This window comes from Acinetobacter sp. CY17 (genome assembly GCF_059515825.1).
In genome coordinates this window covers 57,672-138,942 of record NZ_JCAKMX010000008.1, presented here as the reverse complement: position 1 = coordinate 138,942, position 81,271 = coordinate 57,672, and the positions used below count along the sequence as shown (strand labels likewise).

General features: G+C 40.6%; 68 protein-coding genes and 4 pseudogenes (1 of these 72 running past the window's edge). 52 read left to right on the top strand and 20 right to left on the bottom strand.

Annotated features, from left to right (window positions below):
• Positions 1-133, top strand: a pseudogene (locus AC5YCI_RS07925) (IS5-like element ISAba27 family transposase); the annotation flags it as partial.
• A gap of 249 nt (positions 134-382) precedes the next feature.
• Here the strand turns inward: AC5YCI_RS07925 and AC5YCI_RS07920 are convergent.
• Complete coding sequence (locus tag AC5YCI_RS07920) at positions 383-1,663, bottom strand: MFS transporter (protein ID WP_496175427.1); 1,281 nt, start codon at positions 1,661-1,663, stop codon at positions 383-385.
• 268 nt (positions 1,664-1,931) lie between these two features.
• Between AC5YCI_RS07920 and AC5YCI_RS07915 the strand changes: the two genes are divergently transcribed.
• Positions 1,932-3,617, top strand: a complete 1,686-nt coding sequence (locus tag AC5YCI_RS07915; RefSeq protein ID WP_496175426.1) for an AMP-binding protein — start codon at positions 1,932-1,934, stop codon at positions 3,615-3,617.
• Positions 3,618-3,647: 30 nt separating this feature from the next.
• On the opposite strand, the gene AC5YCI_RS07910 is transcribed toward AC5YCI_RS07915, so the two are convergent.
• Positions 3,648-4,070 (bottom strand): acyl-CoA thioesterase, encoded by a 423-nt coding sequence (locus AC5YCI_RS07910; RefSeq protein WP_496129592.1) that lies wholly within the window; start codon positions 4,068-4,070, stop codon positions 3,648-3,650.
• A 592-nt stretch (positions 4,071-4,662) separates the two neighbouring features.
• Here AC5YCI_RS07910 and AC5YCI_RS07905 point away from each other — a divergent pair.
• Positions 4,663-4,863 (top strand): hypothetical protein, encoded by a 201-nt coding sequence (locus tag AC5YCI_RS07905; RefSeq protein ID WP_496129591.1) that lies wholly within the window; start codon positions 4,663-4,665, stop codon positions 4,861-4,863.
• On the opposite strand, the gene AC5YCI_RS07900 is transcribed toward AC5YCI_RS07905, so the two are convergent.
• Positions 4,860-5,327: a CinA family protein gene (locus tag AC5YCI_RS07900; RefSeq protein WP_496129590.1), complete on the bottom strand. Its 468-nt coding sequence runs from the start codon at positions 5,325-5,327 to the stop codon at positions 4,860-4,862. The two genes, AC5YCI_RS07905 and AC5YCI_RS07900, sit on opposite strands and share 4 nt — an antisense overlap.
• A gap of 179 nt (positions 5,328-5,506) precedes the next feature.
• Between AC5YCI_RS07900 and AC5YCI_RS07895 the strand changes: the two genes are divergently transcribed.
• The 4 genes from AC5YCI_RS07895 to AC5YCI_RS07880 all read left to right on the top strand — a co-directional run bounded on the left by AC5YCI_RS07895 (position 5,507) and on the right by AC5YCI_RS07880 (position 9,853).
• On the top strand, positions 5,507-6,058 hold the full coding sequence (locus tag AC5YCI_RS07895) for a type 1 glutamine amidotransferase domain-containing protein (protein ID WP_496175425.1): 552 nt from the start codon (positions 5,507-5,509) through the stop codon (positions 6,056-6,058).
• Positions 6,059-6,151: 93 nt separating this feature from the next.
• Positions 6,152-6,565 (top strand): PaaI family thioesterase, encoded by a 414-nt coding sequence (locus AC5YCI_RS07890; RefSeq protein ID WP_496129588.1) that lies wholly within the window; start codon positions 6,152-6,154, stop codon positions 6,563-6,565.
• Positions 6,566-6,923: 358 nt separating this feature from the next.
• Positions 6,924-8,426: an AAA family ATPase gene (locus AC5YCI_RS07885; RefSeq protein ID WP_496175424.1), complete on the top strand. Its 1,503-nt coding sequence runs from the start codon at positions 6,924-6,926 to the stop codon at positions 8,424-8,426.
• A complete protein-coding gene (locus tag AC5YCI_RS07880) occupies positions 8,414-9,853 on the top strand; it encodes a VWA domain-containing protein (protein WP_496175423.1) in 1,440 nt (479 codons plus the stop codon). Before AC5YCI_RS07885 ends, AC5YCI_RS07880 begins: the two co-directional genes overlap by 13 nt.
• A gap of 54 nt (positions 9,854-9,907) precedes the next feature.
• Here AC5YCI_RS07880 and paaZ read toward each other — a convergent pair whose 3' ends face one another.
• Complete coding sequence (gene paaZ / locus AC5YCI_RS07875; protein WP_496175422.1) at positions 9,908-12,004, bottom strand: phenylacetic acid degradation bifunctional protein PaaZ; 2,097 nt, start codon at positions 12,002-12,004, stop codon at positions 9,908-9,910.
• A 259-nt stretch (positions 12,005-12,263) separates the two neighbouring features.
• Between paaZ and paaA the strand changes: the two genes are divergently transcribed.
• The 15 genes from paaA (at position 12,264) to AC5YCI_RS07800 (ending at position 25,934) form a co-directional block, all read left to right on the top strand.
• Positions 12,264-13,205 (top strand): 1,2-phenylacetyl-CoA epoxidase subunit PaaA, encoded by a 942-nt coding sequence (gene paaA / locus AC5YCI_RS07870; protein ID WP_496175421.1) that lies wholly within the window; start codon positions 12,264-12,266, stop codon positions 13,203-13,205.
• A gap of 27 nt (positions 13,206-13,232) precedes the next feature.
• A complete protein-coding gene (paaB, locus tag AC5YCI_RS07865; protein WP_496129583.1) occupies positions 13,233-13,523 on the top strand; it encodes a 1,2-phenylacetyl-CoA epoxidase subunit PaaB in 291 nt (96 codons plus the stop codon).
• A 12-nt stretch (positions 13,524-13,535) separates the two neighbouring features.
• Positions 13,536-14,291 carry a 1,2-phenylacetyl-CoA epoxidase subunit PaaC gene (gene paaC, locus AC5YCI_RS07860; RefSeq protein ID WP_496129582.1) on the top strand — a complete coding sequence of 252 codons (756 nt, stop codon included), beginning with the start codon at positions 13,536-13,538 and terminating at the stop codon, positions 14,289-14,291.
• Between the two features lie 25 nt (positions 14,292-14,316).
• Positions 14,317-14,817 carry a 1,2-phenylacetyl-CoA epoxidase subunit PaaD gene (paaD, locus tag AC5YCI_RS07855; protein WP_496129581.1) on the top strand — a complete coding sequence of 167 codons (501 nt, stop codon included), beginning with the start codon at positions 14,317-14,319 and terminating at the stop codon, positions 14,815-14,817.
• A 57-nt stretch (positions 14,818-14,874) separates the two neighbouring features.
• Complete coding sequence (gene paaE, locus AC5YCI_RS07850) at positions 14,875-15,933, top strand: 1,2-phenylacetyl-CoA epoxidase subunit PaaE (RefSeq protein ID WP_496129580.1); 1,059 nt, start codon at positions 14,875-14,877, stop codon at positions 15,931-15,933.
• 5 nt (positions 15,934-15,938) lie between these two features.
• Positions 15,939-16,712, top strand: coding sequence for an enoyl-CoA hydratase-related protein (locus AC5YCI_RS07845; RefSeq protein ID WP_496175429.1), 774 nt, complete (start codon positions 15,939-15,941; stop codon positions 16,710-16,712).
• Positions 16,712-17,503, top strand: coding sequence for a 2-(1,2-epoxy-1,2-dihydrophenyl)acetyl-CoA isomerase PaaG (gene paaG / locus AC5YCI_RS07840; protein ID WP_496175420.1), 792 nt, complete (start codon positions 16,712-16,714; stop codon positions 17,501-17,503). The genes AC5YCI_RS07845 and paaG overlap by 1 nt, the downstream gene beginning before the upstream one ends.
• 2 nt (positions 17,504-17,505) lie before the next feature.
• Positions 17,506-19,041, top strand: a complete 1,536-nt coding sequence (locus AC5YCI_RS07835) for a 3-hydroxyacyl-CoA dehydrogenase (RefSeq protein ID WP_496175419.1) — start codon at positions 17,506-17,508, stop codon at positions 19,039-19,041.
• A gap of 15 nt (positions 19,042-19,056) precedes the next feature.
• Positions 19,057-20,262, top strand: a complete 1,206-nt coding sequence (gene pcaF, locus AC5YCI_RS07830) for a 3-oxoadipyl-CoA thiolase (protein ID WP_496175418.1) — start codon at positions 19,057-19,059, stop codon at positions 20,260-20,262.
• A 57-nt stretch (positions 20,263-20,319) separates the two neighbouring features.
• Positions 20,320-21,612, top strand: coding sequence for a phenylacetate--CoA ligase PaaK (paaK, locus tag AC5YCI_RS07825; protein ID WP_496129576.1), 1,293 nt, complete (start codon positions 20,320-20,322; stop codon positions 21,610-21,612).
• Positions 21,613-21,669: 57 nt separating this feature from the next.
• Complete coding sequence (gene paaX / locus AC5YCI_RS07820; RefSeq protein WP_496175417.1) at positions 21,670-22,614, top strand: phenylacetic acid degradation operon negative regulatory protein PaaX; 945 nt, start codon at positions 21,670-21,672, stop codon at positions 22,612-22,614.
• 28 nt (positions 22,615-22,642) lie between these two features.
• Complete coding sequence (locus AC5YCI_RS07815; protein ID WP_496175416.1) at positions 22,643-23,254, top strand: gamma carbonic anhydrase family protein; 612 nt, start codon at positions 22,643-22,645, stop codon at positions 23,252-23,254.
• Between the two features lie 295 nt (positions 23,255-23,549).
• Positions 23,550-24,377, top strand: a complete 828-nt coding sequence (locus AC5YCI_RS07810) for a MetQ/NlpA family ABC transporter substrate-binding protein (RefSeq protein WP_496175415.1) — start codon at positions 23,550-23,552, stop codon at positions 24,375-24,377.
• Between the two features lie 70 nt (positions 24,378-24,447).
• Positions 24,448-25,653 carry an acyl-CoA dehydrogenase family protein gene (locus AC5YCI_RS07805; protein ID WP_496175414.1) on the top strand — a complete coding sequence of 402 codons (1,206 nt, stop codon included), beginning with the start codon at positions 24,448-24,450 and terminating at the stop codon, positions 25,651-25,653.
• 53 nt (positions 25,654-25,706) lie between these two features.
• Positions 25,707-25,934 (top strand): hypothetical protein, encoded by a 228-nt coding sequence (locus AC5YCI_RS07800; protein WP_496129571.1) that lies wholly within the window; start codon positions 25,707-25,709, stop codon positions 25,932-25,934.
• Positions 25,935-25,946: 12 nt separating this feature from the next.
• On the opposite strand, the gene yddG is transcribed toward AC5YCI_RS07800, so the two are convergent.
• Positions 25,947-26,891, bottom strand: a complete 945-nt coding sequence (yddG, locus tag AC5YCI_RS07795) for an aromatic amino acid DMT transporter YddG (protein ID WP_496175413.1) — start codon at positions 26,889-26,891, stop codon at positions 25,947-25,949.
• Between the two features lie 1,027 nt (positions 26,892-27,918).
• Here yddG and mobA point away from each other — a divergent pair.
• The 4 genes from mobA to AC5YCI_RS07775 all read left to right on the top strand — a co-directional run bounded on the left by mobA (position 27,919) and on the right by AC5YCI_RS07775 (position 35,688).
• Complete coding sequence (mobA, locus tag AC5YCI_RS07790) at positions 27,919-28,542, top strand: molybdenum cofactor guanylyltransferase (protein WP_496175412.1); 624 nt, start codon at positions 27,919-27,921, stop codon at positions 28,540-28,542.
• 667 nt (positions 28,543-29,209) lie between these two features.
• Positions 29,210-33,667 (top strand): ESPR-type extended signal peptide-containing protein, encoded by a 4,458-nt coding sequence (locus tag AC5YCI_RS07785; RefSeq protein WP_496175411.1) that lies wholly within the window; start codon positions 29,210-29,212, stop codon positions 33,665-33,667.
• A 68-nt stretch (positions 33,668-33,735) separates the two neighbouring features.
• Entirely contained in the window at positions 33,736-34,587 is an 852-nt protein-coding gene (locus AC5YCI_RS07780; protein ID WP_496175410.1) for an OmpA family protein, read from the top strand.
• Between the two features lie 186 nt (positions 34,588-34,773).
• Positions 34,774-35,688 (top strand): LysR substrate-binding domain-containing protein, encoded by a 915-nt coding sequence (locus tag AC5YCI_RS07775; RefSeq protein ID WP_496129566.1) that lies wholly within the window; start codon positions 34,774-34,776, stop codon positions 35,686-35,688.
• A 321-nt stretch (positions 35,689-36,009) separates the two neighbouring features.
• Here the strand turns inward: AC5YCI_RS07775 and AC5YCI_RS07770 are convergent, their stop codons facing one another.
• Entirely contained in the window at positions 36,010-36,096 is an 87-nt protein-coding gene (locus AC5YCI_RS07770; RefSeq protein WP_496129634.1) for a hypothetical protein, read from the bottom strand.
• A gap of 170 nt (positions 36,097-36,266) precedes the next feature.
• Here AC5YCI_RS07770 and AC5YCI_RS07765 point away from each other — a divergent pair, with 170 nt between their 5' ends.
• Both AC5YCI_RS07765 and AC5YCI_RS07760 read left to right on the top strand, forming a co-directional pair.
• The gene (locus tag AC5YCI_RS07765; RefSeq protein ID WP_496175409.1) at positions 36,267-36,935 is read left to right on the top strand and encodes a hypothetical protein; all 669 of its coding nucleotides are present in this window, start codon (positions 36,267-36,269) and stop codon (positions 36,933-36,935) included.
• A complete protein-coding gene (locus tag AC5YCI_RS07760) occupies positions 36,932-41,980 on the top strand; it encodes a tyrosine-type recombinase/integrase (RefSeq protein ID WP_496175408.1) in 5,049 nt (1,682 codons plus the stop codon). The genes AC5YCI_RS07765 and AC5YCI_RS07760 overlap by 4 nt, the downstream gene beginning before the upstream one ends.
• Positions 41,981-42,297: 317 nt before the next feature.
• On the opposite strand, the pseudogene AC5YCI_RS07755 reads toward AC5YCI_RS07760, so the two are convergent.
• Together AC5YCI_RS07755 and AC5YCI_RS07750 are read right to left on the bottom strand one after the other, a co-directional pair.
• A pseudogene (locus AC5YCI_RS07755) lies at positions 42,298-42,426 on the bottom strand (IS982 family transposase); the annotation flags it as partial.
• Positions 42,426-42,523, bottom strand: a pseudogene (locus AC5YCI_RS07750) (IS982 family transposase); the annotation flags it as partial. The pseudogenes AC5YCI_RS07750 and AC5YCI_RS07755, both read right to left, overlap by 1 nt.
• Positions 42,524-42,637: 114 nt before the next feature.
• Here AC5YCI_RS07750 and AC5YCI_RS07745 point away from each other — a divergent pair.
• Positions 42,638-42,878, top strand: a pseudogene (locus AC5YCI_RS07745) (aldehyde dehydrogenase family protein); the annotation flags it as partial.
• A 317-nt stretch (positions 42,879-43,195) separates the two neighbouring features.
• On the opposite strand, the gene AC5YCI_RS07740 reads toward AC5YCI_RS07745, so the two are convergent.
• Positions 43,196-44,509, bottom strand: coding sequence for an ammonium transporter (locus AC5YCI_RS07740; protein ID WP_496175407.1), 1,314 nt, complete (start codon positions 44,507-44,509; stop codon positions 43,196-43,198).
• A 461-nt stretch (positions 44,510-44,970) separates the two neighbouring features.
• On the bottom strand, positions 44,971-45,570 hold the full coding sequence (locus tag AC5YCI_RS07735) for a helix-turn-helix domain-containing protein (protein ID WP_496129562.1): 600 nt from the start codon (positions 45,568-45,570) through the stop codon (positions 44,971-44,973).
• A gap of 294 nt (positions 45,571-45,864) precedes the next feature.
• On the opposite strand from AC5YCI_RS07735, the gene glnT reads away from it, so the two are divergent.
• The 4 genes from glnT to AC5YCI_RS07715 are packed head-to-tail and all read left to right on the top strand — an operon-like array spanning position 45,865 to position 50,329.
• On the top strand, positions 45,865-47,256 hold the full coding sequence (glnT, locus tag AC5YCI_RS07730; RefSeq protein WP_496129561.1) for a type III glutamate--ammonia ligase: 1,392 nt from the start codon (positions 45,865-45,867) through the stop codon (positions 47,254-47,256).
• A gap of 44 nt (positions 47,257-47,300) precedes the next feature.
• Entirely contained in the window at positions 47,301-48,212 is a 912-nt protein-coding gene (locus AC5YCI_RS07725; protein ID WP_496175406.1) for a class II glutamine amidotransferase, read from the top strand.
• A gap of 29 nt (positions 48,213-48,241) precedes the next feature.
• The gene (locus tag AC5YCI_RS07720; RefSeq protein WP_496175405.1) at positions 48,242-48,967 is read left to right on the top strand and encodes a protein glxC; all 726 of its coding nucleotides are present in this window, start codon (positions 48,242-48,244) and stop codon (positions 48,965-48,967) included.
• A 27-nt stretch (positions 48,968-48,994) separates the two neighbouring features.
• Positions 48,995-50,329: an FMN-binding glutamate synthase family protein gene (locus AC5YCI_RS07715; protein ID WP_496129558.1), complete on the top strand. Its 1,335-nt coding sequence runs from the start codon at positions 48,995-48,997 to the stop codon at positions 50,327-50,329.
• Between the two features lie 76 nt (positions 50,330-50,405).
• Here AC5YCI_RS07715 and AC5YCI_RS07710 read toward each other — a convergent pair whose 3' ends face one another.
• Genes AC5YCI_RS07710 through AC5YCI_RS07700 form a run of 3 tightly spaced genes read right to left on the bottom strand, consistent with a single transcriptional unit; the run spans position 50,406 to position 53,151 of the window.
• Positions 50,406-51,551, bottom strand: coding sequence for a ThiF family adenylyltransferase (locus AC5YCI_RS07710; protein WP_496129557.1), 1,146 nt, complete (start codon positions 51,549-51,551; stop codon positions 50,406-50,408).
• A 22-nt stretch (positions 51,552-51,573) separates the two neighbouring features.
• Positions 51,574-52,560 (bottom strand): ABC transporter substrate-binding protein, encoded by a 987-nt coding sequence (locus AC5YCI_RS07705; protein ID WP_496175404.1) that lies wholly within the window; start codon positions 52,558-52,560, stop codon positions 51,574-51,576.
• Positions 52,561-52,563: 3 nt separating this feature from the next.
• Entirely contained in the window at positions 52,564-53,151 is a 588-nt protein-coding gene (locus AC5YCI_RS07700; protein WP_496129555.1) for an ANTAR domain-containing response regulator, read from the bottom strand.
• A 392-nt stretch (positions 53,152-53,543) separates the two neighbouring features.
• Between AC5YCI_RS07700 and AC5YCI_RS07695 the strand changes: the two genes are divergently transcribed.
• The 19 genes from AC5YCI_RS07695 (at position 53,544) to AC5YCI_RS07605 (ending at position 75,918) form a co-directional block, all read left to right on the top strand.
• Positions 53,544-54,920 (top strand): MFS transporter, encoded by a 1,377-nt coding sequence (locus AC5YCI_RS07695; RefSeq protein ID WP_496175403.1) that lies wholly within the window; start codon positions 53,544-53,546, stop codon positions 54,918-54,920.
• Between the two features lie 25 nt (positions 54,921-54,945).
• Complete coding sequence (nirB, locus tag AC5YCI_RS07690) at positions 54,946-57,492, top strand: nitrite reductase large subunit NirB (RefSeq protein WP_496175402.1); 2,547 nt, start codon at positions 54,946-54,948, stop codon at positions 57,490-57,492.
• Between the two features lie 24 nt (positions 57,493-57,516).
• Complete coding sequence (gene nirD / locus AC5YCI_RS07685) at positions 57,517-59,127, top strand: nitrite reductase small subunit NirD (protein ID WP_496175401.1); 1,611 nt, start codon at positions 57,517-57,519, stop codon at positions 59,125-59,127.
• A gap of 183 nt (positions 59,128-59,310) precedes the next feature.
• Positions 59,311-62,097, top strand: coding sequence for a molybdopterin-dependent oxidoreductase (locus AC5YCI_RS07680; RefSeq protein ID WP_496175400.1), 2,787 nt, complete (start codon positions 59,311-59,313; stop codon positions 62,095-62,097).
• Positions 62,084-62,734 carry an NTP transferase domain-containing protein gene (locus AC5YCI_RS07675; protein ID WP_496175399.1) on the top strand — a complete coding sequence of 217 codons (651 nt, stop codon included), beginning with the start codon at positions 62,084-62,086 and terminating at the stop codon, positions 62,732-62,734. The genes AC5YCI_RS07680 and AC5YCI_RS07675 overlap by 14 nt, the downstream gene beginning before the upstream one ends.
• An 87-nt stretch (positions 62,735-62,821) precedes the next feature.
• Positions 62,822-63,847, top strand: a complete 1,026-nt coding sequence (gene moaA / locus AC5YCI_RS07670) for a GTP 3',8-cyclase MoaA (RefSeq protein WP_496175398.1) — start codon at positions 62,822-62,824, stop codon at positions 63,845-63,847.
• A 2-nt stretch (positions 63,848-63,849) separates the two neighbouring features.
• Positions 63,850-64,098 carry a MoaD/ThiS family protein gene (locus tag AC5YCI_RS07665; RefSeq protein ID WP_496129548.1) on the top strand — a complete coding sequence of 83 codons (249 nt, stop codon included), beginning with the start codon at positions 63,850-63,852 and terminating at the stop codon, positions 64,096-64,098.
• A gap of 2 nt (positions 64,099-64,100) precedes the next feature.
• A complete protein-coding gene (locus AC5YCI_RS07660) occupies positions 64,101-64,604 on the top strand; it encodes a molybdenum cofactor biosynthesis protein MoaE (protein ID WP_496129547.1) in 504 nt (167 codons plus the stop codon).
• A 52-nt stretch (positions 64,605-64,656) separates the two neighbouring features.
• Positions 64,657-65,580: a bifunctional molybdenum cofactor biosynthesis protein MoaC/MoaB gene (moaCB, locus tag AC5YCI_RS07655; RefSeq protein ID WP_122902144.1), complete on the top strand. Its 924-nt coding sequence runs from the start codon at positions 64,657-64,659 to the stop codon at positions 65,578-65,580.
• Complete coding sequence (locus AC5YCI_RS07650; protein ID WP_496175397.1) at positions 65,577-66,836, top strand: molybdopterin molybdotransferase MoeA; 1,260 nt, start codon at positions 65,577-65,579, stop codon at positions 66,834-66,836. Before moaCB ends, AC5YCI_RS07650 begins: the two co-directional genes overlap by 4 nt.
• Before the next feature lie 13 nt (positions 66,837-66,849).
• Positions 66,850-67,638, top strand: coding sequence for a molybdate ABC transporter substrate-binding protein (gene modA, locus AC5YCI_RS07645; RefSeq protein ID WP_496175396.1), 789 nt, complete (start codon positions 66,850-66,852; stop codon positions 67,636-67,638).
• A complete protein-coding gene (modB, locus tag AC5YCI_RS07640; RefSeq protein WP_496129544.1) occupies positions 67,625-68,317 on the top strand; it encodes a molybdate ABC transporter permease subunit in 693 nt (230 codons plus the stop codon). The genes modA and modB overlap by 14 nt, the downstream gene beginning before the upstream one ends.
• On the top strand, positions 68,310-68,951 hold the full coding sequence (locus AC5YCI_RS07635) for an ATP-binding cassette domain-containing protein (protein WP_496175395.1): 642 nt from the start codon (positions 68,310-68,312) through the stop codon (positions 68,949-68,951). The genes modB and AC5YCI_RS07635 overlap by 8 nt, the downstream gene beginning before the upstream one ends.
• Before the next feature lie 12 nt (positions 68,952-68,963).
• Complete coding sequence (gene cysG, locus AC5YCI_RS07630; RefSeq protein ID WP_496175394.1) at positions 68,964-70,367, top strand: siroheme synthase CysG; 1,404 nt, start codon at positions 68,964-68,966, stop codon at positions 70,365-70,367.
• Positions 70,368-70,581: 214 nt separating this feature from the next.
• Positions 70,582-71,781, top strand: coding sequence for a multidrug effflux MFS transporter (locus AC5YCI_RS07625; protein WP_496175393.1), 1,200 nt, complete (start codon positions 70,582-70,584; stop codon positions 71,779-71,781).
• 24 nt (positions 71,782-71,805) lie between these two features.
• Positions 71,806-72,393, top strand: a complete 588-nt coding sequence (locus AC5YCI_RS07620; RefSeq protein ID WP_496175392.1) for a TetR/AcrR family transcriptional regulator — start codon at positions 71,806-71,808, stop codon at positions 72,391-72,393.
• A gap of 516 nt (positions 72,394-72,909) precedes the next feature.
• Positions 72,910-73,884 carry a SphA family protein gene (locus tag AC5YCI_RS07615; RefSeq protein WP_496175391.1) on the top strand — a complete coding sequence of 325 codons (975 nt, stop codon included), beginning with the start codon at positions 72,910-72,912 and terminating at the stop codon, positions 73,882-73,884.
• A gap of 50 nt (positions 73,885-73,934) precedes the next feature.
• Positions 73,935-74,738: an SDR family oxidoreductase gene (locus tag AC5YCI_RS07610; RefSeq protein ID WP_496175390.1), complete on the top strand. Its 804-nt coding sequence runs from the start codon at positions 73,935-73,937 to the stop codon at positions 74,736-74,738.
• Between the two features lie 55 nt (positions 74,739-74,793).
• A complete protein-coding gene (locus AC5YCI_RS07605) occupies positions 74,794-75,918 on the top strand; it encodes an FAD-dependent monooxygenase (RefSeq protein WP_496175389.1) in 1,125 nt (374 codons plus the stop codon).
• Here the strand turns inward: AC5YCI_RS07605 and AC5YCI_RS07600 are convergent.
• From AC5YCI_RS07600 to AC5YCI_RS07570, 7 genes are all read right to left on the bottom strand, one after another.
• Entirely contained in the window at positions 75,899-76,162 is a 264-nt protein-coding gene (locus AC5YCI_RS07600; protein ID WP_496175388.1) for a hypothetical protein, read from the bottom strand. The two genes, AC5YCI_RS07605 and AC5YCI_RS07600, sit on opposite strands and share 20 nt — an antisense overlap.
• Before the next feature lie 346 nt (positions 76,163-76,508).
• Positions 76,509-77,708, bottom strand: coding sequence for an MFS transporter (locus AC5YCI_RS07595; protein WP_496175387.1), 1,200 nt, complete (start codon positions 77,706-77,708; stop codon positions 76,509-76,511).
• 120 nt (positions 77,709-77,828) lie between these two features.
• Positions 77,829-78,971: an FAD-dependent oxidoreductase gene (locus tag AC5YCI_RS07590; protein WP_496175386.1), complete on the bottom strand. Its 1,143-nt coding sequence runs from the start codon at positions 78,969-78,971 to the stop codon at positions 77,829-77,831.
• A gap of 22 nt (positions 78,972-78,993) precedes the next feature.
• Positions 78,994-79,821, bottom strand: a complete 828-nt coding sequence (locus tag AC5YCI_RS07585; protein WP_496175385.1) for an alpha/beta fold hydrolase — start codon at positions 79,819-79,821, stop codon at positions 78,994-78,996.
• A 22-nt stretch (positions 79,822-79,843) separates the two neighbouring features.
• A complete protein-coding gene (locus AC5YCI_RS07580; protein ID WP_496175384.1) occupies positions 79,844-80,272 on the bottom strand; it encodes a lipocalin-like domain-containing protein in 429 nt (142 codons plus the stop codon).
• Positions 80,273-80,309: 37 nt separating this feature from the next.
• Complete coding sequence (locus AC5YCI_RS07575; RefSeq protein ID WP_496175383.1) at positions 80,310-81,212, bottom strand: alpha/beta fold hydrolase; 903 nt, start codon at positions 81,210-81,212, stop codon at positions 80,310-80,312.
• 27 nt (positions 81,213-81,239) lie between these two features.
• Positions 81,240-81,271: the 3' portion of a VOC family protein gene (locus AC5YCI_RS07570; protein WP_496175382.1), read on the bottom strand. Its footprint extends 946 nt past the window's final position; only the last 32 of its 978 coding nucleotides appear in the window; its start codon lies off the right edge, out of view; its stop codon occupies positions 81,240-81,242.

Here is an 81,271-nt window from a genome sequence, read left to right as displayed (position 1 = left end):
TGTGATCGAACACATCAATAGTCAATTGAAAACATTTAGAATATTAAGTGAACGTTATCGAAATAGACGGAAAAGATTCGGTTTACGCATTAACTTAATTGCTGCACTGGTAAACCGAATAAACTTGCAATAACCACTTTCGCAAGAGGTCTAATAAATATGTTATATAAAAATTATAGCTAACTTTTAATCTTTTCTAAATTTAGTGTATATAAGAATTTCTAAAAGATCAATTGGTGCTTAGGTGACGGATCTAAATATTTTGGCCCAGCGATTTAGTTAAACTTTATGCCCATTCAATTGCCATTCATGGCTAAATTTTAATTATATGATCTGTAGATGAGCAAAAGCCCCTCAATTGAGGGGCTTTTGTATATTGAATTTATTCTGCTTTTTGTGGATCGTATAAACGGTCTTTAATCAGTAAAGCTGGAATTAATCCACAAATAAAATAAGCCACAGCCATGACTAAAAGACCTGTGCCAATTGAGCCACCATGCGCGAAATAGCCAATAGTGAGCGGTGCAAAGACAGCACCAATTCGCCCAATGTTAAATGCACCACTCACTGCTGTACCACGAATAGAAGTTGGAAAGCTTTCGGTCATATAGGTGGCATTAATAGCAAATGGCATGCCATATAAAAAGCCAAACATTAGCATTAACCATAAGATATTGGTTGGCGTGTTAAAATAGATAACAATAGGTAAAAATAATGCAGTACCAATCGTACCAAAAGCAAATAAAGCACGGCGACCAAAGCGATCTGCTAGCACACCGGCGACGACTTTAGCAAAAATCATAATTAAGAAAGTACCTACCATGTAGGTGGTCATTTCCTTAAACTTGATACCTAAATCCGATTCTAAATATGCAGGTAACCAATTACTTAAGCCTGCATAACCAAACTGTAGCGCACCAGCACTTAAAATCCATAACATAAACATCCAGCGATGATTCTTATCACGTAAAATGACCAGATAAGGATTTTGTTTTTTGACTTTGTTGTTAGGATTTAGAGCTTCTTGGCGTTTTATTTCGCGCGAGCGCTGCCAAGAGTCTGGTTCAGGTACTAAAAAGTACAGCAGAAATGCCAATACAATCGGAATAATCGTAATCCAGTACAGCATACGCCAGCCATATTCTGGAATAATCCAACCTGCTAATAAAGTCGCACATAAAGAGCCTAAGGTGAAACCGGTCATGAGTGTTGCTAAAACAGTAGTACGGTATTTAGTCGGTACATATTCAGACATTAAGGTATTACAAGCAATATATAAAGAGCCCAAACCAATGGCTGCAATACTACGAATAATAATAAATTGGTGATATGAATCAACAAAACCTAAGGTACAAGATAAGGTGGACGCTAAAATCATGTAAAAAACAATGACTTTTACCCGGCCAAAGCGGTCACACGCCCAACCCCCAATTAAGCCACCTACTACGCCGCCGACTAAGCTCCAACTGCCAATAGCACCTACTTGTACTGTGGTTAAGTTAAATTCAGCCTTTAAGCTGGTCAAGCTATAGGCTAAAAATGCAATATCAATTCCGTCTGCCAATAAAATAAAGAAACACAAGATAAAAGCAGTCAGCCATATTTTTTTGGGTTGCACCTGTGCCTCTTGGGCAGCTGATGCGTCTGCTACATGATCCGTCATTGAGCACATCCTGTTTAGAGTTGTTATTTTAAAATAATGTTGATTTTTGAGTTTTAGGAATTAAATTCCGCTTAACGGAATAATATGTTTAGCATGTTTTTTATACTTTTACAGCGTTAAATTGATCTAAATAGTCAAAAAATTGTAAAAATACGATTGTGTACTAACTGGATGTTGCATTTGTACTGGTCTATCCATTATGATTTGAGCTGATTTAAAATAATATTTCACTATACAAAACTATAAGAATAGGTCACAGGAGTGAGTTATGTCACAACAACCATGGATTGCTGAGTATCAACGATGGAACGTTAATCCTGCATTTGTTCCACCACATCCGGATTTAACCTTAGCGCAAGTGATTGATGAAAAACTGCGTTTATTTGCAGAGAAAACCGCATTTATTTTTCTTAATCAAAAATATAGCTTTCAACAAGTCGATGAATTCAGTCACAGATTAGCGTATTTTTTGCAACAACAAGGTATTGCTGCGGGCAGTCGTATTGCGGTCATGCTGCCCAATATTATTCAGTATCCAATTGCAAGCTTTGCAATTTTAAGAGCAGGTTATATTTTAGTTAACGTTAATCCACTTTATACCCAGCGTGAGTTATATCATCAATTACAAGACTCAGGGGCTCAGGTTTTGATTGCGTTAAATTCAACTTTGGAAAAGCTACAAGATTTAGAGCAGTGCCCTGATTTAACCCATATTATTGCGACCACGGCTACAGATCTGGTCTTGCAAACCTCATCAGCACCGCATATTCCTGCATGCCCTCAACAGGTAAAAGCATTTGATTTGTTCAATATCTTAGAAAACACCCCAGCGTCTGAATTAAATCCGCTACAACAACAGCAACAAGATACGGTCATTTTACAATACACAGGGGGCACTACAGGCTTATCTAAAGGTGCAGAACTCACTCATGCCAATATTTTATTTAATGTGGCACAAAACAGTACTGTGTTCGTGAGTCATTTTGGTGATCGCGTTGCAGAAGATGGTGAATCAGTATTATGCGCGCTGCCGCTGTATCATATTTATGGCTTTACCATTTGCTTATTTAGTTATGGTTTGGCACGTGGTTTCGCCAATATTCTTATTCCAAACCCACGCGATTTAGACAGCTTAGTTGACCAATATCAGCAATACAGACCTACGGTTTTTCCAGCAGTGAATACGTTATTTAATGCTTTGGCACATCACCCACGTTTTGTTAGTTTAGATCATAGTCATTTGAAAACGACGACAGGTGGCGGCGCTAAAATTTTAAAAGCAACTGCAGATCGCTGGCAAGCGGTGACCGGTCGCTATATTTATGAAGGCTATGGCTTATCAGAAACATCGCCCACAGCAACGTTTAATCCACCGTTAAGTGAACGCTTTAATGAAACTATTGGTTTGCCAATTGCAGGTACCGAAATTGTTATTCTAGATGAGCATGGTCGACGACTTGGCTTTAACCAAGCGGGAGAAATTGCGATTCGTGGCCCCCAAGTAATGAAAGGTTATTGGCAACAGCCAGAAGCCACCCAGAAAGTCTTTACTCCAGATGGCTTTTTCTTAAGTGGTGATATTGGTTCGATGAATGAACAGGGCTACATCACCATTTTGGATCGCAAAAAAGACATGATTTTAGTGTCAGGATTTAATGTTTATCCAAATGAAATTGAATATGTCTTATCACTGCATCCTAAAGTGCTAGAAAGTGCAGTAATTGGAGTAGAGGATGAAAAATCTGGTCAAGTGCCTAAAGCCTTTATTGTCAAGAAAGATCCAAGCTTGACTCAAGAAGAAATACACAGTTATTTAAAGCAGCAGCTGACCAATTATAAAATTCCAAAATATCTTCAATTTATAGATGAATTGCCTAAATCAGCGGTAGGAAAAATTTTGCGTCGTGAATTACCTCGTGATTTAGATCATAATGATTTAGCTCAAGTGTCTTAAATAAAACAGCCATCGAAAGATGGCTCTTTTTTAGGCTGCTTGTATAAACTGCTGCATATAGCGTTGTAAATCATTTTTCATCTGAGTTGGTATCTGCTGTTTTACAAAACTGTCTTTGCATACCAGCACAATCACACTACTGGCGCTGGCCACACAACAATTTTGTGCTTGGCTATAAATATCATATTGCATTACAAAACTACTCTTGCCCACATGTGTCACTAAGGCTTTGGTGGTGAGCGTATCAGGGTAAAAAACGGGTTGTTTATAGGTACATTCGTTTTTTAAAATCACACTATACAGCGAATGTTCGAAGAAATTTAAAGCATCCAAAAAGGCAATTCTCGCATCTTCAATATAACGGAAATAATGTACATTGTTTAAATGTCCAAACGCATCCATTTCACCCCAAGCAATAGGGCGACTTACGCTTAATAATTGTTGTAAAGGCATCGACTACATCCTAAATAGAATTGTGTTGTGTTTTTAGGTCAGCATTATTTTTAGTTAGTCTGTAGTATATTTAAACATAAGCTGTAGCGCAATTTTTATCATTCATGATGGATCTGTTAAAAGTGCAGCTAGAGATGATATAAATTGATGCTCTTTTGCTATTTGTATGGCTTATCAATCAGGCTTTTGGTCCTGATTTTGTATTGGAATGAATGGATCTTAAATCCTATTACCCATCAACTCTAAAATGAAGTTCAACTGCATTAACCAGTCAAAAATACAGAATACTTAGCTATAGTTTAGTGAAATTTAAAAATGTTAACCTCAACACAGTTGAGCAGCTTAAAAAGCTTATTTTGGAGGAATTTTCACACAATTTGTAAACTTATTTAAGCGTTGTTGGGTGATTAGTAATCTTGATTGATTTTGTCGGAATTGCGACCAATAATAACCTTGCTCTAGCATAAATGAATTGACACCCCTGTTACCTTGTTACGATTTTATGCTAGGGTCTTTTTCCTGCCATTAGTCTGAAATTTTTGCATGTCTCTCATTTTATTTTATTCTATAAGAAAAAATGTTGAGTGAAAAAATGAAGCGTTCTAAACAGCAGGCGGCACTGCAGCTCACAGCACAATGGAGTGTGGAGCAGGATTGTTATTTAATTGAGCATGCCAGTCAAAGCATGGCACAGCTGCAAAAGATATTGCCTTTTAATGAAGAAGAAATTAATGCGCGTAAAAAAGTTCTAGGCTTAATGAAAAGACAACGTGCATTACAACGCTTACGTTAGTGTGTGTTGAGTAATTTAAGCAATGTTTTACAGATTTTTTTCAGTACTTTATCTAATTTTTCCTGCTGAGTGCCGGTGCAATAACAGCGCTGATTATAAATTTTATCTTGGTATAAGATACTATAAAAAAATGTACCGACAGGTTTATCCGGAGTTTCACTGCCGCCTTTTTTAAGTAATCCTGTACAGGCCACATAGATATCACAATCAAATAATTTTGGGGCACGGCGCGCCAGTTCTTCAGTGACTTGCATAGATTCAGGACTATACTTTTTCACCAGTTTTTGAGGCACACCTAAGACATTTTTTTTGACTTTTAAGTCGTAACACACTAAACCACCGACTAAAATTTTTCCAGATTGAGGTGTAAGAGCAAAGCGGTGGGCGAGATAACCACAGGTTGCACTTTCGATAAAGCTAATACAGCATTTTTTCTTGGCTAAAGCTTGGGCGCATTTTCGCATGCCAGTACTCCTTTTTTTAGTATTGAGCTTATAAAACTAAATGCAATTCAGGGCTAATATTTACAATCTGCTGCTCAATTCCTGCATAAACATACATAGGCACTATATAACTCAACCTGATCTGGCTGGATTTGCTTTACAGTAAATGAGGCGCAAAAAAAATATGAGAAGGAATGAGTATGAGTCAGAAAAAAGTGCTTATCATGACCTCCAATACGGGAGTAGAGCTGGCAGAATTACAGCAACCGCTGGAATTTTTACGCAGTAAAGGTATAGAAGCCATTCATGCTGCAATTGAAAATAAAGCTGTACGCACCGTAGAACAGGATAGCAAGCCAGCCATTGATTTTGAGCCAGATAGCAGCTTAAGTTCCGTGAATGTAGATGACTATGCTTTATTGCTAATTCCGGGAGGTACGGTCAATGCTGATCAATTGCGTGTGGATCAAGACGCACAGCGTATTATTCAATACTTCGCTGATCATGGTCGTCCGATTGCCGCCATTTGTCATGCGCCTTGGGTATTGATTGATGCTGAACGTATTCAGGGCAAAACCTTAACCTCTTATCATAGCATTTGCTTAGATTTACAACATGCAGGAGGCAACTGGGTCGATCAAGAAGTACAGCGTTGTGCGATGCATGATTGGGTACTGATCACCTCACGTTGTCCAGATGATCTGCCTGCCTTTAATCAAGCCCTTGTGAACGAGCTTGAGCATTCAAGTTAATTTTCAGTTAAATATGACGCTAAAGTACTTGCATGTACTTTGGCGTTTTTTTATGCTCAAGGCGACAATAAAAACATCACAACAAGGACGCTTATGTTATCACTGCTTGAGTTACAACAGCATTTAGTCACACATTTTCCGCGTGCGATGCAAAAATTTCAGCTCGAAAAAATTTTACCCGACAGCACCATCTTAAAACGTCATATTCAAGAGGAAGACTTACGCCCTGGTGCGACAGTCTCGGGGCCAACTTTAATGCAAATTGCCGACTTTGCCGCTTATGTGGGGATTATGGCGGATCAAGGTATTATTGCGAGTGCATTTACCACGAATTTAAATATTAATTTTTTGCGCCGTGCCGCGGCAGATCAGGCGATTATTGTGCATACCAAAATTTTAAAAGCGGGTAAAAATTTAGCCACGGCTGAAATGAGTATGTATTCTGACGGCAATGCAGACATGATTGCGCATGCAGTGGCCACATTTGCATTAATGCGTACAGAATGAAACGCTTCATTGAAACGGCAGTGATTTACCCTACTAAATGACAATATTGATTTCAGTAAATGATTAAAATTTAGCGTTTTAATTTTAAACAATCGGTAAAAATGATGTTTATAATAATAAAGATCGTTTTTACTTACTTTAAAAATCACGCTACTATTTTGCCATTAGAAAGCGTAGGGGAAGGAGAGAGTCCTTACGCTTTCTTTATCATTGGCTCAATACACGCATAGCAAGGTTAGTAAGCAAGGCATTAGAATGTTTTTCGATTGCTGCTTAAAACAGCAAATATTAAAGCTTTGATTTATATTTGAACCAATTCATGGTTACAATTTAGTTTTCTGCTACAAGATGATTGGTCATGATGCACAAGCGAATGCATACTTTAATTCAAACATTATCTGAGCACATGTTTGAACGTGAACAAACGATTGCGCTGTGTGTATTGGCAGGTGTGGCAGGTGCTAACAGTTTTTTATATGGTGCACCCGGTACAGCCAAAAGTTTAATTTCGCGCCGCGTGGCAGCAGGCTTTGAAGTCTCTGAATATTTCGAATATTTGATGAACCGCTTTAGCACCCCAGAAGAATTATTTGGGCCAGTATCATTAAAAGCCTTAAAACAAGATCAATATACCCGTAAAACTGAGCATTATTTACCTAAAGCTGAGTTTGCCTTTTTAGATGAAATTTGGAAAGCCAGTCCAGCAATTTTAAACACCTTGCTCACGCTGCTGAATGAAAAGACCTTTAAAAATGGCGATGTATTGCAACAAGTACCGCTAAAAGTACTCATCAGTGCCTCTAATGAAATTCCACAAGCCGAGCAAGGCTTAGATGCACTGTATGACCGTTTTATTTTGCGTTTGCAGGTACATCCAATTCAACAGCAGCAGCATTTCTTTGCCTTATTAAATGCTGCCCCAAGTAGCAGTAAACTTAAAGTCAGTGAAGACTTAAAAATTAGCCGTGATGAATTATTAACCTGGCGCGAGCAAATTTATGATGTGGTTTTGCCTGAGCATGTGTTAAATGCCTTTAGTCAAATTCGTGCGCAGCTGCAACAGCAATTTGCTGATCAGCAGATTTATATTTCGGATCGTCGTTGGCAACGCATTGCCTATTTAATCAAAGCGGCCGCTTTTTTAAATGGCCGTGACACGGTGCTTATCAGTGATTTATTTATTTTAAAACATTGTTTATGGAATCAGCTCGACGATGTCGCATTTGTAGAGCAAATTTTAGATCAAGTGCTATTGCGTGGGCTATATGATGATTTAGCGCTAGATGATTTAATCCATAACAAAGAACAGCTTGAACAAGAAATCCTGAACTATTTTTATTATACCGATGATGTCTATTATAGCTATTTAATCAAGGGACAGGATTATCTACATGCTGTGACCAATTTAGATCATCATTATCAAGATCAAGCTCTATATTTAGCCTTAGATAAAATGGGCACGAATAAAGACTTCTTTGCCATTGATGCGCAAGGCGAAGAAATTCGTGGCATTGTGTGTAATTTTAACGGCACGCGCCAATGTACGCTAAAAGGCGGTTATTACGGCTTAGAAGAAGTGGTAACGCCAAGTATTAAGTATGCCAAAGGTACGCTACGTCAGCATTTAAAACCAGAACAACAGCAACAATTACAGCGACAACTGGCTGATCTCAAAGCCGAGTTTTTGCAGCAGCAGCAGACTTTAAGCCAACGTTTTAACACACAAAAGCCAAAATTTGCCTCAATCTTTGTAGAGCAGCAGCATGTTCAAAACTTGATTGAAGCACTGGAAAAACAATTGCAACAGTATGAATTACAGTTACAGGATTGTGTGCGTTTGGAACAATTATGCCAACAATAAATACCCCTGCTGCATTAACGGCTGCGACCGAACAACTCATGCAAAGTTTGCAGACATCCAGCTTAAAACATTATTTAAATGATCAAAAAGTGCAGCAGCATGTTGAGCAAAGGGTACAAGAATGGGCTTATCAAGCTAAATCTAATTTAGATCAGCAGCATCCATATTTAAAAGCACAACAGCAATTAGAGCACTGGCTTAAGCTCATACAGGTGGATGCGTCTGAGTTTCAACAACTATTAAATGATTATCAAGAATTTAGTCAATTGCTCGGTTGGTCGGATTTAAGTGATTTTTGGCAGCAGCCGCTTCAATTACAGCGTTTGCAAGACCCCAAGTTTCGGGATTTACAATTTCAATTATTACGTGATAAATGGCAGCGTAAACTGACCGAAGCGGTGGCTGCGTGGGAATTTGAGCAACTGGCCTTGCAGCGCGATGCTTTTTTAGATGATATGAAAGACTTTTTAGCCAGCTTACAGCGTATGGCCAAACATAAAGAGTCTTTAGGTCTCGATACGGGTATCTTTCTTGACTATTCCAAAGGCAAGCTGACTCCACAAGATTTAGACCAGTTTCAACAATGGTGTGAATATTTAGAGCAAGATACTGAACTGGTGCGCTTAGCCCATAGCTTGGGTGCGGCACAACCTTCTAAATATCCACGCAGTGCTGCCTCATTGCAATTGCCACCCGATGCGCATGTTGCTATGCAAACTGATCACGTCCAAGAGGAGCTGATGGGGATTCAATTGGCACGGGATTTAAACAACACTTTGCCACATGAATTGGCCTTACTGGCTGATCCTGATTTAGAAATTCTATTTGATTTAAAATATTTAGAAGAAAATCTCATGAGCTTTAGTATGCAAGGTGAAAGCCAAGCCAAAGTGATTGATCAGCAACAACAGCTAAAAAAACAATTGGGGCAAAAAGGCCCGATGGTGCTGTGTTTGGATACCAGTGGTTCGATGCATGGACAACCAGAACTGATTGCCAAAGCCTTAAGTTTATTTTTGGCCATGCACGCCATGAAACAACATCGTCCCATGTATTTAATAAACTTCTCTACTCAAGTCACGACTTTAGAATTGACTCAAGCCCAAGGCATTGAGGATTTATTGCAGTTTTTAAGACAATCATTTTATGGTGGTACCGATATTATTCCAGCCTTAAGTCATGCTATTGAGATGCTAGAGGCGCCGGATTTTAGTAATGCTGATGTGATTGTGGTGTCTGATTTTATTATGGGACATTTGCCTGAAGACTTAATGCAAAATATTGAGACAGCTAAGCAAAATGGCCACGGTTTTTATGCCGTGGCGATTGGGAATTTCCGTTTTGATCATCTTAATTTAGGCTTATTTGATCATCAATGGATCTATCAAGCCAAAACAGGGCAAGTTGTTGAACTTGCCACAACCTAAAGCGGATTAAGGTTTAAAAAGGCCAGTATGCTGAAAATACTGGCTTTAACAGGATTAGTCGCGCTCGACTAAAGTCAAGATATCGTAGGTTGCAACTAACTCATCACGTTGATTCTTCACTTTAATATCCCAGACCACCACGCCATGCGGTTTTTGCGTTGGGTCTTTTAAGATTTTAGGAGTCTTTTGCTTACAGGTCAGTTCAACTTGAATCGTATCGCCAATTTTTACTGGCTCTACAAAACGTAAGTTGTCCATGCCATAGTTCGCAATTACTGGCCCGACCGCTGCATCAACAAATAAACCTGCGGCAGCAGATACCACAAAGTAGCCATGTGCTACACGTTCACCAAACAACGATTCAGCCGCGCCAATTTTATCCATATGTGCATAGAAATAGTCGCCACTTAAACCCGCAAAGCTGACAATATCGGCTTCGGTAATGCTACGACGTGCCGTGAGTAAACGTTCACCAATGCGTAATTCATCAAAGGATTTTTTAAATGGATGCACACGATCAGCAAAGAATTCAGCGCCTGCAGTCCAGCTATGACCGACTTGGGTTAAAGCATTTGGCGAGCCTTGAATTGCAGTGCGCTGCATATAATGTTTGACTGCACGTAAGCCGCCGAGTTCTTCACCACCACCGGCACGACCCGGACCACCATGCACTAAATAAGGTAATGGCGAACCGTGACCGGTACTTTCTTTAGCACTTTGCTCATCTAAAATGTGCACACGACCATGCCATGGTGCAATCGCGGCCAATAAGGCTTCGATTTGACTGTCTGTATTACGCACAATAGAAGCGACTAAGCTGCCTTCACCACGTGCCACTAAATCAGCAAGCTCATCGAGATTTTGGTATGGCATTAAGGTACACACTGGGCCAAAGGCTTCAGTATTATGTACTACATCCGCTTGGCTTGGTTGGTCGCAACGCAATAGCGCAGGTGGATAGAATGCACCTTGCTGTGGTTGTGCGGCATCAATGCTAAAGTCTTGACGTAAATGACTACCAAACACCACTTGGGCTTGGCTGGCAAGTTGCGCAACTTTTTCAGTCACATCTTGTTTTTGTTTTAGGCTGGCAAGCGCGCCCATGGTCACGCCTTCACGTGCAGGATCACCCACCACCACTTTAGCAAGTTTGGCAATCAAGCGTTCTTGTACAGTATCAATGAGATTTTGTGGTACAAAAGCACGACGAATGGCAGTACATTTTTGCCCAGCTTTGGTGGTCATTTCGCGGAATACTTCACGTACAAAAAGGTCAATTGTCGTGTCGTTGGCATCTTCGACTAAGATCGCGCTATTAACGGAATCGGCTTCCATGGTAAATGCAATCGAATGAAGATTTAAATGCGGATGCTGACGTAAACTTTGACCTGTCGCGGCAGAGCCAGTAAAGGTAATGGTATCTTGTGGGCCTAAATGCTCAAATAAATCATAAGTTTGACCGCAAATTAGCTGTAGAGCACCTTCAGGCAATAAGTTGCTGGCTAAAATGTCACGTACTACCGCATGCGTTAGCTCAGCACCTTCGGTGGCAGGTTTCACAATACACGGCACGCCAGCCAACAAGGTTGGTGCAATTTTCTCTAACATACCCCAAATTGGAAAGTTAAAGGCATCAATATGCACAGCTACGCCTGCTTTTGGGGTTAAAATGTGCTTGGCACCAAAGTTCCCTTGTTTGGACAATGGCAACCATGCATCTTCTACCCAAATTTTTTCATCGCTTAGTTCACGGCGTACCAAACTTGAATAGGCAAATAAAGTGCCAATCCCGCCCTCAATATCAATCCATGCATCTTTACGGGTTACACCAGTTGCATAAGCCAACTGGTAATAGTCTTCCTTACGTTCCATCAAATATTGCGCGATATTTTTTAAGGCATTGGCACGTTCATGGAAAGTGAGGTTCGCTAAAGCACGGCCTTTTTGTTTGGCATATTGCACAATTTTTTGCGTATCAATGCCGTGACTGCTCACTTCATAGATCCGTTGACCGCTAATGGCATGATACACCGGGCGTAGACTTTGTGTAGCGGTGTACTGTTCACCATAGACCAACGAACTTAAAACTTTAATTGACTCTTGGCTTTCGTGTGTAGCGGGCGTGTCTTGTTGTTGTTCAAGATCAAGCATACGACTGACTCCTTATCCTGTATTCCATAGTTTTGTTTGAATTATTGTGTGCTAATTTGATATTTAAATAACAAAAAGTCAATCATGTTTTTAATTAAATTTTATTTAATGTGAAAAATATAAAAATTAATTTAATAAAAAACAATGTCTTATCAAATTTGATTCATAAAAATTTTATGATACTAATAAAAATGTATTGATTTTAAATGTGTATCGTTTTAATTTAATCGAAACACTTAGGATAAGTGAGGACAATAAGATGACAACCGCAGCCGCGTTATTTGAACAAAAAATACAACAGGACGTTTCCATCGAGCCTAAAGACTGGATGCCAGATGCCTACCGTAAGACCCTCATCCGTCAAATTGGCCAACATGGTCATTCGGAAATTATTGGTATGTTGCCAGAGGGCAACTGGATTACCCGTGCACCAAGCTTAAAGCGTAAGGCGGTGTTGCTGGCCAAAGTCCAAGATGAAGCAGGGCATGGCTTATATCTTTACAGCGCGGCTGAAACCTTGGGTGCTGACCGTGATGACATGATGGATAAGCTGATTAGCGGCAAAATGAAATATTCATCGATTTTTAACTATCCAACGTTAACTTGGGCAGATGTGGCGGCCATTGGTTGGTTAGTGGATGGCGCTGCAATTGTCAACCAAGTGGCGCTGTGCCGTACCTCATATGGTCCTTATGCACGTGCCATGGTGCGAATTTGTAAAGAAGAAAGTTTCCATCAACGTCAAGGTTTTGAAGCCATGATGGCCTTGGCGGCTGGTAGCCCTGAGCAAAAACAAATGGCGCAAGATGCTGTCAATCGTTTCTGGTGGCCGGCATTAATGATGTTTGGTCCTAATGATGACAATTCTCCAAACAGTGCGCAAAGCATGGCTTGGAAAGTTAAACGTTTTAGTAATGACGAATTACGTCAAAAGTTTGTCGATAACACGGTGCCACAAGTGCTACAGCTTGGGCTGACTGTGCCAGATCCTGACTTGAAATGGAATGAAGAAAAGGGTCAATACGAATTTGACGAAATTAACTGGGATGAATTCTTTGCGGTACTGGCAGGCAAGGGCCCATGTAATCACGAACGTATTCAGGCGCGTAAAAAAGCATGGGAAGGTGGTGCTTGGGTACGTGAGTCTGCCGCCGTTTATGCACAAAAGCAGCAACAAGATGCTGCAGCAAAAGTCGCTTAAATTTTTGATGAATAAGGATATACAATCATGAATAACAAAAACAACTGGTCACTTTACGAAGTTTTTGTCCGTAGTAAACAAGGCTTAAGTCACCGTCATGTGGGCAGCTTACGTGCTCCAGATGATGAGATTGCGCTGCAAAATGCCCGTGATGTCTATACCCGTCGTAATGAAGGGATCAGCATCTGGGTAATTAAGTCTGAATTGATTACTTCATCTCAACCTGATGAGAAAACTGAATTTTTTGATCCGTCATTAGACAAAGTTTATCGTCATCCAACCTTCTATACCATCCCAGATGGCATTGAGCATATGTAAGGGAGAATGATGATGACAAATGCAACACTGGCACAATTTTTACTGCATGTTGGCGATAGTCAACTGATTTTATCGCATCGTTTGGCAGAGTGGTGTGGGCATGCACCTGAACTAGAGCTTGATATTGCGCTTGCCAATATTGGTTTAGATTTATTAGGTCAAGCGCGTAATGCTTTGACTTTGGCGGGTGAGCTCGAAGGTTTGGGTCGTGATGAAGATCAATTGGCGTATTTCCGTCATGAACGTGACTACCGTAACTTATTGCTGACTGAACAACCCAATGGTGATTTTGCGCAAACCATCGTACGTCAATGGTTAATGGATCATTATCATAGCATTTTATTAAATGCGTTAACTGCAAGTAAGCATGCTGAAGTGGCTGCATTTGCAGTGAAATCACTTAAAGAAGCCAAATATCATGTGCGTTTTTCAAGTGCTTGGATGGAGCGCTTAAGTTTAGGCACTCAACTTGCTCATGAAAAAGTACAAGCGGCGCTGGATGAACTGTGGCGTTTTACTGAAGAGTTGTTCAGCACAACTCAAGATGAGCAAGCCTTAATTGAGCAAGGTATTTTGCCAAATTTAAGTAGCTTAAAAACCTTATGGACAGAAACAGTATTGAATGATGTCGAACGTTTAGGGTTAACAGTGCCTGCTTTAGGTGCTTATCGTAATGGAGCCAAACAAGGCTTACATACTGAGCATTTAGGTTACATTTTAGCAGAGTTGCAATATATGCAACGTAGTTACCCAAATATGGTTTGGTAAATCGCAATCACAGGGAGTGAGACGCATGAATTTAATTAAACACTGTACCGATCAATGCTGGGACGTTTTAGCCAACGTTGCCGATCCCGAAATTCCAGTGCTGTCGATTTTAGATTTAGGCATGGTACGTGGGATAGATTTAGATGCAGATGAACAGATTATTGTGCGTCTGACGCCAACCTATAGTGGTTGTCCTGCAACAGACTTACTCAAAAGCCAAATTGTTGAAGCACTCAATGCTGCAGGCTTTGCCCCAGTGAAGGTTGTGATTGATTTATCGGAAGCTTGGAGCACCGATTGGATGTCTGAGCAGGGCAAAGATAAATTGCGTGCTTATGGGATTGCCCCCCCAGTCGGCGAAGCCAAAACTTGTGGCAGTCATGTGGCGTTAGGCGCTGGCATCCAATGCCCACATTGCCAAAGTACCCAGACCCAATTACTCAGTGAATTTAGTTCGACCGCATGCAAAGCCTTGTATCGTTGCCAGAGCTGCTTAGAACCCTTTGACTATTTTAAATGTATCTAACATTGAAATAGATCCAACAATAAATACAGTCAAAGTTAAAAAAATAGGGAGATTTTTATGAGCCAATTCGTACCTTTAGTGGTTAAATCTGTAACACCACAAACCGATAGTGCCATTTGTATTGCATTTGATTTACAAGATAATTTAGCCGAGCAGTTTCAATATCAACCGGGTCAGCATTTAACCATTCGTCATGTGCATCAAGGTGAAGAGCTGCGTCGTTGCTATTCTATTTGTAGCTATGGTCAAGATGAAGACATCAGTATTGCCATTAAAAAGATCCCTGAAGGTATTTTTTCCACTTGGGCCAATGAGCAGGTCAAAGTGGGTGATGTGTTAGAAGTGATGCCACCACAAGGGGTATTTTTCCAAAAAGCGGCCAAAGTGGGCGGTAAACGTTATTTAGCTTTTGCTGCGGGGAGTGGTATTACCCCGATTTTATCGATTGTGAAGTCAGTGTTACAACGTGAACAAGATGCAGAATTTACTTTGGTGTATGGTAATCGCTCTTGGAAGCAAACCATGTTTGCTGAGCAAATCATGGATTTAAAAGACCGTTATAAAACCCGTTTCCAACTGATTAATGTATTCTCGCGGGAAATGAATGATAGTGCCTTGTTTAATGGTCGCATTAATGCAGAAAAACTAGAACAATTATTCCAAGCCGATTTACTCGATCAACGTTTTGATCACTGCTTTGCCTGTGGGCCAGAAGACATGATGCAAGCGGTGGAAGAAATTTTGCCAAACTATGGCATTGCACGTGAAAAAATTCATACCGAACGCTTTAATACCGGCACAACCAAGGTCAGCCAAGAACAAATCGAACTACGTAGCGAAGAAAAAGTCCATGTGATCTTAGACGGCCGTGAATTGGTGGTTGAAGTCTCAAAACAAGATGACAGTATTTTAGATGCCGCGTTGCGTGCCGGTGCCGATTTACCCTACGCGTGTAAAGGCGGTGTCTGTGCGACTTGTAAATGTAAAGTGTTACAAGGTGAAGTCGAAATGGCGATTAACTACAGCTTAGAGCAAGATGAAATTGCCAACGGCTATGTCTTAAGTTGCCAAGCACGACCGCTAACTAATGACGTACGTTTAAGTTTTGACGAATAAGGGAGCTGCGTATGCTGATCAAGACCCAAATCGTCAAAGCGGGCGTATTGTTAATCGAACTTAATCGTCCTGAAAAACGTAATGCGCTCAATAATGCCACTCTAACGGCGATTGCTGACGCGTTACAAGAAGCCGAACACAATGCTGAGATTCGCACGGTGGTGCTGACAGGCAATAGCAGCTGTTTTGCCGCAGGTGCCGATCTTAATGAACTGGCTGCATTAGATGTGGTCAGCATTCAACAAGATCCACGTCCAAGCTTATGGAAACGCATTGACGAATTTTCTAAGCCTTTGATTATGGCGGTAAATGGTTATGCCTTTGGGGCAGGGTTCGAATTAGCATTGCATGCCGATATTGTGCTCTGTGGTGATAATGCGCAATTTGCCTTGCCTGAAATTAGCTTAGGGATGTTGCCGGGCGCAGGTGGTACGCAGCGTTTAGCACGCTTGGTAGGTCAGCAGCTTACTATGCGCTGGGCCATGACAGGTACGCCAATTTCAGCACAAACTGCCTTACAACACGGCATCACCAGTCAAATTTGTCCAAAAGATTTAACGGTGCAATATGCAATTGAATTGGCAGAGAAAATTGCCAAGCAAGCGCCGCTTGCCATTCGTGTGATTAAACAATCATTAAAAACAGTGCATGAAGTGAGCTTAAGCCAAGGTCTCAAACTCGAACGCCAACATTTCGTTTGGCTGGCTGCCACCCAAGATCGCCAAGAAGGCATTCATGCATTTTTAGAAAAACGCCAACCGCAATTTAGAGGTGTGTAATGGACTATCAAACAATTATTGTCAAACAACAAAACGGTGTTGGCTATTTAACTTTAAACCGTCCGCAGCAACTGAATAGCTTTAATGAGCTGATGCATCAAGAAGTGGCAAAAACTTTAAAAGCATGGGCTAAAGATCCTGAAATCCGTGCTGTGGTGTTGTCTGGTTCAGGTCGTGGTTTTTGTGCCGGTCAAGATTTAAACGACCGTGTGGTAGATCCGAATGCTGCTGCACCTGATTTAGGTCTATCGATTGAAAAATATTACAACCCGATGATTCAAACCATTACCGAAATGCCAAAACCTGTAATTTGTGCGGTCAATGGTGTGGCTGCGGGTGCCGGTGCCAATATTGCGCTTGCGTGCGATATTGTCATTGCGGCAGAATCTGCATGCTTTATTCAAGCCTTTTGTCGTTTAGGTTTGGTGCCAGATTCAGGTGGCACATGGTTCTTACCGCGTTTGGTGGGGCGTGCACAGGCGATGGGCTTGGCATTATTGGGCGATAAAGTCTCTGCGCAGCAAGCCAAAGACTATGGCATGATTTGGCAAGTGGTGGCGGATGATCAACTGACGCTTGAAGCAGAAAAACTGGCGGAACATTTAGCCAAGCAACCGACCTATGGTTTATCGTTAATTAAAAAAGCTATTCATGCCGCTTATGACAATGACCTCAGTGAGCAGCTGATTTTAGAACGTGATTTACAGCGTTTGGCCGGTCGTTCAGAAGATTATCGTGAAGGTGTGCAAGCCTTTATGCAAAAACGTCCACCGCAATATAAAGGCTGCTAACGATGCGTGATTTATTTCAAGCTAAAGTCGCCGTGATTGGCGCAGGGACCATGGGGATTGGTATTGCCCAACTGGCAGCCAGCTATGGTCATTCGACTTATCTGTATGATGTGGATGCCACACGTACTCAAGCGGCATTAGACGGTTTAAAACAGCAATTGGCTGCGCGTGTGGCTAAAGGCAAACTGACGCAAGCCGATTATGATGCGACTCTGGCCAATTTAACTGTAGTAGAAAAAATCGAACAACTGGCAGATCGTGATCTGGTGATTGAAGCGATTGTCGAAAAACTCGAAGTTAAACAAGCTCTATTTGCGCAATTGGCCAGTATTTGTAATCCAAACAGCATCTTTGCCTCAAATACTTCATCAATTTCGATTACTGCAATTGCCGCGAAAGTACCACAGCCCGAGCGTGTGATTGGTTTGCATTTCTTTAATCCTGCACCCGTCATGAAGTTGGTCGAGATTATTTGTGGCTTACAAACCAATACTGAACTTGCCGATTCATTACATGCTTTAATGCAGAGATGGAAAAAAGTACCTGTTCGTGCCAAATCCACCCCAGGTTTTATTGTCAATCGTGTGGCACGTCCATTTTATGCCGAAGGTCTACGTGCCTTACAAGAACATATCACATGTCCAGAAGTGCTCGATTACGTATTACGTGAATGTGGTGGTTTTGCCATGGGGCCATGTCAGTTGACTGACCTGATTGGGCAAGACGTTAATTTCTCTGTCACACAAAGTGTGTATCGTGCCTTTTATGATGAACCACGCTACCGTCCATCTTTGGTGCAACAAGAACTCGTTGATGCCGGTTTCTTGGGGCGTAAAACGGGTCAGGGTTTCTATACTTACCAAGATGGTAAAGTGACGCCGCAGTATCTGCCTGAAACACTCAATAGCATTACACCGCAGCAGATTCAAGTGCAAGGCACATGGTCGGCACAGCCTGAATTTATGGCGCGTTTAAAACACAGCAGCCTCAAGCTTGAGTTAAACCCAGCCCAGCAAGATATGATTGTTGTGGATGATATTCAGATCACGCTAGCTGATGGTTCAAGTCTAGATTTAAATATCGATGGGCAAAAACGCGTCTTTATGGATTGGCATCATGCTTGGGACAAGGCTCAAGCCATTGCACTGAGTGCTTATGGGTGTGATGAAAGTGATTTTGCGAAAGTGAATGCATTATTTTTAAGTCTCAATGTGACACCGATTTGGCTAAAAGATCATGCTGGTCTATTATGCCTACGCAGCATTGCCTGTTTAGTCAATGAAGCCTGTGAAACTGTCTTACACGGCGTAGCGACCGAACAAGATATTGATTTGGCAATGAAATATGGTGTGAACTACCCAATGGGTCCATTTGCATGGGCAGAAAAAATTTCATATAACACTATTTTAAAAACTTTGGAAAATGTGTATCGTATCTATGCGGAAGAAAAATATCGACCAAGTCTATATTTACGCAAGAAAGCGGCATTAGAAAATGCACAACAACAAAAATTAATGGATTATCGCCAAGCTGGCTAAAACAGGATGTAAAGTATGCAAGATGTATATGTATGTGACATGATTCGTACCCCAATTGGTCGTTATGCTGGCGGCTTAAGCACTATTCGTACCGACGACTTGGCAGCGTTACCGATCCAATATTTAAAAAACAAGCATCCGAATTTACCATGGCAACACCTCGATGAAGTGATTTTAGGTTGTGCCAACCAAGCGGGTGAAGATAACCGCAATGTGGCACGTATGGCAAGTTTACTTGCGGGTTTAGGTGAAGATGTACCTGCGATTACTGTGAACCGCCTATGTGCTTCAGGTTTAGATGCGGTGGGCTTGGGTGCACGTGCCATTAAAGCGGGTGAAGCACAGTTTATTTTAGCTGGTGGTGTAGAAAGCATGAGCCGTGCGCCATTTGTGCAATCTAAACCAACTGCTGCGTTTAGTCGTACCCCAGAAATTTTTGATACCACGATTGGCTGGCGTTTTATCAACCCAAAATTTAAACAGCAATTTGGCACCGACAGCATGCCAGAAACCGCTGAAAACGTAGCAGCAAAATACAACATTAGCCGTGAAGATCAGGATTTATTTGCTTATCGTAGCCAACAAAAAGTGGCTAAAGCACAGCAAAACAATATTTTTGCTGAAGAAATTATGCCCGTTGAAATTATTCAACGTAAAAAGACGTTATTAGTTGAACAAGATGAGCACCCACGTGCTGACACGACACTTGATGATTTAGCAGCGTTAAAAACCCCATTCAAAAAAGAAGGCGGTTCGGTGACTGCGGGCAATGCATCAGGTGTCAATGATGGTGCGGCTTGTGTACTACTTGCTAATGCTGAATTTGCGCAAGCCCATGGCTTAGATCGGGTGGCGCGTGTGGTGGGCATTGCCAGTGCAGGTGTAGAAGCCAAATATATGGGTATTGGCCCGGTACCTGCCATTCAAAAAGTTTTAAAGCAAACGGGCTTAAGTTTAGAGCAAATGGATGTCATTGAGCTGAATGAAGCCTTTGCTGCCCAAGCCTTAGCCGTAACGCGTGAACTGGGCCTTAGCGATGACGATGCGCGTGTCAATCCAAATGGTGGTGCAATTGCACTGGGTCATCCACTAGGGATGAGTGGTACACGTTTAGTGATTACCGCAGCCAAAGAGCTTAAACGCCGTAATGGTCAATATGCACTATGTAGTATGTGTGTGGGCGTGGGCCAAGGTGTGGCTTTAATTTTAGAAAACGTCTAAACAAAAAATTGTAATAACAATAAGCGCTGTCAGGATGATGGCAACAAGGAGTACAGCATGAATATGAATGCGATCGAAGCGATTGAACGCGCGTCTATTGACGAATTACGCAATCTACAATTACAACGCATGCAAAAAACCTTACAGCATGCCTATGACAACAGTACCGTCTATAAACAAAAATTTGATGCCGCAGGTGTGCATCCAAGTGATTTAAAAAGTCTTGAAGATTTGGCTAAATTTCCGTTTACCACCAAACAAGATTTACGTGACAATTATCCATTTGGTATGTTTGCCGTTCCGCAAGAACAAATCGTGCGTGTGCATGCTTCATCGGGTACTACAGGTCAACCGACGGTAGTGGGTTATACCCAAAATGACATTAACGTCTGGTCGGATGTGGTGGCGCGTTCCCTACGTGCAGCGGGCTTAAGTTCTAAAGATACCATTCAAGTCTCTTATGGTTATGGCTTATTTACCGGTGGCTTAGGTGCACATTATGGCGTTGAGCGTCTAGGTGCCACGGTCATTCCGATGTCTGGTGGGCAAACCGACAAACAAGCACAACTGATTCATGACTTTAAACCAACAGCATTGATGGTTACACCATCGTATTGCTTAAACATCATTGAAGCGTTAGAGCGTAAATTTGGTAGCGCCAAAGATTGCTCAATTCGTACCGGGGTGTTTGGTGCTGAGCCATGGACTAATGAAATGCGTAAAGAGATTGAAGAGCGCCTGGGCATTAACGCACTTGATATCTATGGCTTATCTGAGGTGATGGGGCCGGGTGTTGCGATGGAATGTCTAGAAAGTAAAGATGGCCCAACCATTTGGGAAGATCATTTCTACCCTGAAATCATCCATCCTGAAACGGGTGAAGTCTTGCCAGATGGGGAGTTGGGTGAATTAGTCTTTACCACCATTACCAAAGAAGGCATGCCAGTGATTCGCTACCGTACCCGCGATTTAACCCGCTTGTTGCCAGGAACCGCACGCCCAATGCGTCGCATGGATAAAATTGTTGGTCGTAGTGATGATATGATGATTATTCGTGGCGTGAACGTGTTTCCTTCACAAATCGAAGAGCAAATTCTACATATTCCACAACTTGAGCCGAACTACCAAATTCAAATTTGCAAACAAGGCCATCTTGATACGCTGCATATTCGTACCGAAATGCGCCGTGATGGCAGTGGCGTTCAAGCGCAGCAATTGGCACAGCAACTCAAAGCACAAATCAAAACCATGGTCGGTATTACCGTATCGGTTGAAGTATTACCTGAGGGCAGCCTACCGCGTTCTGAAGGGAAAGCTCAACGCGTGATCGATATCCGAAAGTCGGCTTAAACAAATGGGGCAATTTATCGTAAGATAATTGTCCCCAGCATAAATTCGAGATATACAGTGACCAATAATAAATTAAAACAGGCGATTGATGATTTCATTACACATGAATCACTCAGCGGTACCTCACTGATTATGACGGTTTTTGGTGATAGTGTTTATCACCGTGGTGGGGTGATGAGCCTGGCCAGTTTAATTCAACTGATGGAGGTTTTTGGCCTCAATGAACGTTCGGTACGTACTGCAGTCTTTCGTTTGGTACAAAATGGCTGGTTGATTTCTGAAAAAATAGGCCGTACCAGCTATTACCGTATTACTGAAAGCAGTCGACAACGTTTTATCATGGCTGATCAAAAAATTTATAGCTTTGAACAACGTGAATGGGATCAAAAGTGGGATTTGGTCTTATTAAGCTCGGTTGAACTTGAAAATAAAGTGCTGTTAAAACGTGAGCTCGAATGGTTGGGTTTTGCCAATATTGCCACCAACGTCATGGCTTATCCGGGCTGTGATCATTTAAAACTACAAAATTTGTTGTTGAATTTAAGCATGACGGATCAAGTGGTTTTATTTAAGGCTGAAACTTTAGCCTTATGGCAAGAATCTTATCCAACCGTAAAACGGATGGTGGCCATCAATTGGCCGATTGAAAGCTTACAGCAGCGTTATCAAAAATTTATTCAAGATTTCCGCAGCTTCTTTAGTTATTTAGAGAACGAAGAAGACATTGATCCAATTCAAGCTTTTCAGGTGCGGATTTTACTCATTCATCAATACCGTCGGATTTTACTGAAAGATCCCAATTTACCCCTAGAGCTGCTGCCACTGGATTGGCCAGCCTTAACTGCGCGTAATTTAAGCAGTAATACTTATCAAACCGTATATGCTGCCGCAGATGAATTTTTCTTAGAACATGCGCGTACCGCAGACGGTAATATGCCGCCTGTACATCCACAATTTTACAAACGTTTTGGCGGTTTAAAACAAGAACTGATTGCCGACTAAAACCTTGCCACTTTAAAGGAGTAAAGTGATGCCTTGTTATGCCATTGATGGAGTGATTCCTGTGGTCAGTCCACAGGCCTATGTTCATCCAACTGCAGTTTTAATTGGTGATGTCATCATTGAGGAAGGCGTGTATATTGGCCCCAATGCCTGTTTACGTGCCGATTTTGGGCGCATTCATATTGAAAAAAATGCCAACGTACAAGACAACTGTGTCATTCATGGTTTTCCCAATAGTATCACGCGCGTAGCAGAATACGGCCACATTGGTCACGGCGCGATTTTACATGGCTGCCAAATTGGCAAAAATGTGTTGGTGGGTATGAACAGTGTGATTTTGGATGAAGCTGCCATTGCTGAAAATTGTATTGTAGGTGCCAACAGTACCGTCAAAGCCAAAGCCAATATTGCACCAAACCAATTGGTGGTGGGCAGTCCTGCGCGCGCAATCCGTGAACTCGATGCTAAAGAAATTGCTTGGAAAAGCAAAGGCACAGACGAATATATCCGTTTAGCTCAGCGCTGTTTAGACAGCTTACATGAGGTTGAACCTTTGTCTCAAGATGACCCGCAGCGCTTAACCTATGCCGTATTTCATGCCGATTATCAAATTAAAGCGGAGTTGAAAAAATCCTCTTAAAAGTAAACCGTTAAGCAGCTTAGGCTGCTTTTTTTATAGATTAATATTGATCTATGAGGTGAATTTAACCATCACAAGGTCACAGGGATGATGGGGCGAATACAATGTGGCCAAACCTACATCAATTTTTTTGCAAAAAAAATCATAAAAATATATTTCTAAATTTATGCTATTCATGCAGAAAAATAATATTTTTCAATCCTTTGTAAATCACGTTACATAAGCTCAATTGTTTATGCATAGATCGTTCTTGCCTAGAACCATTTAACACATAGATCCAAATTGAGATAGATAAATGAAAAAATTGACTTGGAGTTGCGCTTTAGCCAGCAGCTTATTTTTATGGGGGTGTGATCAAAATAAAGCAGATCCCTCTGACGCCACAACCGCACAAAGTGCAGCTAAGGTGGTCAAATTGATTGGTAAAGATAATCCGCCGTATTCTGATTTAGCTGAATTTGCCCAGCAACAGCTCAAAAAGGAAAATATTGATTTACAAATTCAATATGTTAACGACTCATTAATGCCAAATCGAGTAGTCGATGCCAAAGAAGCCGACTTAAACTTCTTTCAACATAAAAGTTATTTAGACTCAGCTGCTCATTTAAATCAATGGGACCTCAAGGTCGTCTCTTATACCTTTAATACAATTTTTGGTGCTTATTCACCACAGTATTCGTCCATCGCTGCCTTACCTGATCAAGCACGTGTGGTGATTCCATCCGATACAGGCAATAATGGTCGTGCCCTTTTATTACTACAACAAGCCGGTTTGATTCAGCTGAAACCCAATAGTGAAGCTAAAGCCAGTCAAGCCGATATTATTGCTAACCCAAAGCGACTGAAGATTACTGAAGTTGAGCAGCTGATGATTCCATCGGTGTACCGTGATTCAGACTTAACCTTAATTACAGGTGCATATACTGCACATGCAGGGGTGGTGCCTAAAAGAGATGCTTTGGTGACCGAAAAGCCTGACCCTTATTACACTGCAGTGTTAGTGGGCAATGGGGCGTCTATTCAACGTCCAGAAGTACAACGCGTGAAAGAAGTTTTTGAATCTGAAGAAGCCCGCCAATATATTCTCAAAAACTTTAGTGATTATGTGACTTGGCAACGTTAATAACACCAGGTAGTGGGACAAATCGGGCGTTTGCTCTATGTGGCTCAATATAATAATGAAGGAAAATCCTATGAATACGCTCTTGAATGCGATCAATCATGCTGAATTTCAACAAAGTGCATTGTGGCAAGAAGTATTGCAAAAATTACGCGCGGATGCAGTGCTGCGTCAACAACAAGGTGGTCATGCACCATTTGAAAGTATCGCTATTTTAAAAGCGCATAAAATTGGTGCACTGCGTATCCCAGAGCATTTAGGTGGATACGGTCTATCGATTGAGCAACTATTTGAAGTGCTGATTCAAATAAGCGCGATTGATTCTGATGTCACACAAATTTTACGTTCCCATTTTCAATTTGTAGAAGACGTGTTGCGCAGTACAGATCCACGTTTCCAAGAGGTTTGGCTGCAAAAAGTAGCAGAAGGCGCAATTATTGGAAATGCCTTTACAGAGCTAAACAGCATTACCGTAGGCAGTGGTGAATACCAAACCCGTATTCGTGAAGATCAGCAAGGATTGCATTTAAATGGAGAGAAGTTCTTTACCACAGGTACTTTATATGCAGATTATATTTCAGTACGTGTAGGTTCAGAGCAAAGTCGTGCTTATAACGTGGTTATTCCTAAAAATCGTGCTGGCGTAAGCGTGATTGATGACTGGGATGGTATTGGACAGCGTTATACCGCAAGTGGGACCACACGTTTTGAAAACGTGACGGTTTATCCAGAGGAAATTATTCCTGTGGCGAAGGAACAGGTGAGCTTTAAACCATTTACTCAGTTGTATTTACACGCAATTATTGCCGGTATTTTAAAAGCTGTAGAGCAAGATGCAGCACTTGCATTAAAGCAGCGTGGCCGCAGCTTTAGTTTTGCCACTACAGTACAGGCCAGTGAAGATCCTATCTTCTTAGAAAAAATTGGTGAAATCTCTGCCGCGGCATTTATCGCAGAGGCTGCGGTATTACGTGCTGCTGCTCAGCAAGATATTGCCTTTGCCAGCACTCAACAGGGGGTGACAGATTTTGAGCTAAGCCATGCTGCAGCACAAGCTGCCACACAAGCTAAAATTGCCATTGAACCGATTGCACTTAAAGCCGCCACCCAAATTTTTGATGTGGTTGGCGCTTCTGCGACTCGTCGTAGTTTGAGCTTAGACCGTCATTGGCGCAATATTCGCACCCTTGCATCCCATAATCCTGCCAGTTTAAAAGCAGTGGCTTTAGGTAAGCGTCTTGTTCATGGTGAGTATTTACCCAATAATGTGTATTTTTAATGTGGTATAAAATTTGCAAGTATTTGATTGTCCCAATTGTGGAGGTCAATCAAATGCAACATCTATTTAAAATTACACAAATGCGTTTGCTCAGCCCAACCAGCTGTGAGATTTATATGCAAGACAAGACCACCCACTGCCTAAAAGGCTGGTTAGTGGAATGCCAGGCCCATGCGGCCCAGCAATTTTACGAGAAGATCAATCAACTGAGTCAAGCATCCAATCCTTTTCAAGACTTACTCAACTTAAAACAGTTTTATAAAGTTGACGTGATTCGTTAAAAAAAAGACCCCTTAAATGGGGTCTTTTTGTGTCAATCTATGGCTTTTGAATAATTTAGGTGCAATTGCTGACCAATTGGTGGTGAGCCAACAGAGAATTGAGCCGAAAGTGACAAGGCATGCTCCTTGCCAAAAACTAACGCTCAGGCTTTGCCCTAAAATGAGCATCGCAATAAACGCAGCAATGACTGGGCTAAAATAAGAGCTCGCCACCAGTGTAGCTACATTGCCATGCAACATGCCAACATTCCAGGCACCATAACCCAAGCCTAAACTGAATGCAGCGGCAATTAAATAAAATACATTACTGCCTGACCACGGAATGGCGCTCAAATCATGACCTAAAATCAATAATTTAATCCACAATACCAAACTCACCAAACAAAAGAAAAATGCAATTGGATTTTCTTGAGTGCCGTAGCGCCGTGTAAAAGCACAGTAGATTGACCATAGCAAGGCACCGATCAAGGCTAAACCGTAACTCAATGGATTACTCACTGCATTGGCAAATATTTGATCGAAGCTAAAGCCTCCACCACCAAGCTGAATATAGATTAAGCCTGAAATTGAAATACTCATACCCACTAACAGCATCCAATGAAACTTCAGCTGTTTAAAAGCCACCAAAGCCAGCATGGTTAAACTCGGCCATAAATAATTCACTACACTGACTTCAATGGCTTGCTGCGCCGTTTGTGCATAACCAATCGCAAAGGAATAGCACATTTCATACACAACAAATAAGGTACTGCCAACCAGTAAATAAGTTTTAGACATGCGTCTAAAATTAGGTAAACCAAAAATAGCCAACAATAACAGCGTGCTTAAACTATAAATTAGAGTAATTCCCAATTCTGCCCCAAAACGTTCAGTGACTTGGCGAATTAAGCCGAGCATCGCTGCCCACATTAAAATGGCACTAATCCCGCACCAAGTCGCAAAACGTTGAGATAACATGAAAAAATCTCGCGCAAAAATAAGCAATAAAAAAGACCATCTTATTGAGATGGCCCGATTGTGAGGATTTTAGGCGCAATTTTTTCAGCCGTCTATGCGAGTTTCTAGATTGAAGTTATCGGCTTAATTGGATTTATACGTGGCATACTGAGTAGATCATATCAAAATCAACTATCTAGACAATAATGACAGTGAATAAGTAGACTTAAAAAAGCCCAACATTAAGTTAGGCTTTTTCATATCGAGGTTGTATGAGATATAACGCTAGTTAGCGAGATTAGATCTAAGAACTTATCATTGTTGTTTTATGTTCTAGAACCATCTGTTCCCTATGTATTTAGATTAAAAAAAATAATCTTATCCGTACAGAGGAAATTATCTTAAAAATATGTACGTTATAGCTTACAGCACCATGCAGTGATTAAGTTTGATGAAATGGTTTTAATTTGTATTTAAGTGATTGAAATAAATCATAAATTTATGATGGGTGTTTCTAGATCTATTTGTCAGAAATAAGTGATTTTAACTTATACACAAGTTGATAGATTATAAAATACGCACAAGCCTAGTTAGCCAGTGCATTGTTACAGGGCTTGATCGATAAGCATATCCATATCTTCACTTGAGGCTTAGTATTTAACTCCAATCAAGTAAAAAAAATAAACTTAAAATACAGCAGCTTCAACCAAATTAAGTGTTTTGAGATTGGATCAATCTACTATGGCATATTCATTGCTTATTGATAAATGAGCAAGGTCTATCATGATCTAAAACCAAAGACATAGAGCTTATTGAGTAAGGATATTGAATAAGACCATGACGTGAGCTGTATAGGCAGTTGATAGTAACTAAGTACTGCTGTGGCCCAGCGGGTTTAGAACTGTAGATGATAACAACAAAAAATTTAACAAGAGCACAACACATTTTCGCTGCTATTGAAGTAAGTAAACATGAAGGCTGAAGATTTGCCTTAGATTTGAGTAGCTAAGCTGAAATTCGTTGTGATTTGTCATGTGGAGAAAACACGATGCATATCCAAAATTTAAATCATCCCCCAACCGATGTTGTTATTTTAGCGGGTGGTCAGGCACGGCGTATGAATGGGATCAATAAACTGCTACAAAAATTTGATGACCAAATTCAACTGATTAAATTGCATCAATGCTTTAAATCACAGGCCAAACAGGTATGGATCAATAGTCACCGCGATCACTCGATTTACCAAATGCTGGAGCCACATGCCAAAAGTTTTGCTGATGATGAACGGGGGTTTTGGGGGCCAATGATGGGAATGAAAAGTGCATGGTCGCATGTGGAACAGGACTATGTATTATTTGTACCGTGTGATGTTACCTATATTCCTAAACATGTGTTACCACGCTTACATGCTGCATTGGCACGTCATTCAAGTGCCAAAGTTGCTTATGTCGAAATGAATGGTGTGGCGATTTATCCATTTTGTTTAATGCATCGCGATAGTTTATCCATATTACAGTACCATTTGAGTTCAGCACAGCGTAGTTTAAAAGCGTGCTTTCAAGATTTACATGCCCAAGTTGCCAACTTCCACAATCAAAGTCTATTTTTGCACAGCATTAATTCGCTCGATGAGCTACAACAGTACCGTCAATTACAGTATTTACCTAAATAATAAATCACTAATATCTACTTCATGTTTTATTTAAAATAACATCAGTTGACTTATTGCATTGAACTATAGGCTAGAGCAGGCTCATCTAGCCTGATGTAATACAGCAGCTCGAGTTTTATCTATTGTCATAGCTATGTAGTAGCAACAGCTTGGAATATGCTTACACAGCTAATCAAATCTAATAACAAAGTAAATTTAATGTGATTAATATCTTTAAACCAATAAGATTTGATCGATTTTTATAGAAATATGACCCATTGAAACGATTAACACAAACATCACATAAGATATGATTTTGGGCACATTTTAAGAAAAAAATGGTGTTTTATGTTCAAAACCCCTCTATTTTTTTTACAAAAAAACACAATTAAACAGAGTAAATTTTAAAAATAGGATATTTATTAAGCGATTTTTAATGCAAAATACCGGCATTAATTACTTTTAATATTAAATTAATCTTAACAAATACCTAAAAACAATTATATTTGCATAGGTATAGGCTCTTTTTTTTTACAAAAATGAGACTTTATTTAGTTTTTTTAACAAAAAAACATAAATAATTAGCGTAAGTTTATGAAATAGTGACACATTTAACATTTACTTGTAGAATTTACCCCAAAATGGTTACAGACCATTTACATTAAAAAACAAGGTAACAGGGGTTTACATGAATAAAGTATTTAAGACTGTTTGGAATGCATCTCTAGGGGTATGGGTTGCAGTATCGGAAACAGCAGCGGGTCAAAAGAAAGGTTCAAATAAACTCAAAAAAGCGGCGGCAAATGCAGTTGCAACAGTTGTTGTTGGGGCAGCAGCTGTAGCAAGCACAGGTACGATGGCTTGGGTCAATCAGACTCCAAATGCACCCGTTTCAAAACTGGGTGTAACCTTAGGGGTTGGTACAATTGCCATTGGTAGTGAAGGTAGTGGTCCTAGCCGTGAATCGCAAGTAGATCAGGACGGTAATCTGGTATTAAGTGAAAATGGTGAAGAGATTAAAATCGTAAAAAGTAACCAAGCTAAAGCGACTGGTGATTTAACAGTTGCTGTTGGTGCACAGGCAGAAGCAGAAGGTCAGGGTTCTACTGCAATAGGTGCATTAGCCTTAGCTAAAGGGCAAAACTCTACAGCGATTGGACAGTTTTCTACAGCCTTAGATGGTGCTACAGCGCTAGGTGGTTCATCTAATGCTTCAGGTTTACAATCAACGGCTATTGGTACCAAAGCAGAGGCTTTAGATCAAAAAACAATTGCTTTAGGTGATAGTGTTGTAGCTAAAGGCACTAATGCAATTGCAATTGGTGCATCTGCGATAGGTAGTAACTCAATTGCAATTGGTGCATCTGCGACAGGTAGTAACTCAATTTCTTTAGGTGGTGTAGCATCTAAAGAGGGTGCAATTGCAATTGGTCAGGGGGCAGTTTCTGGCTTAAACTCAGCGGCTGTAGGACATAATAACTCGGTTGCAGGATCAAATACCTTTGTATTAGGTACTGGTATTGATCTTAAGTCAACTGTAACTAATAGTGTGGTTTTGGGCGCAAATTCAGAATTAACACAAGTTCATAATGCGCTAGACGTTATGCCTGCAAGCTATGAATACAAGGATGCTCAAGGTAATATACAGCAAAACTATCAAGTTTTTGATTTTGCGGGTTTATATAAATCACAAGATTTTGCTACGGAAGTAGATGCTGAGGGTAACCTAGTTATTAAACGTGATGAAAATGGTCTACCGATATATGCAAATGGACCTTATAAAGCATCTCCTGGCGCAGTAAGTGTAGGTAAATCAGGTGCTGAGCGTCAAATTCAACACGTAGGTGCTGGTCGTATTACTTCTGACAGTACAGATGCAGTCAATGGTTCACAGCTTTACTATGTACTATCTGAAGCAAAACAAGCACAAGCTGATGCAGCTAAACCAATTAACTTTGTTAATGTGGGTGCAGATGGTCAACCTTTAGCCTATAATGATGTGCCTGTATTAAATGCAGACGGTAGCCCTAAACTTGATGATGCTGGTCAACCAGTAACAGAAAAAGTGCCTGTATCAACTCAAGTAAAACTTGGTGATACATTTAACATTCAAGGCGCACAAGTCACTTTAGATGCAGATGGTAACCCTGTATTAAAAGTAGATGCCGCTGCCGCTTCAGCTTGGAAGCTCGCGACAGGTGGTGATGTTGCCAATGCATCTACTATTGGTGGCGATACCAACGTTGTTGACTTTGTTGGCGGCAAAAATGCTGAAGTTAGCCAAAGTGTGTTAAAAAATGATGCTGGCGATGTGATTGGTACACAAGTCAATGTTAAAGTGGCTGACCAAATTCAGTTAACTGAAAACGGTGGTTTAACAATTGCTGCTGGTGATGTTTTTGTTTTAGATGCAGATGACAATAAGATTCCTAAAAAAGATACTGATGGTAACCCTGTATTAGATGCAGAAGGTAATCCAGTTTATGTAACTCAAAACTACCCTAATGCGATTACAATCAATCAAGGTAATATCAACTTTGGTGGCAACAAGCTACAAAATATTGCAGCTGGTACAGCACCAACTGATGCAGTGAATGTAAGCCAATTACAATCTGCAGGTTGGAACGTTATCACTCAGGATAAAGATGCTGCTGGTAATGTAACGGGTACAACTGAAAATGCGGTAAACGGTGACAAAGCGGCGAACAACAGCTCTGTACAGTTTAATGGCGATGACAACATTTCTGTATCACAAACTTCTAAAGAAGTGAAAGATAAAGATGGTAATGTGATTGGTTCTGAAACTGTAATTGCGGTTGAACTTGAAAAAGACGTTGATTTATCAGCAGATGGTTCATTAAGCATTGGTGATACATTACTTAATGACGCAGGTTTAACACTGGCTGGTGCTACAGTAGATGACAAAACTTATAACCCAATTATCATTAGCCAAGGCAATGTAAGCTTTGGTGGTAACCAATTAAAAGACGTTGCAGCAGGTACAGAGCTTACTGATGCAGTCAATGTCAGCCAATTACAATCTGCTGGTTGGACACTGGGTAACGCTGCTGTCTTGGATAAAGACGGTAACCCAGTTAAAGATGCAAATGGCAAGCCTGTAACTACAGCGAAAATTAACCCGAATGATCAAGTTGAACATAAAGCGGGTTCTGATAATGTGACTGTAGGTACGACTGTACAACAAGTTGCGCTAAAAGATGCGAATGGTAACGATGTTAAAGATGCACACGGCAATACAGTGATGGTGGATAAAGCCACGGTGACTGTTGATTTAGCTGATCAGATCAACTTAAGCAAAGATGGTGGTTTAACGGTTGCAGGCGGTGGTACATATAACTTGCTAGATGCACAAGGTAATCCACTGCCAACGAATTATGTTGCAGGTGATATCAACCTTAAACAAGGTGAGGTGAGTTTTGGTGGTAACCAAATTCATAATGTTGCAGCTGGTACAGCACCAACTGACGCAGTCAATGTAAGCCAATTACAATCTGCTGGTTGGAACATTATTGCTCAAGATAAAGAATCTGGTGCAGTCACTGAAAATGCGGTAAACGGTGACAAAGCAGCGAACAACAGCTCTGTACAGTTCAATGGCGATGACAACATCTCTGTATCACAAACTTCTAAAGAAGTGAAAGATAAAGACGGTAACGTTGTCGGTACTGAAACTGTGATTGCAGTTGAATTAGATAAAGATGTGAATTTATCAGCAGATGGCTCATTAAGCATTGGTGATACATCAGTTAATAATGATGGTTTAACGATTGCTGGTATTCCTAAGTTAGATCCAAGTACTGGTCTTGCTTTAACAGACCCAATCACTGGTCTTCCTATCTATGAACAAGCACGAGCACCAATTGTTATTAACCAAGGCAATGTAAACTTTGGTGGTAATGTGCTTGGTGGCGTTGCTACTGGTATAAAAGGTGATGATGCTGTTAACGTTTCACAATTAAAAGATGAAATTGGTAAAGCAGTTTCTGATTCTGGTTGGACGCTAACCACAGGTGGCGTAGCTGCTGATCAAGGCGAGAAGATCAAACCAAATACCACAGTTGATTTCTCTGGTGATGATGTAGGTAATATCCAAGTTAGCAACGAAGGCAGCAATGTTAAAGTTGAACTTAATCCTAACCTTGACTTAGGTAAAGATGGTTCAGTTTCTATTGGTGATACTTTACTTAATGGTGAAGGCTTAACTGTAGGTGACATTACCATTCAAGAAGGTGAAAACGGTGTCAACTTCGCTGGTAACCAAATTAATAACGTTGGTACAGCAACTGAAAATCACCAAGCGGTGAACTTAGGCCAGCTCAAAGATGAAATTGGTGGTTTAGAAGAAACCATTAACAACAATATTGCAAACTCTGGTTGGAATTTAACGGGTAAAGATGCAGCAGGTAACACAGTATCTGAAAAAGTAAATCCAAACGATACAGTTGAATTTGTAGCGGGTCCTTCAGCTAACACCACTGTAACTACTGAAACCACGCCAAATGGCGCGAAAGTTACAGTTGATCTTGCAGATCAAATTACTTTAACTGGCGATGCTGGTAGCTTAACCATTGGTGCTGGTAAAGGTAACAATGCAATTACGATTCAACAAGATAATATCAGCGTTGGTGGTAACCAAATCCATAATTTAGCGGCTGGTACAGACGGTAAAGATGCTGTCAATGTGGATCAGCTAGAAGGTACGGTAAATATCTTTGGTGGTGGTGCAGCTGTGAACCCAGATGGTTCAATTAAAGCGCCAACATACAATGTGAATGGCGGCTCTTATGACAATGTAGGCGATGCATTAGGTGCTCTAAATCAAGCTGATATTGATTTAGGTGACCGTGTAACTAACCTTCAACAATCATTTAATAACCGTATTGATGACGTTGAAGACCGTATGAGTGCAGGTATTGCAGCAGCAATGGCTTTAGAAACAGCACCTTACGTACCAGGTAAATACACTTATGCAGCAGCAACGGCTTACCACAATGGTCAAGCAGCTCTAGGTGTAACTTTACGTAAAACAGCAGATAACGGCCGTTGGTCGTTAACTGGTGGTGTTGCAGCAGGTACAGAAGGTGATCCAAGCGTACGTCTTGGTGTAAGCGGAATCATTGATTAATCCCTTTGGGATTAATCAACTCCCCTTAACGACATTGCATACAGTTTACAAAATTAAGAGAGATCATCATGAATCTATTAAAAAAGAGTGCATTACTTGTTGGCCTAATGACTGCTTTTGGTGTGGCAAACGCTAACGTGAGTTCTGATGTGCATGTATACCCTGGTTATGCAGCAAATAACACTGCAGAAGCAGTAGACTTTCCTGAAATCAAAGAAAGCTACTTAGACCAAGTGCACCGTTATGAAGCTGTAGAAGCTTTGCAAATGAGCAATGGTTTAACCAAAGATCAAATCCGTCATATCTTTGGTCATCCTAACTTCTCTGAAGGTTTATTTAACGTCCGTACATGGAACTATGTACTTGCTCTACGTCAACCGGGCACCCAAGACTACAAAATCTGTCAATTACGTGTAGATTTTGATAAGCAAGATGGTGAATACATCGCGAAAAGCCATTACTGGAAAGGTGCAGGCTGTGCAGCTTTAGATGTGGCTAAAGTAAACACACAAACGATTGTCAACAATGTTCCAGTGATCATTGAAAAGCAAACATTACCTGAGCCAAAACAACACGTAAATGTTGTGTTTAACTTTGACCGTTCAGACGCAGGCAATATTGTTGGTGGCGTAGATGATGTACGTGTACTTGCGAACCAAATCTTAGCTGATCAACCTGCTGTGGTGTATGTTGCAGGTTATGCAGATCGTTTTGGTAATGCAGCTTATAACAAACGCTTATCTGAAAAACGCGCGATTACTGTGACTCAATTGTTACAAGAATACGGCGTTGATGGTGCGAAAATTAAGCTGGGCGGTTTAGGTTCAACTGAACAATTCAAACGTTGTGAAGGCGCTGCAAAGAGTCCAGCATTATTGAAATGTTTAGAAGAAAACCGCCGTGTAGAAGTGAAATGGTAAGTTAAGCCAACTTTAAAAGAACCCCTTGAGCATTAGTTTTTGTGCTCACCTTGAAGGTTCCCCTCGGGGAGCCTTTTTTTTATTTGTATTTTAAACGCATAGATTGCGACCATTTGCTAATGGGTCTTTTATAGAATTTAGCTTAGCCTTGTCAGGCTTCTTTTTTAAATTCAAATGGATAAGGCTATGGAATTACGCCATCTTAAATACTTTGTGACGGTTGCTGAAGAGCAAAGTTTTACCAAGGCGGCAGAGAAACTTTTTATTGCCCAGCCCCCATTAAGTCGTCAAATTCAAAATTTAGAAAATGAGTTTGGAGTCATATTATTTGAGCGAGGTAGCCGTCCATTGCAGCTCACGGAAGCCGGCCAATTTTTTTATCAACATGCGGTTAAATTATTAGCCAATGCTGAAGAAATTAAGTCCATGACCAAACGTGTGGGCATGGTCGAACGTACAGTACGGATTGGATTTGTAGGGTCATTACTTTATGGCTTATTATCACGCATTGTCTATTTATATCGTCAGCAATACCCACAGCTTAAAATAGAGTTGATTGAAATGACCACCACACATCAAATTCCTGCTTTAAAAGAAGGTCGAATTGATGTGGGTTTCGGTCGTTTACGTGTGTCTGACCCAGCCATTCGTCGGGTATTATTACGTAAAGAGCGTTTAATGTTGGCGGTACATGCCAGTCATTTTCTGGCGCAGCAAAAGCAAGGTGTATATTTGGCAGATTTAGTGGATGAAGCAATTTTCTTATATCCTGCTCAGCCTAAACCAAACTTCTCTAGCCAAATTATGAATCTATTTTCTGAGTACAGTTTAGAGCCAAAAAAGTTTCGTGAGGTACGCGAAATTCAGTTGGCATTAGGCTTAGTGGCAGCAGGTGAAGGAATCTGTATTGTGCCAGAGAGTGCTAAGACCCTACAGTTGACCCATCTACATTATATTCCTATTTTAGATGAAAATGCAGTGAGCCCTATATTTATGGCCACGCGTTGCATGGATGAAAGTGAAGATATCAAGGCCTTATTTGACTGTATTTATCAAGTTTATGATTTAGAAGCAATTAACTACGATCGCTCGGCATTTTAAAAAATGTAAAAAGACTATATTGTAAGGTTAAAAAGACGCTATGCTGTGCTAAAAAAATAAGCTAGCGTTCTCTATGCATCATTATTCTAAACTATCCGCACTTGATTTAAGCCTTGCTGTTCAACAGGGTGAAGTAACTGTAGTTGAGTTAAGCCAATATTTTATTGAAAGCGATCTTCGGGAGGCAGTCTCATTAGAGTCTGTTTCCTTTTAGCTTTTTAAATGTAATTTTATCTTATGTTTTAAATATATATCAGAATTCTTTCATACATCATTTTTTACTCGGCTCCAAATTATAGATTCCAGTAATTAAATTGAATCTTAAAGCCAGTTTTCACCTTGGTTTCGATAACGCTCAGCAAGGATTTTGAAAGTTTTTAAACTACCAAATACATGCTCAATCCCAATTCTTCTTTTGTTGCTTTCTTGAATTGGTGTGAAAACAAAGTTAGTAAATAATCAATATAAATCAAATACTTTAATATTAATATTTAGATTAATTTATTTAATCTTGTTTATTTTGGGACTTTGGTATTCTACTATGTCCATACCAAAAATAAATTAACTAAGCAGAAAAAATGACTACACTATTGCTCATTGATGCATTAACAGTATCTGAAGGTAGGGTTAAAAAACCATGTCCAGTTTTAGCTTTGAAAATGATGTTACTGCATGAGCAAACGAGCAGGTTTTCAGACAAGATTAAAAATCAAGCATTACTACTGCTCGCGGCATATCGTAAGTTATTGCTTGCTGTCGCTATGGATTTATGTCATGTAAGAACTCTAAAAAACAGTATAAAAAAAAGACACTGGGGTAAAGTGGATAGAATTCAGCATAAGATAGTTGTTGCAGGCGAACTTCGACTCAAGCACTTAAATTTAGAAGAAATGCCTTTATTTTTAAATACACAGCACTTCTTAAACAAACTACCGATTCCTTTTATTCAAAAATTGATAGAGTGGGCACCACCTGTGGTGAGTGGTCGTTTCTTAATTGAAAATGTTCTAGCAGGTTATATCGCGCAAAAGCGTTTACCATTGGAAAAAATTAAAGTAAAAGCGTTGTGCTCTTCTTTGCAACCATATTTTCATTTAGCTGATTTTTTTGTACTTCTACCCGAATTAGAGGAACTTTATCAAGAATATCAGCAGCAAATTGTTCGCGCAGCACCAACGGCAGAAATTGCTTTGGCTTTAACAGACTTGAAGATAGCAAGGATCTATCAAATTAGGAGTAGTTCATGAATATTTATTTCAAGCAACTTCTAGAATGGATTAATCAGAATGAAAATATCGAAGAACAACAACTGATCCAAGCATTATTTTTATTACGTGCACATTATAACTTAGCTGGTATTGTTGTCATTTGTCAGAGAATTTTCAAATTAATTGAGGATGATAAACTATCAACATTTAATGATGAGCTTAATACATTAAAAATCATTAGTAGATTACAGAGTGACGAGCAATATTCACATTTTTTCTCAGAAACAACGGATAAAAACAAGCATAAACTCACACCGTTGCGCCCATTTACCGGAGAAAGTGGAATTTGTGACTTGCTCTTGATTCAAGCAGGGCTCAGGAAAAATCATGAGAGTTTTGATAAGGTAATCACTTGGTTTTTAGAGCAAATCTTTTACTTTCAAAAAAGAGTACATACTCTAGAGCACTATAGCAATTATTTAAATGGTGATGGAAGTATCAAGCTGAAATTTCAGAAGGGATTTCGTGTGTACAACGCCTTTTTAGCGATTAGACTATTGGGTGATCCAAGTCATGAAGACATTTTAGAACAAGTCAAAGAATTACTGATCCACAACTCACCAAAACAACTGATTCCGTTGATGTCTGTTGTTTCTGAAGATAAACGATTAAATGAGATTTTTTATGCCTTAAAGCTTTTTTTATCGCAAATTTGGGAAAACAATCTACTAAAAAATAAGAAAAAACGTCGAGAGTTTTTACACCGCATAGGATTAAAGCATAAAAAACTTATCTTACAACGCTACGGCTCAATCAGCATTGCCATTCAAGCTCTGGAGGATGTGGATGAAATTCATCGAGGTCTGATCTCTGAAGTATTTCCGTATGATCAGATTGAAGAAGATGAAACCCCATTAGAGCCATTGTTTACATTTTTTCTGGCCGAACAATCCGATTTAATTCGAGGGTTTTATGCTGCTAAGTCTAGTTATCAACATATTGAAGCTGCAAATGTGGGTTTAGTGTGGACCAAATGGCGCTTGTCATTAAAGTCGATTCAAAAAGTATTTCAGCTATGTCAGCCCTCTAATACGGATAGCAGTTTAATTTTACGTGCAAAATTAGCGTTAATATTAAGTTTACTTACTGGACGTTCGATTACTGAATTAACAGCGCCGTGTTTTAGTCAAAATACAGATCAGAATATTGCTATTCAGTATGATCACACTTTATCTGCATATGTACTCAGTGTTTTAGCAGGGACACCGACACTTAAAACAAAGCCAGAAGATTCTAAATTTCATGTGCCATGGACTAAGACATTACATTTGGTTTTACCAAGTGAACTCAATGATTTAATAAATCAAGTCAAAAATCTTGGAATTAGAACCCGACAACAGGCAGTTGAACGCGAAGTTAAAACACTGATTAACAGTGCACCTAAATCGCTAGAAATCAGCCTCAAGAGCATTCGAGATATTCTTCCACGGTTGTTATATGAGCATAGCAAAGGTGATTTAGCTGTCGTTAAGGCAGTGACCAATGCGTCAGGTCGTAATTATGATAATTTAATTCATTATGCCTCTTTTGAGCAGAGGCAACTTGAGCAATTATGGGCTAAATGTTTAAGAACAATAAACATTTATATTCCTGAATATAGACACGCTTCTAGTGAACGCGTGGGCAGTCCGATAGGAATAAAAATTGTTGAACTACAAGATGAAATTACACAAATAAAAAAGAAAATACTTGAGGCTGCGCAACAGAAAAATTGGCAAGTACTCTTTGATCACTTAACATTATATACAGCCTTATGGATGAATCTTGCTACTGCAGGACGAGGCATTAAGCAGCCTTTTGCTCGGCTGATTAGTCAGCAAGGTTGGGCATTGATTCAAGATAAACATCATCAAGATGAATCAACCGATCGTTATGTACCATTGACGGCAGACTTGATCAAACAGATTCAAGTTTTACGTGGTTTGATGGGAATGCTAGGGGAGCAAGTTGAAGCACGTGTTGATTTATCATCTTATGCTGTGCAACTTTGTGATCCTTATCAGATTGATGGTTTAGTGAAAAATTGGGCACGTAAGTTGGTTCGCTCTGATCATAATCAGCTCCCTGGACGGTTTAAGGATGCTGGACTTGGGCACTGGGTACGCGGTCGTCATCCATGGGACATGTTGTCCGTATTTCCTGTATCGAAATTTAAGCAACAGTGGATTGATGTGCAAGAAAACCTGCAAGAACGGTTAGGTTTCGAATGTCTTGATGGTTTTGATTTTTTAAAAATCCAGAATATGCCAACATTCGTTTTAGGCAAAGAGAGTACAGTAACTCAAGCAGAGACAAAGCCACTCATACAATATTCAGAAAATGATGTAAAAGAATGGCTAGAGAACTCAACGTATCGTGCCTACTGTGAGTTGGTTTTTGAGAAAAATCCTGAGCCACAAGTCGCTTTAGAGCTTGGACACCTATTAGCTTGCGATCTAGCTAAAAATACAAAGATTGATTTGCCACAAGCGGTCAAAACCTATTGTGCCTATATTCGCGATAAAACGAAAATCCCATTATTCGTTCAGCTCCCTCAAGAAGCGACGCGTACATGGCTGACATCTGAAAATAGTTTTGGCACATGGTGTTATATTGAACAACAACTACTTGATCTTATTCAGAACGATTTAGATCATTTACCTGCACATAAAAATTGTGATGTCGAAATAGGACGTTTGCTGGTTGTACTTTCCATGTATGCACAACTCTGTCGAGTGAGCCATTTGCAAGCGATGTTGCAGTTTATTGCTTCTGATCAGCCTATAGTGGCTATAGGGAATAGTCGGCTCGTTGAGCTAAAAGTAAGTAATGATAGATCTACAACGAAGATACGCCGTACAGTTCTGTTAAGTCCTTATGTATCGACCTTAATTTTAGTGGATCGACAGTATATACAACTTCGATTAAAAGAGATTTTAGCACAGCCAAAAAATCAACAACGAATAGCGTGGCAAAAGTGTTTTACTATATATTTAAAATATATTGGGCTTAAGTCAACGCTATCGTTAGCGCAATGGTTGAAAGCTTTACAGCAAAATGTGATGTTAAATAGCACGCCGTTGATTGCAGGTTATATATCAGGCCAAGTCCTGACTGAAGATCTTTCAATCAATGAATTATTACGCTTATCCGAATATCAAAAATTAACCTCAGATTTAGATAGTAAAGAGCCAGAGATTGAAATAGAAATAGGGGATGAGCAACTACATTTGTCTGATCTTCTCGCGATGATCGAGAAACTCAAACATGAGTCTAGATCAAGCATTTGGCTTAAGCAGCTTGCAAATAATCACACAAATCACCACTCAGTCTATTTATTGACATGCTTTGTGCAATGGCTGATTTTACGCTGTGATGCAGAAAATTTAAGCCTACAGAATCGAAATATGATTCATCTACATTTGGCCATCGTCAGTGCAGGTATATTGGGATTTTCAGAAGATTTAACAGCAGATTGTTATATTGATGAAGATGTATTTCAAAAATGGATGGAGTTGACACAAGAGTATTTTCCACACCGCAAGCATCTCGCTGCCTGGAATCGCTTTAGAGAATTCTTAATTCAGTTAAATGATGAACGTATAACGTTACACAAGCGTACAGCGCATCAAGTCAGTGCTAAAGTTTTTTCAAGAAATGAAGTGCAGCAGATTATTCAAATATTACAATCTGTAGAATCTGGGGTGAATGATGCTGCTTTACGTCAAGAAATTCAGCGTCATTTTCGTTTATCTGCAGCAATGGGTGTACGCCGTTCTGAGACACTTCATTTACGGCCCTTAGATATTGATGAGGATATGCTCCGAATTCGTCCCTATGGAGAGCACCAGTTAAAAACACTTGGATCAGAACGTGTTGTTCCGATGAATTTATTAAGTCAGACAATTCAAAAGGGATTAGATCATATTGTTAATAATCAAAAAGATTCGATATTAATGTCTGATGTGAATAGTGAGCAGAGGCATTTTTTTAATCAAATATCTCAAATTTTAAAGGAAGTCACGGGAGATGTTGATCTCAGCTTACATCATTTAAGACACACCTTTGCAAGTGCATATACTTTGAAGTGTTTACAAACGGTGGTGGATTTTAAAGCGCTCACGATAGAACTGCCATGGCTACAAACTTGGATGCCATCGAACGAGCAATTGAATACGCTAGTAGGCAATGAAGGACAGGTTGGGCAAGGGATTAAGGCGATTAGTCGAGTGCTTGGACATTTACATGAATCTACAACATTAAAGCATTATGTTCATATTTTATTTCTGGCTACTTATGCCTATAGCATGCAACAGCAGCAACCTCATTTACATACTGCATTTTTCAAGCGAACCATGAGTAGGAGTACTTTATTCAGGCATTTCCAACAAATTAACCAACAGCATGATAAACCGCAATATGAGTTACGAAATACCATCGAAAAACATGTACTCAAAAAAAGCCAAAATCAGAAATGGATCATCTATGCTCAAAAAAGACAGAATTCAACTGAAAAACCGACCAAACACCCATTATTTCAACAGTTTGAAGGTATTGAACGCTATCTCATTTCTGGACAGGGGCAGCCACGATCAGATATTGAAGCCTGGAAGAGAGCTTTAGTTACTATAGCAAATATTCCATCGGGTAAACGTGGTTCAAATATAGGCAGACATCCATTATCGGTACCAGGAAAGTTAGCACGTTTGCCTGAATTACTAAATGCTGTAGATTTTAATTCTGCACAAGAGATTTTAGAGCGATTTGATCATTTAGAACAAAACCAATCAGAGACTTATAATTGGTTAATAAAAAAGTGGTTGTATGAAAGTAATGTCACAAAAGTATTGATGCATTTTACAGTAGAGGACGAAGCTATGCTTTTAATCCTTAAAAAATATCATTTTTTTCCGATAGTGATGAAACATAATAAATATGATTATTTTAGAATTATGTCTCAACAAGCGTCATTGAACGCCGTGCGATGGGTACTTGCGTGGTTGAGTGTAAGATCTTTGGTTATTAGAGATCATATCAGAATCTAAATAAATATGACTTACACCCGCTTTTTTACATAAAGGTTTGAAAAATTTAGTGTCACATTCTCGCTATTTTAAGGGCGAGTCAAGCCCTACGGTGCATGAATATCATTTACCTGACTAGGAAACTTCTTGCTGCTTATTTATCACTTAATAATAATTTATATAAAAGTAAAGTTAGTAAATAAATTATATAAATCAAATGTTTTTTTATTTTAACTTAAATTTAATTGATTTAATTTTGTTTATTTTGGGACTTTATTATTCTATTATTTCGATATAAAAAATAACTTAACTAACCCGAATCATGGATAAGCCTAATTTTACATCGTTGTAAACTTAGGCTTATTGTGATGACAGATTTGATAAGCGGACAAAGATACATAAATCCCAGCGAAATAACCTGAAATGGAACGATGGCGACTGCTGAGCAAGTTATCTTGTTGCTTCAAATAGATAGAACACCAGATCGCTCCTTCGGATTTTCTTGTTTTAGATATTGCCAATAGACGGCTTCATTTTTCTGAAAAAATCATCAATCGTACACAATAAAGTTTTAAACTCGAATGTAGGATGGCTGGTTGAATAGTTTGTGTGGCATAGCTAAAAACTTAATATGAACTACAATAGAAAAAACACTAATCTATACAGGTAGCAAATAATGCGGACTATGGTCTCGCTGCGTATTGTTACACAGCAAACTTGGGACGATCTTGGCGGTTAAGTCAATTGCTTGAATACGGGATGGTTGGTATCAACCGTAGAGTTATGTCAAATGAAGTGGCTCCATTCGGGGGGTAAATATTCAGGATTAGGACGAGAAGGCTCTAAATATGGGTTAGAAGAATTTTTGGAAATTAAATATACTCTTTTTGCAGGATTAGAAACTAAATCACAACTTTAAAGGTCTAGATAATCCTAGCTTGTGGATGAGAAATCCACTTGAAAAATCAGAGGACTAGAGCAATCATTTGAGTTGCCGTGCATAATTTAAGGCTCTAGTCGTATGCTTGATAATAGTGAATCATTTTTTCTAATCGATAATTACTTTCTTAAATTCCAAGCAAATTATTGGATTTTTTAAAACACAGTGGTTATTGAACAAGAGTTCGGCCTGTTCAATAGAACCTCTCGGAAACTATTTTTGTTTGGGTTCGTATAAGCTTTTTAGTTGTAATCAGAAAAAGGGCTTGATAGCCCTTATTTGTAGTATTGAAAAGACTAATTATTATATGCACTTTCATTATGGTCAGTTTTGTCTAGGCCATTTTGTTCTTGTTCCTCATCTACACGCAGAGGCATGATTAGACTTATAAATTTGAAGAGAATCCAAGACAATAAACCGACATATAAGAAGGTAAAGAGGATACTAGCCAGCTGTACGAATACTTGAGGAATAATAGATATGCCTTCGACATTACCTCCAAGTGCGGGTACACAAAACACACCTGTTAAAATACAGCCTACAATGCCACCCACCCCATGCACAGAGAATACGTCGAGCGCATCATCAACACCTAATTTGCGTTTGATCAAGGTGATTGAAAAGAACACTGCCATACTAGCAAGAAAGCCAATTGCAATGGCCCCAAATGGACCAACAAAGGCAGCAGCAGGAGTAATACCTACTAAGCCACCAATCGCACCTGATGCTAGACCGAATGCTGTGACATGACCGGAGACGAATTTTTCAGTTACCATCCAACCAAAAATTCCACCTAATGTAGCGAGCATTGTTGTCATTAGAATAAGGGCTGTAGAGCTATCAATAGCGAGAGCAGAACCTACATTAAAACCAAACCATCCAACCCAAAGTAATGCTGCGCCAATTAAAACAAAGACCACATTGTGTGGTGGATTAGGAGCAGTAGGCCAACCTTTACGTTTACCCAGTACCATAGCACCTACAAAAGCAGCAACACCAGCACCAATATGTACAGCTGTTCCACCAGCGAAGTCGAGCACGCCCCAGTTATGAAACAAGGCACCATCACCCCCCCAAACCATATGTGCCATCGGTCCATAGACAAGCACAGTCCAAAGAGCAGAGAAGAGTATCATCGCGCCAAAATGCATCCTCTCAGCAAAGCCGCCCATAGCAATTGCGGGTGTAATCATGGCAAAGGTCATTAAAAATACAATTAGAATATATTCTGGAATACCACCGACCATACTCTCTGGTGTAATGCCTGCAAGAAAAGCTGTGTTGAGACCGCCAACAAAGCTACTCAGGTTATAGACACCTTCTTGCATCCCTGTAGTATCTGTAGCAAGGCTATAAACTACAATCACCCATAAAATACCGACCACACTGGCAATGGCAAAAAATTGACTAAAAATAGATAAAACGTTTTTTGAACGAACCATTCCTCCATAGAATAGTGCAAGTCCTGGAATGAACATCAGGAGCACAATGACAATGGAAACCATGACCCAAACAGTCGCTGGGGCATCAATGGAAGTTTGTGCAAAGACAAGTGTTGGAAAGAGCAAGCAGCTTGCGAGCAGTAACTTTTTTATATGATCTAATAGCATTAAGTGGTTCCCCTAAATTATTTAAATGAATGACATATAAAAACCTATGGATGAATAGATGAAATAATCGAGATTAATATTCCTATTGGGAATATTAATTTCTTTAAATTCAAGCAATACCTATGCCACATGCTGATGAAGATTTAATTCCTCTAAAAAATAAATACGAATTTTATGATATTTTTTAGAATTAAATTTTTGATAAATATAGATAAAATATAAATTAGAAAAGTTTTTGTTCTGGTTTTACTAAATGAAAGGTAAGAATTTACTATCTAGTCAGAGAATCAAGCGATCGGAGCAAGCCATCCATAGATCAAGAGCATAAGTGAGAAGATAAATATTCAGTCATGCTAAACAATGTACAGTCTTAACATTCTATCAAGTTATTCGTACTCAAAATGATTGGATCGTCCAAGTATTAAAAAGATGGCCTTAGCCATCCTTGAATATGTGACTATCTATTCGTCGTGATGATTTGCGTAATTCACCATCGAAATTAAACGAATTGGTACTTGGATAAGTTGCTCAGGACCATGAGGAATCTCACCTTCTAAGGTTAAACAATCACCAGGTTTTAAATGGAATACTTCGTCTCCATGGCGATAAGCAATTTCACCTTCGATCATATACAACATCTCAGTACCTGGATGAGCAAAAGTTGGAAATTCTTCACTCGCATCATCCATGCTGACCAAATAAGCTTCAAAATTTTTATGAGGACCACGTGAGTGAGTGAGTAGATGATAAGTATGGCCCTTATCTGTGCCACGACGTACGACCTCCATACCTTCGCCTTTTTTGACAAGCATTGCTTGGCTTTGTTGTTGGTCATATTGGCTGAATAAAGTCGAAAGTGGAATGCCCAATACTTCGCATAAACGACTTAAGGTTTCAAGACTTGTTGACACCTGAGCATTCTCAATTTTACTCAGCATTCCTTGACTGATATCTGCAATTTGCGCAACCTCGGCAAGTTTTAACCCCTGTTCCTGACGATAACGTTTGATATGAATACCAATGTATTGTTCCAGTTTCATACTATTTTTGTTCTGTCTCATTTTGGATCAACTCGCACCATTTTGACTCTAATTTAAACTGCATTCGATTGGAAATGTGAAGCAGTTGACGTGTGTTATAAAACATTAAAGGTTTGGAAACTATTATTCCCTGCAGGAATAATAAGGTTTTCTATGGATAAAGTAAAAAAAACTTTAAAAGCGGCAAAGTTGGCAAGAGATTTGCTATTCCCATTGGGAAAGAAAATTTCTTAAAATGAATAATACATTCTTAGAAGAATGATTGCATTTTTCGAGCCAAAAAATCGTTTTTGTCATATTAGGAGTATGTCAATTATGCTGCAAAAGGCCGTAAACGAGCTGTTTGATCAAGAGAATATCATTAAAAAGCCTATGTACCGTCCAGAGGTACAACAGGTCATTGATCAACACAAATTAAAATATGTATTGGCGCAGTTTGTTGATATTCACGGCGCAGCCAAAACTAAATCAGTACCTATCTCTGGTCTAAAAGCAATAGAGGGAAATGGTGTTGGATTTGCTGGTTTTGCAATATCAGGTATGGGCATGCAACCACATGGTCCTGACTTTATGGTCAAAGGAGATCTATCTGATTTGATTCCTGTGCCATGGCAGCCTGGTTATGGGCGAGTGGTGTGCGAGGGTTATGTCAACGGGCAACCCCATCCTTATGATTCACGTTATATCTTACGTCGTCAGGTTGAGCGTTTATCAGCTCGAGGATGGACATTGAATACTGGACTTGAACCAGAGTTTAGTTTGTTCCGCCGTGCGGAAGATGGCAAGCTTAAAATGGTTGATGATTCAGATAATCTAGACAAGCCATGTTATGACTATAAAGGATTGTCACGTTCACGTGAGTTTCTGGAGAAATTGACGGAAGCCCTCATTCCAGTGGGTTTCGATATCTACCAAATCGATCATGAAGATGCCAACGGGCAGTTCGAAATTAATTATACCTACGCCGATGCGATGAAATCTGCGGATATGTTTACTTTCTTTCGTATGGCTGCGGGTGAAATTGCCAATGATTTGGGCATGATCTGTTCATTTATGCCAAAACCAGATCCGAAGCGTGCAGGTAATGGTATGCATTTCCATTTATCTATTGGTAGCAGTGAGTCAGAAAATCTATTCCATGATGCGAATGATCCAAGTGGTATGGGCTTATCTAAAATGGCCTATCACTTTATTGCAGGTTTATTAAAACATGGACCTGCGCTGTGTGCATTTTGTGCACCAACGGTAAATTCGTATAAACGTTTGGTCGTGGGACGTTCATTGTCAGGTGCAACTTGGGCACCTGCATTCATTGCTTATGGTGCAAATAACCGCTCTGCCATGGTTCGAATTCCATACGGCCGTATTGAACTGCGTTTACCAGATGCAGGTTGTAACCCTTACTTAGTCTCAGCGGCCATTATTGCGGCAGGCCTAGATGGTATTGAAAATGAATTAATGCCACCTGAAGCATGCAATGAAAATCTATATAACCTCAGTTTAGAAGAGATTGCAGCACGGGGGATTGACACTTTACCTCAATCTTTAAAAGAGGCCGTGCAGGCACTTGAAGCTGATCCATTATTTAGAGACAAGTTAGGTGCTGAAATTATTGATGAGTTTATTCATCAAAAGAGCATGGAGTGGGTGGAGTATTGCCGTCATGTATCGGACTGGGAAATTCAACGTTATACCGAATTCTTTTAATAACTAAAAACAACTGTAAATTATAAAATGACTGGAGAAAAACTATGTGTGGAATCGTTGGACTTTACTTAAAAAATCCTGCCCTTGAATCACAACTGGGTAAATTATTTGAACCGATGTTGGAATCCATGACAGGTCGTGGTCCAGACAGTGCAGGTTTTGCAATCTATGGCGATGAAGTCCAGGAAGGCTGGGTTAAACTGACTTTACAAGCAGTCAGCGAAGACTTCGATTGGAGCACGTTCGCGGCCTTACTAAAAGAAAAAATCAACACAGAAATAGATTGGTTCCAAAATGCAACAGCAGCGGTCGTCAAGGCCAAAACAGACGAAAATACCATACGTACGATCATTGCTGAGGTTGCACCTGAACTGAAAATTATGAGTGCTGGTCAAAGCATTGAAATTTTAAAAGGTATGGGGTTGCCTGTAGAGATTTCTGAACGTTTTGGCCTAGTGAATATGAAAGGCAGTCATATTATTGGTCATACCCGTATGGCAACTGAAAGTGCAGTGACGATGGAAGGCAGTCATCCATTCTCAACGGGTGCTGATTTGTGCTTAGTACATAATGGTTCATTGTCTAACCATGCACGTTTACGTCAAGAATTAAAACGCCAAGGCATTCATTTTGAGACAGACAATGATACAGAAGTCGCGGCGGGGTATCTTACTTGGCGTTTACAAGAAGGTGATAGCCTGGCACAGGCCTTAGATAATGCACTTGATGATTTAGACGGTTTCTTTACGTTTGCGATCGGCACTAAAAACGGTTTTGCTGTGATTCGTGATCCAATTGCCTGCAAACCAGCCGTCCTCGCAGAAACTGATGACTACGTGGCAATGGCATCTGAGTATCAAGCCCTTGCATCTTTACCAAATATTGATAAAGCCCGAGTTTGGGAGCCAGAACCAGCAACTTTGTATGTGTGGGAACGTACAAAAGAAGCGGCTTAAATAAAAAGATTACTAGGAGAATTAAGATTATGAATAGTGCAGTAGCAGAAAAATTAAATGCAGTAGAAATTAAAAGTCAATATGACTTAAATGTCGATACGATTCGTGATTTAAACCAAGCTTTACATGATCCAGCAGTTGTTGCAGAAATTAAAGAATGGAAGGTAAAGCATCCGGCTGGTCAGCATAATATTGCTGTTGGAATTAAGGCACCCATAAAAGTCACTATTGATGGGCATGCGGGTTACTACTGTGCAGGAATGAACCAAGAAGCTGAAGTGATTGTAAATGGCAATGTAGGCGTTGGTGTGGCTGAGAACATGATGTCTGGTTATGTACACGTCAAGGGCAATGCTTCACAAGCGGCAGGTGCAACAGCACATGGTGGTCTGTTGGTGATCGAAGGGGATGCTGGCGCACGTTGTGGTATTTCAATGAAAGGGGTGGACATTGTCGTAGGTGGAAGCATCGGTCATATGAGCTGTTTCATGGGGCAAGCGGGTCGTTTAGTCGTGTGTGGTGATGCTGGTGATGCACTTGGTGACTCACTTTATGAAACAAGAATTTACGTAAAAGGCGCCGTGAAATCATTAGGTTCCGACTGTATTGAAAAAGAAATGCGTCCAGAACACCTAGAGGAGTTAGCCGAACTTCTCACCAAAGCTGGTTTTAATGAAGATCCAACTACGTTCAAACGTTATGGATCAGCACGTCAGCTCTACAATTTTAAAGTCGATAACGCATCAGCATACTAAAAATAACGTAATACGGAGAATAATATTATGACTCAAACTATCCAAGACTTTGAACCAGTGTTACGTGAATCAGCGACTTTTGACCGTCTCGCAATTCAGGAAATTCAACGCGCAGCAGCAACTGGTATTTATGACATTCGTGGTGGTGGTACCAAACGTAAGGTGCCACATTTTGATGACTTATTATTATTGGGTGCGAGTATGTCTCGTTACCCACTTGAGGGGTATCGTGAAAAATGCGGTACCGATGTGGTACTTGGAACACGTTTTGCAAAAAAACCAATTCATCTAAAAATTCCTGTAACAATTGCAGGTATGAGCTTTGGGGCTTTATCTGCCAATGCCAAGGAATCTCTAGGCCGTGGCGCATCAATGGTGGGTACCTCGACGACAACGGGTGATGGAGGTATGACTCCTGAAGAACGGGGGCATTCAGAAACATTAGTGTATCAATACTTACCATCACGTTATGGTATGAATCCGGATGATTTGCGTAAAGCCGATGCAATTGAAATCGTCTTGGGTCAAGGTGCAAAACCTGGTGGCGGTGGTATGCTATTAGGTATGAAGGTCACTGAACGTGTGGCAGGTATGCGTACTTTACCAGTGGGTGTTGATCAACGTAGTGCATGCCGTCACCCTGACTGGACAGGTCCAGATGATCTAGCAATTAAAATCGCGGAGATCCGTGAAATTACAGATTGGGAAAAACCGATTTATGTAAAAATTGGTGCGAGCCGTCCATACTATGACGTTAAATTAGCAGTGAAGGCAGGCGCTGATGTGATTGTGTTAGATGGTATGCAAGGTGGTACAGCGGCTACTCAAGAAGTATTTATTGAGCATGTGGGTATTCCAATTTTGCCTGCCATTCCACAAGCAGTTCAGGCACTACAAGAAATGGGCATGCATCGTAAGGTTCAATTGATTGTTTCAGGTGGTATACGTACGGGAGCGGATGTGGCCAAGGCAATGGCACTGGGTGCAGATGCTGTAGCAATTGGTACAGCTGCTTTAATCGCACTTGGTGATAACCATCCGCGTTTGGATAAAGAGCTAAAAGAGATTGGTTCCGGAGCAGGTTACTACGATGATTGGCAAAATGGTCGTGATCCAGCAGGAATTACTACCCAAGATCCAGAATTATCCAAACGCTTAGATCCAATTGAAGGTGGTCGTCACTTAGCAAATTATTTACGTGTCTTAGTACTTGAAGCACAGACCATGGCGCGGGCATGTGGTAAATCCCATTTGCATAATCTCGACCCTGAGGATTTAGTTGCATTGAATGTCGAGGCGGCGGCTATGGCGCGTGTACCACTTGCAGGTACCAATTGGATTCCAGGGCAAGTACAGTATTAATCTGTTCAATGTGAGCAAAGGGTCATTGATATCTTCTCCGTCCTTTAGGTCGGGGAGGATGTCAAAGAAACTTTTTTCAATGATTTAAAGTAGTATAGTGTGCTACTACACTGCTACCACCAATACCAAAAGAATAACCCTCGTCTAGATAGCCAAACAGACCATCTTTAAGCATGTAAATTGGGTGATTAGGGAAAATTGAACGAAAGTATTCTAATTGGTTGATCGAGCGTTTACCTGTGGTGCAATAAAGTACGATTGGGTGTATGTCCGTATGTATCAAAGCGTCGGAATCAATATCATGGATAAATGTAGCTGCTGTAAATGCAAGTTCATCATATTCATCTTGTTCACGAATATCGATCAAATAAAATGTTCGTGCTTCTATAAGCCATGTTTTAAGCGTACACGCTGTAATTTGGTTTGCAATATTTATATTTTGGCAAACACCAGATTGTTGAAGTATTGGGTGTTGGCGTTGAATTTCTGAGTGAATATCTATATTTATTGATCTTAGTTTATTTCCTAACACATCAAATAAATACAGTTTATTTTCAGGCTCATTTATATTTAAGATTAACTTTAGCGCCTCGGCTGCTTGATATGTACCCAGTATCCCGGGTAGTACGCCTAATACACCTGCTGTATTGCATGACATAACCAAATGATCAGGGGGTTGAGTAGGAAAGATATGTCTTAAGTTTGCACTCTTATGGAATTCTTTATTTTTAAACACTGCAAGTTGGCCAGCAAACTGATCAATTGATGCATAAATTAATGGCTTATGAAGTTGCTGACATAGATCATTGAGTAAATATTTAGAACTAAAGTTGTCAGTTGCATCCACAATAACGTCATATTGTTTGAGGATATGAGCACAATCAGCATTAAAATAAATCGGGTATTTCTCTATTTGGATAAAGGGGTTCGATGATTGTAGTTTTTCAGCTGCGCAATCCACTTTTAGTCTGCCTAGATCAGCATATTGGAATAAACTTTGTCGATGTAAATTACTTAGACTAATAATATCATTATCCAATAAGCCAATATGGCCGACACCAGCTGATGCTAAGTACATAAGCGCTGGACAACCTAAGCCACCTACGCCTATCACTAAAACACTCGCTTGTTTTAATTTAAGTTGTCCAGATATACCTATCTGCTTTAAACGAATCTGGCGAGAATAATATCTGAGTTCTTCTATACTTAATTGATGATTCATAAAGGTTTAAACAGTCCCAAATCTAAACTCGATAGATACAGTTTTTGGCAATATTGGCTAATTCAGAATCAATGACATGAAGGTGATCCCATCTCTTCATTTTCTGTATGATCCATTCAAAGTCGGTAGCTTGTGGTTTTTGAGGGTTGCTAAAATCTTGTATGATTTTCATGATTCTATGGAATGCCTGAACATGAATATCTGTAGAGCATTGGAAACGGATGATTTCATAAACTTTTAATAATTCCCAAATTTCATCAAAAAAAGCAGGATTTTTTAAATCTTGCTGTGCCTTTTCAATCGCTTTGGTTAAAGCTTGCAATGTATGTGGATGCTGTAGTGCCCAATCTGCTGTAAATGCAACAACCTTATCTGGGATGGTTGGAATAATGTCTTCACTACTTAAGATAATTCGACTAAAGCCTTCAATTTCTGCTTGGGTATTCCAAGGTTCACCTACACAAAAACCATCAATCAAATGTGATGAAATCGCTTCAACCATATAGGGTGGCGGCAAGCTTGAAAAGCGATACTGGGCTGCAATATTTTCATCGGACAAAGCGAGCCATTCTCTTAAAATATAATGATGGATCGATTGTTTAAATACATGAGCAAGATGAATATCTTGACCCTGTTGAATGGCGTGCATTAATTTCTGTGAGGATTGTAACGGAGTATCATGAATACTCAGGTTCAAGTGATGACACAGCTTTTGACTTAAACTGATGAAAGCACGATTGTGACTTAAAGCCAGTGATGTCTGTAAAGGAATACCCAGATGGTCTTCACCAGTTGCAGCCGCTGGGAGCATGGCAGATAAGCAGTGAGCAGCATCCAATAGGCCAAATGCTAGGCGATCTCTTAAACTTGCCCAAGACGGTTCTTTAACCAAAGTGACATGCAGACCTTGCTCTGCAAAATACCCCTGATGTGATGCCCAGAGTAATGCGATGCAATCTAAAAGAGGAATATAACCCAATTGGATATCTGTTTTCTCAAGCATGCTCATGTTTTATTCCTTTGCTGATGATTGTAAAAGTTCTTGAGCATCAAGTAGGCGTCTTGACATCTCACCCATACTCATACGGTGGCTCATCGCATTTTTTCGGAGTAGTTGAAAGGCATCATTTTCACAAAGATGGTGAATATTCATTAACAATACTTTGGCTCGTTCTATATCTTTGCGGTCTGCAAGCTTGTTTTTAGTTTCTTCTAAATCACACAATAGTTTTTTATGTTTTTTAAATTGTTGAATGGAAATATCCAAAATACTATTTAATTTTGAAGGGTCAATACCATCTACAATATAAGCGGTCACGCCAGCATCGATGGCATTCTTAATGGTGTCTCTATGGCTATTTTTGGTAAATAGCACCGTTGGTAAATCAAATTGACTCACACAACTTTCAATAATATCTCGCTGTGGATGATCCATATCTAACAAAATCACATCAGCATTTAATTTTTCTAAACGAAGTAAATTAATGGTTTTAACACTGATACATGCGACGACTTCAAAGCCATGTTCGGTCAAAGACTTTTCAATATATTGCGCACGTTCTAGGTGGTCATCTATCAGTGCTATTTTAATGTTAGACATATTAAAGTTCGTCAAAGCAAGGTTCGAAAATTAAAAATTAAAGCAATGACTAGCAAGTTTAATGCCACAAAATGATGAAAAAGAAAGTCGTTTAAACCACCTTTTTGCACTACAAAAATGCAAAATCGTTGTGAGGCGCACAGTAATCATTCACGGCGTCCACATTCAATGAGCATCTTTAAGAAAAATAAAAATAACGGCCTATAGAAAAGAAGAGGATATGCAATGATTTTGATATTTTTTAAATGTGGCATATAGCTTGCATTCATTATTCTAGTCAAAGAAGACGACCAATATTTTTAAGACGGCCAACGACGTCCGTTCTGATCGATTCTGTCTATAGCCATGCTGTATGCAGAAGACTATAACCGTTCAGTTCTAGGAGTGTGGCTATGTCTACAAATTTGAATGTGAATAAAGCAACAAAAATAAGCCTTTTTAATTTTAAAACTGCTGCAATGCGTGCATTCCACATGAGTTGGTTAGCATTCTTTGTGTGTTTCTTTGCATGGTTTGCCTGTGCACCACTCATGCCTGTTATTGCAGGTGAGTTTAATCTGACCAAAGATCAAATTGCCAATATTAATATTGCTGCTGTAGCCATTACAATTTTGGTACGCTTAATTGTCGGACCATTGTGTGATAAATACGGCCCTCGTAAAACTTATACCGCACTTCTTCTTTTAGGCAGCATTCCTGTATTTGGTGTTGCTGCGTCAAATAGCTACGAAAGCTTTCTCTTTTTCCGTCTACTCATTGGTGCCATTGGCGCCAGTTTCGTGATCACTCAATATCATACCAGTATTATGTTTGCCTCGAATGTTGTGGGGACCGCAAATGCCACAACAGCAGGTTGGGGCAATGCAGGTGGGGGTGCAACCCAAGCATTAATGCCTTTGTTACTCGGTGCCCTAGTCATGTGTGGCGTTGAGCAAGCCATGGGATGGCGTTTGGCATTATTGGTCCCTGGCTTGATGATGGTGATTGTGGGAATCATGTATTGGAAACTTACCCAAGACTGCCCACAAGGTAACTTTAAAGCGCTCCGTGAAAATGGTGTCAGTGTTGGCAGTGATAAAAAAGGTGGCACCGCAATTTTAATGGCGGCGGCACGTAATTACCGTGTATGGATTTTATTTGGTGCTTACGCAGCTTGCTTTGGCATCGAAATTTTCATGCATAACATCATTGCGATGTATTACGTTGAACATTTTCAATTTGGTTTAAAAGAAGCCGGATTGGCAGCAGGTATTTTTGGCTTACTTGCATTATTTGCGCGTGCACTTGGCGGTATTGTTTCAGACAAAGTTGCGATTTCAAAAGGGCTAGATGGTCGAACTAAAGTATTGTTTGGCCTGATTTTGCTAGAAGGCATTTTCTTAATTGCTTTTGCAAAAGTAGATAGTGTGATGCTGGCTATTTTAGTCATGACAATTTTTGCCTTATTCACCCATATGGCATGTGGCGCAACCTATGCTTTAGTGCCTTTCATCGATCGTGATTCTCTAGGTGGTGTGGCCGGAATTATTGGGGCAGGCGGTAATGTTGGCGCAGTCGCAGCGGGTTTTCTGCTCAAAGGTATGCTGGATATTCAAAGCACGTTCATGATTTTAGGTGTGCTGGTTGTCATTGCAGCGGCATTCGTTTTACTCATTCGTTTCTCCTTAGAACATAAAGAAAAAGAGCAACGTTTATACGAACAAGCGATGCAACAACGTTTGCTCTCTGATGCTGCACATGCCCGTACAGACATTGAAGCCAAAGCTTAATCATCATATTGAAGAGAATAAGACAATGAAATTAATCATGATTGGCCATGGTATGGTTGGCCATAAATTTATCGAATCTGTACTTGAAACTGCGAACGATAATATTGAAATCACAGTTTTAGCAGAAGAGCCACGTTTAGCGTATGACCGTGTGCATTTGACTGAATACTTCAGTGGGAAATCGGTCAAAGATTTAACCTTATGTCGCGCAGATTTTGCAGATGCCTATGGCATTGATCTACGTTTAAATACCAAAGCAACCCATGTTGATCGTGTCAATAAAACTGTAACTACAAGCCAAGGGGATATCATCAGCTACGACAAGTTGGTGCTTGCGACGGGTTCTTATGCTTTTGTTCCGCCGATTGCGGGCAATGATCGTGAAAACTGTTTTGTCTATCGCACCATCGACGATTTAGATGCCCTTAAAAAAGCCAGCTTAAACGCAAAAATCGGTGTAGTTATCGGTGGTGGCTTACTGGGTTTAGAGGCAGCCAAAGCCTTACGTGATTTAAATTTAAACACCCATGTGGTGGAATTTGCCCCACGTTTGATGGCTGTACAAATTGATGATTTAGGCGGAAAAGTTCTAAAAACCAAAATTGAAGATTTAGGCGTAAAAGTACATACCCAAAAGGCAACGTCTTCCATTGAACCAGGCACATCCGCCCAGCATGTGATGAAGTTCGCGGATGGCTCTGAATTAGAAACAGATATTATTTTATTTAGTGCAGGTATTCGACCACGGGATGAACTCGCACGCCAAAGTGGTCTTGCCCTAGGCGAGCGTGGCGGGATCGTCATTAATGATTACTGCCAAACCTCTGATGTAGATGTCTACGCTATTGGTGAGTGTGCGCTTTGGAATAACAAAATTTTTGGTTTAGTCGCACCCGGTTATGACATGGCACGTATTGCTGCCAAGCATGTGATGGATCAAGTGTGTACTGAATTTAAAGGTGCAGACATGAGCACTAAACTCAAATTGATGGGCGTAGATGTGGCATCAGTGGGTGATGCACATGCCATGACACCAAATGCGTTAAGTTACTTCTATGCTGATGAGGTGGCACAAGTCTATAAAAAGATTGTGGTGAATTCGGATAAGACCAAATTATTGGGTGCGGTGTTGGTGGGTTGTGCCAAAGAATATAATGATTTACTGCAAATGATGCTCAATGGCTTAGCATTGCCTGAGCAACCTGAAAGTTTAATTATGCCGGGCTTTGAACAAGCCACAGGTAAATCAGGCGGTACTGGAGTAGACTTATTGCCTGACAGTGCCACCATTTGTTCATGTAATAACGTCTCTAAATCCGATATCTGTTCTGCGATTGCAGAGGGTTCAACCTCACTCGGTGCAATCAAGAAGTGTACTCAAGCTGCCACTGCATGTGGAGGTTGTACGCCACTCGTTACGCAAGTTTTAAAATCTGAATTACAACGCCAAGGGGTTACAGTCAATAATCACCTCTGTGAGCATTTTGCTTATTCCCGCCAAGAGTTATATCACTTGGTACGTGTAGGAGAGATTAAGACTTTTGATGATTTAATTGCCCAACATGGTCATGGTCTAGGCTGTGATATTTGTAAGCCAACAGTGGCGAATATCTTGGCCTCATGCTGGAACGATTTTGTTCTCAAACCTAGTCATGCTGGTCTGCAAGATAGTAATGATTATTACCTTGGTAATATCCAAAAAGATGGGACTTATTCTGTCGTGCCACGTATGGCCGGGGGGGAAGTCACACCTGATGGCTTAATCGCGATTGGTCAAATTGCCAAAGAATATGGACTATATACCAAGCTCACAGGTGGGCAACGTGTCGATATGTTTGGTGCACAAGTGCATCAACTGCCTGAGATTTGGACCAAATTGATTGAAGCAGGTTTTGAATCAGGCCATGCCTATGGTAAATCACTGCGCACAGTAAAATCATGTGTGGGCAGTACTTGGTGCCGTTATGGTGTTGATGATTCCGTGGGCTTAGCCATCTTCTTAGAAAATCGTTATAAGGGTTTACGTTCTCCGCATAAAACCAAAATGGCAGTCTCTGGCTGTACCCGTGAATGTGCCGAAGCACAAAGTAAAGATGTTGGTGTGATTGCCACCGAAAAAGGTTGGAATCTATATGTCTGCGGTAATGGTGGTATGAAACCACGTCATGCTGAATTACTGGCTGCTGATCTTGATACGCAAACCTTGATTAAATATATCGATCGTTTCTTTATGTTCTACATTCAAACTGCAGATCGTCTACAACGTACATCGGTATGGCGTGACAACTTAGAAGGTGGTCTAGATTATCTTAAAGATGTGATTGTGCATGATTCTTTAGGCATCGCAGAAGAGTTAGAGCATCGTATGAGCCATGTGATTGGTACCTATCAAGATGAATGGCGTACCGCAGTCGAAGACCCTGAAGTTCGTAAACGTTTTGTCACTTTCGTTAATGCTAAAGCTGAAGCACAGCATGATCCACATGTTCAATTTGCTGAAGTACGTGGACAGATTCGTCCCAAAACCAAAGCAGAACGCGACATGAGTCGTATTCCTGTGGTTGAAGCCTAAAACAACAACAAAAGGAGAAATAATATGACGATTTTACAAGATATGAATGAACTGAACTGGGTCGATGTTTGCGCACTAGATGACATTACGCCAAATACTGGTGTCTGCGCACTGATTGAAAATCAACAGATTGCCATCTTCCGTGTAGGCAATGAAAAGCGGGTGTATGCCTTAAGTAATCAAGACCCATTTAGCCAAGCCTTTGTCATGTCACGTGGCATCGTTGGTGATTTGCAAGGCGAACGTGTGGTGGCCTCACCAATTTATAAACAACACTTTAGTTTGGCCACAGGACGTTGCTTAGAAGATAAAGACCAAAAGCTGTTGGTTTTCCCAAGCAAAATTGTGGAGGGGCGTATTTTAATCAGTCCAACCCCACAAAAAACTTATATTACCAATACAACCACTTCACAGGAAAAAATGAAGTTAGTCTTGGTCGGGAATGGCTTAGCAGGTATGCGCTGTTTGGAAGATTTACTGGATATGGCACCCGATCGTTATGAAATTACCGTCATTGGTGAAGAACCTTGGGGTAATTACAATCGCATCATGTTATCCCCAGTGTTATCAGGTGAAAAAACCATTGCAGATATTATGCTTCATCCACATGCATGGTATCGGGACAAAGAGATTCGTTTTATTGCAGGTGATCCTGCGATTAGGATTGATCGTCCACGCAAGCAAATCTATACCGAAAAAGGCATAGTGGTAGATTATGACCGCCTGATTCTAGCGACAGGATCGAAGCCATTTATTCCTCCTGTGAAAGGTGCAGATTTACAAGGTGTGGTCAGCTTCCGCGATATTTATGATGTCAATAAAATGCTCGATTACTGCAAAACTAAAAAAAATGCTGTGGTGATTGGCGGTGGTTTACTGGGTTTAGAAGCCGCTTATGGTTTAAAACAACAAGGAATGACGGTCACGGTTTTACATTTAACTGATCGAATTATGGATCGTCAGTTGGATGCCAAAGCCAGCCAGATGCTCAAAACCGCCATAGAGCAAAAAGATATTCACATTATCACGCAAGCCAATACTGAAGCGTTAATGGGTTTAGATGGGCATGTTACGCATGTTCGCTTAACGGATGGCACAGTATTGGATGCCGATCTTGTGGTCTTTGCTGTCGGGATTCGCCCCAATATGGCACTCGCCCAAAGTGCAGGGTTGCGTTGCAACCGTGGTGTATTGGTGAATGACACCATGCAGACCTATGACCCGAGTATTTATGCTGTAGGTGAATGTATCGAACATCGTGGGCAAACCTTTGGGTTGGTCGAGCCACTCTGGGGACAAGCCTTTATCTGCGCCTCACATTTAGCCGAGCACGGTAGTCTGACCTTTAAGGCACCGACTGTACCGACGCAGCTTAAAGTCAGTGGTTGTGATGTCTTCTCAGCCGGTAACTTTCAACCTGAAGATGATTACGAAGACATCATTTTGAATGATGAAAAACGTCAAATCTATAAGCGGATCATTATTCAGAACGATAAAGTGATTGGTACGGTATTGTTTGGTGATACTGAAGACGGCGCATGGTATGCCGAACTCATTACAGATAAAACACCAATCTCAGCAATTCGTAGCAAATTGCTCTTTGGTAAGGATTTTGCCTTAAAGCAAGCCAGTTAATAACGCTGTTCCCAAAATATCGCTTTCCAATTTTATAGTAAGAGAAAAAGTAGCACTTCCAAGATCACAGAGACAGTGAGATTCCCTCCTTTTTTAAAGGAGGGTTAGGGAGGATTACAGAATACAGAGATTAAATTTTTTAAGATCCATTCAATATATTCAATAAAAAGGGGCACAGTCGCAATGAATAGTATTCCTGTAATGCAACTGCATTGCTCTGAAGAACATAGCGTAAAGATAACGGATACCACATGTCCATACTGTGGCGTGGGTTGTGGCGTGACAGCCACCGTGCAACATACAAATTTAGGACAACAGGTGAGTGTCATTGGTGATGCTAAACACCCGGCCAACCAAGGTAAATTGTGTGTCAAAGGCAGTAATTTAGCCGAGACCTTAGGCTTAGAAACTCGGCTGTTACAGCCGCAAATTGGACGTGGTGATGCACGCCAAATTGTGTCTTGGGATCAAGCGACCACCACCATTGCTGAAAAGTTCGCACAATATATTCAGGATCATGGTGCGGACAGCGTGGCATTTTATGTGTCAGGTCAGTTATTAACCGAAGACTATTATGTGGTGAATAAATTTGTTAAAGGCTATCTTGGGACTGCAAATATTGATACCAACTCTCGTCTTTGTATGTCCTCTGCGGTTGCTGCCCATAAGCGTGCGTTTGGTGAAGATTTAGTCCCCGCTAGTTATGAAGATTTTGAACACACTGATCTGGTGGTATTGGTCGGTTCAAATACCGCATGGTGTCATCCCGTACTCTATCAGCGCATTATGCAAGCCAAAGAACAACGGGATGTGTTTGTCGTGGTGATTGATCCTCGCTTTACCGCAACCTGTGAAGCAGCCGATCTCCATCTACCAATTTTACCCGGTCAAGACGTCAGCCTCTTTAATGGACTTTTACAATATCTTCACCAACATGGAAAAGTTGATCAAGACTTTATCTCTGCACATACCCAAGGCTTAAACAGCGCTTTAGAGGCAAGTTTGGCAGAAAGATCGCTTGAAGCTGTTGCTGTTAAAACAGGAATTTCTGTAGATAAATTAGAGCTGTTTTTTGAAAAATTTGCCAAGACTGAGAAAGTCATGACTTTATTCTCGATGGGGGTGAATCAATCATCACGTGGGGTAGATAAAGCCAACAGTATTATTAATTGTCATTTACTCACCGGTAAAATTGGTAAACGTGGGTCAGCCCCTTTTTCCATGACCGGACAACCCAATGCGATGGGTGGACGTGAAGTGGGTGGTCTTGCCAATATGTTGGCATCGCATATGGATTTAGATAATCCTGTGCATCAGCATGTGGTACAAGAATTTTGGCAAAGCCCGAGCATCGCTAGCAAAGCAGGCTTAAAAGCGGTTGATTTATTTGAGGCAATTGAAGCAGGCAAGATTAAAGCGGTGTGGATTATGGCCACCAATCCTGTGGTCAGTTTGCCCAATGCTGATCAAGTCAAACGTGCCTTAGAAAAATGTGAGTTGGTCGTGGTGTCAGATATTTGCCAACACACTGATACCACTGCGTATGCTGATATCTTATTACCCGCACTTGGTTGGGGAGAAAAAGACGGCACAGTGACAAATTCTGAACGGCGGATTTCACGCCAACGTGCATTTTTGCATCCACCTGAACAGGCGAAATCTGATTGGTGGGCGATTGCACAAGTCGCTAAAAAAATGGGCTTTAGCGGTTTTGACTTTCACAATAGCCATGAAATCTTTTTAGAACATGCGCGGCTTTCTGCTTATCACAATCAAAGTGTAGAGGCTCGGCAAAATACAGCTACTTTTCGCTATTTTAATTTAGAAGGATTGGCGAATTTATCTGAACAGGCCTATCAAGATCTAGCACCCATCCAATGGCCTGTACTCAAAAACAGCTCAAAACAGCATGTAGAACGATTATTCACGCAAGGTCAATTTAGTCATGTAGATGGTAAAGCCAAATTTATTGCTACACAGGCCATTGACCCTGTAAATACAGTCTGTTCCGAATATCCGCTCATCTTAAACACTGGCCGTATTCGTGACCAATGGCATACCATGAGCCGTACAGGTTTATCTGCCAATTTAAGTCACCATAAAGCTGAACCCTACTGCGAAATCCATCCTCAAGATGCGCTTAAGTATGGTGTAAAAGACCTTGAATTAATACAAGTTTCATCAAAATGGGGCAGATCTGTATTACGGGTGAATGTGAGTGATAAGGTGCGGCGTGGTCAAATCTTTGCGCCGATTCATTGGACAGCGCAAACGGCATCGGACGCTTGTATTGGTAAAGTGGTCAACCCTGTGGTAGATGCCATTTCAGGTGAACCAGAATTTAAACATACCCCTGTGATGGTACAACCGTTTTACACCCGTTGGCAGGGGGTATGCTATGTCCGAGATGAGTTTTTAAATAGCGTTAACGGCGCTATTGAAGCTTTAACATGGTGGACAAAAATTAAAATGGCCAAAGCCGTGCGCTATGAAATCGCAGGACGTGAAAGCTTGGCAGAAACCACTGAGCATTTAAAACAATTATTACCTTTTCAAGAAGAAAGCTTTGAATGGCTTAATTTATCTGACCTCAGTGCACAGATGAGTCATACAGTGGTATTGAAAGATGGTCAGCTGATTGCAAGCTTATATATCGCACCTCAAGCTTTATTACCTGATCGAGACTGGGTAGCTAGTCTATTTAAACGAGAGCGTCTAAGTGCCATGCACCGTAAAGCCTTGTTGGCAGGTCAAGCGATGTCGATCAGCAATAACGATGGGCCATTGGTATGCAGCTGTTTTAAAGTAGGTAAACAAAAAATCATGCGAACAATTCGGGAACACAATATTGATCACGAAAAACAAGTGACAGCATGCTTAAAAGCGGGCGGAAATTGTGGGTCATGTTTACCTGAAATTCGTGGCTTGATCAAAGCATGTCAAATGGAGACTGAATATGAATCCTCATAAGACCCTCAATTTCCCTGCAACGGATCTGGTCATTTTGGCAGGTGGACAAGCGCGCAGAATGAACGGCTTAAATAAGTTATTACAAACATTTGATGAGGAGATTCAACTCATTAAAATTTATAACACCTTACAATCACAGGTGAATCAGGTGTGGATCAATAGTCACCGTGATCATGCGCTTTATACGCAATTGATGCCGACGATTCAATGTTTCCAAGATGATCATACGGGCTTTCAAGGCCCACTGATGGGAATGAAAACTGCGTGGTCAAAGCTACAGAGTGACTTCGTTTTATTTGTACCTTGTGATGTCACTTTTATTCCTGAAGATGTATTAGAACAATTACATCAGACATTAACGCAAAATCTTTTAAGTGATGTGGCGGTTGTCAACATCAATGGACAAGCCCTCTATCCATTTTGTCTCATGCGCCGCACTGCTGTCCCTATTTTAGAGCAACATCTTGCATTAAATCAGCGCAGTCTAAAAACTTGCTTTCAAGATTTAGCTCATAGTGAGCTTGTATTTGAAAACAATATGCTCATTTTTCACAGCATCAACAGTTTGGATGAACTGCAACAGCATCGACAAATTAAAAAATTACTAGATTCTCAGCTGATCTTAAAAAATGCGTAAAAGTGGAACAATTATTGCAGTTTGATCTGAAGTTAAATAGGGCATTTTTTTTGAATTGCATTCAAAAGATGCAAGGGATTAAGTCACATGACAAGCTTAAATGTATTACAACAGTTGAATATATTTAAAGATCAATTTGGTCGAGAAAAGCGAAAACTGCGCATATCAGTGACTGATCGCTGTAATTTTAAATGTGTCTACTGTATGCCTGAACATCCCAAATGGATGGCGAAGCATCAGCTATTAAGTTTTGAAGAACTTTATCAGTTTTGTGACTTTATGGTGCAGCATGGCATTGAACATATCCGCATTACTGGGGGCGAACCCCTGATGCGCCAAGGTGTTGTCCATTTTATTGCACAATTACAAAGTTTAAAGAAAAAAGGCCTGAAAAAAGTTTCTATGACGACCAATGGCCATTACTTAAAACAATATATCAAAGGTCTAAAACAAGCGGGTTTAGACGATATCAATATCAGTTTAGATAGCTTAGATCAGGATCAATTTTTTCAGTTGACACAGCGCCAGCTTGAGCCGGTATTACAAGGTATTCACGCGGCCAAAGAGGCTGGTCTTAAAATTAAAATTAATACCGTTTTAATCAAAAACCTCAATGAAAACCAAATCATTCCCTTAGTGCAGTGGTCTATCCAACATGATGTACAGCTACGATTTATAGAATACATGCCGCTTGATGGGGATGGACAATGGTCGCATGCGGATGTGGTTTCAGAACAAGAAATTTTAGCCATATTGTCTCAATTTTTCGTAGTCAATGAGGATATAAAACAAGGTTCAAATCCTGCGAGACAGTATTTTATTCAACAACATCCAATAGGTATTATTTCTACCATTAGTCATTCATTTTGTAAGCAATGTGATCGGCTGAGACTCAATGCACAAGGCGAATTCTTTAACTGTCTTTTCGCAAAAAATGGCCTCAATATAAAAAGCGATATTCAACAATTAGTAACGCATCCAAAAAAGGCACAACACAGATTAGATGCACAACTAGGACACTATATTTGGCATAAAGAACGGGGCTACCACGCCATACAAGCGCAGCCTATCAGCTCAAATCGAAAAATTAGTATGTACCAAATTGGAGGTTAAAAATGACACTGACGATAAACATTGAATCCTTTGGTGCAATCAGTCGATATTTACCTGATGCATTTTCAATAGAGCATCCAGAAAACTGTTTGGTTTCAGAGGTCTTAATCGACGTTCTAAAACAATATCCCGCAGCTGAGCATTTACTGCCGTACTGTGCTTGTGCAGTAGGTGAAGACATCATCCCTAGAAATACACGATTACAGCAAGATACGACGCTTGTACTTTTATCACCTGTTGCGGGAGGTTAAACATGTTAAAAGATTTCTCTCGCATTCAAGAGCACAATTTAGATCAGCAGATCTTTGATCATATTAAACATTTTCCTGAATGTGGTGGTATAGGCATTTTTGTAGGAACAGTACGTAATCATCATCAAGGTAGAGCGGTTAAAGCTTTGAAATATACAGCGTATCAACCCGTTGCTGAGAAAATGATTCGCCAAATCGAACAAGAGATCCAACAGCAATATGGTGTTGCGTATGTCCGTGTGGTCCACCGTATTGGTGCGCTAGATATTGGAGGGGTTGCCATTATTGCCATGGCATACGCTGCCCATCGGCGAGAAGCTTTTCAAGCTTGTGAGGCGGCTGTCGAGAGAGTCAAGCATGAGGTTCCTGTATGGAAAGAGGAATTTTATGCAGATGGAAGTAGCCAATTTGTTGAGGGCTGTTGTATTCGTAAAGACCAAGATTCTATGTCAAATCGGGCAAAAGCAATAGACGTGCATCAGCATGCTCATGCATGTCAGCATTAAATAATAACCCAAAGCATTAAAAAGAATTTTTAGCGTATTTAGGACCAATACAATGAAAAATGTGGGCATGAAAGCAGAAAGTTATCGTACTGCCATTGCAACAGGAATTTTACATGCACCAGCACATTGTATCGAATTGCTGAGAACAGGAAATACAGAGAAAGGTGATGCGTTAAAGACAGCACGTATTGCCGGTATTTTAGCAGCGAAACGTACAGATGAATTAATTCCGCTGTGCCATCCATTACCCATTTATCGAGCAGATGTTGAATATGAACTGCATGAGCGACATGTAGAAATCATTGCAACGGTAGAAACCATTGGGCCGACAGGCGTAGAAATGGAAGCCCTGACGGCAGTCAGCCTAGCGGGCTTAACCTTATACGATATGTTAAAGCCACACTGTGAGCCTGAAGATCTGTGCTTAGATCAATGCAAACTACAGAAAAAGAAAGGTGGAAAATCTCATTTTACACGTAGCTTAAAAGACAGTTTGCCTGCTGTTGTGTTGGTATTATCTGATACGGTTGCAGCCGGCAAGAAGCCTGATACCGCAGGGCAAAATGTTTTAGAGATCTTAGAGGAAGCGAATTTTAGCAATAATCACTATCAAGTCATTGCAGATGATCCTGAACAGTTATTGGCTTTAATCCATCAGTTTAAAAATCAATATCCTTTGATCTTGACTGTCGGTGGCACGGGCTTAGGCCCCAAAGATTTAACTGTAGAAACACTGCAGCCGCTCTTAGAGCGTGAAATTCCCGGCCTGATGGAGGCCTCTCGTAGTTTTGGACAACGCCGCACGCCTTACGCGGCCTTAAGTCGTGGTGTTGCAGGTTATATTGAAACCAGTTTGGTCATTACACTACCTGGTAGTCGACAAGGGGCAAAAGAATCATTGACGGCTATTTTACCTGCACTGGTACATTTGTTTGATGTACAGAAGAATATTCCGCATGCAGGAGGCTATCAATGAACCAAGTGCTCAAGCATGCGATGTGTGGGGCTGAACCCGGCTTAATCTCAGTGGATCAGGCTTTATCCTACATTCAACAACAGAGCCCGCGATTAAAAACAGAACGTATTCCTTTAAAAGCTGCTTTAAATCGTTATTTAGCACAGGACCTATATTCACACATTCATCTGCCACTATTTGCACAGAGTGCTGTAGATGGTTATGCAATCTGTGCTGAAGCAGATCAATTGATAGCAGAAAATACAGATTTTGAAGTGGTTGGTGAATGCCGTGCAGGTGAAGTGTCATCCATCTCACTCTTGCCCAGACAGGCCATTCGCATTTTTACCGGCGCAGCAATTCCTGAAAATACGACCACTGTGGCACGCCAAGAAATTGTGCAGTTGCAGCATACGCCTCACCGGATTCAATTGACTCAAACGCTAAAGCTGCATGCTGATATTCGAGACATGGGGGAAGAGTTGGCAAAGGGTGAGCGTTTGGCACACACCGGGCAACATTTGAATGTGGGTGCTATTGCTGCACTGAGTATGGCAGGGGTAGACACGGTGTCTGTTTATACCCAGCCCAAGATTGCTGTGGTCATTACAGGTGATGAAGTTGCTCAAACCGTTGAGGACTTTGAGTCAGGCAAGATATTTGATGCCAATGGCCCTTTAATTCAGACCTGGTTTCAGCAACAGCATCTCCACGCAGACATCATGTATGTCTCTGATGGGGAGCAGGCAGTTTTTGAATTGTTTGATCGTTTAAAAGATCAATATGATTTAGTGATCACCACAGGTGGCGTCTCAGTGGGTGATTATGATTTTGTCCGCCCAGTTGCGTTAGCGCTTGGCTTTGAACAGATATTTTGGAAGGTGAAACAAAAACCTGGAAAGCCGATGCTGTTTGCAAAGTACACACGTCAAGACCATAGTCAATGTCTGCTGCTTGGCTTACCTGGTAATCCTGCTGCAGTGTACGTGGGTATGTATATCTATATATCTACACTCTTATACAGTTTGCAAGGACAACTGCAACCTTTGCCTTGGTTTAGTGCTGTATCGACTACAGCCCTGAAAAAGGATGCTCGTGATCGCTTTTTAAGAATGTCCGCATATTTTGAACATGGAGTATTAAAGCTGTCGAATTTATCTAAGCAGCAATCTCATATGCTTTCAAACTTAATGCAAGCAAATTGTTTGGTGCGTATTCCAACAGATCAAACGATAGAAGCGGGGCAGATTTTACACGGCATATTGATACAACCTTAAGATGGATGCTGATATGTGGATCAAAAAGATAAGTTTCATCTTGTTGATGGGTGGGAGTGCAAATACGGTGTCTGCTGACACCATTAAAATCTATGCCGCAGCAAGTTTAACCAATGCTTTAGATGAGATTGTGCGACTCTATCAGGTCCAAAAACCCGAACATCGCATTGTACCTGTGATTGCTGCCTCCTCTGCTTTAGCGAGACAAATTGAAGCAGGTGCTTCGAGTGATCTTTTTTTCTCAGCAGATCTAGACTGGATGAACTATCTGGTGCATAAACAGAAAATTCATGCCAATCAAGTCCTTTCGGTTCTCAATAATCAACTGGTTGTCATCGCTCCTCAGCATCTTCAGGCAGATTTCAAAGCACACAAAGATTTTAAATTTTCTCAATCTTTTAAAGGTTATTTGTGTACAGGGCACATGGCGTCCGTTCCTGTTGGCAAATATGCAAAGCAAAGTTTAACGCATTTCAATTGGCTTAATAGTTTACAGGGGCGAATTGTAGGCACAGATCATGTTCGCTCTGCATTGGCATTTGTAGAAAGAGGCGAATGCGAGAGAGGTATTGTCTATAAAACGGATGCTTTACTGAGTAAAAAAGTGAACATTATTGGCAGCTTTCCCGCTCACTCACATCGCCCGATTGAATATCCCTTAGCATTGACCCTACAAGGGCAAAAAAATAAGGCAGCACTGAATTTTAGAAACTTTATTGTGCATGATGTCCAAGCCAAGCAAATTTTCAAAAAATATGGATTTCAAATAAAGGGGGAGACCTCTCGATATGTTAAGCCCTGAAGAGCTGAGTGCGATTTACCTCTCTGCAAAGGTGGCAAGTATTTCGACCTTATTATGTTTACCTTTTGCCGTTGCCTTGGCTTGGTTGCTGGCGCGTTATGAGTTTAAAGCTAAATTTATCATTGAAGCCTTATTACAGATGCCCATGGTATTACCCCCTGTGGTTTTAGGTTACCTATTACTGGTCACGTTTGGGCAACAAGGGCTCGTGGGGCAATATTTAAGTCAATGGGGCATTTCATTGGTTTTTAATTGGAAAGGTGCTGTACTTGCAGCCATGCTGGTCTCTTTTCCGCTGATCGTTCAACCTATTCGCTTGTCTTTTCAAATGTTAAATCAGCAGCTTGAACAGATTGCAGCATCTTTAGGCTCAAGTCCAAGAAAAGTTTTTTTAAGCATCAGTTTACCTTTAGCACTACCCGGTATTTTGATGGGGAGTATTTTAGGGTTTAGTCGTAGTCTGGGCGAGTTTGGTGCAACGATTACCTTTGTTGGAAATATTCCGAGCGAGACGCAAACCATTCCGATTGCGATTTATGCATTATTACAACAGCCTAATGGTGATGCTTTGGCTATGCGCTTGGTGGCTTTATCGTTGCTATTGGCTTTTAGTGCATTAATTGCCAACTACTTCATTTTGCAAAAATACCAAAAGCGATTGGGAGGACAAAATGCTTAATTGTCACTTTCAATATCAACAGCAGGATTTTCTATTAAATGTACAGCTTGAAATGCAGCATCAAGTGCTGGGCATTGTGGGGCCGTCGGGCTGTGGAAAAAGTACATTTTTGAAAAATATTGTTGGCTTATGCAATCCATTACACGGCTCTATCCAACTTAATCAACAAATAATTTTTGATTCTAAACAATCGCTTTCCTTGCCTACGTATCAGAGAAATATTGCGCTGATTTTTCAGCAAGCATTACTGTTTCCACATCTTAATGTCATGCAAAATCTTAAATATGCGCAAAGGTGGTCTGGGAAAAAACACAACAGCATAGAATGGGATCAAGTTGTACAACTTTTAGAATTACCAGCATTACTTAAGCGAAAAGCACATCAGCTCTCAGGTGGTGAAGCACAGCGTGTATCTATTGGGCGTGCCTTATTATCGTCTCCTCAATTGTTGCTCTTAGATGAACCCCTCACCGGTTTAGACCAGCGTTTAAGGCAGCAAATTTTAGCTTTCTTAAAAAATGTCAAAGATGAAACAGGTTTGCCCATGATTTATGTAACACACCATATTGAAGAGCTACAGTACCTTCAAGCGGACATTATAAAAATTGACCAAGGCAAAATTCATAATATTTAACACGAGAGAACAATGGACTTTTTCCCGATTTCTTTAAAACTACAGCAACAAACATGTCTCATTGTTGGCGGTGGGCAAGTTGCGTATCGCAAAGCACAGTTACTGATTCAAGCCGGTGCCCGCGTGACAGTGATCGCACCTGATATTGATGCTGAATTGAATAAACTCTTACAAGTCAACCACGGACGCTATATTGCGACCACATTTAATGAAGCCATTGAGCAAGGATTAAATTTAACCACGTATAGATTAGTGATTACAGCGACCAATGATACTCATATCAATCAACATGTTTATCACTGCTGTGAAGCATTAAATATTTTGGTGAATACAGTAGACGAGACCCAACATTGCCGTTTCATGGTACCTGCAATTGTTGATCGTTCTCCACTCATGATTTCTATTGCAACAAATGGTACTTCTCCTATACTTGCTAGACAACTACGTACTCAGCTAGAAAGCACCATTCCACAATCGCTTGGGAAACTTGCCGCTTTTTCAGGAAAATGGCGTAAAACAGTTAAAGAAAAAATCACCCAACCTGAGCAGCGTCGTATTTTTTGGGAAAATTTATATGAGAGTTCTTTTAAGGACAATGTACTAAATGACCATCTAGATCTTGCAGAACAACATCTGAGAAATGCCCTAAATGAATGGCAGATACCCAAAGGTGAGGTCTATTTGGTGGGTGCTGGACCTGGGGATCCTGAGTTATTGACCTTAAAAGCATTACGTTTAATGCAACAAGCTGATGTCATTGTTTATGATCGTTTAGTCTCAGACCCTATCCTCAATTTATGTCGCCGTGATGCCCAAAAGGTTTATGTCGGTAAGGCACGTTCACATCATGTTGTCCCTCAAGAAAGTATTAATACCCTGTTGGTTAAATATGCTCAACAAGGCAAGAGAGTATGTCGTTTAAAAGGCGGCGATCCATTTATTTTTGGTCGTGGCGGGGAAGAAATACAAGAATTATGTGAAGCAGGAATTAAATTTCAAGTTGTTCCTGGAATTACAGCTGCTTCTGGTTGCTCAGCTTATGCTGGAATTCCATTAACACATCGTGATTATGCACAAAGTGTTCGCTTCTTAACAGGTCATCTGAAGGAGGGGTCTCCTGAGTTGCCATGGCAAGAACTTGTATATGAAAACCAAACATTGGTGCTGTATATGGGTTTAGTGGGCTTAGAAACGATTTGTAAAAAACTTATTGCACATGGTCAACGACCAGATATGCCAGTGGCACTTATTTCTAAAGGAACGACACCAGAACAGAAAGTAGTTGTAGGTACATTATCAGGAATTAGCCAGCAAGTTTCACTACATGAGATTCAAGCACCAACTTTAACTATCATTGGCGAGGTGGTTAAGTTAAGAGAACAATTGAATTGGCAACAATTGGGTGGTTCATCATGAAGTATGAGATTGCTCACATGCTATTTAAGCTTTAAATGGCTTAAAAGATAAGTGAGCAGATGATACACCTAAGTAGATCCATGATGCCTCTAAAGTGTGTGACTTATAGTAAGTAAATTTACCTCAAGATTGAACATGGTTTAAATCAAGGGGCTTGATCAAATGATATTAATCCTATATAAACTACCGATCGGTAGTTAGTTAAATTTAAGTTATGAAAAATTCTGTAGGGTTAAAACTCACGATTTCCCTCGCTATTATTGTTGCATTAGGTCCAGCAGCAATTGATATGTATTTAGCGTCTATGCCGAATATGGCTCAGGATCTCAACACCTCTTATGCTTCTACACAAATTACGTTAACCGTATTTTTGATTTTTATGGGGGTCGGGCAACTGTTTTTTGGCCCCTTATCTGATGCAATTGGACGTAAAATTCCGCTATTACTCGGTCTTGTGACTTATATTGTTGCATCTATTTGGGCTGCTTGTGCTTTAAACCTAGAAAGCCTTATTTTTGCACGCGCCCTTCAAGGTATTGGTGCATCAACGGCCATTGTGGTTGTTATGAGCATGGTTCGAGATATCACCGAAGGGGCTGTAGCTGCACAATTGTATGCCTTATTAAATACTATTGTTGCATTGGGCCCTATTGTAGCACCTGCTATAGGTGGCGTAATTGGAGCACACTACGGGTGGCGTGGCGTGATGGTTGCTTTAGGTCTTCTGGGAATAATGGTTTTTGTTAATACCTTAGTTACATTGAAAGAAAGCTTAGCAGTCAAAGATCGTATTACGCTCGACTTTAGATCCATTATCCAAAATTATTGGAGTATTGTTAAAAATAAGACGTTTAGTTTTAATTTGCTTGCTTTGTCAGCGGTTTATTTTTTCTTATTTTCTTATATTGGTGGATCGTCTTTTGTTTATCAAACCGAATATGGTCTAAGTAGTGAACAATTTGGTTTAGTGTTTGGTTTAACCAGTATTAGTCTCATATTAGGTGCGTCATCCTCTGCTTATTTTGTAAAAAAAATGGATATTACACGTTTAGCAATGATCGGGGCCCTAGTCATGATGATAGGCAGCATGACATGTATCACGATGTATATGTTGAATATGGGTTTAATTGGTATTGTATCTGGAATTGCATTAGGTTTATTTGGACTTGGGGTATTAGAAGCGACGCTCATGGCCATTGCAATGGATTCACAGCAAACAGCTCTAGGCTCCTGTGCAGCTTTATTAGGCGCCATCCCGATGCTTCTTTCTTCAGTCGCAACGCCTATTGCAGGTCAACTTGTTGAAGTTGATACCCTATATTGGTTAGTCTTACTCAGTGCAATTGGTCCACTCATTTTATTTTTAGTCTTTATGAGTGCTCGTGGTGCGTCTGTAAAAGCATTTACTCATTAAACTTTTCCTTAGGATTTTCCCCTCGTGAATAAAGTACGCTCTCAATCTAAACAACGTATTATTGATGTCGCTTTTGAGCATTTTGTATTAAGTGGCTACGAGGGGGCCTCTTTAAGTGCAATTGCCGAGACTGTCGGAATTCGAAAAGCATCAATTTATACACATTTTAAAAGTAAAGATGCTCTATTCTCTGAACTTTTACAGGACTCACTTGAGATTGAGTGTGAACATATCAGCAAATGTTTTCATATATTTTCAGATGGAAAATTACCTGGTGAAACTTATTTTCATGAAGTTAAGCCACGTTATGAAAGCGCTATTACTTATCAATTTTTGACCCGTATGGCATATGTTCCACCTAGCCATTTAATTGAACAAGTCACCTCTGTGTATGAGCTTTACATTGCAAAAATCATTCAGTTATATCAGGAAGATTTCTGCAAAATTATGCCTAACTCTGAAGACCTAGAGATGTATACAGATGCTTATTTAGGCATATTAGATAGTTTAAGTGTAGAACTTTTATATGATGGTCGTATGTATGAGAGACGTCTGCAGGCCATGCTGCATTTATACAGACAAAGTATTCAAAAAATTCTGGAATGTGATTAAGGAATATTTTATTCGAACAAAAATGGGGTATAGGAAGTGCCTCTATTAGAATGCGTTCAACGTATTTATGTATTTTTTTAATCTTATTTAACTCCTTTGCATTTGAGAAAAAAGCATGGCGTATCTAAGTTGAAAAAACAAGTAAATTAGTTGAAGTATGGTTAAAGCGATGGTGATATGGATGCCGAGCTATTCGTGCCTAGAGCAGTAAATTTAGCACAAAGTGCAGACATATCTTGGATGATTGGGATTTTATTTGAGCAGCAGACAGGCCAGATCAAACGACTTATAGTGCCAGATGTGGGATGTTGTTCGTGCCCATTATCTGTAAACCTCTGGGGGTTTCGTAAATAATATCTATCTTACCTTACTATGCAGATAGCTTAAAATATTCTGTATATATCTGGGTGTTTAGCTATCTATTATATATATAACTGCTTTCTTAATTGACAGCTGACTTTATCAGGCACATTTCACTAATTTAGGGGAGGGAACAATCTGCCAATGGAGTAGGCAATGTTAAAACAATATATCAAAAAAAAATTGAGCTTCAGTCTGTTACCGCTATTCATTTCTCCCCTTGGTTTTGCTTTAGAGCCGGGCTCAGCACCACAAGCAGTGGGCGGCAGTACTATGGGCATTCCACTTAGTGCACCTTTACCCCCGGGTATCTATTATACCAGCTCTACAAAGCTGCTAAATGGTCAGCTCAAAGATAATCAGGGTCAGAATATGGGTTTGGAGCTGGATGCTCCCGCATCAACGTCGATTTTTATTTATACGCCAGGCTGGAAAGTATGGGGCGCTGATTATCGTGCATGGTTGGTTGTGCCATTTATTGTAGCAGAGGAAACCATTAGCAATCCTATGCTTGGCGAATTGGGCAGCCATTCTAATACCAATATTGCTAATGTAGATGTACATTTTGCTGATTTATCTTGGACTTTAAAACCGGGTCAATTTGTCAGTGCTGGTCTGGGCGCGATCACCACGACGGGATCATGGAAGCTCGGTGCTACCAATACTAGTGGTGAGTATTGGTCTTTAAATCCCCGTATTGGCTATAGTATGTTTAGTCCAGGTTGGAATATTTCTTTGGAGTCTTATTATTTCTATAACTTTGAAAATGAGAAAACAAAATATGAGTCTGGTGATGAGCTTTATTTTGATGCCACGGTGTTGAAAAAATTGGATCATCTACATCAAGGTCTACAGATTGGCCCCATTGCTTACATACGTGAACAAGTGACCTCAGATAAAAATAATGGTACAGCTTATTATGGGCATGCCAATGATAAAGCTAGGCAAATTGGCTTAGGTGTGCAAGTTCTAAAAGACTTTGGTCGAGGTATTTTTGTTGGGTTAAGCTGGTCTAAGGACTTAGAAACTAAAAATGCCGTCAGTAATGATGGACGCTTTGCATTAAATGTTTCAGTGCCTTTATATAGTAAAGGTCAACCTAAAGCGACGCAGTTGCCTGCCGAATTTTAACCCTTAATTGGGGGTGTTTTTTAAAGCATGGAAATAAGGAAAAAATAAAAATGTCATTACTCGATAATCATATTGTGTTGCTTACGGGTGCTGGTTCTGGTTTAGGGCTTGGGGTGGCCCGTTATTGTAAGGAACAGGGCGCTAAAGTTATTGTGACAGATGTTTCTGATGAAAAAATCCAGCAATTGCAAAGTTATTTTGATAACGATGATTTATTAATGCGTTGTGATGTCACCCAACACACGGATTTAAACGAATGCAAAACACGTATTGTAAAAAAATATGGTCGTCTAGACGCCGTGATTGGTACACAAGGGATCTTTGATGGGAATGTTGCTTTGCAAAACATGTCCATTGGGGCGGCTGATGCGTTATTTGATGAGTTATTCACGGTTAATGTGAAAGGTTATTTGCTCACCGCACATATTTTTGCAGACTTACTTAGAGCCAACCAAGGCGCATTGGTGTTTACCACGTCTACCGCAGCTTATGCTGCTGATGGAGGTGGTGCAGTTTATACAGCAACAAAAGGGGCAATTAAAAGTCTAATTCAGCAATTAGCATTTGAGTTTGCACCTGACATTCGGGTCAACGGTGTGGCGCCCGCAGCTATCGGTAATAGTCAATTAAAAGGCGCAAAAGCCTTAAATTTAGAGCAACAGAAGCAGTCAGATATTCCAAAAGATGCATTTTTACAGTTATTTCAATCTATTAGTTTACTAAATCAGTTGCCAGAAGCTGAGGATTATGGCGCTTTATATGCATTCTTAGCTTCTAAGCACAATAGAGTTATGACAGGGCAGACCATTGTTGCAGATCAAGGCTTACTTAATCGCGCGGTCTTAACACATTAGTATAGCTTTTAGCTAAAGCTGGTCATCAAAATCATTACTCAATATGGATGTAAATATGAGAATTTTAGTTTTAGGTGGTGGAATTGCAGGTATGGCTGCTGCAATTAAGCTACGCCAAGCGCAACACGATGTTGAGTTGGTAGAAAAATCTGAAGATTGGAAAGCTTTAGGAACAGGGCTTACGCTTTCCGTACTGACATTGCGTGCATTGTGTGACTTTGGTATACAAGAAGAAATTGCTGCACAAGGTTTTGTACATGATGGGGTCGATATTTATGACCAACATGGGAAGTTCATCCGAACTGTTTTATCTAAACGCGTCATTGCTGATGACTTTCCATCTGAAGGTGCTATTTTGCGTCCGGTGCTGCACGATATTTTATCTAGTAAAGTGAGAGCATTGAATATCCCTGTTTTTTTAGGTGATACAGTTGCAAAACTACAAAGTACGTTAGAACATGGTTGTTTTGTACAGTTTGAGAGTGGGCGCACTCAACATTATGATTTAGTCATTGGCGCCGATGGCGTATTTTCAAAATTGCGCCAATTACTCATGCCAGAACAGGCAGCACCTGAATATACCGGCCAGGCCTGCTGGCGCTTACAGTTTGACCGTCCTGCAGAGATCACTCGCGGACGCATGTTCCAGTCTGAAAATATGAAAGTAGGCTTTAATCCTTGCAGCCCAACGCAAATGTATATGTACATGATGGAGTGTGTACCAAAAGACCAAGTATGGCGAGAGCCTGAGGTATTACCAAACATGGCAAAACAGCTGCTGAGAGAATTTGAAACAGTACTGAAGCCTTATATTGACGCTATTGATGAGAACACGCCAATCATTTACCGTCCTTTAGAGCGTGTAATGGTGAATAGCGATTGGCATCGTGGTTCTACCATTTTGATCGGTGATGCTGTACATGCAACCACGCCTCACTTAGGTTCAGGTGCTGGGCTTGCAGTCGAAGATGCGATTGTTCTGGCTAAGCTACTTGATGAATATGGGAATGATTTGCAAGCTGTATTTGAGCAGTTCATGCGAAAACGCTTGGCCCGTGCGCAATTTGTGGTGGAAACGTCGGGTGAAATTGGCCGTATGGAAATCGAGGGGAGTTCCATGATGGAAAGAAGTATGCTGTTAGCGAAGGGATTTGAGCACGTTACGGCAGCTTATATCTAAAACTATTGAGCGTAAAAAAGCCTGCGTCAGCAGGCTTTTTTACGCTGTAATTTTCTCTTATCCATATCCAAGACAGCTTGCGACTGGCTTTTTCTGTATCGAAAGGGCTGTGTAAAATCAGGATATTACCGTTACGGGTAATTTTAACTTTCACTAAAGTAAAGCCACTTTTGTCATTAATCACTTTCCAGTGACCCGTTAAATCTAAAGCGGGTTCGGCACATAGTGCAGTAAAACAGAGCACAATATATCCTGCACTGAATATCCCTTTAAGTTTGATGGTCGTTCCTTAAACTTAAAATGAGGTATGGGATCATTAACCAAGGGTTAATTTTAAAAAATAGTTGCTTAGTGTAATGAAGCGTATTGAATATAAAATATACAAATGGGTGGGGCAATTGCCAAAAAGCTTAAAAATTTTTATCAAAAAAGATATCAGTTATCAAATATTTAGATAGTAATATGTAGATTTTTATTTTTCAGAGCAACCGCAGTATTCTCGCTTTTTTAGTTGAAAATAAAAAAGTCAGGTTTATGGAAAAACCTGACATAATCTGAATAACAAATAAAATTAAATGGATATTCTGGTATTAGATTGCAGGGCGTTGATTACTTGTTGTGACATTTGCTGCAGGAACATTGGTTTCACCTGCCAATACGGCTTTACGTGTTTGACTAAACAAATACACTTGGATTGCTACAATCACACAGCAAGCATAACCAATCGCTTCAAAACCAATAAATTTCACCAGTGTACCACTAATAAACGGTGCAACCGCTGCACCAACCATCAGCATAGCAGGGGTTCCTGCGACCGCTCGACCGGTTGGGTCTAAACGTGCCAATAAACCAAAAGCAAAGGTATGCACAAATAAAATGGTAAATGCCATCATTGGACCAGCAAAAGCAAAGACTGAATAATGATGGGTGTGTGTGGTGAGTAAGGCAAAGATCCCTTGAAAAATTGGACCAAAAGCAATGATCGCAGTGACACTAACTTTATTTTGTAACATTGCGGCTAAAGGAGCAGGGAAGATGGTGACAATACCATAAATGACTAAAGCCATGGTGACCATGTCACGGGTAAAACCACGTTCTAAACCGATTCTTTCATAAAAACTTAAGGTCATGGCTTGGGTCATCGCCAAGAGTGCCACACCAATCATGCAGAACCACACAGGTTTACCCAGCGGTGGTAGAGTTTTAATTTGTTCAAAGTTATCAAAAGGTACCGGTTTGGTCGGCTTTGGAAAGAAAAAGAGGCAAGCTAAACTTGCTAAAATCATCACACCCGCCATGACATAAAACATGGCATGACCACCAAACTGTTGAGTTACCCCAGGTGTACCACCTAAAAAAATGACACCGAATATACCAATCGCGAGACCTGCCAATCCAAACACACGATGTGGGTTAATAGCATGTCCCATGGTGCCATGTGTGACACTTAGGGCTGTGCCCGCAGCTAGACCACCGACAAAATGTAAACCAGCTAATACAGGGAAACTGGTATTTAAGCCGGCAACCACAAAGCTGAGCGCAGCAAGAGCAAAGCCTACAACAGCCGCAATTTTGACATGGATACGGTTAAAGCGTGGTGCGAAGAAAATACTGGCACCTGCAGCACCCACTAAAAAGAGTGTCGCCAAACCACCAGCTTGTTGTGGATCAAGCTGATAATGAGCAATGAGTGTTCCCACCCAAATTGGCAACGCGACTAAATCTAGCATACCGGCACAGTGTGCCATCATAAGTGCAAACATCCCTCGTTTGCTTTCGATACGAACCATACGCTGCTCCTTTAGCATGCAAATAATGTGTGCTCTTCACTGAGCTAGTTGCTTAGACTGAGGTCTATAAATTCTTGTTTTAAAAAATAAACCCCGATTAATGTTGATCGGGGCTTCGGATTAAATGGCTTCTTTAAGAACATTCAGTGCTTTTTCTACAATTGCAGTTTGTTGTTCAACCGGTGCGCGCTGTTGCTCCAAACGTCCAATTTCCATTGAACTTTGCGTAACTAAACGACAACGTTGCTCACGGCGCTGCATAAATTCAGCAAAGGCTAGATCGACATTTGCCTGTTTCTTAAAGATTTCAGCGAGTACTAACGCATCTTCAATACCCATACCTGCGCCTGAGGCTAGCTGTGGTGTAGTTGGGTGTGCTGAGTCACCAATAAGTAATACTTTTCCTAGATACCATGGTCCTGGAAGGTCAAAGCATTCAAGTGGGCGGAAGTTGATATTTGGATTATCAGCTTCGCTTAAGGATTCACGGATTTCAGCGAGAATACCGTCATAACCTTCAAGCAACTGCTTTAAATTTTTGTAATTATCTTCAGGTTCTTGCCAGCGTTGTGGGCAGCGTTCTAATAAGAACATATACATGTGATCTTTAGAAACAGGCGTAAAACCGACTTTCACCGGACCACCCAAGAAATAGGTACGGCGTTCAATCGAAGCAGGGCGCTTTAAAAATAAACGCCAGCAGCTTTGACCGGTATATTCTGCTTTAGGTGCGTCAGGAAATAACAGCTGGCGAGTTTTTGAAAGTACGCCGTCTGCACCTAATACAAAGTCATAATAGCCTTGACTACCGTCACTGAAAGTGACCGTCACCCCATTTTCATCTTGTTCAAAATCATCCGCAGTTAAACCTAGGCGCATTTGAATGCCGGCATCTTTAACATACTTGTGCATAATCGAATGCATAGTTGGACGCATAATACCGCCGCTTCCAGCGGTATCAGCACCGTCGAGCATGGGCGTTGGTAAAATACGCAGTGGATTGCCAGCAGGATCGCAGACTTGAATACCATCACCAACATAAGCTTGTTCAGTGACTTCGTCATAAACCCCGAGCTGTTTCAGTGCACGTAGGGTCGGGCCGGTAATCGTCAAGCCAGCACCTAATGCACCCCAATTCGGATTGATATCAATCAGGTCAACTTTGACGCCAATACGCGACAGCGTAATAGCAGAAGCCATGCCAGCTGTACCTGCGCCAATAATGAGAGCTTTTTTGCCTGCAGCGGCAGATTGTTGTGTCATGCGAGTCATCCTTGAAGCATTATTAATCTTTTAAAAACTGTGCAACTAATTGGGTAAAGTTTTTCGCGTGCTCGATTTGAGTCCAATGGCCGCATTGGCTGAAAATATGAACTTGACTATTTTCAATCCAGTTCAGCATGGTCAAAGAGGTTGAAAGCGGAATCACCTTGTCATCACGACCATGGACCATCAATGTAGGCTGCTTAATTTTGCGAATGGATTCCTCTGAATGAGACATTGCTTCAACCCATTGCTGGCGTGGCGCAGGGAACATACGTTCATAGGCTGCACGCGTGTCTTCTTTGGTGCTGGCGATATAGCGCATTTGTACCAAATCATCCCCTACCAGATTTTGGTTGTAGGCAAAGATTTTCATGATGGCCTGCATGTTTTCAAACGATGGCGTATAGCCCCATACCGCATCTAAACCAGCGGTCAATTCAAATGGAACTCCAACACTGCCCATGAGAATTAACTTATTGACACGCTCAGGGTGATAAATAGCCAAAGCAAGGGCCATGGATCCGCCAAAGGAGTTACCAATGACATTGACTTTTTTCAGCCCTAAAGCATCCAGGAAATCCACCATTTGCTGGAGCCAAGTATCACGATTAAAGTCGATGTCCTCTGGGAATGTGCTGTAACCAAAACCGGCAAAGTCAGGTGCCAGTAAACGATAATCATTTTGTAGTGCTTGAATGGTCAAACGCCAATTTGCCCATGCACTGACGCCAGGGCCTGAGCCATGTAGTAGCAAAACAGGTTCACCTTGTCCTACATCGTGATAGTTGGTTTGAATTGCACCGCATTGGATGTTTTTGCCAATTTCAGGATTTGTCATCGTATTCATTATTCATTCCTTGAAAATTGAATTAACCGCGTTTCCACAGCAAGAGAGCAGTGCGGGCTTCTGAGGTATTTTCTTCTAAACGTGCAGTCAAGCTAAGCTGACCTTGTTCATCCAAAGAGAAGCTGCGTTTTTGCTGTCCGCCAATCCAGTTTGGAAATAAACTAAGATCCACATAATGGGTTACCGTATTACCTTCAACGTCATACCGTCCTGCATAGGACATCATGCTGTTATAAGCGCCAGCTTTTTCAGCATCCGAAGCATTCCATTGTCCGCCTGTTGTAAAGGGTGCTCGATTAGCTCGGCTAATTTGACAACTCATAAAACCATCTGCTGTATATTGAATAATGCCTTGTGGTGCCTCACCCATCGGTAAAACTTGGCGCCCGTCATCATAGTTTTGTGCAAAGGTCACCAATTCCCAGCGGCCTGTTAAATCAATATTTGACATAATTACTTCCTTAAGTTTTCAATGTTTAAATCGGGTTTTATTGGTTTTTGTTTAATAGAAATTCAGTTACTACTTGGTTGTGGACGTCGGCACTTTCAAATTGTGCCCAGTGTCCCGTATCTTCGGCACAGTAAAATGTTCCTTGCTGCACCTGATCTGCAATATGCTGTCCTAAGGCAGGCGGTGTACGGTTAGCATCGCCCCAATAAACGAATGTCGGTGCTAGAATTTTTTTAGCTAAAGCATCAGTTACGGTATGTTTTTGAATGGTTTCGCCAGACAAATATTCAGTAATGAATTGCTTTTGAACTTCAGCCAAAGCAGGTTGACGATATAAGGTCTGACGCACTTGGATCGATTCATCCGTTAAACGTTCTGGCTTGGCTAAGATGCGAGCCATCCGGGTACGGACATTTTCAAAACTTGGGTTGTTGAGTACTTCAATCGAGCTGGATAAATTTGCTGCCCAATGGGGTTCTACATAGTCAGGGATTGCACCTGCATCCGGACGGTAACCCATAGTGGTGGTCAGCACTAAACGATCTACTTTTTCTGGATGCTGAATTGCCAATTGCATGGCCACCCACCCACCCATAGACTGGCCTTCAAAATGCGCACGTGAAATATTTAACTGCTGCATCACATCTAGAATCTGGTCAATCAAATTTGGAATGACCTCATGATCAAATTCAGTCGTTTGAGAACGACCATGCCAGAGAAAATCTAAGGCAATCACATGGAAGTGTTCAGCCAGTGCTGGAATGTTACGAGCATAATTTTCAAGATGCCCGCCAGTACCATGCAGTAAAAATAGGGCAGGGTTGTTCGGATTGCCTGCTTCTAAAATACGGCTTTTATATTTTCCTTGAATGATGCGCACATCTGAGTGAATCAGTTGAACCCAGTAATGTTCTGCTTCAGTATGAACCGTGGCATTCATGCTTTTTTCCTTATCTCAACGTCAGCTTTAGTCTTCTAGTGGTTGTGCTTTACTTTGTG

Coding starts and splice junctions, on each gene's coding strand:
- AC5YCI_RS07920 (WP_496175427.1), bottom strand. CDS start 1,663: ATGACGGATCATGTAGCAGACGCATCAGCTGCCCAAGAGGCACAGGTG.
- AC5YCI_RS07915 (WP_496175426.1), top strand. CDS start 1,932: ATGTCACAACAACCATGGATTGCTGAGTATCAACGATGGAACGTTAAT.
- AC5YCI_RS07910 (WP_496129592.1), bottom strand. CDS start 4,070: ATGCCTTTACAACAATTATTAAGCGTAAGTCGCCCTATTGCTTGGGGT.
- AC5YCI_RS07905 (WP_496129591.1), top strand. CDS start 4,663: ATGAAGCGTTCTAAACAGCAGGCGGCACTGCAGCTCACAGCACAATGG.
- AC5YCI_RS07900 (WP_496129590.1), bottom strand. CDS start 5,327: ATGCGAAAATGCGCCCAAGCTTTAGCCAAGAAAAAATGCTGTATTAGC.
- AC5YCI_RS07895 (WP_496175425.1), top strand. CDS start 5,507: ATGAGTCAGAAAAAAGTGCTTATCATGACCTCCAATACGGGAGTAGAG.
- AC5YCI_RS07890 (WP_496129588.1), top strand. CDS start 6,152: ATGTTATCACTGCTTGAGTTACAACAGCATTTAGTCACACATTTTCCG.
- AC5YCI_RS07885 (WP_496175424.1), top strand. CDS start 6,924: ATGATGCACAAGCGAATGCATACTTTAATTCAAACATTATCTGAGCAC.
- AC5YCI_RS07880 (WP_496175423.1), top strand. CDS start 8,414: ATGCCAACAATAAATACCCCTGCTGCATTAACGGCTGCGACCGAACAA.
- paaZ (WP_496175422.1), bottom strand. CDS start 12,004: ATGCTTGATCTTGAACAACAACAAGACACGCCCGCTACACACGAAAGC.
- paaA (WP_496175421.1), top strand. CDS start 12,264: ATGACAACCGCAGCCGCGTTATTTGAACAAAAAATACAACAGGACGTT.
- paaB (WP_496129583.1), top strand. CDS start 13,233: ATGAATAACAAAAACAACTGGTCACTTTACGAAGTTTTTGTCCGTAGT.
- paaC (WP_496129582.1), top strand. CDS start 13,536: ATGACAAATGCAACACTGGCACAATTTTTACTGCATGTTGGCGATAGT.
- paaD (WP_496129581.1), top strand. CDS start 14,317: ATGAATTTAATTAAACACTGTACCGATCAATGCTGGGACGTTTTAGCC.
- paaE (WP_496129580.1), top strand. CDS start 14,875: ATGAGCCAATTCGTACCTTTAGTGGTTAAATCTGTAACACCACAAACC.
- paaG (WP_496175420.1), top strand. CDS start 16,712: ATGGACTATCAAACAATTATTGTCAAACAACAAAACGGTGTTGGCTAT.
- AC5YCI_RS07835 (WP_496175419.1), top strand. CDS start 17,506: ATGCGTGATTTATTTCAAGCTAAAGTCGCCGTGATTGGCGCAGGGACC.
- pcaF (WP_496175418.1), top strand. CDS start 19,057: ATGCAAGATGTATATGTATGTGACATGATTCGTACCCCAATTGGTCGT.
- paaK (WP_496129576.1), top strand. CDS start 20,320: ATGAATATGAATGCGATCGAAGCGATTGAACGCGCGTCTATTGACGAA.
- AC5YCI_RS07815 (WP_496175416.1), top strand. CDS start 22,643: ATGCCTTGTTATGCCATTGATGGAGTGATTCCTGTGGTCAGTCCACAG.
- AC5YCI_RS07810 (WP_496175415.1), top strand. CDS start 23,550: ATGAAAAAATTGACTTGGAGTTGCGCTTTAGCCAGCAGCTTATTTTTA.
- AC5YCI_RS07805 (WP_496175414.1), top strand. CDS start 24,448: ATGAATACGCTCTTGAATGCGATCAATCATGCTGAATTTCAACAAAGT.
- AC5YCI_RS07800 (WP_496129571.1), top strand. CDS start 25,707: ATGCAACATCTATTTAAAATTACACAAATGCGTTTGCTCAGCCCAACC.
- yddG (WP_496175413.1), bottom strand. CDS start 26,891: ATGTTATCTCAACGTTTTGCGACTTGGTGCGGGATTAGTGCCATTTTA.
- mobA (WP_496175412.1), top strand. CDS start 27,919: ATGCATATCCAAAATTTAAATCATCCCCCAACCGATGTTGTTATTTTA.
- AC5YCI_RS07785 (WP_496175411.1), top strand. CDS start 29,210: ATGAATAAAGTATTTAAGACTGTTTGGAATGCATCTCTAGGGGTATGG.
- AC5YCI_RS07780 (WP_496175410.1), top strand. CDS start 33,736: ATGAATCTATTAAAAAAGAGTGCATTACTTGTTGGCCTAATGACTGCT.
- AC5YCI_RS07775 (WP_496129566.1), top strand. CDS start 34,774: ATGGAATTACGCCATCTTAAATACTTTGTGACGGTTGCTGAAGAGCAA.
- AC5YCI_RS07765 (WP_496175409.1), top strand. CDS start 36,267: ATGACTACACTATTGCTCATTGATGCATTAACAGTATCTGAAGGTAGG.
- AC5YCI_RS07760 (WP_496175408.1), top strand. CDS start 36,932: ATGAATATTTATTTCAAGCAACTTCTAGAATGGATTAATCAGAATGAA.
- AC5YCI_RS07740 (WP_496175407.1), bottom strand. CDS start 44,509: ATGCTATTAGATCATATAAAAAAGTTACTGCTCGCAAGCTGCTTGCTC.
- AC5YCI_RS07735 (WP_496129562.1), bottom strand. CDS start 45,570: ATGAGACAGAACAAAAATAGTATGAAACTGGAACAATACATTGGTATT.
- glnT (WP_496129561.1), top strand. CDS start 45,865: ATGCTGCAAAAGGCCGTAAACGAGCTGTTTGATCAAGAGAATATCATT.
- AC5YCI_RS07725 (WP_496175406.1), top strand. CDS start 47,301: ATGTGTGGAATCGTTGGACTTTACTTAAAAAATCCTGCCCTTGAATCA.
- AC5YCI_RS07720 (WP_496175405.1), top strand. CDS start 48,242: ATGAATAGTGCAGTAGCAGAAAAATTAAATGCAGTAGAAATTAAAAGT.
- AC5YCI_RS07715 (WP_496129558.1), top strand. CDS start 48,995: ATGACTCAAACTATCCAAGACTTTGAACCAGTGTTACGTGAATCAGCG.
- AC5YCI_RS07710 (WP_496129557.1), bottom strand. CDS start 51,551: ATGAATCATCAATTAAGTATAGAAGAACTCAGATATTATTCTCGCCAG.
- AC5YCI_RS07705 (WP_496175404.1), bottom strand. CDS start 52,560: ATGAGCATGCTTGAGAAAACAGATATCCAATTGGGTTATATTCCTCTT.
- AC5YCI_RS07700 (WP_496129555.1), bottom strand. CDS start 53,151: ATGTCTAACATTAAAATAGCACTGATAGATGACCACCTAGAACGTGCG.
- AC5YCI_RS07695 (WP_496175403.1), top strand. CDS start 53,544: ATGTCTACAAATTTGAATGTGAATAAAGCAACAAAAATAAGCCTTTTT.
- nirB (WP_496175402.1), top strand. CDS start 54,946: ATGAAATTAATCATGATTGGCCATGGTATGGTTGGCCATAAATTTATC.
- nirD (WP_496175401.1), top strand. CDS start 57,517: ATGACGATTTTACAAGATATGAATGAACTGAACTGGGTCGATGTTTGC.
- AC5YCI_RS07680 (WP_496175400.1), top strand. CDS start 59,311: ATGAATAGTATTCCTGTAATGCAACTGCATTGCTCTGAAGAACATAGC.
- AC5YCI_RS07675 (WP_496175399.1), top strand. CDS start 62,084: ATGAATCCTCATAAGACCCTCAATTTCCCTGCAACGGATCTGGTCATT.
- moaA (WP_496175398.1), top strand. CDS start 62,822: ATGACAAGCTTAAATGTATTACAACAGTTGAATATATTTAAAGATCAA.
- AC5YCI_RS07665 (WP_496129548.1), top strand. CDS start 63,850: ATGACACTGACGATAAACATTGAATCCTTTGGTGCAATCAGTCGATAT.
- AC5YCI_RS07660 (WP_496129547.1), top strand. CDS start 64,101: ATGTTAAAAGATTTCTCTCGCATTCAAGAGCACAATTTAGATCAGCAG.
- moaCB (WP_122902144.1), top strand. CDS start 64,657: ATGAAAAATGTGGGCATGAAAGCAGAAAGTTATCGTACTGCCATTGCA.
- AC5YCI_RS07650 (WP_496175397.1), top strand. CDS start 65,577: ATGAACCAAGTGCTCAAGCATGCGATGTGTGGGGCTGAACCCGGCTTA.
- modA (WP_496175396.1), top strand. CDS start 66,850: ATGTGGATCAAAAAGATAAGTTTCATCTTGTTGATGGGTGGGAGTGCA.
- modB (WP_496129544.1), top strand. CDS start 67,625: ATGTTAAGCCCTGAAGAGCTGAGTGCGATTTACCTCTCTGCAAAGGTG.
- AC5YCI_RS07635 (WP_496175395.1), top strand. CDS start 68,310: ATGCTTAATTGTCACTTTCAATATCAACAGCAGGATTTTCTATTAAAT.
- cysG (WP_496175394.1), top strand. CDS start 68,964: ATGGACTTTTTCCCGATTTCTTTAAAACTACAGCAACAAACATGTCTC.
- AC5YCI_RS07625 (WP_496175393.1), top strand. CDS start 70,582: ATGAAAAATTCTGTAGGGTTAAAACTCACGATTTCCCTCGCTATTATT.
- AC5YCI_RS07615 (WP_496175391.1), top strand. CDS start 72,910: ATGTTAAAACAATATATCAAAAAAAAATTGAGCTTCAGTCTGTTACCG.
- AC5YCI_RS07610 (WP_496175390.1), top strand. CDS start 73,935: ATGTCATTACTCGATAATCATATTGTGTTGCTTACGGGTGCTGGTTCT.
- AC5YCI_RS07605 (WP_496175389.1), top strand. CDS start 74,794: ATGAGAATTTTAGTTTTAGGTGGTGGAATTGCAGGTATGGCTGCTGCA.
- AC5YCI_RS07595 (WP_496175387.1), bottom strand. CDS start 77,708: ATGGTTCGTATCGAAAGCAAACGAGGGATGTTTGCACTTATGATGGCA.
- AC5YCI_RS07590 (WP_496175386.1), bottom strand. CDS start 78,971: ATGACACAACAATCTGCCGCTGCAGGCAAAAAAGCTCTCATTATTGGC.
- AC5YCI_RS07585 (WP_496175385.1), bottom strand. CDS start 79,821: ATGAATACGATGACAAATCCTGAAATTGGCAAAAACATCCAATGCGGT.
- AC5YCI_RS07580 (WP_496175384.1), bottom strand. CDS start 80,272: ATGTCAAATATTGATTTAACAGGCCGCTGGGAATTGGTGACCTTTGCA.
- AC5YCI_RS07575 (WP_496175383.1), bottom strand. CDS start 81,212: ATGAATGCCACGGTTCATACTGAAGCAGAACATTACTGGGTTCAACTG.